The following is a 114,046-nucleotide window of genomic DNA, read 5'->3' on the forward strand; positions in this document are numbered from 1 at the left end:
GCAACACCACCGGCGAGTCGCAAACGGGGCCAGGTCTAGCCGTCGAGCCGGGGCCTCTTCAAGCTGTCATAGTGAGAGTTGGGCGCACCAGCGTCGTTCGGTGTGAACGCGACCCGATCGGGTTGGATCTGGATCGTCGCCTGCTGGCGTGGAGACGACGCCGCGCACGTCGAGATCGCGCTCGGAACGCAGTCGGAGGCTGAGGCGACGAACTTCCTCACCCGACACGCGACCCGTCGCGTTCTGGTCAAACACGATTCGACCGGTGCTGCGAAGACCGTCGGCGAGAAGCTCAAGCAGCTCGGCTACGGCGCAGCCGCATACACACAGAACGAAGTTGGAGCCGGCAATGCGCTGTGGCTCGGGATGGCTGAAGGAGGGCGACTGTCACATGGTGGACAACAGGAACTCTCCGATGCGATTCGAGGATCACGGCGGCAGGACCGTAAATCGGGAGGGTGGACTCTGATGCCTCGTTCCGATTCCTTCGACATCGGCCCCGCGATCGCGATGTCCGCTGCGGTGTACGCGGCAATGACGAAGCGGGCTCCGACGGGCACGGGTCGCTCCGCCGCGACCGGACGCCGTCCCGGGGCCGGCCGACGGACGGGTAGCCGATGAACTTCACGGTCCGCATCCCTGATCTGTCGCCGGATGAGAACGACCTCGTCAACGGCCTGCTCGAGCAGATCGCTCACCGCAGCATGGGGAATCGGCTGCGCACGTCGTACTACGACGGGAAGCGGTCGATTCGCCAGGTAGGGACGCTGATCCCGCCGCAGTACTACACGCTCGGATTGACACTCGGGTGGACAGGCAAGGCCGTGGACGCCCTTGCGCGCCGCTGCACCCTCGAGGGGTTCGTGTGGTCTAGCGGCGACCTCGCGTCTATCGGCGGTGATGACGTGTGGAACGACAACCACCTGGCGGCGGAGGTTGACGCGGCGATCGTCTCGGCGATCCAGCACGGCCCCGCGTTCCTGGTGAACACGGTTGGGGCAGATGGCGAACCCGACGCACTGATCCATGTGAAGGACGCCACCGAGGCGACCGGTGAGTGGAATCGCCGGCGTAGGCATCTGGACAACCTGCTGTCGGTGATCGCTCGCGACAAGGACGGTCGTCCGTTGACGCTGGCCCTGTACCTCGACGGAGAGACGATCACAGCGCATCGCGACAAGGCGACGCTGAAGTGGCAGGTCGACCGCGCAGATCACGTCTACGGCGTTCCGGCGGAGGTGGTGCCGTACAAGCCCACGCCGCAGCGGCCGTTTGGGCGGTCGCGGATTTCGCAGCCGATGATGGGCCTGCAGGACGCCGCGGTGCGCGGACTGATCCGCCGCGAGGGCCACATGGACGTGTACGCCTACCCGGACTATTGGCTGCTCGGTGCCGACGAGACGGCGTTCGTGAACGCGGACGGCGTGCAGCGCGACATGTGGGACATCCGCCTCGGTCGCATCAAGGGCATCAACGACGACAAGGATGAGGCGAACCCTCAGCTGGCGCGCGCCGACGTGAAGCACTTCCCCGCGGCGAGCCCGGAGTCCCACTGGGCTGACCTCAACGGTCTGGCTAAGTTGTTCGCCCGCGAAGCGTCGCTGCCGGATTCGGCGTTGGCGATCAGCGACATGGTCAACCCGACCTCGGCTGAGTCGTACGACTCGTCGCAGTATGAGTTGATCGCCGAGGCCGAGGGGGCAGTCGACAACTTCACGCCGGCTCTGCGGAACTCGTTCGTGCGGGCGCTGGCGATGCGGAACGGGATCGCTCTCAAGCACATCCCGGTGGAGTGGAAGTCGATCGACGCTCAGTGGCGGAACCCGCGCTATCTGGCTCGGTCGGCGGTCGCGGACGCTGGCATGAAGCAGTTGGCCGCCGCTCCCGAACTTGCCGGCACTGAGGTGGGGTACGAACTCCTCGGCCTGACGCCGCAGCAGATCAAGCGGGCGATGGCGGATCGCCGACGCTCGACGGGACGCGCTGTACTTGAGGCCCTTCGTCAGCCCGCGGTGACCGCAGATGACAACGCCGACTGAGCTTCGTAGTTCGCTGATCCGTCTGAGTGACAACGCTGAGGCGGACCTCGCGGCACTCTGGGCGCAGCTCGACGCGGCCACGGTCAGTGATGCGGTGTTCGAGGTGATGCCTGCTCTGGTCGCCGACTACGGCGACGCGGCGGCAACCTTGACCGCCGAGTGGTATGAGGCGTATCGCGCCGCGATCAACGTGGCGGGCGCGTACTCAGCCTCGCTTACCACCATCGATCTGGGGGCGAACGCACTCGCTGGTTGGGCCGTCGATCTGGCGCGCATCAACTGGGATACCGCGCTCGCTCAGGTTTCTGGTGGCTTGGTGAAGCGGGTGATGACCTCGAGCCGGCAGACAGTTCTGGACAACACCGATCAGGATCCGCAGGCGGCCGGGTGGATGCGAGTCGGCCGGCCTCAGTGCGGCTGGTGCGCGATGCTCATCTCCCGCGGCGATGTGTACCGGAGCCGTGAGACCGCCGACTTCGCGGCGCATGACAACTGTAGGTGCGCTTGCAGTCCCGCGTGGGATCAGTCGCAGATCACGTCGGTGCGCAGGGAGTTCGTGCCTACCGCGCGTCGCAGGTCCGAGAAGGCAACTGAGGCTGACCGCGCTCGAGCGAAGGCTTGGATTGCAAAGAATCTTCCCGTCACGTCGTGACGGGTTTACGCCCACGTCCGGCGGTCAACGGACGGATCAGGAGAGAACACATGTCTGACGCAGTAGAAGCAACCGGCGAAGACCAGGGTGCTGCCGCCGCCACTCAGGAGCCCGCAAAGGACGAGGGTGCCGGCAAGACGTTCACCCAGGACGAGGTCAACAAGCTGATCGGCGCAACGCGGACTGAGGAACGAAACAAGGCCGCAACCAAGTACGCCGACTACAACGACCTCAAGCAGGCAGCGGAGGGCAAGAAGTCCGCCGACGACCGCATCGCTGAGCTGGAGAGCAAGTACGCGAAGTCCGAAGCCAACGCGCTTCGTCTCCGCGTGGCTGGCGACTTCGGCATCAGCACGAAGCGCGGCGCCGACGGAGAGCCGTCCGACGCTGAACTGTTCCTCACCGGAACTGACGAGGAAACCCTCACAGCTCAGGCAGCGCGGCTCGCTGCACGGAATGCCGAGCAGGCGAAGGCCGAAGCCGAGCGGAAGAAGAAGAGCCCGATCGTGTCCAAGGAGGGCACGTCAACCCAGGGAACGACCACCGAAGAGGACGACCGCGAGTTCGCGCGGGCGTTCTTCCACGGGGGAAGTTCCTAACCCGAAAGGAACAATCCCATGGCCGTCCTCAATACCGGTAGCTTCCAGCTCCCCCGCCACCTGGTGTCGGGCGTCTGGCAGAAGGCGCAGGGCCAGTCGGTCCTGGCGCGTCTGTCCGCCGCCGAGCCCCAGGAGTTCGGTGAGCAGCAGTACATGACGCTGACCGCCCCGCCCCGCGGCGAGGTCGTCGGTGAGAGCCAGCAGAAGAGCGAGTCGACCGCGACGTTCGCGCCCGTGACCTCGCTGGTCCGCAAGGTGCAGGTCACCCAGCGGTTCAGCCAGGAGGTCAAGTGGGCCGACGAGTCCCGTCAGCTCGGCATCCTGCAGACGATGGCGGACCTGTCCGGCGTCGCACTCGGCCGCGCCCTCGACCTCATCGGCATCCACGGCATCAACCCCCTCACCGGCGCCGCACTGGCCGGCACTCCGCCGAAGATCATCGACACCACCAACGTGGTGGAGCTGACCACGGCCACCCTCGAGCTGCCCGATCAGGCGATCGAGGCAGCCGTCGGCCTGGTGCTCGACGACAGCATCGCCCCGAACGGTCTGGCACTCGACAACAGCTACGCCTTCAAGCTCGCCACCCAGCGTCACCCGACGACCGGTCAGAAGCTGTACCCCGAGCTGGGCTTCGGCACGGACATCACCGGCTTCATGAGCCTCGGTGCGGCCGTCTCGGACACGGTGCGCGGTGGCCCCGAGGCTGTGACCGCGTCGACCGGCGCGTACCGCACGACCAACCCCAACATCAAGGCCATCGCGGGCGACTTCACCGCGTTCCGCTGGGGCGTCCAGGCCAGCATCCCGCTGACCCTGATCGAGTACGGCGACCCGGACGGCAGCGGCGATCTGCAGCGCAAGAACGAGATCGCGATCCGCTCCGAGGTCGTGTACGGCGTCGGCATCCTGTCCACGGACGCATTCGCTGTGGTCAAGGACGCGGTCGCCAATGTCTGACCTGACTGAGACCGTCACCCTCATCGCCCCGAACGGACAGAGGGTGTCGGTCGCCGCGTCGAAGAAGGACCAGCGGATCTCCTCTGGCTACAGCCTTCCGGGACCGGAGAAGCGTCCGCCCGGTCGTCCGCCCAAGTCGGCGAGCAACTGAGGGATGGGGCGTGACTCGTGACCGACATCATCGAATCCAGTGACCTACCTGCCGACATCGCGGGGAACGCGATGGTCGCCGTGTGGATCGCTGGTGCGAATGCTCGAGCGGTCCGAGTCGCGCCCTGCCTTGGTTCAACGGACCCGGCCCCGACTGAGGAACAACTCGCTGAGGCGAAGCTGATCCTGCTCGGCGCGATCATTCGATGGTCGCAGGCCGGGTCGGGGGCGTACCAGTCGCAGACCGCTGGTCCGTTCGGCGTCACCTTTGACACCCGGCAACGGGGTGGGTTCAATCTGTGGCCGAGTGAAATCTCTCAACTGCAGGACATCTGTAAGACCAGCGGGCAGCAGGCGTACGGAATCGACACTGTCCGGGCGACCGGCGTCCACTCCCCCGTCTGCTCGATCTACTTCGGCGGTGGGGCGTGTTCGTGTGGCGCGTCGATCGCCGGGGAACCGATCTATGAAACGGACGCCCCGTGATCATCCCGCTCCCCTTCGCCGCCCAGCATCACGCCTACGCCTCGGGCGTGGAGAACGAGGACGGCAACACGGTTCCTGGGCATCTGGATCCGGTGTCGGTGGCGTGCATCTGGTGGACGCCGTCGAGCGCGGAGCCGGCGACTGGTCCGGTGAGTTCGGATCGTGTCGTCGCGGACGTGGTGATCGCGGTCGATTCCGCTCTGCAGCTCGACTCGCGGGACTACTTCACGATCGCTGAGCTGATGGATCCGAATGGTGATCCGATGCGGCTGGATGTGGTTGGGATGCCGAAGGACTACGACCATGGTCCGTTTGGGTTCGCTCCGGGTCGGCGGATCGTCGAGTTGAAGGCGGTGAATGGCTGATGGCGGTGATCGACTTCCATGATGAGGGGTTTCGTGAGCTGCTGACGTCGGCCGGCGCGGAGGGTTTGGTGAGCGTGCATGCTCACCGGATCGCTGCGGGTGCGAATGCGACGCCGTCCACTACGAATCCGCCGCATGATCGGCCGTACTACACGGTTGAGGAGGCGTCGGACGGGGATCGTGCTCGGCGTCGTGTGGTGTCGGATGGTGCTCGTGCGGCGGCGCATGAGGCGAAGACACACGCTCTGTTGAGGCAGCTGTGATCGTCGCGCCGGATATGACGGTGATCGCCCGCCAGTGCATCTTGGACGGCCTGGCCGCCTTGGGTGTGCTGGCGCAACCGGTGTCGACGCGGACCCCGAATCCGCGGCCGTCGTCGGAGCGGTTCATCACGTTCCAGGTGCTGGGCGGGCGGAAGAGGAATCTTCGGATCGCGCAGCACATGGTCGTGGCGTTGGTGCACGACAAGGTCGCGAACGAGGTCGCGTGCCGGAAGACCGCGCGTCAGGTGGCGGCGGTCCTCGAGGACGCGGTGAACACGGTCGACGTCGTGAATGTCACGAGCGTCGAGTCCGTGGTGGCGTCCGATGATCCCGCTGTGTCGGCTGCTTGCCGATATCAGGTGACGGTCTCGTGGACCGTCGCCTATCCCACTAGCTAGTTGAAGTAGCCGAGGACTGATCGAGCCCCGCACCGCCCTGGTGTGGGGCTATTCGCCGTGCCCAAAGCAGGGGCGGCACAACCCCTGACAAAGGAGAGCCAGCATGGCACACACCCTGGTAAAGAACACCGGCGTCTTCAAGCCGGGCGTGAACGGCGGCATCTTCCGCTACCCGCTCGGCACCACTGTCTCGACGAACCCGTCCGCGGCTCGCCCGAGTGTGGCGAACTGGGATCCTCGGATCGGTGGCTGCGACGAGGACGGCATGATCCTGTCGACCTCGCGCGACCAGGAGAAGAAGCGCGACTGGAACGGCGACAAGGTCCGCGCCATCCAGACCGGCAAGGACGACACGGTCAAGTTCAAGCTGATCGAGCCCAAGTCGGTCGCCGCGAAGAAGCTCATCTTCGGCGACCCGAACGTGGTCGTCACCGCCGCGACGGTCAGCTCGGGCACCCTGATCGAGACGAAGAGCAACAGCGACATGCTGGAGCACTTCACGTTCGTCGCCGACACCCTCGACGGCTCCGATCGCGTCCGCACCATCTTCCCCGACGCGCAGATCAGCGAGATCGGCGACATCATCTACCAGTCGAAGGACTGGACCGTCTACGAGGTCACCCTCGAGCTGTTCCCGGATCTCGCCGGCAACACCTGGTACGAGTACACGGAGCTGGACGACAAGCTGGTGACGACCAACGTCACCGTCACCATCACCGGCACCCCGACGGGCGGCACCTTCACACTGACCGTGGGCGGGCAGACGACCACCGCGATCGTGTACAACGCTGCGACGTCGGCTGTGAAGTCGGCGCTCGAGGCTCTGTCGACCGTGGGCGCCGGCAACGCGACTGTGACCGGTTCGGCGGGCGGCCCCTACTCGGTGGCTCTCGTGACCGCTGGCGTCGCGACGGTGTCCGCGGATGGTTCGGGTCTGACCGGCGGTACCTCGCCGGGCGTCACCGTCTCCTGACCGTGACGGGTGGCCGCGCAGCTTACTGGCTGCGCGGCCACCTTCTCGGGCGCTTACAGGAGCGCACGATAGGATGGAATCAAGGGTTCAGCGGTCACTGCTTCTCGGGCGGCAAGGCGACCTCGAGCCGATTCGAGGCGATCGCATGACGCTGAATCATCGCGAGTCGGCGGACTCAGTCTGACTGCTCGTCTGATCCGAGGTGTGCAGCATCCCGTCGATCACAGCAAGAATCGCCTGACGCTGCTGATGGTTGAGCAGGTTGGCGCGCCTCGGCAGAACAAAGGGCTCGAAGACAGGCTCGCCGCGGAGGGTATACACCTCCTGAATGGAGATTCTAAGAGCGTTCGCGACCATCCGAACGGCTTCGTCGGTTGACTTCCTTGTCCCGAGGACCACCCCCTGAACCACGCCAACCGACGCGCCTGCTCGGCGAGAAAGCTCGCGCCAGGACTCGACGCCAGTGCGGTCGAAGACCGGCTTCCATCGCGCGGGTATCTCGGTGGGCATGTGAGCACAATCTGCTGGTGGTGGCCGTTGTGGCAATCCTACCGGGGTACAGGATGTCCGCAAACTACATGCCTGAAAGTCGGTTCCGTCTCGTCTCGCCAGGCACTTTCCGTGACGAACCGCTGGACAAGAGCGTCCACTGTGCTACTGTCACTAGTGACACGGAACGATGGGAGGTGAAGGATTTGAAGTACGCGAAGCTGGTCAACCGCGACGGTCTGGCAACCCATGTGGAGTATGCGGACTACACGATCCGGTCATTCGCGGACGCAGTGACGTTCCAGCTCATGCGCAACCAGCGGCGAGGTTCTGGCGCACTGAAGTCGTGCTCGAAGTCAACCGTTCACGGGCTACTCTCTGGCGCTCGTGCAACCACGTCGCTCGATGTGGCGAAGGCGATGGAGCAGGTGCTGAAGGTGCCGCCCATGACCTTCTTTGCGCCCACCGCAGTCCCCAAGCACTGCCGGCGGATCGACGCCGCAGCATGAAACAGCCCCCATCTGCGGGAACAGATGAGGGCCAACGAGAACTTTGGAAGGAGTTCTTGCTATGAAGCATACCATCGTCACCCAGGACCAGGTCAAGGTTCCTGGCTCAACACTCCCCTTGTACACCGACGGCAAGTCGCTCGCCGCGTTCCGTCCGATTGTCGAGCACTTCGGACTCGACTACTCCGGGCAGTTGCAGAAGCTGAAGTCCAAGTCCTGGGCAGTCATGGAGAATTTCTCCACAACTGGATCGGACGGCAAGACCTATTCGATGGTCGGCATCAACCGTCGCACCCTCGGGATGTGGCTCGCCACCCTCGACGAGAACAGGGTGCGCGAGGAGCTGCGCGCCGAGCTGATCGCGTACCAGTCGGAAGCGGCGGACGCCCTCGACAAGTTCTTCCACGAGGGCGCAGCGATCAACCCCCGCGCCACCGAGCATCAGCTCAACGCCGCGATCTTCCAGGCTCGTGCGCAGATGGAGCTGTGCCAGTCGGCGAAAGGCTTGATCCATCCCGATCACCTCGAGGCTCGGGCGCGGGTCGTCCTGGCGCGCGGTCTCGGAGAGCACGCTGAACTCGACGCCAAGCGTCGGCCGCTGTACACCCAGGACTTCCTGCGCGGCAAGAACCTCACGCGCGCCAAGATGAAGTCCGTGGCCGGTGTCTTCGGGAAGCGTGTTAAGGCGGCGTACATCGAGCTGCACGGCCGGGAGCCCGAGATGTACCCGCTGGATATGCAGAACGGTCAGGTGCGCGAGGTGCGTGCGTACACCGAGGAGGACCGTCCGCTGATGGAGCGGGTGTGGCTCGATCACTACGGTGACCAGCACCTCCCGCTGGGAGGCTAGGCGCGATGAATCGCTACGTCTGGAGCCTTGACGTCACATACCCGGAGGCCGCGTACCACGAGCATGAGTGGCGCGGTCATGAACTCAACCCGGAGTGGGAGCCAGCAAACTGGGATCCCTATGCGGACTATCTGGTCCGGTTTGGCGATACCCGGTTCCGGTGGCCGGCGGTCCGCAAGTACTACCTGTCCCGGAGTTCGGCGGTCAACCGCGCGAACCTGCTCGAGTTCTACGGGGCGAAGGTTCGGCTCATGCGCTCACTGCCGATCGAGTTCGAGGAACGCGACTTCAAGCACGTCCACCGCACGGTCCTCAAGGTGATGTCGTAATGAGCTGGGATGCTAAGCGTTACGCGGAGGACGTCAAGCTTCAGGAGTTCAAGACCGGACGAAGGCTGCGGGAGGGCTTGTGCTGCGAGTGTGGCGCGCACTTCGTGAAGTGGCGCTCACCGTACTTCGGTGAGTTGCGTGTACGTGATCCGGAGCCGTTCGAGATGCGCACGTTCATCGCCAAGTGCGACTCCTGTGGGCGTCGGACGAAGCACGCCAGCTTGAGCCCGCAGTTGGGCGTCCGGGACTACATCGAGATGATGCAGCATGTCGCGGTTGATGGCTGGCCTGTTCCGGACTGGTGGGTTGAAGTCTCGGGTTGGACCAAGGAGCAGGCTCGAGACCAGATGGTCTGTGAGTACTTGGAGTCCAGCCTGGTCGAGAAGTAGTGACCCGAACTTCTTCATGCTAGGCTGATCACAGCACCGGAAGTATCTCTACTGCCGGATTCGAAACCCCCGACGCATTAGCGTTCGGGGGTTTCGTCGTTGAGGCGTCAGATTGACGGTTCCTCATTGCCGGGGAGCACGCCGTTCCAGCACGACCCACCCGAGCTGGGGAAGTACTTCTTCCACACGACACAGTCTCCGTCGACAGGGCCGTCCAGGTACGCGGCGAGGTTGGTTTCGACTGGGTTATACGGCGCATAGATGCCTGGCGCCAGGGCAACGACTTTCCCGTTGACGAGTTTCCCGTCGAAGTTGCTAACCAAGCGGGAGTCGAGTGACGTCACGTTCACGATCAGTGGGTAGCCCTTTACGACCTTGTCGCCGGACGGGTATGTCAGGTTGGCGGGCGCCGTCGATGATGCCCGTGCAGACGACTCGGCAGATGCCGTATTTGTGACCGTCGTCGCCGACTTCTGTTCCTGCGCCCCGCACCCGGCCAGTGATACCGACGCGGCCAGCACTGCTGCAGCCGCCCCCATTTTGAGTTTCATTCCGCGATCGTACGCCCGAAATGTGGCGTCTCGCCCCCGTTTGTCGTCCCGCACCGCTCATTCCTCGGCGGCGGTGCGGGGCGGCTCCTTTCACCACCGCAGCCGAGGGAAAGCCGAGGATAATCATGGCCGCAGCTAAGAAGAAGCCCGTCGACGACCCCATCGCGGAGGTTGAGCAGGACCGCGCCGACTTCGACGACGCGCACGCCGCCGCACAGGACAACGTTTCGGCGCCCGAGCCGGGCGACGCCGGCTACGACTGGACGCAGCACTACCCCAAGGGCACGAAGCTCTACCGGCACACCTACGCCGACGGCGTGGTGGTCGCGATCCGCCGGTTCGGTGACATCACGTCGAAGCAGTGGATGCTGAGCATCAGCCACCTCCAGACGGACTTCCAGATCGAGAACGCTGCGTTCGAGCGTGGCGCGTGCCCGGAGGCTGCGGCGATCATCCGCAATCGGCCGGCGCCCCTCGATGGCCCTGACGACTTCCAGGATCTGTGGGATTCGTGGACGCGGGACAGCAACGGCGGCGAGGTGGCTGAGCCGGGGGAATAGCTCGGCTGGCTGGGATCGTCGCTGATCCGAAGTTTGCTGGGCCGTTGGCTCGGGATATGGCGGCGGACCGGCTGGCCTTCTGTGATCTGTCGTTGTCGGAGTTGGCCGCGTACGTCGACTATCCCCCGATTGGAACTGCGCTGCGGGAGGCGGTCGACGGCCCGGTGTCGATGTCGGCGATCGAGACGGCCCGCATTATCCAGGCGGTCCGCGAGGTGTCGTGGAACATCCGCGGCGGCAACGGTGCCGAGGGCGAACCGTACCCGGCGCTCGTGATCCCCGGCCTGGAAACCGCCGAAGAAGCAAAGCCTGAGTGGACCGATGAGGGCATCGAGGAACAACTGAACAACCCTGCGTTGCAGGCGATTATGGCGGGAGGCTGACCATTGGCTGAGTGCAGCATCTCCGGTTGTAGCCACACCGTCAACGCACGCGGAATGTGCCCCACCCACTACGGGCGGTGGCGCAAGACCGGTTCAGCCGAACGTGAGTGCCTTGGCTGCGGGAAGGTCGTGGCTGACGGTCGGACACGCTGGTGCTCACCAGCCTGCAAGCCTCCGTGTATCTTCGACGGCTGCACCAAACGCGCCTACTCCCGAGAAGGACTATGCGCGCGCCACGCCCGCATGAAGCATGAGACCGGTGAGCTTCGTCCACTGAAGTGGGAGTGGGCCGCATCAGGACGAAAGTGCTTGGTGTGCAATACGCAGATTCCGCAAGGTAAGCGCTGGCGGTACTGCTCGGACGGGTGCAAAGTCCGAGCGAGCGTCCATCGACGACGTGGAGTCGAACGTCCAAAGGTTGTCGCGTGTGCCGGGTGCGGATCCGATATCGACACCACCTTGCGGCGGACTGATGGAACGCTCCGTCGATCCGATATCAGGTGGTGCGATCAGTGTGACACCGACACTGGAGCACGGCGGCGGATGCGCCGCTACAACGTCACACCGAGCCAGTACGCCGCAGCTCTTGCAAGAGGGTGTGAAGTGTGCGGGCGGCTGGGCGTCGAACTTCATATCGATCATGACCACGCCTGCTGCCCAGGCAATTACACGTGCGGCAAGTGTGTCCGTGGATATCTGTGCGGGTCTTGTAATCGAATGCTCGGCCTCGCTAGCGACGACGTAACCACCGTGCTGGCCGCCGCCAACTACCTCATGCGATCTCGGGACGTGCTTGCTTGCGCGCCGACGCTGACCGATCGGAAGGAGTGAGCCTTGGAGCTTGCAACTGCATGGATCACGATCGCAGCGAATACGGGGGGTATGCAGCGCGATATCCGTCGTGCCGTCAACTCTGCCGAGCGTGGCGCGAAGGTCAAGGTTGATGCCGACACGAACCCGATGGAGCGGAGTGTCGATCGGGCGTACGCGAAGGTGGCTGTTCAGTCGCGTTCTGCCGGGTCGCGGGCGGGCCGAGAGTTCGGGCTGTCGTTCTCCCGTGAGATGAAGGTGGCGACGGCCGCGGTGGCGCTCGGTAGCTTGCCGGCGGTCTCGGCTGGCCTGGCATCTGTCGCGGGCGCCCTGCAGCAGGTGTCGCAGGCGGCGCTGCTGGTTCCCGGCGGTATGGCGGCTGTCGGCGTCTCGTTCGGCACCTTGAAGCTGGGCACTGTCGGCGTGGGCGACGCGATCAAGGAGATGTGGAAGGCCGCCGAGTCGGGCGACCCGAAGGATCTGAAGAAGGCCGTCGAGGCGATGAAGGATCTGTCGCCGAACGCGAAGTCCGCTGTCACCGCTTTGGGTTCGCTGCATGACGCGTACTCCAAGGTGAAGACGACTGTGCAGGACAACCTGTTTGAGGGCACCGATCGCGGCCTGAAGGATCTGGCGTCGAAGACGTTGCCGACGCTGAATGCGGGGCTTGCGAAGACGTCCGGGGTGTGGGGTGAGACGTTCCGGGAGATCCTGCGGGTCGGCGGCCAGAAGTCGACGGTGAGTGTTCTCGACCGGATCTTCGGCGATACGGCCACGGCGCAGAGTCGCGCGAATCGGGCGATTGAGCCGATGGTGTCGGCGCTCGGCAAGCTGGCTGCTACGGGCACGGGGTCACTCCCCCGCATCGCTGACGGTCTGACCTCGGTGTCGCAGCGGTTCGATCGGTTCATCACTACTACGGCTGCGGACGGCCGGTTGAACCAGTGGATCGACGAGGGTATCGACGGCCTGGGGCATCTCGGCGGCACTGTACTGAACATCGGCAAGTCGTTCACCGCGATCACGAACGCCGTCGGCAAGAACGGTCTTCTCCGCGCGCTGGATGATGGCTCCAATTCGCTGCAGCGGTTCCTGAACTCCGCCGAGGGACAGTCCAAGATGGGCACGTTCTTCCAGCAGGGCAAGGAGCAGTTGGCGTCGTGGGGTCCGATCCTGCAGTCGCTGCCGACGATCCTGAACAGCGTCTATGGCGCGTTCACGACGGTGGTGCTGCCGAAGATCGCGTCGGTCGCGACGTTCCTCGCTGAGCACGCCCAGCTGGTGAAGACCGCGGCGATCGCGTGGCTGGCGTTCCATACGGTTCCGGCGATCATGGCGGGCATCCGGCAGCGGATCGCTGCGACTACAGCGTCGATGGCGGCCAACGCTGCAGCTACCCGAGCGGCATCAGCGTCCTATTCCGGGTTCGGTGGCGCGGTCCGGCAGGCGGCGGGCGCGAACCGACTGCTGGTGTCCTCGACTGGCGCGGTCCTCAGCTCGGGGCAGCAGCTCGCCGGCCGGATCAACAACTACACGAACGCGTACGCCGCGAGCAGTGCGGCTATGGCCCGGAGTGCCGGCCAGAGCGCCGTACAGTTCGGCCGGTTCGGTTCGGCGGTCGCAACGATCGGGCAGCGGCTGCCGGTTGTGGCGGCGATGCAGCAGTCCTTCGTGAAGGCGGCGACCTCGGCTGAGCGTTTCGGGCGCACGGCTGGAACGTTCAGCGCGGCGGGTGCTGCGGTCACGTCTTCGATGTCTGGCATGTCCCGCGCCGCAGGCGGTGTTGTTGGCGCCTTGGGCGGCCCGTTCGGTGCGGCGCTCGCTGGCGCGGGAATCGCTCTCATGGCGATCACCAGCATCAACCGGAAGTCGGCCCGTTCGTTCGAGGCGGTCCAGGATTCGATCCGAGCGACTGCGAAGGCTCGCGCCGAGCTGGGCGACGCGTTGGTCAAGTCGCGTGGCGCCGTCACTGACGATGTGAAGTCCCGGCTTGACGACAGCATCACCGAGATCGATAGCGCCCTCGCGGCGGCGGCGTCCCGTCGAGGTTCCGCGCTGGATCGTGTGCGCGCTCAGGGGCAGTCGGTCTTCAGCTGGGATTCCCTCACGGGGTCGGGTCGCACTGGCAACGGCGAGTTCAAGTCGCAGGCGGACGCGATCAAGGACGAGGCGGACAAGGCGAAGGACGCTCAGGCCGCAATCGATGCGTTGAAGCTGTCGAAGCAGGGCCTGCGTGATGTGGCGATCGGGTCGCAGGCGGCTTTCGACTCGTTCACCAAGAAGCTTGAGGCTGCGGGTGATGGTGGCCGGATCGCGGCGGAGAAGTTCCGTGAGATGCGGTCGGATTTCCAGAAGCAGCAGGAGGCTGCGAAGCAGCTCGGCCCGGGGATGCGCGAGCTGTCGACGGCGTTCCGGACGATGGGTGATGCGACCGCGACGGCGTCGGACAAGATGTCGTCGCTGCAGGCTGCGATGGAGGCGTTGACGCCGGCCGCGTCGCAGGCTGAGGCGGTTGGTCGGTACGCGGAGAAGGTGCGTGAGGTGACTGCTGCTGCGTCGGGGATCGGCGCCGTGAAGGTCAAGGACGACGGCACCCTCGACGTGTTCGACGTCAACAGCAAGAAGCTCGCGGATGATCTGCGGTCGCTGGCGACCGAGGCTGCAGGTGTCGCGGCGAACGGGTCGCTCGAGGACATCCAGCGGATGGCGTCGAGTAACGCGGAGGCGTTCCGGGCGTGGTCTGCTGCGACGGGTAAGCCGGTCGCGGAGATTGAGCGGCTGTATGGCGTGTATGGCGGCAAGGCTGTTGAGCTGGCGATCGCGCTGAAGGGTGCGCCTGAGGCGGCTCAGTCGATCGCGTTGCTGGCGACGGAGTTCGATCGGATCCCTGGTCGCAAGGCCGTGACGATGGAGACCAGTCAGGTCGAGTCGGCCCGCGGGCAGATCGAGAAGCTGGGGTTCTCGATCAAGGAGGTCGCCGGCAGTAACGGGCAGCGGGTCACGATCAGTGCGAACACCGATGAGGCGCGGGCGAAGCTGGCGGAGATCCAGACGATCCTGACCAGCCGGATTCCTTCGGACAAGCCGGTGAGCGTGTCGGCGCCCGGCGGGCAGGCCGTCTTCGATCTGCTGGAGTCGATGGGTGTCGCAGTCCGTAAGGACAACGACAAGATCATCAACACGGGTGCCCCGCTGGCTCCTGCGGTGCTTGAGATGCTGCGGAGCCTGGGGATTGAGGTTCGGCAGAACAACGACAAGACGATCACTGTTCGGCAGGTTGGGGCGGCCGAGACCCTGACGACGCTGAACGGGCTGAAGGCGACGATTGAGCAGATCCCGGGTGAGAAGCGGATCCGGGTCACGTACGACACGAGCGGAGTTGTCCCGAACTCGCGGCCGAATCCGTCGCAGATCCCTCTGGCGCCCGGCGTCATCCCGAATGCGAACGGTTCGATCACGTCGTATGCGAACGGCGGAATCGGTGGCCGGCTGCCGTCGCAGGCTGTGATGCAGCGCGGTCGGGGCCGGGGGTTGGTGCAGTGGGCTGAGGGCTCGACGGGTGTGGAGTCGTTCATCCCGTGGGCGAGCAATAAGCGTGGCCGGTCGACGATGATCCTGTCGGAGACGGCGCGCGCGTTCGGCTACCAGTTGGTGCGTCCGGGCGACTTCTTTCAGAAGTTCGAGAACGGTGGCATCTCCGTCGAGCAGTTGAAGACTTTCGCGTCGGGGATCCAGGGCAAGAAGTACACCTGGGGTGGCGGTGGCAACACCTTTGACGCTGACTGCTCTGGTGCGCAGTCGACGATCGCGAACTTTTTGACTGGCGCTACGGGTCGGTTCGCTACTGGCAACCAGGGCGAGGCGTTGGCGGCTCGCGGATTCCTGCAGGGCGATCCGCCCGAGGGTACTGCGGCGTATGCGATCGGTTGGGTCAACGGCGGCCCTGGCGGTGGACATACTGCCGGCACGATCATCGATTCCGACGGCTCGCGGATCAACGTGGAGATGGGCGGTGCTGGCGGCAACGGCCAGTATGGCGGGCAGGCTGCCGCGGCGGCGTCGTTCCCGAATCGTGCCTATCTGCCGTTGCAGGGTCAGGACATGTCCTCGTCGGGCGGGTCTGGTGCGAGTGATGATTCGTCGTCGTCGGGTGGTTCGGGTGGCGGTTCGGGTAGTGGTTTCGGTTCGTTGGGATCGTCGATCGGTGCCGCTCTGTTCGGTAGCCGCTCGGGCGGTGGCACAGGCGGATCCGGGACATCGTCGAAGACGACGGCCGCCACGGCGAAGCAGTTGCGGGAGGCGCAGGACAAGGTCACGGATTCGGAGAAGGCTGCGGCGGTTGCGAAGCAGAAGGTCGCTGAGTTGGAGGCGAACCCGAAGACGAAGGCGTCGGCGCTGCAGGCGGCTAAGGACCGTGCGGAGAAGACGGAGCGCGATGCGAAGCAGGCCAAGACGGACCTGGAGGCGCTGAAGGCCAAGGGGACGGGCTCGGGCAAGCCGGGTGACGGGAAGACCGGCGACAGCGGCAGCAACACGTCGGAGTTCCAGTCGCTTGGCCAGAACCTGGTGTCGGGGATGCTGCAGGCGATCGGGCTGGACGGGTCTCTGTTCTCGAACCCGTTTGAGTGGCCAAACGTCAAGAGCCTGTTCGCGGGCATCAACTATGCGGGCGGTCTGGCGAAGGCGGTGGCGGGTCAGAGCAGTGAGAACACGGGCGGTCTGGTTGGTGGTGCCGGCGCTGGTCTCGGGCTGAACATCCCGAACCTGGCGGATCTCGCGAAGCCGCAGACCCCGCAGGCCCCGGTCGGCCCGGGTGGCGCGCTGCCTCTGCAAGGCGGCGGCGTCACCTACGACTTCCGTGGCGCCAACCTCGGCGTGAACCCAAAGGAGATGACGCAGCGGATCGATTCGCGTCAGAACGCCGCATTCCGTCGACAGTCAGGAGCGCTGGTATGAGCCGCGATGAGTGGGTGATGTTCGCCCCGAAGACGGGTCGGCGTTCGGAGCCGACGTTCTCGCACTGGCACGATATGGGTAAGTGGCAGGATCTGCTGCAGTCGAAGCAGTCCCGGATTGTGTATGTCTCCCCTGATGGTCAGCGGATCTACAACTTGGCTGGCTCGTTGAAGGGGGACCGTGGTGTCCTGCTGGACGACAAGGGCATCAAGGGCACCACGGGTTCGCCCTTCGAGCAGTTGTATTCGGGGGGTCCGTGGCTGATCGGTGAGCGACCGGAGCGCACGGACTTCGGGAAGCGTGTCATCCAGGCGGGGTTCCACATCGGGCCGTCGCTGAACTACGCCTCCCGCCTGCGGTTCTCCGATACCCCGTTCGCGTTGCGGTCGATTCAGGAGCAGTGGTGGGACGACTGGCCTGAGGATGTTGAGCAGCCGATGGGGTTCTGGGGCGAGTTCACCCGCTATTCCGGGTGGCGGTGGACTCGGGTGCGGAACGGTGAGGCTTCGGACGCGGTGGTTGAGCGGGATCCGCAGTACGCGGGCAACAACTACACGACGATGCCGATGACGATCCACGCCCCCTTCTCGTTCTTCTCGAAGCGGATGCTGACGAAGGAGTGGAGCAACGCGGAGTCGAACGTCCGCAATCAGGGGACGTTGCGGCTGCCGAATCGTGGTGACTACGCGCAGTGGCCGAAGTTCATCGTGGAGGGCCACGGTGAGGTGACGATCCAGGATGGTGTTCTGGATCGTCAGGTGGAGATCCCGATCATGCGTGGCGACGGGATGGTGTTGGTGGATACGGACCCGTCGAAGCGGACCCTCACTAGCGAGCATGATCCGATCGACACCCCGCTGTACAAGCTGATCCGCAACAGCATGATCCTCGACTTCCTGCTGGGTGATCTGACGCAGGCGGACGCAGGGCTTCCGATCGGCCGGCGTGTGCCCGGCGGTGTCGGGTTCATGGCGGAGACGCCCGCGCAGTCGATGGCTGTGGTGAAGGTGACGCACTCGAACCCCAACGGCAAGATCACGATGCTCATGCCCCAGTGGTACCGGCGTGGAGTGGCGGCCTGATGGCGCTGTTTCGCCGGCCTGCGGGGTTGCGGGTCATCGACAAGGCGCAGGATGCGGTCACGAAGTGGCGGCTGCTGAATGAGCGCCGTCTGTTGTGGGAGCGCAGTGGCCGGATGCCGCCGCTGATCCGCGTGTGGGACAAGAAGCTCCACTACCTGGGGACGCTGCTGGGCCAGATGCAGTCGGGTGAGTGGGAGCGGCTGTGGGACGACACGGGCACGGGCACGATCCGGGTTGCGTGGGCGGACTGGCTCGCTGAGCTGGTAGCTCGAGGTACCCGGTACACCGAGGATCTGCACCTGAGCATCGACCCGAACCGGCACATCCGGTCCTGGCGCACTCGCCTGGGGTACCGCATCCAGGCGGTGAAGGAGATGAAGCTCGAGGACGGCACGCGGTGTGTCGAGCTTGAGTTGCTCCAACTCAGGGAGCATGCGAAGCACATAGCCCTGATTCCCACACCTTTCAGCGCCCCTGAATTTCAGCCCCTCAAGTCGTGGATCTGGATTCAGAACGCGGCGTCGAACCTGGCGTTCACAACCCAGTTAAACCTGATGCGGAACTTCCTGCCGCTCCTGTCGATCCCGACGAGCTTGTTCGATCCGTTGCACTGGCTGACGACCCGTGTGGGGAACATGAGTCCGCTGCATTGGCCGATCCAGGTGCAGTTCATCAACCCGTTCTTCGATCAGTCGCGGATTGTGCCGTTGTCTGCGAAGGCGCAGATGCTGCATGACATTCATGCCCCGATCGGCGAGGACACCGGTGTTGGCCTGATCGACTACCTGTGGCTTGAGGAAGACAGGGATTCGCCGCATCCGGAGCTGGCTGCTCTGATCGGTGAGGAGTTGGCGCGGCCGTCGCGGAACTGCATCGTGCTGGCTTTCGAGAACAAGTCGGGCGTGACGGGTCCGACGGGTACCGCATTCGATGGTGCGCTGAACGCTGTGGGCGCGCTGCTCGACGACACGCTCACTGAGGTGATTCTCCCGCTCGACGCTGACGGGGACGGGATCACGGATCCGTTGTTCCGCCGGCTGTTGGGTGTGGCTCCGGAGAAACCGTCGCTGGTGTGGCGGGACTGCAAGCACTCGGGGATCCTCACCAGCGAGCATCGGATGCAGCGGCATTCGGCGCAGACGGTGTGGACTGGCGGGCAGTCGCCGACATGGCTCAATCAGCTCATCACGTTCGTCATCCGGTATGCGTTGGCGCAGTTGGAGCAGGTCATCAACTACGGCGCCGGCGCCTACCAGCAACCGGGCACATCCGGTCTCGACAACGTGTACCAGGGGCAGCTGGACAACATCTTCTTCGCGTGGCAGAAGTTCACGAATCCGAAGGTCGCGCTGGCGATGAACGACTACGCGCTGCTCGATCACGTGGAGAACGGGTCCGGGTACGCGTACGTGGTCGCGGCGGCACTCACGCTGCGGCAGGGAACGTTCAAGACCAGCCCGAAGGTGTCGTTCACGATGACGACCCGCGATGGTGCCCCGCATGTGTACGGCTTCGACTACGTGGTCGGTGACCGGGGCATGTGGGAGATCGCGGAGATCTACTACGTGGATCAGGTTCGGGGTGTGAAGTTCTCCGTTGATGCGTCGAAGCCGATGGCGTTGTCGCTGACGGTGGGTAAGGCCCGCGATCACGATCCGTTTGAGGCGGGGATGAAGGCGTTGGCGGATGGCTGGAATGCGATCGGTTCCTTGGTCGGCGGCGCTGCCGTAGCCGCGTAAACGAGGCGGGGACCGGCTGAGCCGATCCCCGATCCTCTGCTTTCGAGTGGGCCTAGCCCGATCCCTACTAACCGATTCCGATTCTACCCCGCACCGCCCGGTGTCGGGGGTGTTCGTCGTACGCCGAGGAGGGCACCGACATGACCGAAGACCCGAAGCAGATGCCGCGTGACGTGGTGATCGACCGGCAGGCCGGGGAGATCCTGATCGACGGTGAGCCACTGCCGTATCTGATCGCCGAGGAGGGGCCGTCGATCACCCGGATGGGTGACGACGTCATAAGTGGCGTGGACGCACTCGTGGTCGTCCCGATCATGGTGCTCGCGTCGGACCTGCAGATCATCGCGCGCGAGGGGTCGCAGTGCATCGTCCGTGAGGTCGACGCCGAGAGCGTGGGTGAGGAGATCGGCTCTGCCATTCTGCGGTCGGTTGGCATCGACGGTGACCTTCCGAAGGATGCGGCGTGACGGCGAACCCGGATCTCGAGCGGATCCGGCAGAAGCTCCGCGGCGGCAACAAGACCGAGCCCGAGCAGCCTGCGGATCCGTTCGTCCTGACCCGCGTCTACGAGCCTGAAGACGACGCCGACGACCAGGTGGCGCGGCGGCTCAAGAACGCCACCGCCCGCATCTTCGACGCGCTCGCCTTCGCTCGAGGTCCACGCGGCGAACTGCTGTTCATGCCCGACGACCTACGCCTGGGCATCGCATTCCACGCCGCCCGCGCCGGCATGGACCAGTTCGACGACCTGGCGGTCATCAAGGCCCGCGCACTCCCCGATCGTCCCGGCCAGTTGGCAGGCGTCGTCGATTGGGTGCCCATCGATGCCCCTGACGACCCGGATGCACCGGAGCGGATCACCGCGGTCGGCCCTTTGCCGGAAACCCCTGACCTCGAAGCGATGAACGACCGCGTGCCGTGGCACACGGACACCAAGATCGAAGGAGACTGGACATGAGCATGCCCGTTGCCGGTGCGCCGTTCCACATCAAGGACTGGCTGAACACCATGCACATCTTCGGAGTCTTCTCCGATGAGGACACGCCTGGTGTCTCGACTGCCACCTTCGAGGGTATCGACGACGACCTCGTGGTCACGGTCCCGGTGATGAAGGGCGATAAGGGCGACGACGGTATGCCGTCGCCGGTGGTGGTCCTGCAGCGGGACTACACGGCGGTGCCGACACCCGCCGATCTGCCACAGACCCTGACCGAGGCGGACGCAGGTAAGGCGTGGTGGTTCCCAGGCACCGCCGAGGCGTACGTGTGGTTCGGCGACCGGTACCTCACCCGCCCCCTCGGCGCCGAGGGCCGACCGGGTCCGGTGCCGCAGCTGTCGTTCAGCATCGAGCGGAAGGCTCCGGGGACGGGGACGACGATCACGCAGACCGGTTCTGCTGCGGCGCCGCATCTGCATATCGCGGTGGATCCGCCGGCTGGTCCGCAGGGTCCGGCGTCGGCGATCAGTCTCGCGTCGGACTACAACGATGCTCTGCCGCCGGATAACGGTCAGGTGCTGACGTGGAATCAGGCGCTGAACAGCGGTAACGGCCTGTGGGAGCCGTCGGATTTCGCGTCGATGCACCCGATGTTCTTCTCCATCCCGGAGAACGCGTTCACGAACATGTCGTCGATCATCTCGGGGCGCATGACGATCTTGTCGTTCGCGATGCCCGCGCTGGATTACGCGTGGGTGCCGCACATCACGGGGCATTTCAAGGCCATCGGTATCGACCTGAACATTCTGGATCCGTTCAAGATCGGCGCTGAGGTGCGGATCGGCGATCCGATGAACGGGACGCTGGTCGCTCGTGGTGTCGGCAACATCGCGCAGGAGTGCACGGTGACGCCGCACTTCTCGAGCCCGGGTGATCCGGGTGTGTCGGTGTCGCCGGATAACGGTGTCGCGCAGATCGCGGCGGGTGTGGCGACGACGATCAACGTGAACCTGGTGAATGACGGTCTGATCGGCCTGTACTCGTTCAACCGGCAGAACGCTCAGCTGGCGGTGCTCTGCATCCCGCAGGGGGCGTGACCATGGCTTACGAAGTGGTGAAGTCGGCGGTTGTGCCGGTTCCTCGCGAGATGTTGGGCACCGAGGATGAGCGGGTTCTGATCTGGCTTGCTCGGGAGTCGTTCATGAACTTCGCGGCCGGTCAGTGCCTGGAGTTGGCGGAGTGGCGCGACCTGGGTGAGCTGCCGGCGGACGAGATTCCGCCTGCGCAGGAGACGACGCACGGCAGCCCGCATGAGACGCACGCGTGGCGCCGCTTCGAGGGTGTGATGCGCCGCCCTGCCCCTCCGTCGATGACTGATGTGCACGCAGCTGGTGGCGCGATCGTGGCGGATGAGGGTGTGCCGGTGGAGGTCGCGCGGTAATGCCTGCGTCCTTCGAGATGCGTGGCACTGCTGTCACGCACGACCCGAACCTGCGCCTGGACTCCTCGCTCGGGAAGCTGCCCGCGTTCGACCCGATCAAGCTGCTAGAGGGCTTCATCGACATGTTCATCGAGGTCATGGAGGACATTCCGATCCTCGGTGACCTAGTGAAGGTGCTGAAGGAGCTGCTGGATACGAACGGCAACGGGCACCTTGAGCTTGAGGATCTGCTGGGGCTGCTGACGGGCCGCGGGATCCTCGATGGTCTGGCGGCGCTGTTCGGTGGCAACAATGGCCTTCCGTTCGGTGACATCTTCGCGGGTTTGCAGCAGATGTTCGGCGGCCTGACTCCAGGTGGCAAGTTCGATGCGGCCGAACTGATCGGCGACCTGCCGATGGCGATCGTCAACACGCTGCGTGGTCTGATCTCGGCGGTGTTCGATCTGGGGTTGCTGCGGATCACGCCGAACATGATCTTCGGCGGCAACTCCGACAACCTGCTGTTGGCCTCGGATTTCAAGGCCGCGGAGTCGATGGTCGTTGGTGATGGCTGGTTCTGGGATGGCGTTGAGGGGCGTACTGCTCCGGGGTCTGCGAAGGCGACCGCGAGCGGCAATCGGCTGGTGCAGCTCTCGAATCTGGTGCGTGTCGAAGAGGGCCAGAAGATCGACGTTGCTGGCTGGGTGAAGTGGTCTGGTGTCGCCGGGTCGGGTGATGCGTTCCGTGTGGAGTGCCAGTGCTACAACGGCGCTTCGTCTGCGGCGTCTATGCCGGTGGGTGTGATTTCGTCGCCGGCTGCGTCTGGTGGTTGGCAGCAGATCAACGGGCAGGTGACGATCCCGTCTGGTGTGGATGGTGTTCGGGTTCGGATCGCGGTTGAGGCTGCGGTGACAGCGGGCTCTGTGTGGTGGGACGACGTGACCGCGGTGCGCGTGGGCACGATGCCGCAGAACTTCATCACCAACCTCATTCCCGACCTCGCGGGGCTGTCGTCGTTCATCCAGGACGTGATCGACAGCATCATGAACGGCTTCGGCTTGTTCGGCAGCGGTTTCGGGCTCGGCTCACTGCTCGATCAGATCGAGAAAGTGTTCACTTCGGACGGTTCGATCCCGCAGGCGAACCTGCCGATCGTCTCGGATGTCATCAAGGGCATCACGGGGTTCCTGTCGGGTCAGGGTTCGTCGTCTTCGTCGAACGTGCTGGCCGACATGCTCGGCGCATTGAACCTGTTCACGGGGTCAACGAACACGACTGCCACGACGGCGGATTCGGCGCAGGGTGTTGGGTCGAATGCGCTGACGAACACGGTGTCGATTCAGGCGCAGGTGTCGGGACTGGTGGATCGTGCTGACGCAGGGTGGACCGCTCGCCCGTTGTATGCGTCGATGGACTACACGGCCGATAGCACCTTCGAGAAGGGGAACATGGCCGCGGCGATGTCGTCGGGTCCGCACACACACTTCTTCTCCGGGACGACCAGCAACCCTGGAAACCACACGCACACGTACCAGTCAGGTGACAGCATCACGATTGCGACCGGCGGTAGTGGTGGCCACGTTCACACGATCTCTGGTTCCACCGACTCGACGGGGTCATCCTTAACTCCTGCGGTGGTGAACAGTTCGACGGCGTTCCTCGGCTACATCCGCTGCGGTAGCGTGCAGGAGAAGCGCCTGTTCACCTTCCTCGCTCGATCCTCGGGCACCGTGTCCACGTTCAACCTCGACGTGTACCGCATGGCCTCCGACGGCGGCCTGACACTCGCGTACAGCTCCGCGAACTTCGCGGGCGCGATCACGGGCGTCCTCGGGTGGGTGCAGCACGCCATCCCCTCCGGCACCGCGTCGGTAGCGGTGCAGCCTGGCGACATCATCGCGATCCAGCTCCGCATGACCGGAACCGGGTCCGTCTCCCTCGGCGGCATCACCACACCACTGCCGCTGAACCCGGCAGGCTGGTACCCACTCCGCGAGAGCGCGGTGCGGAACCCATCCACGCCCGCGCCGTCCACGATCGCAGCAGGCACAGCGAACGCATCGCACACCTCCACGGCGATCCCGTACATCGAAGCGGGAATCGACACCGGCCTAGCAAACGCACCCCTGTCGCTCGCCGACAACTTCAACGGCTCCCTGTCCCAGTACTGGCTGATGACCGGCTCCAACTCCCTGGTGATCGCGTCCAACAACCTCGGCATCTCCCAGACCGGCACATCCGGCTCGACAGGCGTGTCGTGGGGCAAGTTCCAGAAGCAGGTCAACACCGACCAGTCGAAGGTCGGGTTCACCACCACCTCGCCGAATGGTCAGCGGCAGATCGTGTGGTTCCACGGTTCCGGCCCGAACGATCATGTGGGGTTGGAGATCACGTCGAGCTACGCGACGCTCTACACGATGGCCGGCGGGACTCGGACGCAGCGGGCACAGGTGGCGATCTCCACCGCCGCCGCCACCTACGAGATCCGGTATGCCGCGGGCACGAAGGTCTACTCAGTGTGGCGGAACGGCTCACAGATCACATCGTGGACCGACTCGGGAAACACCGCCCCAACCGGTCTCGGCAACCGGTACGGCGGCGTCGCGCTCGAAGGCACCCGCACCGGCTGGTTCGGACTCTCCTTCGACAAAGCCAACCCCATCGACGACTGGCTCCTCGCGGACATCTGATGACCTGGTCCCCAACCCCCACCCTGCCGACAGATCCGATCCGTCAGGGCTGGTCACCCAGTGGCCCGGTCGTGCAGATCGACGTACGCCTCGGATGGTGGCCGGAAACCTACCTGTCCATCCAGCCAATGTCGGCAGCAGCCACCGCGCACACACCGTCCATCGTCAGCGGCGTCATCATCGCCGCACCGACCATGCAGGCAAACGGCACCCTACGACAGCCCAAGGATCTCGACCCCACCATCGTCCCCGCTTCGATGCTGGCGGGCGCGGACATGCTGCCATCCACGGTCACGTCGGACGCGACGCTACCCGCGAACACTATGGCCGCGACCAGCGAACTACACGCTCCCATCGTCGAGTCCGGTGTGCAGATCGACGCGGCCACCATGACCGCCGACGCCACCGCAACGGCACCCGCCGCAGCATCCGGCATCGGCATCCCCGCCATCAACCTCGACGCGACCGCCGACCTACTCGCGCCGACCGCCGAAATCCTGAACATCGTCACCGTCAAGGTGCCGACCATCGGAGCGGGCGCACCAGGATTCCCGTACGAGTTCCCGTTCCCGCTCGCCGACCCATCCGAGCGCGGCACGGTCGCGGAGTTCCAAACCCCCAACGCGGGTACGTCCTACGTGGTGACGAGCATCCCGATTGTGACCGCATCGGCAAGTGCTGGCGACCCCGGCGTGGTGTCGGGTGCCGGGATCAACCCGGCAGCGTTCACCGCCACGGCCGCAGTCGCGCTGCCCGCCGCACAGTCCGGTGCCACCGCACCCGCGCCGACGGCGACCGCGTCCGCAGCGTCCACCACGCCCGAGAAGATCGGCATGTCCCCGATCACCGCGACCATCACGAGCACGCAAACGTACACGCTGCCCGGCTGGTTCCGGCTCGGTGTTGATCTCGTGGACGTGATCCCTTACGGCGGCGGATCAGGCACTAAGGGCACGGGATTCTTCTTCCCCGGCAACGGCGGCGCAGGATCACCGTCGTCTGCGCTCGGAGTCACCGGCAACGGCGGCGCATCCTCGTCGAGTACGTCGCTGAACAACGCGTCGAACACCACGTTCAACGGCAACACCTACGCGCCGGGCAGCTCGTACGCGCGTGGCGGCAACCCCGGAACATCCGGCACCGGCACCGTCTCGCCCACGTCGGCATCGTTCACCGTCACCGTCGGCGGCGGTGGCACAGCAGGCAACACGGGCGGTGGCTCATCATCCGCAGGCGTCCCAGGAGTCGTCTACCTACGCATCTACCAGGCATAACAAGGGAGCATCATGATCGCCAAGTACTACGGTCTCTATTTCAAGAGCCTCTCCGAAGCCAAGATCAACCTCGCAGCCGACACGATCAAGGTCATGCTGTGCACCAGCGCGTACACCCCAGATCAGGACACGCACCAGTTCAAATCCAGTGTCACGAACGAGGTGTCAGGAACCGGGTACACCGCTGGCGGCGCAACCATCACAGGCGTCTCCGTCTCCTACAACGCGAGCACCAACGTCCTCTCCTTCGACGGCGGCGACGTGTCCTGGTCGCCCGCAACGCTCATCGGAGCCAACGCTCCCCGGTACGCCGTCATCTACGACAGCACCCCCGCCACCGACGCCACCCGCCCCCTCATCGGCTACATCAACTTCGAGACCGACGACTACGCCCCCAACGGCGGCACCCTCACGATCCAGTGGAACGCGGGCGGCATCGGCTCGGTCACGGTGAACTAGCCATGCCACTTAAGAGCACGTGGATCGCGGGGGAGGCGTTCACCGCCGACGACGCGAACGCGGTCGCTACCGACGTGAACGCGAACACGATCGCAGTCGCAGGAAAGGTCGACGGCACCGATCCGCGACTGACGGACGCGCGGACACCCACCGCGCACGTCCACGCGGGCACGGACATCACCACGGGCACCGTCGCCTACGCGCGGCTACCCGTCGGCACTGCGGCGTCTACGGTCGCAGCGGGCAACCACGTCCACGCAGGTTCCGCGATCACCTCGGGCACAGTGGCGTACGCCCGCCTTCCCGTCGGGACGGCAGCATCGACGGTCGCGGCGGGCAATGACTCGCGGATCGTCGGCGCGGTACAGGCGGGGGATTCGGCCCTGACGGACGCCCGCCGCTCCCTCGGTCCGACGGTCGAGTCCACCGCCTCCTCGGGCACCCCGACACCCGCGATCACCTCGGCCTCGCACCAGTACAACCTCACGGCGCTCGCGGCGAACGCGACGTTCGGCGCACCGACCGGCACCCCCGTGGACGGCGGCACGCTCATGCTGCGGGTGAAGGACAACGGGACGGCGCGGACGCTCGCGTTCAACGCCGCCTTCCGCGCGCTCGGTATCACCCTTCCGACGACGACCACCGCGAACAAGACGCTCTACATCGGCTGCCGCTGGAACGCCGCCGATAGCAAGTGGGACGTCCTCGCAACGGGTGTTGAAGCCTAATGTCCACCACGTTCATCGGCTCCCAGGGTGGAAGCTTCGGCGGAACAACCGTCACCATCCCCGCCCACCAGGCGGGCGACCTCATCGTCATGTTCGTGCTCTACACCGGCACCCTCACCCCGCCCGCGGGGTGGACGCTCGTCGGCACAGGTCCGTATGCCACCGCGCAGACCGCGATCTACTACCGGTTTGCGACCAGCACATCTGACACGTCCGGGACATGGACAGGTGCGGCCCTCCTGGCGAACTTCACCTACCGACAGGCGGCACCCTCCACCATCCCCACGGCATCGCCTGCAAACGGCAACAGCGCCACGATCTCGTTTCCTGAACTCACGGGGCACTCCGCCTACCTGCGGATCGCCTACCCCGCAAGCGGGGCGGCGGCGTCAGGGTGGACCAACCGACCGACCGCGAACGTGCAAGGCGTTGATGCTCTGGCCGCCTCTGGTGCCGCATCCGCTGTGGGCGGGAACACGACGACCATCTCCTCCCAGGACTGGGTGTCGTGGACGGTAGGCCTCAGTGTCGCCCCGGCAGGCAAACCCGGCGCCTTCTTCCAGTTCTTCTAACCCCTCTCGAGCCCCGCGCCCAGCATCCGGCGCGGGGCTTTCGCGCCGAGCAGTGGTGCGGCCCTATAGATTCCAGTAGAATCAAGACGAGGCCGGGTGCGCGCCAACGCATCCCGACCTCTGACCCACTCACTTGAGCGAAGCAAGGAGGGGCTATGCAGCAGCATACCCAAGGTGAAGTCTGGCTCCCAGTCGTCGGGTACGAGGGCTACTACGAGGTGAGCACCGAGGGAAGAGTCCGCAGCGTGGACCGTGTCATCGTCACGCGCGATGGCACTTCACGCAGGCAGCGAGGCGTGGAGCTGCAAGGGAAGGCTGCTCGGTCCGGCTACATCTACGTGACCCTGAGCAGTGGGGACGCCGTGTACGCAGCAGTGCACCGACTGGTTCTGGAGGCCTTCGTCGGACCATGTCCCGAGGGTATGGAGGCCTGCCACTTCAACGACTCAGCGAGCGACAACCGGCTCGAGAATCTCCGCTGGGACACCCATGATCGGAACGTCGCGGATCGCGTTCGCAACAAGCAGGAGTGCATCCGAGGGCACGCGCTGATGGAGCCGAATTTGCGGCGTTCGGCGCTCGCCAGTGGGAAGCGGCAGTGTCTGGCGTGCGACCGCGCCCGGAAGTACACCGACCGGCACCCTGAGCAGCTAGGCGACATGCGGCGACTCGCCGACGAGCGTTATGCGGAGATCACCGCCGCCAACAAGTAAATACCCAACCCTACCCGGAAGGCCTCCTGGAATTGATCAGGAGGCCTTCTCTCGTACCCCAAGGAGGCCCCCGTGCCCGACTACCGCACCGTCACCGCCGACTACACCCGGCTCATGAACAAGCACTTCACCCCCGGACGCGGCGGCCAGACCATCCAGTTCATCACCCGCCACCACAACGGCGGAGTCTCCAACACCGACCAGACCTGGAACACCTGGCAGACCCGCGAAGCCTCCGCCCACTACCAGATCGAGACCACCGGCCGCGTCGGGCAGCTCGTCAACGACCGCGACACCGCATGGGCCAACGGCGACAGCACCGCCAACGCCCGCACCATCGCCATCGAGCACTCCAACGACGGCAGCCCCGACTACGGCATGACCGACGCCACCGTCGTCGCGGGCGGCAAATGGGCTGGTGCCCTCTGCTGGTTCTACAAGCTCGGTCGCCCGAACTACGGCACGAACATCCGCGACCACCGGAACTTCTACGGCACCGCCTGCCCGTACCACCTCGCCAACGGCGGCAAGTACCACGCCCGCTGGATGAAGGCGGCGCAGGACCAGTACGACCTCATGACCAACGGCACCACCCCGACGACAGGAGCACTCATGGCACTCACCGACGCTCAGCAGAAGCAGCTTTTCGACCGCGTGAACTACATCTTCGACCAGCTCTGCGGACCCGGTGACAGCTTCGGTGGATGGTCGCAGACAGGGTCACGTACGGCCGTCGACACCATCGCCGCCATCGCCGCGAAGGTCGGCGTCCCCAACACCCGCGACACGAAGGCGAGCTGACCATGGCCCACCGCGCACCCGAGCAGTCGAACACCGTCACCGACGTAATCGCCTGGCTGACTCCCGACCGCCGCCGCAAGCTGTACGTCGTCCTCACGCTCATCGCCCCGCTGCTCGTCGGCTACGGCGTCATCGAGGAGCAGCAGGCCGCGCTGTGGCTGTCGCTCGCGAGCGCCATTCTCGTCGGCGGCATCGCGGCTCTCCACACCCCGAAGGCTGCGCCGCTCGTCGTCTGGGGCGGGCAGACCGAGGGTGAGGCGTACATCCCACTCGCCAACGAGCACAGCAAGAACCTCCGCGAGTGACCGGCCCCATCGGCGCCGACTCCTGGATGGACGTCGCCGCCTACGCCGTCGTCGGCATCCCCGCCCTCGTCGCCAGCCTCGGTGCCCTCCGCGTCGCCAAGAAGGCCAGCGCCAAACAGGAGGCCATCGGACAAGACGTGTCCGTCGTCCGAGAGCACGTCGCCAACACCCACGAGTCCAACCTCCGCGCCGACGTCGACAAGCTCCTCGTCGGCATGGTTGAGGTCAACCGCGCCGTCGGACGCATCGGCGACGAGGTCCGCGACGAACGTGCCGCGAACGCCAGCGACCGCCGCGAGATGTGGGCACACATCCGACGGCAGGACCGGATCGCCGACAAGCACCACCCCGACGAGCCTTAACCCCCCACCACAACTGAATACCGACAGCCCCGCGCCATCCCGGCGCGGGGCTTCTTGTCGCGCCGAGTGACGCCCCGCCACCTCGGACCCAGCGACTGTGAACGGGGCACCAGCGCACCACGGAGGTGCCTTATGTCCAGCCCCAACTACCCCGCACGCTTCACCGCCGCCTGCTCCATCCCCTTCGTCGTCATGGCAGGCATGAGCATCGTCATCCAGCCACCCGCCGCGCAGGCAGCACCGTGCCCCGCCACGATGAACTTCTCAGTCGGCGGCGTGGGCGATCCCGCGTCCACCAACACCCCCGGCGTGCCAGCGGGTCCGCGCACCAACGTCCCCTGGCCTGCCACCGTCGACAACAACGCCGTCGCCGTCGGGCAAACCAACCTCACCAACGCTGTGAACAACTTCCGGGCACAATGCCCCGGATCCCACGTGACTGTGACCGGCTTCAGCGGCGGTGCCTTGATCGCGGGCAACTGGCGCGACGCCAACCCGGGCATTCAGAACGCGAACGTCATCCTCGTCGCTGACCCCCGCGCGAACGGCGGCATCTCCTCGGTACTTCCGAGCGTGCCCTTCTGGTTCACGAACGCCGGCCCGCGTCCTGCGTCGCCGGTTCCCACCTCCAATGTGTGCCGCAACGACGACTTCATCTGCAACATGGGCAACCCGCTGCAGGATCCGATCCACACGCTCAACACGTTCATCGCGTGGAACTTCGGCAACCCCGCCGGCAGCCACGGCTACACCAACCGCGACGTGAACCCCGCGCCCGGTGAGCATGTCCTGCCGAACCGACAGGCTCCCGTGATCCCCGAGGTGGTGAAGGTGCCCGTGAAGGTGCCGACGCCGCGCCAGATGAGCCCCATCGAGCCGTTCGTGTCCGGCCAGGTGCAGAAGCAGTGGACACCGCCCGCCGTTGCACGAGGCACCGCAGCCCGGAACGTGGCTGAGGTTGTGCCCCCGGTGGTCGCCGCCGCACTGCCCCCGCAGGTCGGCCAGCTCCTCGCGGGCATCCCGCTCCCGCACTGACGCAGCCAGGCAACTGACACAATGTGACAGCTCTTGTCACTGCCGACACAAAGCCGCCCCGTCTTCGGACGGGGCGGCTTTCGTTGTTTCAGGTACTACTAAGCTGCCAAGCATGAATGAACTTGGCTCGAATCTCGGTAGAGCGCGCGGGCACATATGCCCTGGTAGGCGCCGATTCTTAGCCCCAGAATGCGGACCGCGCGCGGTATGCCTAGCAAGCTTAGCATGAGTCGCGCCGTTGCGCGGTCACCACCGCTCCATCCACCTCGGGTGCAGCACGTGCGTCACGTACCCGCAGCCGCCACACTCGTACGTCCGGCACGGTGGGTTGTGCTGGTTGTCCCAACCGACCAGGCCGCCACCACCGCGCACGAATGGAACCGATCACCAGGCTGGTGCGTCTAACAGGTATGGACCCCATCGCCGAGGTGCTGCACGACTACTACATCGCGACCCTCGGTGATGGGGTGCGCGATGACGTTGGAGACGCCCGGGTAGTGGCCGCGATCCGGGCAGCTACCTGTCCAGCATCTTCCCGAACGTGCCCTCGAGGGCCGCGCGAGTCTGCTCCTGACTGACATGCGCGTACATCCGGTGAGCCGCTGCCGTCGAGTGTCCGAGTATCTGCATCCGCACATCTTCCGTGACACCCGCCTCAAGCAGGAGGGTGGCCGCAGTGTGTCGCAGCCCATGCTGCTTCACGCCCTCGATCCCCAACTCCGCGCACAGTTGATTCCATGCCGACGTGTCGTCCTGCCGGCGCAGCGGACGACCACCATCTCGCGTCCACACAAGGCCGCGACCGCCCGACAACTCGCGATGAGTCCGCAACACCTCAACCAGTGGGTCTATCAAGGGCACCACGCGAGACCGCTTCGTCTTCGTCTCCACCAGGCAGGCGGTCTTCCAAATCGGACGCAACAGCACACCGGGAGCCACCGCGAACACACTCCTGGGATAGACGACCCCCTGAGGGTGTACATCCGGCTTCAGCTTCTGCCATTGCAGCGCCCATGAAACATCCATCGTGCCCGCCTCGAGGTCGATTCGGTCCCACTCCATCCCGAGTAGGTCTTCCTGGCGTGCCCCGGTGAACATGGCCGTCGCCCACCTCGACAGCGCCGCTGCCGCCTCGCCGCGAGCCTTGTCGTTCTCTGCAGCATCAACCTTCTCGCCCAGGTGCCGTAGAACCATCTGCGCCTGATTGAGCGTCAACGGTGCGCGCTCCTCACGCACCACGCGCGGCGGATCGACGCGCTTCACGACGTTCGCAGGGATCCGCCCTTGAGAGACTGCCGAGTCGAGGATCGCCGACAACGTCCAGTGCACATTGAGCGCTGTGCCGGTCTTCAGCCCCTTCCCGCCCGCAGACTTCGGGGACACCAACATCTCGGTCAGATGCAACACGTCGGTCGGGGTGACGCGCTCGAGCTTCTTGCGTCCGAGTGCAGGCACGATGTGATTGTTGGTGTACGACCGCACCGTCTCGAGCGCCTTCGGTTGTCTGGTGCGCGGGGCGATGGTTGTAAGCCAGTGCTCGCACCACCACTTCATCGTGACGCCGCCACCCTCGGCGAGAGTTCCGTTCTCGGCGTCAGTCCGCAGCTTCCGCAGCTTCGACATGCAGTCGGTCTTGGTCTTCGCGATCACTGTCCTCCGCCGGCGGCGTCCATCGCCGCTCGGTGGTAGTTCTATGGACCCGACCCATTCGCCACTACTCCGCTGGTAGAGAGCGCCGTCACCCTTGGTTCGCCTACTCATCTACACAGCCAATGACACAGCCTATGGGATGTCCCAGGACTGATATTGCCTGTCCTCTACTGACCTCACGATGACTAGTCAATCCAAACAAAAAGACCTCCTGACCTGCGGTTTGTGCCGCTGACCAGGAGGCCTCTCTGAGCGGGCGACGGGAATCGAACCCGCGTAGCTAGTTTGGAAGACTAGGGCTCTACCATTGAGCTACGCCCGCGTACGTCCGAGGACGCGCCGAACATATTACGACATGCCGAGCCGTCAGCGGCAATCGCGGGTGGGAAACGGTTCGGCCGGGACCGAACCGTTCCGGCACCAGGCTGAGGACATGCATCCCGCCCGGCGGCGCACCGTCGCCCTCCTCGCCCTGTCGATCGCGTTCGGCCTGATCCAGTTCGACGCCACCGTCGTCAACGTCGTCCTGGGGGCCATGACCCGCGACCTCGGCGGCGGGCTCGGGCTCGCGCAGTGGGCGGTCGACGGGAACGCGATCCCCTTCGCCGCCCTGATGCTGATCGCCGGGCCGGCGGCGGATCGGTTCGGGCGGCGCCGGGTCTGCGTCCTCGGCTTCGCCCTGTTCGCCCTGGCCACCGCCGTGTGCGCGCTCGCCCCGGGGTGGCCCGTCCTGATCGGGGCCCGAATCGTGCAGGGCGTCGCGGCGGCCATGATCCTGCCCAGCTCGCTCGCGATGATCGGCGAGCTCTACCCCGGCCCGGCGGAGCGGGCTCGCGCGCTGGGGATCTGGGGCGGGATCGCGAGCGCCGGCTTCGCCGCGGGTCCGCCGATCGGCGGGTTGCTGGCCGCGACGTCCGGGTGGCGCGCGGCATTCTGGGTCGGCGCGCCCATCGCGATCATCGCGGGGATAGCCGTCGCACGGACGGCGCCGGACTCGCCGCGGCACGCCCGGCCCCTCGACCTCCGGGGCGCGACGCTCGGCGCCACGGCCCTCGCCCTCGGCACCGCCGCCCTCATCGAACTCGGGCAGGGACGCGGGGCTCTCGCCTGCATCCTCGCGGCCGCAGCCGCGGCGACGACCTGCGGCTTCCTCGCGGCGCAGCGGTCCGCGCGGAGTCCGATGATCCCGCCGGGGTTGCTCACTCGCGGTCCCTTCCGCGGCGCCGTCCTCACCGGGCTCCTTTTCAATTTCGCTCTCTACGGCGCGCTCCTCGTCGTCGGGCTCGCGCTGCAGGACGTTCACGGCCTCACCGTCCTGGAGACCGGCGCGGCGATCCTGCCGATGACAGTCGTGGTCGCGCTCGGTTCCACCGCCAGCGGCTTCGTCACCGCACGCACCGGTCCGCGGGTGCCGATGATCGCCGGATTCACCTGCGCGGCGGCGGGCGCGCTGGTCGTGGCGGCCGGGGCGAACCACGCCGCAACGATCGTGACCGGCATGGCGCTCATCGGCCTAGCCGCGCTCGCCATGCCCGCCATGACGTCAGTGGCCCTGTCCGCCGCGCCGCCCGAGCACGCGGGTCTCGCGGGCGCGGTGCTGAACTGCGCCCGCCAGGCGGGCGGGGCGCTCGGCGTCGCCGGGTTCGGGGCGCTGTACAACGCCGCAGGGCGCTCGTCAACGGCACTCGCGCTGACCTTCGTGGTGGTCGCGGCCATACTCGTGGTCGGGGTGGCTACCAGCATCGGCGCCACCGCGACGGACCGGACGGAGGTGGGCTGCGATGTCGGGTGACGCTGACCTGGCGCGCGTCGGCGAGCTCTTCGCCGACCGCACCCGCAGCCGGATCCTCCTGTCACTGTTGGGCGGCCGGGAGCTGGCCGCCGGCGTCCTCGCCGACGAAGCGGGCGTCTCCCGCCCCACCGCGAGCGGCCACCTGCGCAAGCTGGTCGACGGTGGGCTGCTGGCCGTCCGCGCGGAGGGCCGCCACCGCTGGTACCGGATCGCCGGGCCGGAGGTCGGCGACCTCGTCGAGCGGCTCGCGGCGCTGGCGCCGCCGCTGCCGGTGGCCTCGCTCAAGGCGTCCACCCGCGCCGACCGGCTCCGGACCGCCCGCACCTGCTACGACCACTTCGCCGGACGGCTCGGCGTAGCCATCATGGGCTCGTTGCTCGACCATGGCCGGATCACGGGAGGCGACGGGCTCTTCCACGCCGACGGCGGCGACCGCCCCGCGTCCGCCGGCCGCGAGCTCGACTACCGGCTCACGGACGACGGGCGCGACTTCCTCGCGGGTCTGGGCGTCGCGCTGCCCGACGGATCCTCCCGCCCCGTCGTGCGATATTGCATCGACTGGACCGAGACCCGGCACCACCTCGCGGGCGGCGCCGGGCGCGCCCTGTGCGACCGCTTCTTCGCGGCCGGGTGGGCGGAGCGGCTCCCCACGTACCGCGCCGTCCGGGTGACTCCGGCCGGCGAGCGCGTTCTGGCCCCGGCGCTTCGCCGTCGACTGGCCCGCCTGACCGTCACCGGAACAGCGTCGCCGCCATCGCGGCGGTGACGGCTACCAACAGCCCGACGTACCAGCGGGCATGCGCGCGGTCGGACAAGCGCGGGCCGCGGCGGCGCAGGAGCACGATCACGGGCAGCGAGCCGACGAGCAGCGCGACGGCGGCGCGGACGTCCACGGCGCCCACGAAGCCGGCCCCGGCGCCCGCGGGCCGTCCGCCCGAGAGCAGGAGGAAGATCGCCGTCGCGGGCAGTGCGACCGCCAGTGTCAGCGGGTTCGCCAGGGCCGTCGCGACCGCCATCCGGTGGCCGTTGCGGCGCATCAGGGGCACCGTCACCACGCTGCCGCCGACGCCGAGGAAGGCCGCCACCGCGCCGATCGGGAGGCCGGCGACGGGCCGGATCGGACGCGCACCGTCGTCCCCCGCCTGCAGGAATCCGGGGCGGACGGTGACCGAGACGATCGTCAGCAGGAGGTACGCGACGAAGCCGACGGCGATGACGTCGCCGGGCACGTGCCGCGCCGCCACGGCGCCGGCCGCGCCGCCGAGAGCCAACAAGATCAGCAGGCGCGCGCTCCCCCGCAGCTCGGCGAGCACGGCGCGCGACGTGGAGGCCGTCGCGACCGCGGCGGCGACCACCACCAGCACGGACGAGGTGGCGACGGCGACGCGGGGCGCATCGCCGCCGAGGGCGGCGTCGGCCCAGACGAGGACCGGCACCGCGACGAAGCCGCCGCCGAAGCCGAAGAGGGCCGTCGTGACGCCCGACGCGGCGCCCACCAGAATCAGGATCAGTGCACTCACTGCTCCGAGTCCACTCCACGCCGCGGCGTCCGGCAATCGAAGGTCGGTGCGGTACCTTCGAATCTCGGTAGCCTGTCACCATGCGGAACATCCCCGTCGCGACGCTGGAGGACCTCCCGCGCGACGTGCTCGCCGTCGGCACGGACTACCCCGACGGCTACGCGCAGGCCCGGCACCACCACCGGCGCGCGCAGTTCCTGTACGCCGCCGCGGGCGTCATGGAGGTCGACACCGACGACGGGGCGTGGACCGTGCCGACCGACCGCGGCGTGCTCATCCCGCCCGGTGTGCCGCACGGCGTCCGCTACTGCGGCGTGAGCACGCGCAGCCTGTACATCGAGCCGGCCGCGGCGCCGTGGTGGCCCGCGCCGTGCACGGTGGTCGACGTGACGCCCCTCCTCCGCGAACTCCTGCTCGCCGCCGTCGACCTCGAGGCCGAGTACGACGAGGCCGGCCGCGACGGGGCGATCGCGTCGCTCCTGCTGCACGAGATCGCCGCGCTCGCACCGCTCCCGCTGCACGTGCCGCTCCCCGCGGACCCGGAGCTGCGCGCCCTGTGCCGGGACTACCTCGCCGCGCCGGACGTCGCGGTCGACAACGCCGCGTGGGCGGACCGCTGCGGGCTGAGCGAGCGCGCCTTCACCGCCCGGTTCCGCGCCGCGACGGGGACGAGCCCCGCGGTGTGGCGGCGACGAGCCCGGCTGCTCGCCGCGCTGCCGGTCCTGCGCACCGCGACCGTGACGGAGACCGCGGGGAGGCTGGGCTACGCGACGCCCGCGGCGTTCACCGCGGCCTTCACCGCCGAGTTCGGGACGCCCCCGTCGCGGTTCCGAACCACATAGGGTCTCCCCCATGACCGAACCACTCCTGATCGAGCGCGACGGCCCCGTCGTCACTTGGACGCTGAACGATCCCGCCGCCCGCAACCCCGTCTCCGACGAGGCGATGATCGAGGCGATCGAGCGCGCCGTGGACGCGGTCAACCGCGACGACGAGGTGCGGGTCGCGATCCTCACCGGCGCCGGTTCGGCGTTCAGCTCCGGCGGCAACGTCAAGCACATGCGCGACAAGGAGGGCATGTTCGGCGGCACCGCGGCGCAGCAGCGGCAGGGCTACCGGCACGGCATCCAGCGCATCCCGCGGGCGCTGTACCACTGCGAGGTCCCGACGGTGGCGGCCGTGAACGGGCCGGCGATCGGCGCGGGCTGCGACCTCGCGATGATGTGCGACCTGCGGGTGGCGTCCACGAAGGCGGTCTTCGCCGAGAGCTTCGTCAAGGTGGGCCTCATCCCGGGCGACGGGGGCGCCTGGCTGCTGCCGCGGATCGTCGGCATGGCGCGGGCCACGGAGATGGCCTTCACGGGCGACGCCGTGGACGCGCGGACCGCCCTCGACTGGGGCATGGTGTCGAGCGTCGTCGAGCCCGACGAACTGCTCGGTGCGGCCCGCGCGCTCGCGGACCGGGTGGCCGCGAACCCGCCGCAGGCGCTGCGCATGACGAAGCGCCTGCTCCGCGAGGGCCAGCACCAGAGCCTCGACGCGCTGCTCGAGCTCTCCGCGGCCATGCAGACGATCGCGCACTCCACCGCGGATCACCACGAGGCCGTCGCCGCGATGCTCGACAAGCGGCCGCCGCGGTTCACCGGGAACTGAGCTTCCGGAGAACCGAACCCGAGCATTTCTAGAACACGTTATAGTCCGCGCATGGCGCAGGACTGGGACGCGACGGCGGACGTGGTGGTGGTCGGGTTCGGCGGCGCGGGCGCGGCGGCGGCGCTGGCGGCCCGCGAGGCCGGGGCCGAGGTGTTGGCCCTGGACCGGTATCTCGGCGGCGGCGCGACGAACCTGTCGGGCGGCATCGTCTACGCCGGCGGCGGCACGCGGATACAGCGGGCGGCGGGCGTCGAGGACGACGTGGAGAACATGCTCGCCTACCTGCGCCTCGAGGTCGGCGACGCCGTCTCCGAGGCCACGCTGCGCCGGTTCTGCGAGCAGTCGCCCGCGATGATCGACTGGCTGATGGGTCACGGCGTACCCTTCGACCCGTCGCTGTGCCCGTTCAAGACCTCCTACCCCACCGACGACTACTACCTGTACTTCTCCGGCAGCGAGAACTCCGGCGGCTTCCGCGAGGCGGCGAAACCGCGCCAGCGCGGACACCGCGCCCACGGCCCCGGCGTCTCGGGCAAGAAGCTCTACGGGCCGCTCGCCGCATCGGCCGCGGCGCACGGCGTCCGCGTGCGCACCGGCACCCGCGTCACCGGCTTGATCGTCGAGGACGGGCGGGTGGTCGGCGTCGAGGCCCGGACGATCGAGAACGCGCCCGCCGCGGTCCGCCGACGGTTCGCCGTCCTCACCCGGATCTCGGCGAAGCCCGGCGTCTACCACCAGGGCCTGCGCGCGGCGATGCAGCGGCTGTTGGACCGGATCGAGCGCCGCCACGGGACTCCGATCCGCATCCGCGCCCGCTCCGGCGTCGTGCTGAGCACCGGCGGGTTCATCGCCAACGGTGCGATGGTGCGCGAACACGCGCCGGGGTACCCCTGGTCGCAGGGCCTTCCGCTCGGCACCGCCGGCGACGACGGCAGCGGCGTCCGGCTCGGCGTCTCGGCGGGCGGCGCCACCGGCCGCATGGACTCCCTCTCGAACTGGCGGTTCATCGCGCCGCCCAGCGGCTACCTCGGCGCGCTCGCCGTCGACGCGGACGGGCGGCGGATGGTCGACGAGTCCCGGTACGGCGCCGCCCTGGGCGCCGCGATCGCCGACGCGCCGGGGCACCGCGCCTGGCTGCTCGTCGACGCCGACCTCGCGACCCGGGTACGCGCGCAGATCGGCGAGCAGACCGTGTGGTTCCAGCGACTCCAGCTCGAGCGTCTCCTCCGCATCGGCAGCGTCTGCGCACCCACCGTCGAGGAGGCCGCGACCCGCGCCGGAATCGACCCCGCCGGGCTGCGGCGCACCGTCGACGCGCACAACGAGGCGATCGCGCAGGGCCTGCCGGACCCGTTCGGCAAACCCGACGACCTCCGCCGGCCCGCCACCAAGGCCCCGTTCACCCTGCTCGACATCTCGTTCACCGACCGGATGACCTACCCCATGCCGATGCTCACGCTGGGCGGGCTGGTCGTCGACGAGGACTCGGGCGCGGTCCGCACCGACGCCGGGACCGCGATCCCCGGCCTGTTCGCCGCGGGCCGCACCGCCGTGGGGATCTGCTCGAACTCCTACGTCAGCGGCCTCTCGCTGGCCGACTGCATCTTCTCCGGCCGCCGCGCGGGCGCCGCCGCCGTCGCATCGTCCGACGCACTCGACGGGGCCTAGCGCCGCTCCCCGGCGGGCAGCGCCGGGGCCATCACCCACAGGACGCGGGCACCGTCGGGGCCCGCGACGAAGGTGTGCGGCCGCCCCGGGTCGAAGGTCATGGCGTCCCCGGCGGCCAGGTCCACGCCCGGCTCCGGCGGGAACGCGAGTCGCAGCTCGCCGCGCTGCACCAGGACGAAGGACACCTCGGCGGGCAGCGCGTAGGCCTCGTCCCCGCTGCCGCCCCCGGGCTCGATCTCGCTGAGCAGCACCTGGACCCGCTGCTCCCCCGACGGCGTGAGCAGGAACTCCGCGAGTCCGTCGCCGCCGAAGCGCACCTGCGGGTAGGCGTCCGCGCGGACGATCGACCCGGCCGCGCCACCGTCGAAGAGCGATCCGACGGGGACCTCCAGCGCCTCGCACCACCGGACCAGGACCGCCATCGACGGCGCCGCCAGGCCGCGCTCCACCTTGGACAGGTAGCCCTTGGTGACGCCGATGCGCTCCGCGACGGCCGCGAGCGTCAGGCGGCGGGCCCGGCGGGCCGCCTTGAGCGCGGCACCCACCTGATCCGGCACGGCGAGAACGTCATCCGCCCGCACAGCAGTGGCATCCAACAGATGTTTCCTTTCAGGAAACTCGAGTTGACAAGTCGGTCGATGTCCCACACTATGTGATCCGGCCCACAAAAGCAGCCCCTGCGAGAGGATCCATCCGTGCCTGAAGAATCCCAGCGCCCTTCTCAGCCCCGCGGACCGGTGGATGCGAGCCTCGTCCCCCGCTACTGCGGGCCGGAGACCTTCGCCCGCCTGCCCCGCCTCGACGAGGTCGACGGTGCCGCCGTCGCCGTCCTCGGGATCCCCTTCGACTCGGGCGTGAGCTACCGCCCGGGCGCACGGTTCGGCCCCGGGCACATCCGGGCGTCGTCGAAGCTGCTGCGCCCGTACAACCCCGCGCTCGACGTCTCGCCCTTCGCGGTGCACCAGGTGGCCGACGCCGGCGATCTCGCGGTGAACCCGTTCGACATCGTCGAGGCACTGGGGACCGTCGAGGCCGAGATCACGCGCCTGCGCGGAGCCGGCTCCAAGGTGCTCACCCTCGGCGGCGATCACACCCTCGCGCTGCCGATCCTGCGCGCCGTCGCCGCCGACCGCGGCCCCGTCGCCGTGCTGCACTTCGACGCGCACCTCGACACCTGGGACACCTACTTCGGCGCCCCGTACACGCACGGCACCCCGTTCCGGCGGGCCAGCGAGGAAGGTCTGATCGATCTCGAGCGCTCGATGCACATCGGCATCCGCGGACCCCTCTACGGCGAGCAGGACCTCACCGCCGACGGCGTGCTCGGCTTCCAGGTGGTGCGCTCCGACGACTACGAGAACGACGGCCTGGCCAGCGTGATCGAGCGCATGCGCCGGCGCCTCGCCGGGCCCGACGGTGCCGGCGGCCCCGTCTACGTCTCCGTCGACATCGACGTGCTCGACCCCGCGCACGCGCCCGGCACCGGCACCCCCGAGGCCGGCGGGATGACGAGCCGCGAGCTGCTCAACACGATCCGCGCCCTCGTCGGCACGGACGTCGTCGGCGCGGACGTCGTCGAGGTCGCCCCGCCCTACGACCACGCCGAGCTGACGGGCGTCGCGGCGGCCCACGTGGCCTACGAGCTGCTGTCGGTGCTCGCGGTGAACGCCCGATGAGCACGTTCGCGGCGAGCCTCCTCGCCCGCAAGTCCGTCGACCGCATCCTCGCCGACAGTGCCGCCGCGCACGACGGGCCCCAGCTCAAGCGCTCGATGGGACTCGGACACCTCACCGCCCTGTCGATCGGCGCCTCGCTCGGCACCGGCATCTTCGTGATCCTCGGCGAGGCGACACCCAAGGCGGGGCCCGCGGTCATCGTCGCTTTCATCCTGGCCGCGGTCACCGCGCTGTTCTCCGCGCTGTCCTACGCCGAGATGGCGGGCACCATCCCCGTCTCGGGCAGCTCGTACTCGTACGCCTACGCCACCATCGGCGAGTTCTTCGCCTGGATCTGCGGCTGGTGTCTGCTGCTCGAGTACGGCGTCTCCGTGGCGGCCGTCGCCGTCGGCTGGGGCCAATACATCAACGAACTCCTCCGCACCCTCTTCGACGTCGAGCTCCCCACCGCGATCGCCGCACCCCCGGGCGACGGCGGCATCGTGAACATTCCGAGCATGGTGATCGTGGCCCTGGCGTGCCTCGTCCTCGTCGGCGGCGCGACCGAGAGCGCGCGCCTCAACACGGCGATGGTCGTGCTCAAGGTGTGCGTCCTGGTCTTCTTCTGCGCCATCGCCTTCACCGCCTTCGACTCGGGCAACCTCAGCCCGTTCATGCCCTTCGGCACCAACGGGATGACGGCCGCCGCGGCGATGGTCTTCTTCTCCTACATCGGATTCGACGCGGCCTCGACCGCGGGCAACGAGGCGAAGAACCCCACCCGCGATCTGCCGCGCGCGATCATCCTCTCGCTCGGCATCATCACCGTGCTCTACTGCCTGGTCGCGCTCGCGGCGGTCGGCGCGATGCCCTGGCAGGAGTTCGGCGGCACCGAGGCCTCCCTCGCGAAGATCCTCACCGACGTCACCGGCCAGACGTGGCCCTCCGTGATCCTCTCCATCGGCGCGGTGATCGCGATCGCCAGCGTGGTGCTCGCGGTCATGTACGGCCAGACCCGCATCCTCTACACGATGGGCAGCGACGGCCTGGTCCCCCGCGTCTTCGCCAAGGTCAACCCCCGCACCTTCGTGCCGGTCCGCAACATCGTGATCGTCAGCGTGATCATCGCCGTGCTCGCGGGTCTCGTCCCCCTCGGCGAGCTCGCGAACGCCACGTCGATCGGCTCGTTGTTCGCGTTCGCGCTGGTCAACGTCGGTGTGATCCTGCTGCGGATCAACCGCCCCGACCTGCCCCGCGCCTTCAAGACGCCCCTGTTCCCGCTCATCCCCGTGCTGGGCATCGGCTTCTGCGGATACCTCATGCTCCAGCTCGAGGCCCGCACGTGGATCGCCTTCGCCGTCTGGTCCGCGGTGGGCCTCGTGGTCTACTTCGCCTACGGCTACCAGCACTCGCGGCTGCGGCAGGACGTCGACCTCGCGAAGGACGCGCGATGACGGTCACCGTCGGAATGTTCCAGGGGCCGGAGGGCCTCGGGCCGCAACCGGACGTCGCACGGAACCTGGCGGCGATCGACGAGGCCGCGGCCCGGGCCGCCGCCGCGGGAGCACAGATCCTGGTCACGCCCGAGATGTCCGTGTCCGGCTACGACATCGGCACGGCCGCACGGGACCTCGCCCGCCCGCGCGGCGGCGAGTACCACGCGGCGCTCGCGGGCATCGCCGGCCGGCACGACATCGCCGTCGTCGCGGGCTACCCGGAGCTCGACGACGGCACCGTCTTCAACGCCGTCACCGTCGTCGGACCCGACGGCGCCGAGCTCGCGCACTACCGCAAGACGCACCTGTTCGGCGACCTCGACCGCACGATGTTCGCGCCGGGCGGCGAGCTGCCCGTCCAGTTCGACCTCGGCGGCCTGCGATGCGGGCTCCTCATCTGCTACGACGTGGAGTTCCCCGAAGCCGTACGCGCCCAGGCGGACGCGGGCGCCGACCTGCTCCTGATCCCCACGGGCCTGATGGAGCCGTTCGGCCGCATCGCCGAACTGGTCGTCCCGGTGCGCGCCTTCGAGAGCCAGCTGTACATCGCCTACACCAACCACTGCGGCCGGGAGACCTCGCTCGAGTACTGCGGGCTGAGCACCGCGGCGGGCCCCGACGGTGAGGTCGTTGCCCGGGCCGGGCGCGACGAGGAACTGCTCGTCTTCACCGCCGACCCGGAGGCCCTGCGCGAGGCGCGGATCGCCAACACCTACCTGCGCGACCGGCGCACCGACCTGTACTGAGCCCCGCCACCCCAGGAGCCCACATGACCCAGCCCGCCATGCCCGCCCACGGTCCGTCCGCCTCGGACGCTCCCCTGACGATGTTCGGGCCCGACTTCCCCTTCGCCTACGACGACTGGGTCGCCCACCCCGACGGCCTGGGCTCCGTGCCCGAGGCCGTGCGCGGCACCGAGGTCGCCGTCATCGGCGCCGGCCTCGCCGGCCTCACCGCCGCCTACGAGCTGGCCCGCCTCGGCCTGAAACCCGTGGTGTACGAAGCCGACCGGATCGGCGGGCGGATGCGCAGCGAGCGCTTCGACGGCTACGACGACGACCTGGTCGCGGAGATGGGTGCGATGCGCTTCCCTCCGTCGTCGACCACGCTGCAGCACTACCTCGACCGCGCGGGCCTGGAGACCGAGGCCTTCCCCAATCCCCTCGCCGAGGCGACGCCCAGCACCGTCATCGACCTCAAGGGGCGCAGCCACTACGCCCGCACCACCGCCGACCTCCCACCCGAGTTCGCCGAGGTCGCCCGCGCGTGGGACGCGACGCTCGCCGACTACGCCGACGCCGCCGAGCTGCAGGACGCGATCCGCGCGCGCGACGTCACGCGGATCCGCGCCGTGTGGTCGCGCCTGGTCGAGGAGCTCGACGACCAGACCTTCTACGGCTTCCTCACCGCGTCGAAGCACTTCCGCTCGTTCGCACATCGGGAACTGTTCGGGCAGGTCGGATTCGGCACGGGCGGCTGGGACACCGATTACCCCAACTCGATGCTGGAGATCCTCCGCGTCACCTGCACCGCCGCCGACGACCACCACCGCGGCATCGTCGGGGGCGCGGACCGGCTGCCGAAGCACCTGTGGGAGAGCCCGTTCGACGGTGCGCGGTCCGTCCGGGACCTCAACGGCGGTGCGCACCGTCCGGCGGTCACCGCGATCAGGCGCACCGCCGGCCCCGGCGGGGCACCGGCGTACACCCTGACGGACGCGGCGGGCGAGACCCGCACCTTCCCCGCGGCGGTCTTCACCGGCCAGGCGTGGATGCTGCTCAACACGATCGACTGCGACGACGACCTGCTGCCGATCGATCACTGGACCGCGGTGGAGCGCACCCACTACATGGGCAGCTCCAAGGTCTTCGCAATGGTGGATCGGCCCTTCTGGCGCGACGTCGACCCGGCCACGGGCCGCGACACGATGTCCATGACGCTCACCGACCGGATGAGCCGCGGCACCTACCTGCTCGACCACGGGCCCGACCGGCCCGGCGTGATCTGCCTGTCGTACACGTGGTCCGACGACTCGCTCAAGGTGCTGCCGCTGGACGTGAACGCGCGGCTCGACCTGATGCTCAAGTCGCTCGGCGAGATCTACCCCGGCGTCGACATCCGCAGCCACATCATCGCCACTCCGAAGACGGTCTCGTGGGAGACGGAGCGGTACTTCATGGGCGCCTTCAAGGCGAACCTACCCGGCCACTACCGCTACCAGGAGCGGCTGTACACGCACTTCATGCAGGAGTCCCTCGACCCGCGGCACCGCGGCTTCTTCCTGGCGGGCGACGACATCTCGTGGACCGCGGGGTGGGCCGAGGGCGCGCTCCAGACCGCGCTCAACGCGGTCTGGGGCGTCGTGCACCACCTGGGCGGGGGCACGGCGGAGACCAACCCCGGACCGGGCGACGTCTTCGCAGACATCGCCCCAGTCCGACTCGGCGACGAGCGGGGCACGCGCGCCTGAGGTCTGCCACGCCCGAGGTCTGCCGCGCCCGAGGCCGGTCGGCGGGTCAGTCGCGGCGCAGCGCGGTCACCATGCCCCCGTCGGCGGGGATCATCGTGACGTTGCGGTGCCGCGGCTGCTCGGCCGGCGCATCGGTCATCGCGAGGTCCACGCGCAGCAGGATCTGCGTCACCACCGACCGCAGCTCCGCCATCGCCAGCCCCGCGCCGAGGCAGCGCCGGGTGCCGCCGCCGAAGGGCATCAGCTTCTGCGGCGAGGGCTTCACGCCGAGGAAGCGGTCGGGATCGAAGGCATAGGGCCGCGGGTACAGGTCCTCGCGGTGGTGCAGCAGCAGGATCGAGATCAGCGCGATCACACCGCTTTCCACGGTGTACGGCCCGAACTGCCAGTCCGACAGCAGCTCCCGCGCGACGACCGGGACCACGGGACGGTTGCGCATCGACTCGTTGATGAGCGCCTCGATGTACGCCTCGTCGCCCTCCCGGGCCGCCTCCACGGACCGGCGGTACACGTCGGGGTTGCGGGTGAGCCGCTCGAAGGTCCACGCCACCGAGTTCGACGTCGTCTCGTGCCCCGCGAGGACCAGGGTGAGCAGCTCGTCGCGGATCTCGCTGTCGGCCAGGGGCGCACCGTCGTCGCCGCGGGCCGCCATGAGCACCGTGAGGATGTCGGACCGGCCCGCACCGTCGGGGCCGTCGACGCCCTCGCGCCGCCGCTCGGCGATCACGGCGTAGATGGCGCGGTCGAGCGGACGCAGGATCATCTTCAGCACGCCCCGCGGCTCGGGGCTACGCGCGTTCACCAACTGCACCGCGGTCGCGAGCGGGTGCGTCGAGAGCTGCAGCAGCCGGATCATCGACGTGCGGACCGCGCTCTCGGCGGCGGTGGCGCCCGCCTCGTCCTCGATCCCGAACACCGCCGACATGATGACGTCGAGGGTGATCTGCTGGCCGATGTCCGCCAGGGCCACCGGCTCCCCCGTCCGCCATTCGTCGATGCGGTGCGCGGTGGCCGCGTCGATCCGCCGCTGGTACTCGGTGACCGCGCGGCCGTGGAACTGCGGCAGCAGCAGGCCGCGCTGCTGCTTGTGGCGCGGCCCGACCGCGGTGAGCACCGAATCCGGCCCCACGATGGGCCGCAGCGGCGAGAAGCGGGTGGCCGACGGCGCCTCGTCGGGCCGCGACATCAGCGAGGCGACGTGGGCCGGGTTCGACACGATCACCACCTGCCCGGGGCCGCCAGCGAACTCGGACCGGAAGACGTCGCCGTACCGCTCCGCCGCGCGGAACGTCACGTCGCCCTCGCGGAGGGTGTAACTCAGGGAGGCCCGCAGCGGCCCCATCGGGAGCGACGGGGCCGCACGCAGCGCCGCGGCTCCCGCGGCGTCGACGGGGCCCGCCTCGACGGCGTTCCGGCCGTCGAGGCCCGGACGCGCGGGATCGCGCAGGTGCCAGGCGGGCTCGGGGATGGACAGGGTGCGCGCGACGGTGCCGCCGAGCCCGCTGCCGATGCCGGTCCGGAAGGCTCGTGTGATCGTGGTCATGTCGTCCTCCTACGTCGATTGTGCACGCCGATCGCGGCGCGCGGGCGGGCCGTCGCGATCGTCAGGGAACGACGGTGCCTCCGGGGCCGGTCCGGCGGTCCCGGGCCGCCATCGCGCGGTGGATGTCCCGCGCTCCGAAGTCGAGGCCGTCGCGGTCGTGGGTGAGCCACAGGACCGCGAGAACGAACGCTGCCAGGGCGAGAACGGTGATCATGGCCTTCTCCTTCTCCGGTGCCCGGTCGGTGTTCCGGGTCGCCTTCGACGCTACGAGCGCGATCGCCGCAGGTCAGCGTGCTCAGGACGGAAGTCCGGTTCCGCCCTGAGGTGGGCGCGCGGATCCGCCCCAGGGTGGGCGACCGGGCGCGCTCGCGCGGCTACGATGCACACCATGCGCTGGCTGCGGTGGTTGGAGGCGCGATACCGGCGGGACTTCGAGCTGCTCGGCTACGAGTACCCGCCGTACTACATGACGATCACCGAAGTGGCCATGCTCGCGCTGGTCATCGAGGCCGCGGTGCCCCGGATCATGGAGGGCCCCGAAGGCCGCCAGTGGATCTGGCTGGCGGCCGCCGTCTTCCTCTCGCTGTGCCACACGGCGGGCAGCCTGCTGCGCAAGGGCGGCGTCTCACTCACCGCGCACTCCATCGTGATCCTCACCAGCGCCTCGCTGTTCTGGTGCGTGCCCGCGGCGTTCGACGTCGTGCCGCTCATCGTCATCCTCGGGATCACCCAGGTCGCGGCCGTGACCCCGTTACGGGTGACGGTGGTGCATCTGATCGCCTACCTGGCCGTGGTGATCACCGCGGGCGTGCTCGGTGCGATCCATCAGGCGTGGCTCATCGCGCTCACGGTGTGCTTCGGGGCGGCGGTCGGCCAACTGCTGCAGAACCAACTCCTGCTGCTCCGGGCCGAGCGGCGCGCGCATGCCTCCCGGACCGCGCTCGACCGCGCCGCCATCGCCGGCGAGGTGCACGACGTGGTCGCGCACTCCCTGGCGGTGGTGCTGCTCAACGTCACCGCCGCGCGCCGGGCGCTCGAGTCCGGCGACGATCGGGCCGAGGCCGTCGACGCGCTCCGCGACGCGGAGACCCAGGGGCGGACCGCGATGAAGGACATCCGCACCACCATCGAGCTGCTGCGGTCGGACAGCGCCGACGCCGCCCAGCCGGGACTCCCCGAGGTCCCCGAGCTCGTCGCCTCGTTCGCTCGCGCGGGCCTCGCCGTCGAGCTGGAGCAGCACGCCCCGTCGACGGCGCTCTCCGGCACCGCCGGCCTCGCCGCCTTCCGGCTGGTGCAGGAGTCGCTCGCGAACGCCGTGAAACACGCGCCGGGCGCACGGGTCTCCGTGCTCGTCGGGCCGCGCCCCACGGGCCGCGTCGGGATCCGGGTCTCGTGCCCCGTCCCCGACGGTGCCCGGCGCGCCCCCGGCGGCACGGGACTGACGGGGATGCGCGCCCGGGTGGAGAGCGCCGGCGGAACCCTGACCGCGGGACCCACCGACGGCGTGTGGCTCGTGGACGCCGTCTTCCCCGCCGAGACCGGCGCCGGGGCAACCGGTTCGATCGAAGGAGCATCACCGTGACCGACCGACCGATCCGCCTCGTCCTGGTGGACGACCAGGACCTGGTGCGACTGGGGCTGCGCCGCATCCTCCGCCGCCGCGACGGCTTCGAGGTGGTCGGCGAGTGCGCCGACGGCGACGAGGTGGCCGCCGTCGTCACGGCGGAGGACCCCGACGTCGTGCTGATGGACCTGCGCATGAAACGGGTCAGCGGCATGGAGGCCACGCGGCGCCTCACCGCGTCCGCCGGCGCGCCGCCGGTGCTGGTGCTCACCACCTTCCGCGACGACGACCTGCTCTCCGAGGCGCTGCGGGCCGGCGCGTCCGGCTTCGTCCTCAAGGACTCGCCCGCGGAGGAGCTCATCCGCGCGGTGCGCCTCGTCGCCGCCGGGGAGGCGGTCCTCGACCCCGCGGTCACCGGCCGCGTGCTCGAGACCTACCGCACGGCCGCACCGGCGGTGGCGGCACCGGCGGGCGAGGCGACGCGACTGACCTCCCGCGAGGCGGACGTGCTCGCGCTCGTCGGCCGCGGGCTCTCCAACGACGACATCGCCGCCGAGCTGGTGATCTCGATCGTCACCGTGAAGAGCCACATCGGCTCGATCTTCACCAAGCTGGACGTGCGCAACCGCGCGGAAGCGATAGTTTTCGCGTTCGATCACGGCATCGTCCGGCCGGGCGGCTGACGCCCCTGCGATTGAACGCTGTTTCGGAGAGGAAAGACGCAGGTCGGACTCTCCAAAACAGCGTTCAATCGGGTGGGGAGTGCTTACTGCCGCTCGATGAAGGAGGGCTTCTCCTTGTTGGCGGCCGCGGTGCGGGCGATCACGTGGTTCTTGCCGCGGATCAGGCCCAGCTGCAGGGCCTGCTCGACGGGGAAGGACAGGCGCGAGCCGCTGTACCAGGTGTTCTCGAACAGCGCCTTGGACGCGGCCACCGCATCGGGCGAGCGCTCCTTGAGCTTCTCCACCAACTCCAGCGCGTCCTTCATCGGATCGGCGGAGACGCCGGTGACGAGGCCCCAGTCCAGCGCCTGCTTCGCGGAGAACATCTCGCCGGTCATCGTGAGGCGCTTGGCGACGTCGATGGTGGTCAGCTGGGCGATGGACGCCGAGATCGACATGTCGGGGATGAGGCCCCACTTGGCCTCGAGGATGGAGAAGTCCGCCTCGCTCGAGGCGTAGCGGAAGTCCGCGCCGAGCGCGATCTGCAGGCCGCCGCCGTAGCAGTGGCCGTGCACGACCGCGATGACCGGCGCGGGCACGCTGCGCCACGCCCAGCCCGCGGCCTGGAAGTTGTTGGCCGCCGAGATGCGCTTCGGCACGAAGTTCATGAGCAGGCGGCGCTGCTCCTTGCCCGCGGAGGCGAAGTCGAGGCCGGAGCTGAACGAGCTGCCCTCGCCGGAGAGGATCACGGCACGCAGCGAGCGATCGTTCTTCGCGCGATCGGCGGCCTTCGCGAGGTCGTCGATCATGTCCAGGGTGAGGCCGTTGTGCTTCTCGGGTCGATTGATCCGCACGTGGGCGACCTCGTCGCGCACCTCGTAGTCGATGTTCGACATCCGCTTCTCCTCGTTTCGCCTCGCCTTGGCCGTCATCTGCAACCCTAGCCGCCGCGTCGGTCCCCGTATGGGAAGGCACGGCTGAAGTAAAGTGGCGCTCATGGCGGTCACGTTGCACATCACGGGGGAACCCGAGTCGGACGCGGTGCTCTCGGAGCACCCGTTCGCGCTGCTCGCGGGCATGCTTCTCGACCAGCAGTTCCCGATGGAACGCGCGTTCGCGGGTCCGTGGAAGGTGCTCGACAGATTCGGCAGCATCGACCCGCGCGACATCGCGGTCGCGGACCCGGTCCGGTTCGAGGAATTGTGCACCACGCCGCCCGCGATCCACCGGTACGGCCGTGCCATGGCGGCGCGCCTGCAGACCCTCGCGCAGATCGTCGTCGACGAGTACGACGGGCAGGCCGAGCGGATCTGGACGGAGGCCGCGTCCGGCGCCGACCTGGTGAAGCGGATCGAGGCGCTCCCCGGCTTCGGCGCGCAGAAGGCGAAGATCTTCGCGGCGCTCGTCGGCAAGCAGCTCGGCGTGAAGCCGCGCGGCTGGGCGACGGCGGTCGGCGACTACGGCAAGGCCGGATACCGGTCGGTCGCGGACGTCGTCGACGGCGAGTCCCTGCAGAAGGTGCGGGCCCACAAGAAGGAGATGAAGGCGGCGGCGAAGAAGGCGGGCGCATGACCGGCCCCGGTCCATACGGCGGCCAGAACCCGAACCAGCCGGGGCAGGCCTACTCGCAGGCGATCCCGCTCCCGAACCCTCCCCGCGGCCCCGCGGCGCCGGGCCCCGTGCCCGGCGGCCCTCCCCCGACCCCGCCGCAGAAGCCCAACTCGAGCCGCAACGTGATCCTGGCGCTCGTCGCCGTCGCGTCGGTCGTCGCCCTGGTCGCCGCGATCGTGGTGGCCGCGCTGCTCAGCGACTCCAACGGGGCCGAGCCGGGCAAGGACACCGCGTCGGCCACGACCGGCGCCGGCGCCGTCTTCCGCATCAACGACTGCCTCTACGACGTGCCCGAGGCGCCGAAGGTCGGCAACTGCGACGACGGCGGCTCGCCGTACAAGGTCACCCAGGTGATGCCGGCCGGCGAGAAGTGCCGCGCCGAGCAGACCTCGATCGCGCGGGGCCTCTGGTACTGCCTCACCCCCAATCTCAACGTGAACTACTGCTACACGGCCCCCGTGCCGGGCACCTGGATCAAGGCGGCCGGGCAGTGCGGCGCGCCGGGCACGATCACCGTGGTCTCCGTGGTGGGCGGCCTCAAGGACTCCGGGCGCTGCTCGGGCGAGTGGGACCGCAGCTACTTCTTCGACGATCCGGTCTACACGATCTGCGCGAAGTCCTACACGTAGTCGCGGCGTCCGCCGTCGCCCCGGGTGGGATCGGGCGGCTGCGGCACTGAACTAAGCTGGTCGGGTGCCCGTCACCATGCCCCACGACCTCCCCGCCCGGGCCGTCCTGGCCGCGGAGCAGGTCTTCGTCATGTCCGACGACCGCGCGGGACATCAGGACATCCGCCCCATGCGGATCGCCATCCTGAACCTGATGCCGATGAAGGTCACCACCGAGACCCAGCTGCTGCGCCTGCTCAGTAACAGCCCGCTGCAGATCGAGCTCACACTGCTGCGCATGGCCAGCCACGTCTCGCGGACCACCGCGTCGGAGCACCTCGACTCGTTCTACTCCACCTTCGACGACGTGGCCGAGCAGCACTTCGACGGCCTGATCATCACCGGGGCCCCGGTCGAGCGGCTCGACTTCGAGGACGTCGACTACTGGCCGGAGATGACCCGGATCCTCGACTGGACGCGGACCAACGTGCAGTCCACCCTGCACGTCTGCTGGGGCGCCCAGGCGGCGCTGTACCACCACTACGGCGTCGGCAAACACGAACTGCCCCAGAAGCTCTCGGGCGTCTACCCGCACCGTCTCACCGCGGCGCGATCGCCCGTCGTCACCGGCTTCGACGACGAATTCCTGGCCCCGCACTCGCGGCACACGGACGTCGAGGCGGCCGACGTCGAGGCGACCGGCCAGGTCGACGTGCTGGCCGTCAGCGCGGAGGCCGGCGTGTACCTCGCGGCCAGCCGGGACGGTCGGCAGGTCTACGTGACGGGCCATCCGGAGTACGACGCGGACACCCTCGCCCGCGAGTACGCGCGGGACAGCGAGCAGGGGCTCCCGGTCGCTCCGCCCGCCCACTACTTCCCGGACGACGATCCCGCGCAGCTCCCGCGCAACCGCTGGCGCGGCCACGGGAACCTGCTCTACAGCAACTGGCTCAACTACTGCGTCTACCAGGAGACGCCGTTCGACCCGGACGGCGCGTAACGCTCAGCCCTGTGCGGGCGGATCGCCGCCGTCCGCCGCGGGAGCCTCGGTCGCGGTCGGAGGCTCGGGCGCGGCCGGAGCCCCGGGCGCCTCGGGCAGGACCTCGACGGCCTCCACCTCGACGACCGAGGCGACGACGACCGCGGGCGGGACCGCGACCGACGGGGCCGCCACGACCCGGGCGGGCCTGGGTTGGCGCGGTTGCGCCGCCTTGGCGACCTCGCTCGCGGTGCGCAGCGCGAACTTCGGCAGGCTCGAGAGCAGGTCGGTCACGGGCTCGGCGACGGTGTTCGCCGCGCCGACCACCGTCTCGATGTCGCCCAACCGCTGCCCCATCGCGGCGATCGTCGGCGTGAGCTTGTTCATCGCCTCGGTCACCTCCGCGAGCTTCTGCACCACGCCGTCCTCCGCGGTGAAGGCGTCGACGATGCCGCCCTCGCGGGTAGCGCGATCGAGCGGACCGTCGGGCCGGATCACGCGGTCGACGGCGCCGCCCTCGTCGAACAGGTCCGCCACCCGGTCGGCCGCGCCGCCGGGGCCCACCACGCGATGGATGGCGCCGTCGTCGCTCAGCAGGTCGGACACGCGGTGCACGATGTGCGGCACGCGCTGCGCGGCGGTGATCAGGTTCTCGTGGCGGGTGCCGCCGCCGGAGCCGGGATCGATCCTGTCGGCGGCCATCGACACGACGTCGCGCGCCACACCGACCGAGGTCTCGGCGGCGGCGAGGCCCAGGCCCGCCGCGGCCAGCCCGACGCGGGCGGGGGCGAGCAGTGCTTTCGGAAACTCCATGGATCCAGCGTAGCGCCGATCCGCGATGGCGGAATCAGGAGATTCCCTGAGGTCAGGCGCCGGGCGTGGGGCTCACGACGTAGGTCACGTCACCGTCGTTCGACGAGATCCCGACGGTGAAGCCGTGGCCGCGGTACACGGCCCCGATCCGGCCGGCGTCCAGCGGGACGCCCGGCGCGACGGGCACCAGGCCCGCCGCGAGCAGCGCGCGGGCGGCGGCCACGGTGTCGCGCCCCTCGACGGTGACCCGCCACATCGCGTGCCCGACCTCGATCGTCTCGGCCTTGCGGATCTCCCCGACCACCGGGACCTGCTGCGCCGGGAAGCCCGCGGGCAGCGCGACGGGGCCCGCCGCGGGGCCGCTGCATCCGGCCACGAGAAGCCCGGAGACGACGAAGGCGGCGCCGATGCCGGCGCCGCCTCGTTCCGTGCGATCCATGCGGGTCAGAGCGAGATCTTGCCCTCGGCGATCGCGCGGATGAGCTGCTTCTCGCGACGTGCCCGCTTGAAGCGCGAACCGATCACGAGCGCGGCCAGCACCGCGACGCCGGCCGCGGCGGCGAGCACCGGCGGCTTCGTCACGGTGGCGATCACCGACTGCTGCGCCTGCTCGGCGAGCTTGCGGGGGTCCGCCCGCTCGCCCAGCTGGTCCAGCGTTGCCGCCAGCTGCTCCCGGGCGCGCTCGATATCGCGCTCGATGCTCTCGGTGTCACGTGCCACTTCGCTCTACCTCCGGGTCAGCCGGCCTGCAAATACTTCACCGACTCTAGACCAGCGGCCGCGGGCGCACCGCTCTGCGGGGCCCCGGCGGCGCGATCCGGCTCCGCCGGGAGGGCGAAGGTGGCCTGGACCTGCAGCCATTGCGCCAGGATCTGGCAGCCCGTGAGCTCGTAGTCCTCGTGCCGCAGCCGCGCGAGCGGCTCGGTGGCGTACGCGGTGTGCCGGTTTCCGCGCAGGTTGTAGTCGCGGCCGCGGTACTGCACCCGCGGCAGGTAGCCGAGGATCTCCCGGCCCGCCGTGCGCAACCGGTCCACGTCGCGCCGCCACTGCCGGGAGCCGAACGCCGTGCGGGTGGCGTTCTGGAAGCGGTGGCCGAGGTACTCCCCCGCCGCGCGGGGCGCCCACGTCGCCAGGTCGCGCAACGTCAGGTAGGCGGTGGCGTCGGCGATGTCGCGGACGAAGGAGTCGACGCTGGCGTTGCAGATCACGTCCTGCGGGTGCGAGATCCACTGCAGCGGCAGCCCGTCGGGCACCGACGGGCCGTCGCCCGCGACGCCGGAGCCGCACAGCGCCGGGTCGCTGCCGTGCGGACGTTCGGGGTCGGAGATCAGGCCGGCGGCGAGCACGTTCGGCGCGAGCACGGGCCCGTCGGCCATCGCGCCGAGCACCCGGCGGACCACGGTGCAGCCCTGCGAGTAGCCGATGAGGACGACGGGGCCGTCGGCGTCGGCGATCGCGGCCAGGAGGCGCTCGACGCCGACCGACACGGACTCCGCGAAGGAGATGCCGTCGCGCGCGGGCACCGGCCCGTAGGAGGCGGGGTAGCCCACCCAGCGAGAGCCGAAGCGCTCGTCGAGCTCGGCCACCACGTGGCTGAGCATGCCGGTCACCTCGGCGCGGGGATCGTCGATCCAGGACTCGCCCGTGCCCCCGACGGCGAGCACCGTGATCCGGGCCCGGCCGGCGTCCGCCGGTCGCCGGGCCGCCCTGCTGTGGACGGTCAGCGTGTTCATGGGACAACCCTTGCGCCCGCGGATGAGAACGAGCTGAAATCCATGTTAAGAAACCGGTGATGTGTCCGAGCTAACAGCGGCGTCAGCTCTGACAGATGGGGCACCAGTACAGGTTCCGCGCCTCCATGACCTCGGTCCGCACGGGCGTGCCGCATACGCGGCAGGGGTCGCCGGTCCGCCGGTAGACGTAGGTCCGGGGCCGGTCCTCGGCGTACGACGGTGCGCCGTGGTCGTGTTCGGGCCGGACGACGTGCATGCGGCCGCGCTCGACGCCGATCGGCATGAGGGCGACCAGATCCGCCCAGATCCCGTCGAACTCCTCCCGGGAGACGTCGCGGCCCTCGCGGTGCGGGTCGATCCCGGCGCGGAAGAGCACCTCGGCGCGGTAGACGTTGCCGACGCCGGCCATCACCTTCTGGTCCATGAGCAGCGCGCCGACGGGCCGTCGCGACCGCTCGATGCGGCGCCACGCGTCGTCGGGATCGGAATCGGGCCGCAGCGGGTCGGGGCCGAGGCGCGCGAGGACACCGTCGACCTGCTCCTCGGTGACGAGCTCGCACGCGGTGGGGCCGCGCAGGTCGGTGCCGCCGCGCGGCCCGACGATGCGGTACCGCACCTGCCCGACGGGATCCGGCGCACCGTCGGACACCCCGAAGTCGCTGAACGCGCCGTACAGGCCCAGGTGGACGTGGACGATCAGCCCGCCGTCATAACGGTGCCAGAGGTGCTTGCCCCACGAGTCGGCGCGCTCGAAGACGCGACCGTCGAGGCGCTTCGCCTCCGGGGCGAACCTGCCCTGGGGGCTGGAGACGCGGACGCCCTCGCCCGCGAACAATGCGTCGTGGGCGAGGGCGAGCCGGTGGAGTGTGTGCCCTTCGGGCATCGTCGGTGCCGGTCAGGCCTCGGGGGCGCCCGGAACGGCAGGGGCGACGCCGGTGCGCTCGTACTCGGCGAGGATGTCGATGCGGCGCTGGTGCCGGGGCTCCTCCGACCACGCCTGCCCGAGGAAGGCGTCGACGATGGCCAGCGCCTCCTCCTTGCTGTGCATACGGCCGCCGATGCCGATCAGCTGCGCATTGTTGTGCTCGCGCGCCAGCTTCGCGGTCTCGACGCTCCAGGCGAGGGCGCAGCGGGCGCCGGGCACCTTGTTCGCGGCGATCTGCTCGCCGTTGCCGCTGCCGCCGAGCACGATGCCGAGGCTGCCGGGGTCGGCGACGACGCGGGTTGCGGCGTCGATGCAGAACGCGGGGTAGTCGTCGACGGCGTCGTAGGTGTGGGCGCCGCAGTCGACGGCCTCGTGACCGTTCGCCGTCAGGTGCTCGATGATCTGGGACTTCAGTTCGAATCCGGCGTGGTCGCCGCCGAGGTAAACGCGCATGACTACAAGTCTGACACGCGCCGCGCGCGCATCGATGAGCGGCACAGCCTACATTCGATGGCATGGATGACAGCACCGAGCAGACACCGGGCCGGGAGCCGCAGGGCGACTCCTCCCCCACCGCGTCCGCCCGCACCGGGGCCTTCAGCTCCGAACCGGACGAATCGACGATGCCGAGCACGGGCTTCTTCCCCGTGGTGCAGCCCGACGAACCGGCGGCGGACCCGTCGCCGTCCGACGCGGCGACCTCCGCCATCCCCGCCGCGGACTTCCCGACCGAGCGGCACCACTCCGGCGGGCACCACGCGCTGCCCGAGCTCGGCGCACACGACCCGTCGGTGACCGCGGGCCTGGGCGCCCCCGCCCAGCAGCCCGGCGGCCCGCAGTTCGGCTCGGGCCACTTCCCGGGCGCGCACGTCCCCGGCGGACACTTCACCGGCGGACACTTCCCGGGTGGCCCCGGCGGCCCCGTTCCGCCGGTGCCGCAGGCCCCGTCGTATGCCGGGCCGCCGCGGCGTCATCCCTGGGAGATCCCGCTGCTGGTGATCGTGATCCTCGTGACCCTGCTGATCTACGGGGGCGCGCTGGTCCTGGCCGCGGTCGGGGTGGTCAACGAGTACCTGCTGCTCGCGCTCCTCGCGCCGATCGTTGTGTTCCTCGTCCGAGGCATCACCTGGGCCTCGCCCCGCGTCCAGGGGGTGCAGATGACCCCGACGCAGTTCCCCGAGGGCTATCGGATGGTGCGCGAGGCGGCGGCCCGGTACGGCATGCGCGAGGTCCCGGACGCCTTCGTGGTGATCGGCAACGGACAGATCAACGCCTTCGCCTCGGGCCACGGCTTCCGCCGCTTCGTGGTGGTCTACAGCGACCTGTTCGAGATCGGGGGCGAGGCCCGCGACCCCGAGGCGCTCGCGTACATCGTCGGCCACGAGGTCGGCCACATCGCGGCGGGCCATGTGTCCTACTGGCGGCAGCTCGGGTCGTTCGCGATGAGCTACCTGCCGGTGATCGGCGCGGCCCTGTCCCGCTCGCAGGAGTACACGGCCGACAACTACGGTTACTTCAACGAGCCCGCGGGGACGCCCGGCGGCATGGGCGTCCTCGGCGCCGGCAAGTACCTCGGCAAGGAGGTCGACTTCGACCAGCTCGCCGACCGCGCGTCCACCGACAAGGGCTTCTTCACCTGGCTGGTGAACCTCACCGCATCGCACCCCGTGCTCACCTGGCGCGCGGCCGCGCTGCGCAACCGCACCAAGGCCGGCTCGCTGTGGTTCGCCCCCAGCGGCCCGGTGCGCGGCGTCGGCGGCGGCGCGGTCGTGCCGGCCGGCCCGGTGCCGACGTACACCCAGCAGGAGGTGCTGGCGCCCGCCCCCGGGCAGGTGCAGGCGGCCCCCGTCGGGCCGGGTCCCGTGCACCAGGTCCCGACGGGACCGTACGGCCCCACCCACGTCCCGACGGAGCAGCCGGCACCCGCGCAGCAGAGTCAGCCCTACCCGGAGGGCGGCTACTTCGCGCAGCGGCACAGTCCCCAGGGCGGCGACGCCGGCACGCAGGCCGAGAAGGGCTCGGACGGGCAGCCCGAGCAGCCGGGGCGGAATGAGAACCCGCCGGCCGGGCCGGCCGGCTCCTAGCCCTCGAACCGACGAACCCCGCCGCACCGTTGACGGTGCGGCGGGGTTCTGCGTTCGCGGTGTCAGTCGAACGCGGGCTCCTCGTGGCGGCTCCTCTTGAGCTCGAAGAAATGCGGGTAGCTCGCGAGGAGCACAGCGCCGTCCCACACGCGGCCCGCGTCGTCACCGCGCGGGATGCGCGAGAGCACGGGGCCGAAGAACGCGGTGCCGTTGACGTGGATGGTCGGCGTACCGACGTCGGGTCCCACCTTGTCCATGCCGGCGTGGTGGCTCGCGCGCAGGGCCTCGTCGAAGTCGGTGCTGTTCGCGGCGGCGGCCAAGTCCGACTCGAGGCCGGTCTCGGCGAGCGACTCGGCGATCACGACGGCGAGATCCTTGTTCTGCTCGTTGTGGATCCGGGTGCCCATCGCGGTGTACAGCTTCGGCAGCACGTCGTCGCCGTGGCGCTGGGCGGCGGCGATGAGGACGCGCACCGGGCCCCACGCCGTCTTCATCAGCTCCTGGTAGATCTCGGGAAGGTCGTCGCGGCCCTCGTTGAGGACGGCCAGGCTCATGACGTGGAACTGCACGTCGATGTCGCGCACCTTCTCGACCTCGAGGATCCACCGCGAGGTGATCCAGCACCACGGACACAGCGGGTCGAACCAGAACTCGACGCGATCCTTGGCGGTGGACGGGGCGGTATCGGTCACTTCGGCTCCTGCTCGTGGGACGGTCACTTCTCAAGAAGATCCTGCTCCCCCGTGCAACATCGCGCACGCCGATCTGCTTCCCGCGCGGGCACGCGGGGGCGGCGGGTGGCATTGTGGGACGGGTCGAGCCGGTGCGTCCGGTTCCGCCGTCCGCCGAGTCCAGAAGGAGCGTCCCCTTTGTCCGCGCCCAACCTCACCCGGGTCCAGGCCGCCGAGCGCGCCGCGACCGTCGCCGTCTCGCGCTACGCGATCGACCTCGACCTCACCGACGGGGCGGATGCGCCCGGCCACAAGACCTTCGGGTCGACCACGACGATCACGTTCACGGCGACGCCGGGTGCGGAGACGTTCATCGACCTCATCGCCAGCGGCATCACGGCCACGCTCAACGGGCGGCCCGTCGACACCTCCGACTACACCGAGGAGGGCGGACTCGCGCTGCACGGCCTCGCTGCCGAGAACGAGCTGGTGATCTCGGGCCGGTTCTTCTACTCCAACACCGGCGAGGGCCTGCACCGCTTCGTCGATCCCGCGGACGGCGCGGTCTACCTGTACTCGCAGTTCGAGACGGCCGACGCCAAGCGCATGTTCGCGTGCTTCGACCAGCCCGATCTCAAGGCCGTCTTCGACGTGGCCGCGACGGCACCGTCGGACTGGACCGTGGTGACGGGCGGCGCGGAGGCGACCCGGGAGCCGCTGCCGACCGGCGCGCACCGCTGGACCTTCGTCACGACCGAGCCGATGTCGACCTACCTGGTGGCGCTCATCGCGGGCCCGTACGCGGTGTGGACGGACGCCTACACGGACGAGCACGGCACCATCGACCTGCGCCTGTTCTGCCGTGCCAGCCTCGGCGAGTACATGGACGCCGAGCGGCTGTTCACCGAGACCAAGCAGGGTTTCGGCTTCTACCACAAGAACTTCGGCATCCCCTACGCCTTCGGCAAGTACGACCAGCTGTTCGTGCCGGAGTTCAACGCGGGCGCGATGGAGAACGCCGGCGCGGTCACCTTCCTCGAGGACTACGTCTTCCGGTCGAAGGTCACGCGCTACCTCTACGAGCGCCGCTGCGAGACTGTGCTGCACGAGATGGCGCACATGTGGTTCGGCGACCTGGTCACCATGCGCTGGTGGGACGACCTGTGGCTGAACGAGTCCTTCGCGACCTTCGCGTCGGTGCTCAGCCAGGCGGAGGCCACCGAGTACACCTCGGCGTGGACCACCTTCGCGAACGTCGAGAAGTCCTGGGCGTACCGGCAGGACCAGCTCCCGTCGACGCACCCCGTCGCGGCCGACATCCCCGACCTGCAGGCCGTCGAGGTCAACTTCGACGGCATCACCTACGCCAAGGGCGCGTCGGTGCTCAAGCAGCTCGTCGCCTACGTGGGCCTCGAGCCCTTCCTCGCCGGCCTGCGCACGTACTTCGTGGAGCACAAGTTCGGCAACGCCACCTTCGACGACCTGCTGCGCGCGCTGGAGGCCTCGTCGGGCCGCGACCTGTCGGACTGGGGCGCCCAGTGGCTCAAGACCACCGGCATCAACATCCTGCGCCCCGACTTCGAGGTCGACGGCGACGGGAACTTCACCCGGTTCGCCATCGTCCAGGAGGGCGCGGAGCCGGGCGCCGGCGAGCTGCGCACGCACCGCCTCGCCGTGGGCGTGTACGCCGATCAGGACGGGAAGCTGGTGCGCACGCAGCGCGTCGAGCTCGACGTCGTCGGTGCGCGCACCGACGTCCCGGAGCTGGTGGGCGTGCACCGCGGCGAGCTCGTTCTGGTCAACGACGACGACCTCACCTACTGCTCGGTGCGGCTGGACCCGGTCTCGCTGGCGACGGTGACGAGCCGCATCGCGGACATCGCCGACTCGCTCCCCCGCACGCTCGGCTGGTCCGCGGCCTGGGAGATGACGCGGCAGGCCGAGATGAGGGCCCGCGACTTCGTCGAGCTGGTGCTCGGCGGTATCGGCGCCGAGACCGAGGTGGGCGTGGTGCAGCGCGTCGTGCTGCAGGCGCAGACGGCCGTCGAGTCCTACGCCGACCCGGCCTGGGCCGCCGCGGAGGGCCGCGAGCGGCTCGCCTCCGGCCTGCTCGGGCTGGCCCGCGATGCCGAGGCGGGCTCGGACTTCCAGCTCGCCTTCGTCAACGCCCTCGCGGCGTCGGCGCTGGGGCGCGCCGAGGTCGAGGCGCTGCAGGCGCTGTACGACGGTGCCGAGCCCGCCACCGTCGGGCTGGCCGGGCTGACCGTCGACACCGACCTGCGGTGGCGCCTCCTGACCGCCCTGGCGCGCGCCGGGGCCGCGGGCACCGACGAGATCGAGGCCGAGGTGCTGCGCGACCCGACCGCCGCGGGCGAGCGGTCCGCCGCGGCCGCGCTGGCCGCCCGGCCGGACGTCCGGGTCAAGGAGGAGGCCTGGGAGAAGGTGTTCGGCGACGACTCGCTGTCGAACACGCTGACCCGCGCGATCTCCGCGGGCATCGTCGCGCCCGGGCAGGGCGAGCTGCTGGCGCCCTTCACGGCGCGCTACTTCGACTCGATCGACCAGGTGTGGGGGCGCCGGTCCTCCGAGGTCGCGCAGACGGTGGTCGTGGGCCTGTACCCGTCGTGGGACATCTCCGACGGGGCCGTGGCCGCCGCGGACGCCTGGCTCGCGGGCGACAAGCCCCCGGCCCTGCGCCGCCTCGTGCTCGAGGGCCGCGCGGGCATCGTCCGCTCGCTGGCGGCGCGGGCCTTCGACCGCGCCTGACACTCGTACGACGGCGGCCCCGGGATCGAATGATCCCGGGGCCGCGGTCGTGTGCGGGGCTCAGCTGATGAACGGGTGGCCGCTCACGGTCTTGCCCGGGTCGTCCTGGATGACGTCCCAGTGCTCGACGATCTTGCCGCCCGCGACGCGGAAGATGTCGGCGACCGCCTGCGCCTTGCCGTCGTAGACCGACTTCGCGTAGACCACGACGATGTCGCCGTCCGCGACGACGCGCACGATCGACGTGCTGTACTTCGGGTCCTTCACGACGGGCCCGAGCACCTTGACGAAGGCGTCGCGGCCGTCGGCGACCTCGGGGTTGTGCTGGATGTAGTGGTCGCCGATGTAGCGCTGCGCCGCACCCGCGATGTCCCGCTGCACGAAGCCCTCGGTGTAGAAGGCCGTCACGACCTCCCGCGGGGTCGACGGTGCCGCGCTCGCCTGCGCAGCGACGCCAAGCACCAGGGCGCCGACGGTCAGCACTGCGGCGACGGCGTTACGGATCGTCCGGTTGAGGTTCATACCGTGTCCAATCATTGAAACTTCAATACTTTGATTCGATCAGAACACGATCGGGCGCCGAGCACAACGTGATGACCATCGCCGTACGCTGCACGAATGGACGCACACCACACACCCGAGACCGCCGAGGCGCTGATGCGCTCCCGGTTCGCCGCCTTCCGCGACGGCGACGCGGCGTGGCTGCTCGCCTCGTGGCACCCGAGCACCCGCCCGGCGGACCTCGAGCTCGACGAGGACGTGCGGTGGCGCGGCCTGCAGATCGTGGACACCGTCGCCGGCGCCGCGAGCGACGACACGGGCATCGTCGAGTTCCGGGCGACGTACGTCGCGGACGGCGCGCACGGCGTCCTCCACGAACGCTCCCGCTTCGTCCGCGAGGACGGGCGGTGGTTCTACGTCGACGGGGACTTCCCCGAGTAGCCCCCCCCCCGGGAACGCGACAGGCCCACCGGACGGATCCGGTGGGCCTGTCGCGTTGTCGAAGCGCTTACGCCGTGGGCGGCTTCACGGCCGAGGCCATGACGCGCAGGGCGGCGATGACGCCGTCGATCAGATCGCCGGCCTGGAAGGGCGGGATCGCGGCGGTGACGCCGAGCTGAGCGACCTTGTCGCCCAGGCGGTCGGCGACGCCGCTACCGGTGAGCACGACGATGTCGCGCGTGTTCGGGGAGACGGCGATGAGTGCGGCGTACTCGGGCTCGGGAGCCTGGCGGAGCACGGCCTCGGCGCCGGCGTGCGCGTCGTCACCCAGGTCGCCGATGTACACCGAGAACCGGGCGTTCGCGTCGCGGGTCGCGCGGATCAGCGCCTCGTCGAGGCCGATCAGCTCCTCACGGGAGAACGGCGGGTTGGCCGGGCTGTCGCTCGCCTGGCGCGCCGCCGAGATGCGGCCGCTCGACGTGATGGCCGTACCGATGGGCAGCTCGCCCTGCGGAACGGCGACGGTCTGCGTCTGGTCACCACTTGCCACGAGCGGCACCCCCGATCAGGTTCTCGTTGTCATGGTCGCCGTGGTGCGCACCGTGCGGGCCCACCGGGGCCTCGTCGACCGCGCTGAACAGCATGGGCTCGCGGGTCCACGGCTCACCGAGCTTGTACTCGCCCGGCTGCTGGTACTTCTCGTTGCGGCCGGTGGCCATCGAGATGACACACAGGACGACGATCACGATCGTCGCGACGACGGTGATCCCGCCGACGATGTTGAGCAAGCTCACTGTGGGCCCCTTTCCTTCTCTGTCGGACGCCCGACGGCGCTGGTCGGTCTGTGGAACAACTTAGCCTATGCCGCATCGAGGTCGAGATACCGACTCCACATCGGGTCGACCTCCTTGAGCGTCGACAGGAGGCGCCAATGCCGCCCCTGCGGCGCCCGCGGCTCGGTGCGCAGCTTCCAGCCGATTTCGGACAGCAGCCGGTCGGCCTTGCGGTGGTTGCAGGACGCGCAGCAGGCGACGCAGTTCTCCCAACCGTGACCGCCGCCGCGAGAGCGCGGCAGGACGTGGTCGATGGTGTCGGCCTTGCCGCCGCAGTAGCCGCAGCGGAACCGGTCGCGGTGCATCAGCGCCGCGCGCGTCATGGGTACCTGGGCGCGGTACGGCACGCGGACGTACGTCCGCAAGCGGATGACCGACGGCACAGACAGCGAACGGTCCGCTGAATGAACCAGCGGACCGTTCGGATCGTCGTGGACCACGTCGGCCCTATCCCTGAGCATGAGGACTATCGCCCTCCGCATCGAGATCGCGGTCAGTGGCTCGTAGGTGGCGTTGAGCAGCAGCACCCTGCGCTTGCCCCACACGGCACCACCGGAACGGGAGTCGTCGGCGAGCGCCGTGGTCGCGGGGCCACCCGCGGCGTGCGTTCGCTTCATCGACACTCCTCACCGTCGCGCGGGCCCCGCCGGTCGGCCGAGGCCCTTCGCCTCTAGTAGTGCACCACGGCCGACGGCGATCCGCACGGTGATTTCCGCGCATTTCCCGAGGCGAATCGGCGGATACCGGGTGAACGTCAGGTGACCTAACCGGCGACGACCCGGTTGCGGCCGTCCGCCTTCGCCCGGTACAGCCGACGGTCCGCCTCGTGCAGCAGCAGGCCCGGAGCCGTGGTCGACGCCGTCGCGGACACCCCGCCGATGCTGACCGAGACCGGCAGCCCGTTCGGCGCGAGCCCGAGCGCGAGGATGTCGCGCCGGACCGACTCGAGCACCGCGGCCAGGTCGACGTCGCCCACCAGCAGCAGCGCCAACTCGTCGCCGCCGTACCGCGCCGCGACCTCGCCCCGGCGGGACGGGATCCGCGCGATCACCGCGGCCAGCTCGCGCAGCACGTGATCCCCGACGACGTGCCCGTGGGTGTCGTTGTAGGTCTTGAAGCCGTCGACGTCGATGAGGGCGAGGTGCACGAGGTCCCCGACGTCGGCCGCCTCGCGCAGTGCGGCGTCGAGCGCGCGACCGAAGCCCCGCCGGTTCGCGATCCCGGTCAGCTCGTCGATCTCCGCGAGCCGGCTGAGTTCCTGCGCCGCGTCCTGGAGCGCGCGCCGCTCGGCGATCTCGGCCGTGACGTCGGTCAGGCTGCCGATGATCCGCACGATCGCGCCGGTCTCGGACCGCTCGATGACGCGCCCCCGGCCGCGCACCCACAGGTACTCGCCCGACTTCGTCCGGATCCTGTGCTCGCAGCGGTACTCCGCGGTCTCGCCGCGCATGTGCCGGTTCATGGCGCGCAGGGCGGCCTCCAGGTCGTCGGGATGCACCCGACGCTCCCACTCGTTCGTGGTGTCGCCGATCTCGTCGGCGCCGTAGCCCAGCATGCTCTTCCAGCGGGGCGAGTAGTAGACCTCCCGCGAAGCGAGGTCCCAGTCCCAGATGCCCTCGCCGGCCGTGTCGAGCGCGAACTGCCAGCGCGCCTCGGCGCGCAGGAGGCGGGCCTCCATCTGCCGGGTCGCCGTCACGTCGCGCGAGATCCCGACGAGCCCGATCACACGGCCGGACTCGTCGCGGTACGGCGCCTTGAGCGAACGGACGGTGCGCCACCGGCCGTCGATCAGGGCCGACTCGTCGACCTCCTGCGCGATCCCGGTCTCCATCACCTCCTGGTCGGTGTCCATGACCCGCGCAGCGGCCCGGGCGTCGAGGAAGTCGTCGTCTGTGCTCCCGAGCACCTCGCCGATGGGCAACTCGGTGGCCTGCAGGACGCGCACCGCGGCACGGTTGAGGAACATGAATCGCCCCTGGCGATCCTTGACGTAGACGGAGTCGGGCGCGGCGTCGGCGATGGCCTGGAAGGTGCGGAAGGTGGCGAAATCGGCCCCCGAGACCGGGCCGGGATTCGCCGCCGCGGTCGCGGCGGCCTGGAGCGCCCGCAACCCGGCGACCTCCTCGGCGGTGCTGCGGGTGTCGGTGATGTCGCGGGACACGCCGATCAGCCCGACGATCTCGCCGTCGGCGTCGCGGTACGGGGACTTCGTGGACAGGAACGTCCGCGCCAGGCCGTCGACGGTCGTCGACTCCTCGAGTTCCTGCCCGACCCCGGTGCGCATGATCTCGCGGTCCGTCTCCCGCAGTTGCGCCGCCGCCGCCGGGTCGAACATCTGCCGGTCGTCGTTGCCGAGGAAGTCGGCCACCCGGACCCCGTAGAGCCGGGCGACGGCGTCGTTGACGAACAGGTACCGGCCCGCGAGGTCCTTGACGTAGATGAGGTCCGTCGCCGCCTCGGCGATCGCCCGGAACATGGGCAGGGACCGCCGGGTGTCGTCGAGCTCGGCGGTCAGCGATGCGACGCGCTCGCGCAGGCGCCGGACCGTGGCACCGTCGCCAGCGTCGATCGATTCCTCGCTCATCGTCCCGACAGTATGCGAGTCCGGCGCGACGACGAACCTCGAACGGCCGTCGAGACGGCCCGTGCGAGACTGGAGGGCGTGAGCACGCCGGACCAGCAGAGCTTCTACGACGCCGTCGGCGGCGCGGACACCTTCGCGGAGTTGATCCACCGCTTCTACCAGGAGGTGGCGCGCGACGAGCTGCTCCGCCCCCTGTATCCGGAAGAGGACCTCGGCCCCGCGGAAGTGCGGTTGCGGATGTTCTTCGAGCAGTACTGGGGCGGGCCGCGTACCTACTCCGAGCAGCGCGGACACCCGCGACTCCGCATGCGGCACGTGCCCTTCCGCATCACCGAGATCGAGCGCGACGCCTGGCTGCGGTGCATGGACGTGGCGATCGCCTCGATCGACGACGCGCGGATGAGCCCGGATCGCAAGCAGCAGCTCAGGAACTACTGTGAGATGGCCGCACAGATGCTCGTGAACACCCCCATGGGCGCTTGAACAGGAGTGAGATGACGCCACCCGTCCGCACGCCCCACTACATCGAGGCCCCGTGGTGGAAGGACGCGATCTTCTACCAGGTGTACCCCCGGTCCTTCTCGGACGCGAACGGCGACGGAGTCGGCGATCTGCGCGGCGTGATCGACCGGCTGGGCTACCTGGAGCTGCTCGGGGTCGACGCGTTGTGGCTCTCGCCCGTGATGCGCTCCCCCATGGCCGATCACGGCTACGACGTCTCCGATCCCCGGGACATCGACCCCCTCTTCGGCACCCTGCAGGACATGGACGAGCTGATCGCGGCGGCGCACGCCCACCGGATCCGCGTGACCATGGACCTGGTGCCGAACCACACGTCCGATCGGCACCCGTGGTTCCAGGCGGCGTTGGCCGCGGGGCCCGGCAGCCCGGAGCGCGACCGGTACGTCTTCCGCGAGGGCCGCGGGCCGCACGGCGACGAGCCCCCCAACAACTGGCCCAGCATCTTCGGCGGCCCGGCATGGCACCGCGTCACCGAGGCCGACGGCACCCCCGGCCAGTGGTACCTGCACATCTTCGCGCCCGAGCAGCCCGACCTGAACTGGCAGAACGAGGACGTCTTCCAGGACCTGGCCGAGACCCTGCGGTTCTGGCTGAACCGCGGCGTCGACGGCTTCCGGATCGACGTGGCGCACGGCATGGCGAAGCCCGCGGGCCTGCCGGACATGGACCTGGTCAACAACCAGATCATGGACAACGACGAGAACGACCTGCGGTTCAACGATCCCGGCGTGCACGCGATCCATCGGCGCATCCGCCGGGTGATGGACGAGTTCCCCGGCCGGGTGACCGTCGGCGAGATCTGGGTCAAGGACAACGACCGGTTCGCCGAGTACATCCGGCCCGACGAGCTGCACCTGGGGTTCAACTTCCGGCTCGCGGAGGCGGAGTGGGACGCGCGCGAGATCCGCGAGGCGATCGACAACTCGCTGATCGCGGTCGAGTCGGTGAACGGCATCCCGACGTGGACGCTCTCCAATCACGACGTGCCGCGCGAGGTGACCCGGTTCGGCGGCGGCGAGCTGGGGACGGCACGCGCGCGGGCGATGATCCTGGTGGAGCTGGCGCTCCCGGGAACGGCCTTCCTCTACAACGGCTCCGAGCTGGGCCTGCCGAACGTCGACCTGCCCGACGGGGCCCTCCAGGACCCGACCTGGGAGCGGTCCGGGCACACCGAGCGCGGCCGCGACGGCTGCCGGGTGCCGCTCCCCTGGCAGGGGACGCTGCCGCCGTACGGCTTCTCGACGAGCCCGGACACCTGGCTCCCGATGCCGGACGACTGGAAGGACCTCACGGCCGAGGCCGAGCTCGAGGACCTCGATTCGACGCTGACGCTCTACCGCACCGCCATCGAGCTGCGCCGGATGCGGCCGGAGTTCCGCGGCGACGCCATCGAGTGGTACGGCGCGCCACGCCCCGGCGCGCTGGCCTTCCGGCGCACCGACGGCCGCCTGACCTGCGTGCTCAACGCGTCGGACGGCCCCGTCGAGCTGCCGGGTGGCGAGGTCATCCTCTCCAGCGCACCGCTGGTCGACGGTCTGCTGCCGCCGAACGCCGCCTGCTGGCTCGCCTGACCGGATCGACGCCTCAGGCGCCGATCCGCTCCCGCGAGGTCCGGCCCCGTCGGGCCAGCGGCTGCGCGCCGACGGCGGCGGCGAGCCCGACCGGGGCCGACAGGTCCGCGTAGATCGACTCGTGCGCGCCGGCCGGAACCCGGTAGGTCTCGTGCCAGATGCCGACGGTCGAGCGGCCCTCGGCGTGGGCCATCTTGTAGAACTGCAGCCAGGCCGGCCGGTGCGCGAAATCGGTGGAGTGCGAGTACGTCTCGAGCTCCTCGAAGCTGCGCCAGTACTGCACGAGGAGCGGGCCGCCCGGCGCGATCGCCTTGAATCCGCCCAGGTAGCCCAGCGCACCGCCGCGCTTCCGGTCGCGCTCGATCTCGGCCTGCATCCTGCGCAGGGAGCGCCCGACGAACGCCGCCTGTCCCAGGCGCCACGTGCGCCGCGGGCGCATGCCGAGCAGGAACACCACCAGGTCACCGTCGTGGGTATCGGTCTGCAGATCGTGGTTCATGAGTCTCTCCCTGCCGGAGCCAGCTTGGATAGTGCCACTACCCATATTGGAGAGTGAAGCTATCCCGTGTCAAGATCAAGGGATGAAATTGTCGGAACTCTCCACGGAGACCGGCGTGAGCACCGCCTCGCTCAAGTACTACCTGCGCGAGTCGCTGCTCGCGCCCGGCGAGCCGGTCACCAAGACGCAGTCCGAGTACGGCCCTGCCCACGTCGAGCGGGTGCGGCTGATCCGCGCGCTGGTCGACTCCGGCGGCCTCTCCCTGGCCCAGGTCCGGCGCGTGATCGACGCCCTGGACAGCCCGACGGTGCCGCGGCACGAGCTGCTCGGGGTCGCGCAGGAGGCGCTCATGGACGCCGCGCAGTTCGACGAGGACGCCGAGTGGACCGCCCTGGCGACCGAGTTCGTGGACCAGCGCGGCTGGCGGATCCAGGACGGCGACGTGCTGCTGCCCCAGCTCGGCGCGCAGCTCAAGGCGCTCGCCGAGACGTGCGAGGTGGGCGGCCGGGAGACCCTGGAACGCTGGGCCGACGCTGCGGAGACGGTGGCCGCGTCGGACCTCGACACCCTCACCGGGGACGACGCCGAGGCGCTGCGGACGGCGATCGTCGGCACCGTGCTCTCCGACAAGGTCCTGCAGACGCTGCGCCGTCTCGCGCAGCAGAACCGGACCGCGCAGCTCTACGAGGCCTCGACGCGCGCGGACGGCGGATCAGACGAGTAGGCCCGGCCCCGCCTCACGCCGCTGGTACAGCGAGCCGAACCGGGCGTCCACCCGCACCCAGGTCGCCGACGCGGACACCCGGACCGGCTCATCGGCACCGTCGGCGGCGAATCCCATGGCCTCCAACGCGAACGCGGTGCGCAGGCTGATCGGCACGGTGGTCCCGTCGGTGCTCACGCTGACCACCTCGGAGTCGAGCAGGGACGCGGGCGGGCCCGCCGGTCCACCGGTCTCGCGGCCCACCTCGACGCCGCGCGCCGCGACCGCGCGCAGCGCCTGCGCCGGAACGTCGTCCACCGGCTGGAAGCCCGTCGCGGGCGGCAGCGCCCCGCGCCACGCGGAGTCCAGGGCGAAGCCCACGTCCACGTAGCCGCCCTCGTCCGACGGTGCCGCGCGCAGGGAGTCGAGCACGGTCGCGGCGCTGCACACCAGCGACTCCGGCGCGACGGCCCCCGTCAGCACCCGCACCGCGAGCACCCCGAAGCCCGTCCTCCCCCAGACCTCCACGTGCTGCTCGTCGCGGCGCCGCACGCGGATCACGGCCGAGTCATCGGTGCGCAGTAGGCGGGTGACGAAGGCCGCGAGGTTCGAGCGCGGCCCCGCGCCCGACACCGTCAGGCGTCGATCGCTCACCGGGAGAACGACTTCAGGTAGTCGCGCTGCTCCCCCGACAGCCGCCGCACGCGCTGCTCCGCCACGTCGAAGGCGGCGAGCCGCACCTGCGCGACCACCGCCGGCGCGGTGGCGAGCGCGGCGCCGGCGGGCCGGACTTCGTGGTGCACCACGAAGTCCGCCGCCCGCACCGCGGAGGTCCACAGCGTGATCTGCAGCGGCGAGTCCTGATGCCGCAGCTGCCCGCGGTACTCGACCTCCAGCTTGGCCAGCAGCAGCCCGTCGAGCAGGTCGCGCGTGGGCGCGTCCGGCGCGAAGAGCAGCGGGATCCGCGCCTCCTCCAGCAGCGTCACCATGCGCGCGTTGTTGATGTGCTGGTAGACGTCCATGTCGGACCAGCGCACGTCCACGGGCACCGTCAGGCTCGCGGCACCGTCGTCGGCGACGGTGCGCACGCCCGTGACGCCCGCCGCGGTGAAGCTGTATTCGGTCACGGCTCCACGCTAGCGGACCGCCCCGGGGCTACCCCACGTGCCGCAGCAGCGACCGGAGCGCGCGGGTCGCGACGGAGAGCCGCGACTCGTCGTTGGCGATGGGGCTGGTCCCGTCGGCGGGATCGAGGATCTCGCCGAGCAGCGCGCCGACCCGCTCGAGGCGACGCGCGTTGTGCGAGGCCCAGTCGCCGATCTTCTGCGTCGCCGGCTCGGTGGGATCGGTGAAGTTGAGCACCTCGATCGTCAGCCCCCGCAGCGCGCCGTACAGGTCGTCGCGCAGCGCGAGCCGCGCCATCTCGCTCCACCGGTCGCCGCGCGGCAGTTCGGCGACGGCCGCCAGCATCTCGTCCACCCGCAGGCGCTGCATGAGGGCGAAGTACAGCTGCCCCACCTCGTCGTCCTCGCGCTCGGCGATGTCCGCGATGTCTACCACGTCCAGCAGGCTGAACCGGTACAGCGCGCGGCCCACGGTGTACGCCAGCTCCTCCGGCACGCCCGCGGCGATCGCGCGGTCCGACGAGGCGCACGCGTGCCGGTCGTAACGCAGGTCCCACGAGCCCATGGCGGCCGACAGCGCGGCGATCCGGTCGGCGTAGCGGTTGACCTCCGCGCCGATCGCGATCGGCTGCGGCCGGTTGGTGAGCATCCACCGGGCGCCGCGGTCGAGCACGCGGCGGCTCTCGGCGAGCAGCGCCGCGGTCTCGCCCGCCGAGACGGGCACCTCCTTGAGCTCCGCCCAGGTGCGCGGCAGGCCGAAGACGCGGCTCACCGCGACGAAGGCGCGCACGGCGTCGGCCGCGCCGGCCCCGGTCTCCTCGGCGAGGCGGTAGACGAAGCTGACGCCCGCGTTGTCGACCATCTCGTTCACCGTCTGGGTGGCGACGATCTCGCGGCGCAGCGGGTGCGCGAAGACCGCCTCGCCCGCGCGCTCGCGCAGCCGGTCCGGGAAGTACTCCGGCAGCTTCGCGACGAGCACGTCGTTGTCCGGCAGGTCCCCGGACAGCACGTCGTCCTTGACGGCGAGCTTGACGTGGGCCATGAGGTTCGACAGCTCCGGCGAGCTCAGCCCCAGGCCCGCGGCCTGCAGCTTGTCGGTCTCCTTGCGGGTCGGCAGCGCCTCCAGGCGCAGGTCGACGCCGCGGTTGCGGGACAGGTCCGCGAGGATCCGCGCGTGCACGTCGACCATCTTCGGGGCGAGCGAGCGCTCGACCGACAGCGCCGTGTTCTGCGAGACGTTGTCGGCGAGCACCAGGCGCGAGACGTCGTCCGTCATCGAGACCAGCAGGTCGTGCCGCTCGCCCGCGGGGATCGCGCCCGCGGCGATCTGCCGGTCGAGCAGGATCTTGATGTTGACCTCGTGGTCGGAGCAGTCCACGCCCGCGGAGTTGTCCATGGCGTCGGTGTTGATCCGGCCGCCGGCGCGGTCGAACTCGATGCGGCCGAGCGGGGTCACGCCCAGGTTGCCGCCCTCGCCGACCACCTTGGCGCGCACCTCCTGGCCGTCGACGCGGATCGCGTCGTTGGCGCGGTCGCCCACGTCCAGGTTCGTCTCGGTGGACGCCTTGATGTACGTGCCGATGCCGCCGTTCCACAGCAGGTCGACGGGGGCCAGCAGCACCGCGCGCATGAGCTCCGGCGGGGTCATCTCGGTGACGTCGTCGGCGAGGCCGAGCGCCGCGCGCACCTGCGGGCTGATCGGCACCGACTTCTGGTCGCGGCTGAAGACGCCGCCGCCCTCGCTGATCTTGCTGGTGTCGTAGTCCTTCCACGACGACCGCGGCAGCGCGAACAGCCGCTCGCGCTCGGCGAAACCGGTGGCCGCGTCGGGGTTCGGGTCGAGGAAGATGTCGCGGTGGTCGAACGCGGCGACCAGCCGGATGTGCTCGGAGAGCAGCATGCCGTTGCCGAAGACGTCGCCGCTCATGTCGCCCACGCCGACCGTCGTGAAGTCCTCGGACTGCGTGTCGACGCCCATCTCGCGGAAGTGCATCTTGACCGACTCCCAGGCGCCGCGGGCGGTGATGCCCATGCCCTTGTGGTCGTAGCCCTCGGAGCCGCCGGAGGCGAAGGCGTCGCCGAGCCAGAAGCCGTAGCCGGCCGCGACGTCGTTGGCGATGTCGGAGAAGGAGGCGGTGCCCTTGTCCGCGGCGACCACGAGGTAGGTGTCGTCGGGATCCCGGCGCACCACGCGCTCGGGCGGGAGCACGTCCCCGTCGGGGCCGAGGTTGTCGGTCACGTCGAGCAGGCCGGAGATGAACATGCGGTAGCAGGCGACGCCCTCGGCGCGCTGCGCGTCCCGGTCTACGGCGGCGTCCCCCGTGACCTCCGGCGGCTGCTTCACGACGAAGCCGCCCTTGGCGCCCACGGGCACGATGACCGCGTTCTTGACCGCCTGGGCCTTCACCAGGCCGAGGATCTCGGTGCGGAAGTCCTCCCGGCGGTCGGACCAGCGCAGCCCGCCGCGGGCGACCATTCCGAACCGCAGGTGGACGCCCTCGACGCGCGGCGAGTACACGAAGATCTCGAACCGCGGGCGCGGCTTGGGCGCCTCGGGGATACGGCCGGGCTCCAGCTTGATGGAGATCACCGGCTTGTCGGCGTAGAAGTTGGTGCGCACGGCCGCCTGCACGACGTGCAGGTAGGCGCGCAGGATCCGGTCGGCGTCGAGGCTGGTCACGGCGGCGAACGCGGCCTTGAGGTCGGCCTCCGCCGCCTCCGCCGCGTCGGAGTCCGCCGCGATCGGGTCGAACGTCGCGGTCCACAGCCGGCCCAGCGCGAGGACCGCGTCGCGGTGCTCGAGCAGCACCTGCGCCATGTGGCCCGGGCTGTACGGGAAGCCGCACTGCCGCAGGTACTGGCCGATGGCGCGGAGCAGCGCGACGCTGCGCCAGTCGAGGCCGAACGCGAAGATCAGCTCGTTGAACTTGTCCACCTCGGCCTCGCCGCGCCAGACGGCGGCGGCGCCCTCGCTCGCCAGCCCGCGCAGGCGCGCCAGGTGCGCCGGAAGATCCGCCTCGGCGACGCCCTCGGCCGCGGTCGCGCGCAGCACGGGCGAGACCCGCAGCCCGAAGTCGTAGACCGAGCACAGCGCACCGTCGGGCCGGCGGACCGTGTAGGGCCGCTCGTCGAGCACGTCGACGCCCAGGGACTGCAGGACCGGCAGCACCTGCGAGAGCGTGACCTGCCCGCCGGTCATGTACATGGTGAACCCGAGGTTGGCGCCCCGGCCCTCCGGCGGGTCGTAGAAGACGAGGTCGCTGCCCTGCGCGGGGAGCGCCGCGATGCGGTTGATGTCGAGCAGCGCGACCTCGGGGGTCTGGTCCTCCTTGTAGTTGGGCGAGATGCCCGGGAGGTACGCGGAGACGGTGGCGGCGTCCGCGCCGGCGGCTACGGCGGCCGAGAGGACGTCCTCGTCCCAGGTGCGGCTCACGTCGCCGAGCCGGGCGCGGATCCGCGCCTCGTCGGCGGCCTGGAAGACGGGGACGGTGTCCTCGCCGCGCGGCAGCAGCACGAACTGGATCCGGGCGATCGCCGATTCGGTGACGCGGGCGGTGAACCGGTCGACGTGCATGCCGGTCTCGTCCTCGAGCACGTCGATCAGGACGCCGCGGGCCCGCGAGGTGTAGCGGTCGCGGGGCAGGTAGACGAGGGCGCGCGCGAACCGGGCCAGCTTGTCGGTGCGCAGGAACAGGGCCAGGTCGTCGTCGCCCAGGTCGCGCAGGGCGCCGAAGACGCGGGCCAGCTCGTCCTCGTCGGCGACGACGAGACGCAGGCGGGGGTAGGTCTGGATGTACTCCATGAGGCGCTGGTTGGCCGGGTCCGTCCGGTCCACGCCGATCCGGGCGAGCACGCGCTCGATCTTCGCGCCCACCATGGGGATGCCGAAGACGTTGTGGTGCAGGCCGAGCACGGTGAGGGCCATCGCGAACAGGTCGACCGGGCTGCCGTCCGAGGGCGCCGCGGCGAGCAGGAAGGGCGAGCCCGCCGCGTCGCCGAGCGGCTGCGCCAGTTCCACCACGGCGATGGCGCCCGGCTCGGGCGCGGGCATCGCGTCGATCACGGCCTGCAGCTTCGCGTCGGGGTCGGCGAGGACGCCGGTACCGACACCGTCGACCCGGCTTCCGAGGACGCGGGCGTTGTCCTCCGACAGCCACGTCAGGAAGTCGGACGGTGACCTTCCGGGCGGCTGCGTGGCCACGACGGACGCGACGCGAGTGAAGACGGACGGATCGATCGCGGACTGCGCCACGGGCGTGCTCCTCCTGCGGGGTCGTGACAGCGGCACGCCAAATGCGGGGTCAGCACGCGGCGCCGTTGCCATGGTGTGACGGAGCCTGTCGGCTCCGGGCACCACACTACGACCGGGAGGGGGGCTACGCGCCAGTAATGACGACGAAGCCCGCGACCGGTGCGGTCGCGGGCTTCGTCGCTGCGCTCGATCTCAGTCGCGCGTGAGCTTGCGGTGCGTCACGGCGTGCGGGCGCGCCGCCTCCGCGCCGAGGCGCTCGATCTTGTTCGCCTCGTACGCCTCGAAGTTGCCCTCGAACCAGAACCACTGCCCCTCGGAGACGTTGCCCTCCCACGCCAGGATGTGCGTGCAGGTCCGGTCCAGGAACCACCGATCGTGGGAGATCACCACGGCGCAGCCGGGGAACTGCTCCAGCGCGTTCTCCAGGCTGGACAGCGTCTCGACGTCCAGGTCGTTGGTCGGCTCATCGAGGAGGATCAGGTTGCCGCCCTCCTTGAGCGTAAGCGCCAGGTTCAGGCGGTTGCGCTCACCACCGGAGAGCACCTCGGACGGCTTCTGCTGGTCCGGCCCCTTGAAGCCGAACGCGCTGACGTAGGCGCGGGCCGGCATCTCGTTCTGGCCGACGGTGATGTAGTCGAGCCCGTCCGAGACCACCTGGAAGACGGACTTCTTCGGGTCGATGTTGGCGCGGTTCTGGTCGACGTAGCTGAGCTTGACCGTCTCGCCCACCTTGACCTCGCCCGAGTCCGGGCTCTCGAGACCGACGATGGTCTTGAACAGCGTGGTCTTGCCGACGCCGTTCGGGCCGATCACGCCGACGATGCCGTTGCGCGGCAGGGTGAACGACAGATCCTTGATCAGCACGCGGCCGTCGAAGCCCTTGTCGAGGTTCTTGACCTCGACCACCACGTTGCCCAGGCGCGGCGGCGTGGGGATCTGGATCTCCTCGAAGTCGAGCTTGCGGTGCTTCTCGGCTTCGGCTGCCATCTCGTCGTAGCGCTCGAGGCGGGCCTTGTTCTTGGTCTGCCGGGCCTTGGCGCCGGAGCGCACCCAGGCGAGCTCCTCCTTGAGCCGCTTCTGCAGCTTCTGGTCCTTCTTGCCCTGCACCTCGAGGCGCTCGGCCTTCTTCTCGAGATACGCCGAGTAGTTGCCCTCGTAGCCGTGCAGCTTGCCGCGGTCGACCTCGCAGATCCACTGCGCGACGTGGTCCAGGAAGTACCGGTCGTGGGTCACGGCCAGGACGGCGCCGGCGTAGCCCGCGAGGTGCTGCTCGAGCCAGAGCACCGACTCGGCGTCCAGGTGGTTGGTGGGCTCGTCGAGGAGCAGCAGGTCGGGCTTGCTCAGCAGCAGCTTGCACAGTGCGACGCGGCGCTTCTCACCACCGGAGAGGTTCTCCACCGATGAGTCGCCCGGCGGGCAGCGCAGGGCGTCCATGGCCTGCTCGATCTGCGAGTCGACCTCCCAGGCGTCGACGGCGTCGAGCTGCTCCTGCAGCTGCCCCATCTCCTCCATCAGCTCGTCCGTGTAGTCGGTGGCCATCAGCTCGGCCACCTCGTTGTAGCGGCGCAGGTTGACCATCGTCTGGCCGAGGCCGTCCTCGACGTTCTCCTTGACCGTCTTGGTCTCGTCGAGCTTCGGCTCCTGCATCAGGATGCCGACGGTGGCGTCCGGGTCCAGGAAGGCCTCGCCGTTGGACGGCTGGTCGAGGCCGGCCATGATCTTGAGGATCGACGACTTGCCCGCGCCGTTCGGGCCGACCACGCCGATCTTCGCGCCCGGGTAGAACGACATCGTCACGTCATCGAGAATGACCTTGTCGCCGTGCGCCTTGCGCACCTTCTTCATGGTGTAGATGAACTCAGCCACAGTCCCTGCCCTGTCTCACGCGAAAACGACCCACCGGTGTGCCGGGGGCAAACGACTCCAGCCTACCGACCGGCACCCGCGGGCGGGTACCAGACCGGGGCGAGCGCACGCGACCCACGCGGTGCACGCGCGGCGGACCGGGTAGCGCGCCGCCCCGGAATCGAGTAGTCGGCCACTCGCGCGCCGCACCCCGCCCCGCGTTTGACTCGTGCGATGACGAGGCGAACGGACGGCGCAGGTCTCGGCTCCGCGCCGCGATCCGCGACCGCTCCAAGCGGCTCCCCCGCGGCGACTGGCCCGTAACAAGCGGGCCTTAAGGACCGAACGAGACAGTAGGAGCACGGTCGCTGGGGAGCGACCGTCGGACCGCAATCGTCCACAGGGGATAGGGGATTCGTCGTGAGGGATGAGGTAAGTGCAACCCGGGTGTGCGGAGAACCGGCGCACCGCGAGCCGATCGCCGTCGTCGGCATCGGATGCCGCCTGCCGGGCGGTGTGCGCTCCGCCGACGACTTCTGGAAGCTGCTCGACGAGGGGCGCGACGCGATCGTCGACATCCCCGCCGACCGGTGGAGCACGGACCGGTACTACGAGTCCGAGCGCACGCCGGGCAAGAGCCGGGTGCGACGCGGCGGCTTCCTGACCGACCCGGTGGACGAGTTCGATCCGGTGTTCTTCGGGATCTCCCCGGTCGAGGCGAGCTCGATGGACCCGCAGCAGCGGCTCCTGCTCGAGGTCGCGTGGGAATCGATCGAGGACGCCGGGCTGCGCGCCGAGGACCTCGAGCGCTCGCAGACCTCGGTCTTCACCGGGGGCTTCACCCTCGACTACAGCCAGATGCACTTCTCCACGTCCGCCGCGGAACCGCCGACGGTCGCCGCGCACACCGCGACCGGCGTCGTGATGACGATGCTGTCCAACCGCATCTCGCACGCCTTCGACCTGCTCGGACCCAGCATGTCCGTCGACACGGCGTGCTCGTCGTCGCTGGTCGCGATCCACCTCGCGTGCCAGTCGATCTGGAACGGCGAGAGCGAGCTCGCCCTCGCCGGCGGCGTCAACCTGATGCTCAGCCCGAACTTCACCATCGCCGCGTCCACGGGCGGCTTCCTCTCCCCCACCAGCACGTCGCGGGCGTTCGACGCGGCGGCCAACGGCTACGTCCGCGGCGAGGGCGCCGCCCTCGTCGTGCTCAAGCCGCTCGCGCAGGCCCGCGCCGACGGCGACCGGGTCTACGCGACGGTGCTCGGCACCGCCGTCAGCCAGGACGGGCGCACGAACGGCATCACCGTGCCCAACGGCGACAGCCAGAAGCGCGCCATCGAGGCCGCGCTCGCCCGCGCGGGCGTCGCCGCGGACTCCGTCGACTACGTGGAGGCGCACGGCACGGGCACCCCGGTCGGCGATCCGATCGAGGCCACCGCGATCGGCGAGATCTACGGCGCCGACCGGCCGGCGGACCGCCCGCTGGTGATCGGCTCGGTCAAGACGAACCTGGGGCACCTCGAGGCCGCCGCGGGCGTCGTGGGCTTCATCAAGTCCGCCCTCGCGCTCGGTCACCGGCGCGTGCCGCGGCACCTGCACCTCGACGCGCTCAACCCCGCCATCGACCTCGACCGGCTGCGGATCCGGATCGCCACCGAACCGACGCCGCTCCGCCCCGACGGGCCCCTGCGCGCGGGCGTGAACTCCTTCGGCTTCGGCGGCACCAACGCGCACGCGATCCTCGAGTCCGCCCCCACCGCCGACGCGCCCGCCGCGCCCGCCGAGGACGTCGTGCGCGACGGGATCGCCGTCGTACTGCCCCTCGCGGCGCGAGGCGAGGACGCCCTCGCGCAGCTCGCGGGCGCCTACGCCGGACTCGCGGCGACCGAGGGCGCAGCGCTGCTGGCCGGAGCGCTCAGCCACCGGCGCAGCGCCCACCGCGCCGCGCGCCTCGCGGTGATCGCCGCGGACGCCGCCACGACCGCGGACGCGCTGCACGCCGCCGCGGAGGGCGTCCCGCACCAGGCCGTGCGGACGGGATCCGCGCTCGCCGACGCCCGGCCCCTCGCCTTCGTCTACACCGGCATGGGCCCGCAGTGGTGGGGCATGGCGCGCGGCCTGCTGCAGCACAACGCCGTCTTCCGCGCCGCGATCGACCGATGCGACGCCGCGATCGCGCCGCTCGCCGGCTGGTCGCTCACGGCCGAGCTGCTGGCTCCGGAGGCGACGTCCCGCATGCAGGAGTCCGTGGTCGCGCAGATCGCGAACTTCGGCGTGCAGTACGCGCTGACCCGGCTGTGGGAGTCGTTCGGCGTCCGGCCCGATCTCATCATCGGACACAGCGCCGGCGAGGTCGCCGCCGCGCTCGAGGCCGGGGCCCTGACATTCGACGACGCGATCACCGTGATCGTGCACCGCGCCCGCCTCCAGCACACGGCGAGCGGGACCGGCCGGCTGCTGGCCGTCGCACTCGGCGAGGCCGCGGCCTCCGAGCTGCCCGAGGTCGCGCGCGGCGAGGTCGAGTTCGCCGCCGTCAACAGCCCCGGGTCGGTGGCCCTCGTCGGGGCGCTCCCCGTCCTGGAGTCGCTCGCGGAACGGCTCGGCGCCGAGGGCGTCTTCGCGCGCCTCGTTCCCGGCGACGTCCCGTACCACAGCAGCGCGATGGACCCGCTCGAGGCGGAGCTCCGCACGGTCCTCGCCGGGCTCACCCCCGGCGCACCGTCGATCCCCCTCTACTCGACGGTGACCGGTGCTCGGGTTCCGGCCGACGGCTCCGAGCCGCACGACGCCGCGTACTGGTGGGGCAACATCCGCCGGCCGGTGCTGTTCGGCGCGGCCGCCGACGCCATGCTCGCCGACGATGCCGTGACCTTCCTGGAGATCGGCCCCACGGCCGTGGTGGGCCGGGCGATCGCCGAGGCCGCCGCCGCCCGCGGGCGCCCGGTGACGACGATCGCGTCGCTGCGCCGCGCCGGCGAGGACGCCGAGTCCTTCGCCGCAGCGCTGGCGGACCTGTGGGTCCACGGCATCGACGTGGACTTCTCCCCGCTCGCGCCGCGCGCCCCGATGCGGCCGCTGCCCGCCTACCCGTGGCAGACGGGCCGGTACTGGTCCGAGGGCGACGCCGGGCGCCGGGAGCGGCTGGCGGACACCGTCGAGCCCTACCTCGGCAACCGGTCCGACGGTGCCCTGCCCGCCTGGCGGCGCCTGCTGGACGGCACCGCGCCCCGGTCGCTCGCCGATCACGTGGTGCACGGCGCGACGCTGTTCCCCGGCGCCGGCTACCTCGAGATCGCGGCGGAGGTTGCGCGCGACGAGTACGGCGCCGCCGCGTGCACCCTGCAGGGCGTCGAGTTCGAGACCGCGCTGGTGCACGGCGGCGGCGGGACGTACCTGATCGACACCAGCCTCGACGCCGATTCCGGCCGGATCGCGATCCACGGCAAGGTGCCCGGCGCCGGCCGCTGGGCGCGGCACGCGACCGCGACGCTGCGGCCCGCGCCGTCGGTCGCACCCCGCGTCGACCCCGCCCCGATCGCGGGCGCGCCGGTCCCGGAGGACGAACTGTACGGGCTGTTCCGCGACGCCGGCTTCGCCTACGGGCCCGCGTACCGCCTGCTGCACGACGTGACCGTCGGCGATGGCGCCGCGACCGCCCGGATCCGGGCCGTCTCCGCCGAGCCCGTCGCGGACCGGGCGCCGATCCTCGAGCCGAGCGTCCTCGACGCGGCCTTCCAGCTGCTGCTCCCGCTGGCCTTCCAGCGCGCGGAGGGCGCCAAACTCATTCCCGTCGGCGTCGACCGCGTGGTGATCCACGGGCGGCCCGAGGGCCCCGTCGTCGCCCGGGCCACCGCCCGGACCTCGCCCGACCCCGCCACGATCAGCGGCGACGTGATCCTCGCCGGCGACGACGGCCGGGTCCTCGCCGAGGTGGAGGGCTTCACCGTTCGGATCCTCGACGACGCCGCCGCCGCGGCGCCGCAGCGCGTGGGCACCGACTGGGTGTACGAGCAGGCCTGGGAGCCGCAGCCCGCGGACGACGCCGAGCGCGCCTCCGCCGAGGGCGTGTGGCTGCTCCTCGCAGACCGCACCGGCGTCGCCGACGGCCTCGCCGAGCGACTGTCCGCCGCGGGCGGCACCCCGGTGCTGCTCCGCACGGGCGCCGTCGCCGACGGTGCCCTGCCGCCCGCCGACCGCGCGGCCCTGGCCGCCGCGCTGGACCGCACCGTCCCCGACGCGGGCCTGCGGGGCATCGTCCACCTCTGGTCGCTCGACGCCCGGCCCGACGCACCCGACCCGCTGCGCTGGACCGCGCACGAGGCGGTCCTCTCGGTGGTGCACCTCGCGGCCGAGCTCGAGCAGCGCGGCCTGGCGGCGCCGACCTTCCTGGTCACGGACGGCGCCCAGCCCGTCGCCGGCGCCGTGTCCGCGGCGGGGCTGCTGCAGTCCACGCTGCTCGGCGTCGGCCGGGTCCTGCACCACGAGCTGAGCGGGCTGCAGGCCCGCCTGGTGGACCTCGATCCGCAGGACCGGGACGCCAGTGCCGCCCTGCTGTTCGACGAGCTCACCGTCACCGGCAGCGACGAGGACCAGGTGTCCTTCCGCGGCGGCGCGCGGTTGGTCGCGCGCCTGTACCCGTCGGCCCGCTCCGGCGGCCGGATCCCCGCACGGATGCGCCCCGACGGGGCCTACCTCGTCACGGGCGGCCTCGGCGCGCTCGGCAGGCTGGTGCTCGTCGCCCTCGCGGAGCGCGGCGCGGGCCACCTGATCGTGACCAGTCGTTCGGGCCTCCCGGCGCGGGAGACCTGGGACGACCTCACCGATCCCGCGCAGCGCGACGCCGTCGTCGCGGTCCGCGCGGCGGAGGCGGCGGGCGCGACCGTCCACGTCGTCGCCGTGGACGTGACGGACACCGACGCCCTCACCGCGTGCCTGTCGCGGCTCCGGTCGGGCGGCGCGCCCGCACTGCGGGGCGTGATCCACTCCGCCGGCGCGGTGGACGACCAGATCCTGGTCCGGATGACGCAGGAGCAGGTCGAGCGCGTCGTGCGGCCCAAGGTGCTGGGCGCCTGGGCCCTGCACGAGGCGACGGCCGGCGAGCCGCTCGACTTCTTCGCCCTCTTCTCGTCGATCTCGGCGGTCATTCCGTCGCCGGGCCAGGGCAACTACGCCGCCGGCAACGCCTTCCTGGACGCGCTGGCCCACTACCGCCGGGCGCAGGGCCTGCCGGCGCTGTCGATCAACTGGGGCCCGTGGGACGCCGGGATGATCGCCAGTCTCGGCCTCCGCGACCTGTACGGGCAGCGCGGGATCGACCTCATCGACCCCGCGACGGGCATGGACCTCCTCGCGGAGCTGCTCGGCTCCGGCGAGGTGCAGCAGGGCGTGGTGTCCGCGCACTGGCCCACCGTGATCGAGAGCTACGCGCTCACCCCGACCCTCGTCGCCCACCTGGGCCGGACGGAGGGAGACGCGGAGGGAGACGGCGAGTCGATCCTCGACCGGCTCGGCTCCGCCGCGGCGGACGACCGCGCGCCGATCGCCGCGGACGGGGTGCGGCTCACCGTGTCCCGCGTGCTGCGGATGGCGGAGGAGCACATCCCCGACGACGAGCCGCTCGGCCGCCTGGGCGTGGACTCGATGCTCGCCACCGAGCTGCGGATCCGCGTGGAGCAGCAGTTCCGCGCCGCCCCGTCGATCGCCTTCCTCCTCGACGGCGCGACGGTGGCGACGATCGCCGCCGAGCTGCTCGCGACCCTCGACTTCTCCTCGGGCGACGTCGAACCCGACGCCGAGGTCGACGACCTCGCGTCCCTGCTCGCGGACCTGGACGACGAGGCCGTCGCCGCCCTGCTCGCCCAGTCCGAGACCACCGAACCCAACGCCGGAGGCCCCCGATGACCGAGATCGAAGACCGCCTGGCGGCGCTCAGTCCCGCCCAGCGCCGCGCCCTCCTGGCCCGGCTCGGGAAGGCGCCGTCGGCCGCGCCCGCCGCGGCGCCGATCACGCGCCGCGTGCGCGAGGGCGACGCCGTGCGGCTCTCGGCCACACAGGAGAACATGTGGTTCCTGGAGCAGTTCCACCCCGGCACGACCATGCACGTCATGTCCGGCGTCGCTCGGCTGCCGATCGACGTCCCCCTCGACGTCTTCACCGACTGCCTGGCCGAGGTGATCGCGCGGCACCCGGTGCTGCGCACGCGGTTCGGCATGGAGGACGGCGAGCCGGTCGCCCGGATCGCACCCGCCGAGCGGCCCGAGGTCGGGTTCCTCGACGGTGTCGACGACGAGCGGATGTGGGACCGGTTCCGCGACGACGCACGGACCCCGTTCGACATCGCCCGCGAGCCGCTGCTGCGGGCGACCCTCGCGCGCAGCGCCTCCGGCGGCACGTGGGTGCAGGTCACGCTGCACCACATGGTGGCCGACGGCTACTCCACCGGCATCCTCTTCGCCGAGCTGGGCCGGCTCGCCACGGGCCGGCTCGTCGGCCGGCTGCAGCAACTCCCCGAGGTCCCGTTCCAGTACGCCGACGTGGCGCTCTGGGAGCGGGAGCGCGCGGAGGCGGACGCCGACGCCGCGGACATCGCCTACTGGACCGAGCGGCTCGACGGTGCGCCGACCGCGCTGACCCTCCCGACGGACCGCCCCCGCCCGGCCCGCCAGGCCTACCGCGGGCGGCGGACCGAGTTCGCGCTCACCACCGAGCAGGCCGCGACGATCCGCACGTTCAGCGCCGAGCACGGCGTCACCCCCTTCGTGACGGTGCTCGGCGCGTACGCGGTGGTCCTGGGCCGCTGGTCCGCGCAGGACGGCGTCGTCGTCGGCGTTCCCGTCGCACAGCGCTCCCAGCCGGGCTCGGAGCAGGTGATCGGCCCGTTCCTCAACACGCTCGCGCTGCCCGTCGCGCTCGAACCGGGCGAGACGGTCAAGGGCCTGCTCGCGCAGGTGAACGCCACCGTGCGCGAGGGCTTCACGCATCAGGACGCACGCTTCGACCGCGTGCTCTCGGCGCTCGATCTCGGCCGCGACCCCGCGCGCCCGCCGCTGTTCCAGGCGATACTCAACATGCAGGAGGACCGCAGCGCGCCCGAGATGCAGCTGCGCGACCTGTACAACGGCTGCGCCAAGTTCGACGTGCTGCTGAACGTCACCACCACGCCCACCACGATGACCGGCACGCTCGACGTCGCGGCGGACCTGTTCGACCAGGAGACCGCCGACGCGCTGATCGACTCCGTCGTCGCGGTGCTCGAGGCGGTGACCGCGCCCGGATCCCCTACGGCAACCGAGATCTCGACGTTGCCGCTCTCGACCGTCCCGGTCCCGGCCGACCTGACCGCCCCGCAGCCCGCCACCCCCGCGCTCGACGAGTACGTGCTCGCCGCGGCACGCGGTTCCGCCGACCGCACCGCGATCGTCGCCGGCGCGGAGCGGATCACGTACGCCGAGTTGGACGCCCGGGTCGAGCGGCTCGCCGCCCGGATCGCCGAGCGGCTCGATGCGCCGCCGCAGACGCCGGTGGGCCTGCTCCTCCCGCGGTCGGCGGAGGTCATCGTCGCCATGCTCGCGACGCTCCGGGCCGGCTACTCCTTCGTGCCGCTCGACCCCGCCTATCCGGCGGAGCGCCTCGAATTCATCTGCGCCGACGCGGGCATCCCCGCGCTGATCACCACGGCCGAGAACCTGGCCGAGGTGCCGGGCCTGAACCTCCCGTGGATCGACGCTACCGATGCGCCCGCCGCCGGGCCGGCCCCGGCCCCGTCGACGGAGGACCCCGCGACCCGGACCGCGTACATGCTGTACACCTCCGGCTCCACGGGGCGCCCGAAGGGCGTGCGGGTCTCGCACCGCAACGTCGTCACCTTCCTCGAGGCGATGCGCGCCGAGCCGGGCATGGCAGCGTCGGACACGCTGCTGGCCGTGACCAGCCCGTCCTTCGACATCGCGATCCTCGAGCTGCTGCTCCCGCTCGCCACCGGGGCGCGGGTCGTCATCGCCGACGGCGACGACGCGCGCGACGGCGACCGGCTCGCGGCGCTGCTCGACGAGCACGCGGTCACGGTCATGCAGGCCACCCCCACCACGTGGCACCTGCTGCTCGACGCCGGCTGGTCCGGCACCCGCGGGCTGCGGGCGCTGTGCGGCGGGGAGGCGATGCCCGCCGTGCTCGCGGGCCGGCTCCTCGCCTGCGCCGACGAGCTGTGGAACATGTACGGCCCCACCGAGACCACCATCTGGTCGACGGTGCACCGGGTCACCGAGGCCGACGTCGCCGCGGGTGCGATCCCGATCGGCCACCCGATCCGCGGCACCGACATCGTGGTCGCGGACGCCACCGCCGCCCCCGTCCCCGACGGGGTGTTCGGCGAGCTGTGCATCATCGGCGACGGCGTCACCCTCGGCTACCACGCGCGCCCCGAGCTCACCGCCGACCGCTTCGTGACGCTGGCCGGGTCGGAGCCCGTCCGCGCCTACCGGACGGGCGACCTGGTGCGCCGGTTCCGCGACGGACGGATCGAGTTCGGCGGCCGGATCGACACCCAGGTCAAGGTGCGCGGCTTCCGCGTCGAGCTGGGCGAGATCGAGAGCGCCCTCGAGACCGCGCTGCCCGGCGTCCGCGCGATCGCCGCCGTGGACGCGGCCGGTGCCGCGATCACCGCCTACCTCGAATGCCCGGCGGAACGACTGGGCGACACCGGCGCCCTGCTCGCGAGCCTGCGGGAGACGCTGCCGCCGTACATGGTGCCGAGCGCGTTCGCCGTCGTCGACGCCTTCCCGCTGACGCCGAACCGCAAGATCGACCGCAAGGCCCTCGCCGCCGCCGGCGGTGCACCCGTGGCCCTGGCCGCCGCGAGCGGCACCGAGTACGTCGCCGCCCGCACCGACCTGGAGCGCGACCTCACCGCGATCTGGACCGACCTGCTGTCGTTGCAGGCGGCGCCCGGCGTCCGCGACGACTTCTTCCTCCTCGGCGGCCACTCGCTCCTCGCGACGAAACTGGTCTTCCGGGTACGGGAGAAGCTCGGCCGGGTGGTGCCCCTGCCCGCCCTGTTCGCGGGCGAGCTCACCATCGAACGGCTGGCCGCGATCCTCGAGCAGGGCGGCGCGGGCTTCGAAAGCACTCTGGTGCTCGCCGACGAGGTCGTTCTGCCCGAGCACATCCGGCCCGCGCCGGGTGCGCCGGTGCGCGACGTCACCGACCCGCGGAACCTGTTCGTCACGGGCGCGACGGGCTTCGTCGGTGCGTTCCTCCTCGCGGAGCTGTTGGACACCTCGTCGGCCACCATGCACTGCCTGGTCCGCGCCGGCTCGCCCGATGAGGGGTTCGACCGGATCCGGAGGACGATGCGCGACTACGGGATCTGGCGCGACGCCTACGCCGCCCGGATCGTCGCGGTGCCGGGCGATCTGACGCGCCCCCGGCTCGGCCTCGACGACGCCGCCTGGACGGAGCTGGCCGCCACCGCGGACGGGATCATGCACTGCGGCGCCGACGTGAACTTCCTTCGGCCCTATCCGACGCTGAAGTCCGCGAACGTCGACGGCACGGTGCAGGTGCTCGCGCTCGCGTGCGACGGCCCCGTCAAGCCCGTGCACTTCGTGTCGACGACGTACGTCTTCTCGCGGTTCTCGTACCCGCAGGACACCGTCTTCGCCGAGGACGACCGCAGCCCGGTCCAGGACCCGCGCTTCACGTTCGGCTACACCCAGTCCAAGTGGGTGGGCGAGCAGCTCGTCTTCGAGGCCCGTTCACGGGGCGTGCCGACGTTCGTCTACCGCACGGGCCGCGTCGCGGGCCACAGCCGCACCGGGGCGTGCCAGCTGTCGGACTTCCTGTGGCAGACGATCCGGCTCGGTGTCGCCCTGGGCGCGGCGCCGACGATGGACATGTCGACCGACATCACCCCCGTCGACTACGTGGTCGGCGCGATCGCGCGCCTGGCGCGGCAGCAGCACCTCGCCGGGCGCACGTTCCACGTCGTCTCGTCGAAGACGGTCGCGGTGCCGGACCTGGTCCGGTGGATGTCCGACTTCGGTTACGCCGGCGAGGAACTGCCGTTCGGCCAGTGGTGCGAGCGCGCCGCGGACCTCGCCGAGCGCGAGGGCGACGAGACGGCCGCCGCGCTGGCGCCGTTCCTCTCGGCGACGCCGCTGGACAACATGCCCGATGCGACCTTCGACGACGCGAACGTGCGGGAGGGCCTGGCCGGCACCGGCATCGCCTGCCCGCCGATCGACGGCGCGCTGCTGCGACGCTACTTCGAGTGGTTCATCGACTGCGGGTACCTTCCGGCGCCGTCGTCCCTGGATCTCCCGGAGAGCGCGGCGTCATGACCGATTCCACCTCCCGCGCCTCCGTGGAGCGGACGACCACGACGCTCCGCGAGCGGCGCCGCCGCACACCGGTGCCGCCCGCCAACCCGCCGACGCTGCCCACCGGGCGGATGAGAGCGTCCCGCCCGGCGGTGTCCGCGTCCCGGCCCATACCGACCGTGGCGCGACCGCTCCTCTCCGGGCCCGCACGCCCGGCGGCGCGCGTGTCACCGCCCGCCGACCCGCCGCAACAGGCGCGCCCGGCGGTGGCCACCACCGCCAGACCGACGGCCGTCGGCTCGTCCGCCCCGCCCGTGCCGTCGGCCCCGGCGCCCGCTGCCGCACCGTCCGCCACGCCGGCTCCGTCGGCCCCGCCTGCCCAGTCCGCTCCGGCCGACCGGGCGTCGATCCCGCAGCCGCCCCTCCGCCCGACGGTTCCGCCCGCGCGACCGTCCACACCCGCGCACCCGCCCGGCCCGGGGCGGCCCGCGCCCGCCGGCCGCGCGGCGCCCGGCGCCGGACCCGGTGCTCCGCCGGTCATCAGCGTCCGGAACCTGGTCAAGAGCTACGGCGACGTGCGCGCGGTCGACGGCGTCTCCTTCGACGTGGCGGGCGGCAGCACGTTCGCTTTCCTCGGCACCAACGGCGCCGGCAAGTCGACGACGATCAGCTGCATCACCACGCTGAAGTCCGTGTCGTCCGGCTCGATCCACGTCGCGGGCCTGGAGGTGGGCAAGCAGGACCTCGACATCCGCCGCGCCATCGGCGTCGTCTTCCAGGAGTCCCTGCTGGATCCGGTGTTGTCCGTCCGGGAGAACCTGGCACTGCGGGCGACCTTCTACGGCATCGACGCGAAGACGACCAAGGAGCGGATCGCCGGGCTGTCGTCTCTGCTCGGGCTGGAGGAGTTCCTCACCCGCAGGTACAAGGCGCTGTCGGGCGGGCAGAAGCGGCGCGCCGACATCGCGCGCGCCCTGATCCACCAGCCCCGCATCCTGTTCCTCGACGAGCCGACGACGGGCCTGGACCCGGACTCGCGCGACCGCGTGTGGTCGACGATCCTCGACCTGCAGAAGCGGCTGCGGCTGACCGTCTTCCTCACCACGCACTACATGGAGGAGGCGGAGCGCGCCGACCGGATCGCGATCATCGATCACGGCCGGATCGTCACGGCGGGAACGCCGACGGAGCTGCGGAGCGCTCACGCGAAGGACGAGTTGCGGGTCACGCTGCGGGACCCGCGGCGCTTCGACCAGCGGTTCGGGCCGCGCGCACGGAGCAACGGCAGCGAGCGGAGGATCGCCGTCGAGTCCAGCGACGAGGCCAGGGCCCTCCTGCGCGACTTCGACGCCGAGATCGCCGATTTCGAGTTCCGGCACGGCACGATGGACGACGTCTTCCTGGCCATCACCCGGGGAGGTGCGCGATGACACTCGCGAACCTGACCCGGCGCAACGTCGTCGTCTTCTTCCGCGACCCTGCGGCGGTGTTCTTCTCCCTGCTCTCGCCGATCATCCTGTTCGTGCTGTTCTCCGCCTTCCTCGGCGGTGTGCAGACCGATGCGCTGCAGAAGTCCCTGCCCACCGCGAACGCCGACGACGTCGACGCCTTCGTCTACTCCTGGGTGATCGCCAACCTGGTGATGATCACCACGGCCACGACCAGCCTGTCGGCGCTGGTGGTGTTCGTGAACGACCGGGTGGGCAACGTCTTCCGCGACTTCCTGGTCTCGCCGATCAGCCGGTTCCAGATGATCCTGAGCTACCTGCTCGGTGCGTTCGTGGTGTCGACGGCCCTGAGCACCACGGTGTTCGTGCTCGCGGACGTCTACCTCGGCGTCGTCCACTCGGCGGCGCTGTCGGCGGGCGCGTTCGCGCAGGCCCTGGCGCAGCTGGTCGGCTTCTGCCTGCTGTTCTCCGCGATCTGGAGCCTGGTGGTCACGTTCATCGGATCGGCGGGCGTGTTCACCTCGGTCGCGACGATCGTCGGCACGGCGGGCGGCTTCCTCGCGGGCGCCTACATCACCGTCGGCGCCCTGCCGAGCGGCGTCGTGACCTTCATGAGCGTCCTGCCTCTGAACCAGGCGGCGACCCTGATGCGCGGGCCGTTCACCCGCGGCCCCCTCGACGCGCTCGTCGGATCCTCCGAGCCTGCCCGCGCGACGGTCGAAGCGGAGTACGGCCTCCTGCCGTACATCGCGTCCGCGCAGGTGCCGGCCTGGGCGATCTGGGTGCTCTTCGCGGCGCTGTTCGTCGTCTTCGTCCTGCTCGGCGCCTGGCGCATCGGCCGCAGGATCGGGTGAGCGGTCGTAGCCTGGCCCCATGAGCCCCGCGAGCTTCTCCGTCTCGATCCCGCAGATCCTCGACGGCGCCTTCGACGCCGCCGGCGTCCGCGACTACCTGATCCGGGCCGAGGAACTCGGCTTCGAGGGCGCGTGGACGTCGGAGCAGACGGTGGGCGGCGCGGCGATGCTCGCGCCCCTGGAACTGCTGTCCTGGGCCGCGGCGTACACCAACCGGCTGCGCCTCGGGGTGGGGGTGATCGTGTCCTCGCTGCACGATCCGCTGCAGCTCGCGGCCGCGGCCACGTCCGTCGACAGGCTCAGCCACGGGCGTCTCGACCTGGGGCTCGGCTCGGGCGGCGACTTCCGCCCGTTCGCCGCGTTCGGCGTCGCCCGCGAGAGCTTCATCGCCTCGTACACCGAGGGCGTCGAACTCATGAAAGCCGCGTGGGCGGACGGTCCGACGGTGACCTTCGACGGGCGCTTCCGTCAGGTCGACGGGGTGTCGATCCCGCTCAAGCCGGTGCAGCGCCCGCATCCACCGCTGTGGTTCGGCGGCGGCGCCCCGAAGGCGCTCGCCCGGGCCGTCCGGCTCGGGGACGGCTTCCTGGGCGCGGGATCGTCCACCACGACGCACTTCCGCGGGGCGGTGGGCACCGTCCGAGACGAACTGGCGCGGCACGGACGGGACGCCGACGGGTTCCGGATCGGCAAGCGGGTCTACCTGGCCATCGACGACGATCCCGCCCGCGCGCGCCGCGCGGCGGACGAGGGCCTGTTCCGGATCTACGGCGCGCTGGCGACCCGGTTCGGCGATGTCGCCGTGACCGGGACGCCGGAACAGGTCGCCACCGGGATCGCCGAGGTCGTCGACGCGGGCGCGCAGACCGTCCTGCTCAACCCCATGGGCGTCGACGTCGCCGCGGACCGCGAGCAGCTCGAGCGGCTGCACGCCGAGGTGCTCCCCCTGCTCGGCTGACGGGGCTCCTCAGCGAGGACCGGTCGCGCGGTCCCCGCGGGTCATCCCAGTACCCGGCGGCTCGATGCCGCGGCGTTGTCCGCATGGGCCCGGCTGCGCGAGGCGGGGGTCACGCACACCACGTCGCCGTCGTACGCCTCCCGCCAGACGAAACCCTGCTTGCAGGTGTTCGGCCCGTACGCCCCGCCGCCCGGCTGCCGGCGGGATGCCGCGAGCCGATTCTCCTCGGCCGTCGCGGTCCGGGTGGGCGGCGTCACGCAGACGTGATCGGAGGCACGGGCCTCGCGCCAGACGAAGCTCTGTTTGCAGGTGTCCGGGCCGTACGGCAGGTTCGGTCGGGCGGTGATCGACGCCTCCTCCCAGGGCGAGCACGTCGAACTGCTCAGGACGTGGGTCTCGCAGCCCTGGACCTTCACGGTGTACGTGACGCCCGGGTTCACGGTGGTGATCCGGAAGCTACCGCGGCGGCCCCCGGCCACGGCGTGCTGCGTCTCCGCTCGGCCCGGGCGGCTCCACCGGAAGTTGTACCCGTCCCACTCCTGATCGCCCCGCCACTCGACCACGATCGTGGTCCCTGTCTGGTACAGGTTGTCGATGCACGGCTGCCCCACCGCGCACAGCACCTGATCGCCGCCGACCGGCACGGCTGCGGCGGGGGCGGGAACGGCGAGGACGCCGCACACGACGGCACCCCAGGCCACCGCCGCACCGAGGTGCCGCGTACCGCGCGGACGATCGCTCCTGGTTGTCCGAGTACTCATGATGTCTCCTTCGGCCGGGCTGCTGATCCGCCGAGTCAACCGCCGCGGCGGTGGACTCCGATAGCGTGACGGACTACTCGTTCTCCGGCACCGCGCTACTCGATCCGCCGGCGGCGGACGGGTGCCGTCGGAGCGCACGAACGCCGCGCGCCGTCCCGCCACCCCGCCTCACGCCGGTCGCCGCGGTGCGGCGCGCACCAGGTCACGTCGCCGTAACAATGCGGCCCGAACCCGGAAACACCGCGCGGGCACCGTGGGCGGCATGGATGTGGAGACGGTGTGCGGGTACTGCGGGGTGGGCTGCGGCCTCACCCTGCAGGTGCGCGACGGCGCCGTCACCGGCTCGGTCGGCACGAAGCACCACCCCGCGAATCGCGGGCGGCTGTGCACCAAGGGCACCACCACCGTCGACCTGCTCGCCGCCGGTGGCCGGCAGACCCGCGCGGAGGTGCGTGCGGACCGCGACGCCGACCGCGGCACCGTCGAGCTCGCGGAGGCGATCGCGGCGACCGGACGGCGCCTGCGGGAGATCCGGGACGCGCACGGGCCCGACGCGATCGCCCTGTACGTGAGCGGGCAGATGACGCTGGAGGCGCAGTACCTCGCGACCAAGCTGGCGAAGGGCTTCCTGCGCACGAAGTGGATCGAGTCCAACTCCCGGCTGTGCATGGCGAGCGCGGGAACGGGCTACAAGCAGTCCCTCGGCTCCGACGGGCCGCCCGGCAGCTACGACGATCTCGACCACGCCGACGTCTTCCTCGTCACCGGCGCCAACATGGCCGACTGCCACCCGATCCTGTTCCTGCGCATGATGGACCGGGTCAAGGCGGGCGCGAAGCTGATCGTGGTCGACCCGCGGCGCACCGCGACCGCGGTGAAGGCCGACCTGCACCTGCCGATCCGCCCCGGCACCGACCTCGCGCTGCTCAACGGCCTGCTCGCATTGCTCGTCGACCGCGGCGCCGTGGACCGGGAGTTCGTCGACGCGCACACAGAGGGCTGGGACGCCATGCCCGCCTTCCTCGAGGACTATCCGGTGGATCGCGTCGCCGAGATCACCGGACTCGACGCGGCCGACATCGAGCGCGCGGCCGAGCTCATCGGCGGCGCCGCGAACTGGACCAGTCTGTGGACCATGGGCCTGAACCAGTCCACCCACGGCACCTGGAACACCATCGCGCTCTGCAACCTGCACCTGGCCACCGGCGCGATCTGCCGCACCGGCTCGGGCCCGTTCAGCCTCACGGGCCAGCCGAACGCGATGGGCGGCCGCGAGATGGGTTACATGGGGCCGGGCCTGCCCGGCCAGCGATCCGTGCTCGACGGCGGCGACCGCGCCAGCACCGAGGCCCTGTGGGGCCTGCCGGAGGGCACGATCCGGGCCGACGCCGGCCAGGGCACCGTCGAGATGTACCGGGAGCTGGCGGCCGGGAACATCAAGGCCGCGTGGATCATCTGCAGCAACCCGGCGGCGTCGATGGCCAACCGGTCCACCGTGATCGACGCCCTTCGCTCGGCGGAGCTGGTGGTCGTGCAGGACGCCTACACCGCCACCGAGACGTCCGCCTACGCCGACATCGTGCTGCCCGCCGCGCTCTGGGCCGAGACCGACGGCGTGATGGTCAACTCGGAGCGCTCCCTCACCCGCACCGCCGCCGCGACTGCGCCGCCCGGCGACGCGCTCCCCGATTGGAAGCTGATCTGCCTGATCGCCGCCGAGCTCGGTCACGGCGCCGACTTCGACTATCCCGACGCCGCGGCGGTCTTCGAGGAGCTCAAGGCCTTCCACAATCCCCGCACCGGCTGGGACGTGCGCGGCGTCGACCACGCACGCCTCGCGCAGGGCCCCGTGCAGTGGCCCGCCGCGCCGGGCGGGCCCGACCGGAACCCGATCCGCTACCTCGACGAGGACCGGGGCCTACGGTTCGCGACCCCGACGGGCCGCGCGCGCTTCCTCCCCCGCCCGTACCTGCCGCCCGCGGAGCTGCCGGACGACGAGTACCCGCTGATCCTCACCACCGGTCGCCTCGCGCACCAGTGGCACACCATGACCAAGACCGGCCGTGTCGCCAAGCTCAATCGACTCAACCCCGCGCCGTTCCTCCAGCTCAACCCGGAGGACGCCCACCGGCTCGGTCTCGCCGACGGCGCGCGGGTGCGGGTCTCCAGCCGGCGCGGCGGGGCGACCCTGCCGGTGGCCGTCGACGACGCCGTCCGGCCGGGAGTCTGCTTCGCCCCCATGCACTTCGCCGACACCTTCGGAGAGGATGTGGCCGTGAACGCGGTGACCAACGACGCCGTCGACCCCGAATCGCTGCAGCCCGAGTTCAAGGTGAGCGCCGTCGCGCTCACGCCCGTCCCGGCGGACCCGCCCGCCCCCGTCGAGGCGCCGGCGTCCCCGCTCGCCGCGGCGCTCGCGCCGTACGCCTCGGGCCCCGGCGAACTGACCGCGGAGGCGTCGGGCTACCTCGGCGGCCTGCTCACGGGCCTGAGCGCCGCGCCCCCGTCCGGGGTGCCGACGGTGCCCGGCGACGCCCCGCTCGCCCCGATCGCGCGGGCCTGGCTCGAGGGTGTCCTGGCGGGCGTGTTCGGCGGCGCCCCGCAGGCCCCGGCGGCGACGGTGACCGTCGTCTGGGCGTCGCAGACGGGCACGGCCGAGGCCTACGCGACGGACTGCGCCGCAGCGCTGGACGGCGCGGGCATGACGGCGAGGGTCCTCGGCGCCGAACAGGTCTCGCCCGCACAGCTGACGGGAACCGTGTTGTTCCTGGTCGCCACGACCGGCGACGGCGAGGCCCCCGACAACGGCGTCGCGCTGTGGGACGCGCTGGCCGGGGCGGAGCCCGGCGACCTGGGCGGCCTGCGGTTCTCCGTCCTCGGCTTCGGCGACCCCTCGTACGCCGACTTCTGCGGCTTCGCCCGCAAGCTGGACGCCCGGCTCGAGCACCTCGGGGGCGCCCGGCTCGCCCCGCGCGCCTCCTGCGAGCCCGACTACGCCGAGACCGCCGCCGCCTGGCTCGGCGCGGTGGTGTCCGCGCTGGATCCGGAGGCCGCGCCGCCGCAGCCTGCGGCACCGGAGCCGACCGGCCACTCCCGCACCCATCCGTTACGCACCCGCCTGCTGGAATCCGAGCGGCTCTCCGGCGACGGTTCGGCGAAGGACGTGCGCCGCTTCACCTTCGCGCTCCCGTCCGACGCACTCACCTACCGCGCCGGCGACGCCCTGGGAATCTGGCCGGTGAACTCGGGCGCCGTCATCGAGGAGTTCTGCGCCCGCACCGGCGTCCACCGCGACTGCCCCGGCCTGGACCGCAAGGACCTCACCCGGATCACCCCCGAGCTGCTGCGCTTCGTCGCGGACCGTTGCGAGGTGGGCGACGAGCTGCGCGGGGTCCTCGACGAGCCCACGACATTCGCCTCGTGGACCTGGGGCCGCCAGCTGCTCGACCTGCTCGCCGAGCACCCGGTGCAGGCGGAACCGGAGGAGTGGGAGGCGCTGCTACGGCCGCTCACGCCGCGGCTGTACTCGATCTCCTCGAGTCCCCGCGAGGACGCCGACCGGGTCTCGATCACCGTCTCCGTCGTCGGCTTCGACCACGACGGCAGGCGCCGCGGCGGCGCCTGCTCGACGCACCTCGCCGGCCTCGACGCCGACGGAGAGGTGGACGTCTTCGTCCAGCCGACCCGCGGCTTCCTGCCGCCGGAGGACGCCGACGCGCCGGCGATCATGATCGGCCCGGGCACGGGCATCGCGCCCTTCCGCGGCTTCCTGCACGACCGGGCGCGCAGCGGCGCGACGGGGCCGAACTGGCTGTTCTTCGGCGAGCAGCACGAGGCCACCGACTTCTACTACCGCGCGGAGCTCGACGGCCTCGCCGCGGACGGGGTGCTCACCCGGCTCGACACCGCCTTCTCCCGGGACTCCGACCGGAAGGTGTACGTACAGGACCGGATGCGCGAGCACGCCGCCGAACTGTGGGAATGGATCCGCGCCGGCGCGCACCTCTACGTGTGCGGCGATGCGGCGCACATGGCCCGCGACGTGGACGAGGCCCTGCGCGGTATCGTCGCCGAACACGGCCACATGGCCCCGCGCAGCGCGGACGCCTACCTGGCGGCGCTGTCCGCCGAACGGAGATACGTGCGTGACGTCTACTGACCACGACCCGGCCGCGTCCTGTGACGCGGCCGTCGTCGTGGCCGGTGGCGCAGCCCGTCGCCTCGGGCTCGACAAGCCCGAGCTCGTGGTCGGCGGCCGCCGGTTGCTCGACGCCGCGATCGCTGCTGCCGGCGAGGCGGCCGTGGTCGTGGTGGGACCGCCGCGCGCCGTGCCGGAGCACGTCGTCGTGGTCCGCGAGGACCCGCCCGGCGGTGGTCCCCTCGCCGCCATCGCCGCGGGGCTCGCCGCCGTTCCCGCGACGGCGCGGACGGTCGCGGTGCTCGCTGCGGACCTGCCCGAGGTGGAACCGTCGACCCTGGCCCGCCTCGCCGCGCTCCGCGCCGAGACCGCGGCGCCGGTCGCGCTCGCCGAGGACCCGCACGGGCACCCCCAGTACCTGCTGGCGGTGTGGGACGCCGCCGCCCTCCGCGCCGCGCTCGCCGGGATCGGCAGCACCGAGAACGCCCCCGTCCGCGCGATCCTCCCGCCCGACGCGGCCCGGTTGCGCCTCCCGCTCGAGGACGCCGACACCCCCGAGGACCTGGCGCGCGCCGAGAAGTCTCCCCTCGCGATCCGCCGCCTCCTGCGGACCGCCCTCCCCGCGCTCCCGGCGGCCGGCGGCCCGCCGGTGCCGGGTGCCGCGCTCGCGGAGGCGCTCGTGGCGGCCGCACCGTTCCCGCCGTTCGACCAGTCCGCGATGGACGGCTGGGCGGTGGCGGGCCCGCCGCCCTGGCGCCCCGTCGACGGCGCCGCGCTCGCGGGGCACGCCGCCCCGCCGCTGGAACCCGGCACCGCGGTACGAATCGCCACCGGCGCGCGCCTGCCTGCGGGCGCCGACCGGGTGATCCGCGACGAGGAGATCGTCACCGACGGGCCGGCCCTGAACTGCACCGATGCCGCCCGCAACGACGTCCGCCCGGCCGGATCCGCGTGGCCGGACGGCGCGACGCTGGCTCCGGCCGGCGCCGCGATCGACCCGGCGCTGGTCTCGCTGGCCACCGCCGCCGGCGTGACCGCGATCGCCGCCCGCGGACCCCTGCGGATCCGCCTGCACACCTCCGGCGACGAGGTCGGGGCCGCGGGCCGCGCGGGCCTCCCCGAGACGGCCTGGGGCCCCGTCGCCGCGGTCTTCGAGGCCTCGGGCGCGCGCGTGCTCCGGGGACCCCACCTGCCGGACGCGCCCGCCTCCTTCCGCGCCGCCCTCCTCCCCGACGGTGCCGACGTCGTCGCCGTCATCGGCGCCACCGGCCGCGGCGCCGCGGACCGGCTGCGGGGCGCCCTCGCCGAGGCCGGCGCGACGCTGCTGGTCGACGGGGTGGACGTGCGCCCCGGCGGCTCCCTCCTCGTGGCGACGGTGCCGGACGGCCCGATCGTGCTCGGCCTGGGCGGAAACCCGATGGCGGCTCTGCTCGGGGCCGCGCTCCTCGCGCGGCCGCTGCGTGCGGCGCTGCTGCGCGAGACCCCGCCGGCCGCGGAACTGCTCGCCCTCGCCGATCCCAACCCCGACGACCGGTGGCGCATGCTGCCCGTCGAGCCCGACGGGGCCGGACGGTGGCGCCTGCCCGCCACGGTGGCGACGCCGCACCTCCGCGACGCCGCCGGGCGCCGCGGCATCGCGCTGGTGCCCCCGCTGGCGCAGCCCGGCGACCTCGTCGAACGCCTGGCCTGACCCTCCTCACGACCGCGCGACGCTCTCCGTGAGGAAGGCGTGATCGACGGGCAACACGGCGGCACAACCCCGCAACACCACCTCCTTACATTCGGTGCCAACGGTTTCCGACGAGAGGAGAGGTCCATGGTCACCCAGCGCACCGTCGTCGTGGTGGGTCACGGCATGGTCGGGCACAGGTTCGTGGAGGCGCTGCGCGCCCGCGACGAGGCGGGGGCCTGGCGGATCGTCGTCCTGGGCGAGGAGGCCGACGGCGCCTACGACCGGGTGGGGCTGTCGTCCTACGTCGGCACGTGGGACCGCTCCGAACTGGCGCTCGCGGGCAACGACTACGCCGGCGATCCGCTGGTCGAGCTGCGGCTCGGGGCGCGGGTGACCGGCATCGACCGGGCCGCGCGAACGGTGACGACGGCCGACGGCCCCGTCTCCTACGACGCCCTGGTCCTCGCGACCGGCTCGTACGCCTTCGTGCCGCCGGTACCCGGCCACGACCTGCCGGGATGCCACGTCTACCGCACCCTCGACGACCTGGACGCGATCCGCGCCGACGCCGACGCGGCGCTCGCCCGCTCGGCGGAGCCCGTCGGCATGGTGGTCGGCGGCGGCCTGCTCGGCCTGGAGGCCGCGAACGCCCTCCGCACGCTGGGCCTGCGGCCGCACGTGGTGGAGGTCAACCCGCGGCTGATGCCGCAGCAGGTCGACACCGGCGGCGGCGAGCACCTGGCGCGGATGATCGGCGACCTCGGCATCGACATCACCCTCTCGTCCGGCACCACCGACATCGCCCCCGGCCAGCACGGGCTGGCGGTGACGCTCAAGGACGAGAGCGTCGTGGACGCGGCGGTCGTGGTCTTCGCCGCGGGCGTCCGCCCGCGCGACGAGCTGGCCCGCGAGGCCGGGCTCGACCTCGCCGAGCGCGGCGGCGTCCTCACCGACCTGTCCTGCGTCACCTCGGATCCCGCGGTGTTCGCGATCGGCGAGGTCGCCGCGATCGAGGGCCGCTGCTACGGCCTCGTCGGCCCCGGCTACGCGACGGCCGAGGTGGTCGCCGACCGCCTGCTCGGCGGCGACGCCCGGTTCCCCGGCGCGGATCTGTCCACCAAGCTCAAGCTCCTCGGCGTCGACGTGGCCTCGTTCGGCGACGCCCACGGCGCCACCCCGGGCGCACTCGACGTCGTGGTCAGCGACCCGATCGGCGGCACCTACGCCAAGCTGGTGCTCTCCGACGACGCCTCGACCCTGCTCGGCGGCGTCCTGGTCGGCGACGCCTCGCAGTACGGCGTGCTGCGGCCGCTCGTCGGGTCGTCGCTGCCGGGCGACCCGGTCTCGCTCATCGCGCCCGCCGGCGGCGACTCCCCGGGCATCGGCATCGGCGCACTCCCCGATGCGGCGCAGGTCTGCTCGTGCAACGACGTCTCCAAGGGCACGCTGTGTTCGGCGATCGCCGACGGGGCGTGCACCGTCGCCGAGCTCAAGGGCTGCACGAACGCGGGCACGTCCTGCGGTTCGTGCGTGCCGCTGCTCTCGCAGCTGCTGGAGGCCGAGGGCGTCACAGTGTCGAAGTCGCTGTGCGAGCACTTCACCCAGTCCCGCGCGGAACTCTTCGAGCTGGTCCAGGCGAGCGGGATCCGCACCTTCTCGGGCCTGATCGAGCGCTTCGGGTCGGGCACGGGCTGCGACCTCTGCAAGCCGACGGTGGCATCGATCCTCGCGTCCACCAGCTCGGACCACATCCACTCCGGCGAGCAGGCGTCCCTGCAGGACAGCAACGACCACTTCCTCGCGAACATCCAGCGCAACGGCACCTACTCGGTGGTGCCGCGCATGCCGGGCGGCGACGTCACCGCCGAGCAGCTCATCGTGATCGGCGAGATCGCCCGCGACTTCGGGCTGTACACCAAGATCACCGGCGGCCAGCGGATCGACCTGTTCGGAGCCACCGTCGACCAGCTGCCGCTGATCTGGCGGCGCCTCGTGGACGCCGGCATGGAATCCGGTCAGGCCTACGGCAAGTCGCTCCGCACCGTGAAGAGCTGCGTCGGCAGCGACTGGTGCCGGTACGGCCAGCAGGACTCGGTGCAGATGGCCATCGACCTCGAGCTCCGCTACCGCGGGCTGCGGTCGCCGCACAAGATCAAGATGGGCGTCTCCGGCTGCGCCCGCGAGTGCGCGGAGGCCCGCGGCAAGGACGTCGGCGTGATCGCCACCGAGTCCGGCTGGAACCTCTACGTGGGCGGCAACGGCGGCATGACGCCGAAGCACGCGCAGCTCCTCGCGGGCGACCTGGACCGGGAGACGCTGATCCGGTACGTCGACCGGTTCCTCATGTACTACATCCGCACCGCCGACCGGTTGCAGCGGACGGCGCCGTGGGTCGAGGACCTCGGCATGGACCGCCTCCGCGAGGTCGTCATCGACGACGCGCTCGGCCTGGGCGCGGACTTCGAGGCCACCGTCGAGCGGCACGTCGACGGCTACGGCTGCGAGTGGAAGGGCGTCCTGGACGACCCCGACAAGCTCGCCCGCTTCGTCTCCTTCGTCAACGCCCCCGGCGCCCCCGATCCGACCGTCGACTTCGGCGAGAAGAACGGCCGCAAGGTGCCGATCCTGCTGGGCACCCCCACCCCGTCCATGCCCTCGAGGGAGGACCGCGCATGACCACCGCACCCTTCGACCTGCACCGCTGGACCCGCGACTGGACGGCGGCGTGCCCCGCCACCCGCCTCGAGCCGCTGCGCGGCGTCGCCGTCCTGTTGCCCGACGGGGCCCAGGTGGCCCTGTTCCGACTGGCGGACGACAGCATCCGCGCGATCGGCAACATCGACCCCATCGGCCGGGCGGCGGTGATGTCCCGCGGGATCGTCGGCGACCGGGGCGGATTCCCCGTGGTCCAGTCGCCTCTGAAGAAGCAGGCCTTCAGCTTGCTCGACGGCCGCTGCCTCGACGCTCCGGGCGTCTCGATCCCGGTGTACGACACGCGGATCTCGCTCGACGGCGTCGTCTTCGTCGCGAACTCGCCCGAGGTGCGCTTCGGCTTCCGTCCCCGTCCCCGCACTCTGTGATCGCACCACCGCTACTCTGCTCCTGACAGCTGAAGGAGTAGGCGATGACAGGTCCCGGCGACCCTTCCGTTCGACTGCACGACCGGAGTCCCATGGCGGCCGCCGACGTCGGATTCCTCATCGGCTCGATCGCGCCCGTCATCGACGACCGCGGCCGCGCCGGTGCACCGCACGGGCGGATCAGCCCGACCGCCCTGTCCGTCGATTCCGCGGGCACCCCGCGACTGATCGACGTCCCGGACAGCGACGAGGCGCTGTTGTACGCGGCGCCGGAGATCCACGACACCGGACTCATCACCGGCCAGTCCGAGGTGTACTCCCTCGGGAGCACCACGTACACGCTGCTGACGGGCCACCCGCCGAATCCGTACGGGTTCGCGACGGTGCGCCGGGATCGGCCCGATCTCGGACCCGGTGTCGACGGCGTCCTGCTCCAGGCGACCGCTCGGACGCCGGAGCTGAGGTTCGCGACGGCGACCGCGTTCGCCGAGGCGCTGGCGGAGGCTCTCGAGCAGCCCGTGCACGCGTCAGCGATACCGGTGCGGTCCCCGGCGCCCCTGCCGGAGCCCCAGTTGGTCGTCGACGTCCCCGCACCCCCGGAGCCGCCGGCCCCGAGCCGCCCGTTCGAGATACCCGAGGCCGCGCTGCCGATCGTCTTCCTCCTGCTGGTCGTCCTGGCCGCGGCGGGCTTCATGGCCCTGTTCCTCAGCGGATCCTGAACCGGGGCATCGGATGACCGACGGCGACGACTTCGCGACCCTGGTCCGCGCGACCGGACCGCTGCCCGCCGACCGGGTCGCCCGCGCCGTCGCGGAGGCGGCGGCCGAGGTGGACCGCCTGCTGGCCGAGGGACACCCGCACGGCCGGATCAGCCCCGCGGCGATCATCGCGCCTGCGGACGGCCGCATCGCCCTCGCCGACCCGGCCTCCCTCGGCGGCTCCCCCGACACCGGCGCGCATGCCGCACCGGAGATCTTCGCGGGCTCCCCGCCCGATGCGCGGTCCGAGGTGTTCTCGCTGGCCAGCACCGCGTACACGCTCCTCACCGGGACCGCGCCGAACTCCTTCGGCATCGCCAACGCTCGCCGCGCGCGGCCCGATCTGGGCCCGGGTCTCGAGGCCGCGCTCACGCGGGCGACCTCGCGCGACCCGGCGTTCCGATTCCAGTCCGCAGGCGATTTCGCCCGGGCGCTCGCGGAGGCCCTCGCGCCGGCACCCGATGCCGCCCCGCAGGACTCCACCGCGGAGGTGTCCCGCGCCGCCGGACGGCCGCGGCGGGTCTCCGCATCGACGCTGATCGCCCTGGTCGCCGGCGCGCTCGCGGTGATCAGCGCGCTGCTGTGGGGCGCGATCTTCGTCGTGCAGAACCTGTTCTGACCCCGAGGTCAGCGCCCGACGACGGCGTCCACGCCCTTCGACGCGGCCAGTCCGGCGTGGCTGCGACGCAGGCAGGCGAGGCGCACGACCGACGGGTGCAGGCCCAGCGGTTCGGCGACCACGTCGGCGCCGGAGTCGCGCAGGCGCTGCTGGAACAGCCCCTCCGCCAACAGATACGACGCGACCGCCACCGACGGGGCACCGTTGGACCGGACGCGGGCGACGACCTCGGGGACCGAGGGGTAGCCCTCGCTCTGCTGGCTGGGCGCGGCGAAGGCGATGGACACCCGGCTCCCCACCAACGCCGACAGGGCGGCGGCCGTCCGCCGTAACTCTCCCTGCGCGTGCACGTCCCGCGTGCCGGCGGCGGCCATGACGACCGCGTCGCCGCGCTGCCACCCCGACTCCAGCAGCCGCCCGAGCATCGCGCGGGCGAGCTCCGGAGACGGGCCGAGTGCGGGCGTCACCGTGGCGGCGCGGTGGCCGGACTCGGCGACCTCACGGGGCAGGTCGTGGCGCACGTGGAAGCCGCTGGACAGGAAGGCGGGCACGACCACGGTGGGCTCGTGGTCGAGCGCGGTCAGGACCTCCGAGGGCGTCGGTCCGAGGACGTCGACGAACGCCACGCGGACCGTCTCCGCCAGTCGCGCGGACATCGCCGCGGCGAGGTCGCCGACCATCGCGACGCCGTGCTCGCTGCGGGTGCCGTGCGCCACCAGGAGGGTTCCCATGTCAGTGCTCCTCATCGATCGCGAGGCGGTAGCCCCGCTTGACCACGGTCGCCACGATCTCCTTGTGGCCCAGGCCCGATCGCAGCCGCCCGACGGCGGCCTCGACGGCGTGCGGATCGTCGCCACCGAGCGCGGCGAGGAGGTCCTCGCGGGAGACGACGGCGCCGGGCTCGCGGGAGAGCATGCGCAGCAGGACGATCGAGGTGGGCGTCAGCTCGCGCTCCTCGCCGTCGACGACCGCGCCCCGGGCGCGCAGGCCGAGGCGGTGGCCCGCGACCGGGAGGTCGGGGCGGCGCGCGGGCAGGTCCTGTTCGACCAGCCGGGCCAGGGCACCGAGGCGCATGCGTTCGGGGGTGACGGAGGCGATCCCGAGTCGGTCGAGCGGCGTCGCGGTGACCGGGCCCACGCAGTACGGCACGACCGGGCCGGTCAGCGCGCCGCTGACGGCCCCGTCGAGCCCGAGCTCGGCGGCGCGCTCGAGGACCGAGGCGACGGCGGGCGCGGACGTGAAGGTGACGGCGTCGACGGCGGACGTGGCGATCGCCTCGACGATCCGGTCGAGGCCGGTCAGGTCGGCGGGCCGCTCCCAGCGGTAGACGGGCACCTCGACGATCTCCGCGCCGAGCGCGCGCAGCCCGTCGAGCAGGCCGGGGTTCGGGTCCCACTTGTCCGTGGCGCCGTGCAGCTGGACCGCGACGCGCTGACCGGTGAGGTCGGTGCCGGAGAGGTGGCTGAGCACCTCGGCGGAGGACTCCGACTCCGGCGACCACTCCTCGCGCAGCCCCGCGGCCCGCAGCGCGCCCGTCGCCTTCGGCCCCCGGGAGATGACCCGGCCGGCGCCGAGCGCCGCGATCAGCCGCTCCGCGAGCCCCCAGCCCTCGGCGGCCTCGAGCCAGCCGCGGAAGCCGATGCCGGTGGTCGCGACCAACAGGTCGGGCGGGGATTCGAGCAGATTCTCGGTCGCGGCGCGCAGCCGGTCGTCGTCGGACAGCGGGACCATCGCGATCGCGGGAGCCGCGAGCACGGCGGCGCCGCGCCGCTCGAGCAGGGTGGCCAGCTCGTCGGCGCGGCGCGCGGCCGTGATGGCCACGGTGAATCCGAGAAGGGGGCGGGCCGGCGCCTCGGTCATCGGATCGGGCTCCTTCAGTGGGACGGTCATCGGGTGTCGGCGACGGTGAGGGCATCGTCGCGCGACGTGTGCTCCAGCGTCCCATGCCCGCGCGGCGCGGGCGTACGCACGTACACCTTCCAGGTGACCACCGCGGCGAGGACGTAGAAGGCGCCGAACACCCAGAACGCGATGGTCGCGGTGCCCGAGGACTGGTACGAGGCGCGCAGGACCAGGTTGATCCCGACGCCGCCGAGGCCGCCGATCGCGCCGGCGATGCCGATCACGGCGCCGGACATCGCGCGGGAGTAGTGCGTCCGCGTCGCCTCGTCGGCGTCGAGCGAGCGGGCCTTGGCCTCGAAGATCGACGGGATCATCTTGTACACGGAGCCGTTGCCCAGTCCGCTGAGCAGGAACAGGGCGATGAAACCGAGGACGTACGCGCCCAGCACCGCGCCGGACGGGGCGCCGGAACCCGCGGTCGTGGCCGCCGCGATGAGCACACCGCCGGCGGCGATCATCCCGGCGAAGACGTACAGGGTCACCCGGCCGCCGCCGAGCCGGTCGGCGAGCTTGCCGCCGTACACCCGCGAGATCGAGCCCAGCAGCGGACCGAGGAAGGCGATCTGTGCGGCGTGCAGCGAGGCCTGCGCGGCCGTCTCGCCGCCGGCCCGGAACGTCGCCTGCAGCACCTGTCCGAAGGCGAAGGAGAAGCCGATGAAGGAGCCGAAGGTGCCGATGTACAGCAGGGAGACGATCCAGGTGTCGCGATCCTTCGTGGCGGCCCGCATCGCCGCGGTGTCGACCGTCGGGACCTGCAGGTTGTCCATGAACAACGCGGCACCGATGCCGGCCACGGCCAGCAGCACCAGGTAGACGGCGCACACCCAGTAGGGCTCGCGGTTGCCGAAGGTCGCGATGACGAGGAGCCCCACGAGCTGCACCGCCGGGACGCCGATGTTGCCGCCGCCCGCGTTGAGCCCGAGGGCCCAGCCCTTGAGCCGCTGCGGGAAGAAGGCGTTGATGTTGGTCATCGACGAGGCGAAGTTGCCGCCGCCGAATCCGGTGAGCGCGGCGCACGCGAGGTACACCCACAGCGGCTGCCCCGGGTTGGCGAGGATCACCATCGTGGCGATCACCGGGACCGCGAGGACGAAGGCGCTGAAGATCGTCCAGTTGCGCCCGCCGAAACGAGCCGTGGCCAGGGTGTACGGGATCCGCAGGCAGGAGCCGACCAGGGTGGCGGTGGCGCCGATGAGGAACTTGTCGGCCGTGCTCAGGCCGTAGACGTCCTGCGGCATGAACAGGACCATGACGGACCACAGGGACCAGACGGAGAAGCCCACGTGCTCAGCGATGACGGACCAGAGGAGGTTGCGCTTCGCGACCTTCTCCCCTCCCGACTCCCACTGCTGCCGGTTCTCCGGATCCCAGTCCGTGATCGTGTGTGATCGGCTCATGTCCAGACCTCCCGGTGCGTCGACGATCTCTCTGGCGTCGAAGGTAGGCAGGCGATGTTGCGGCGCCGGTTCCCGCGGTGTCCGCCCCGTGAACTCGACCTCACGCCACCGCACCACGCGATGTGAGGAACCGCGTACGGAATAATCGCGGCGTGATTCCGGCGACCCTGATCGCAGCCGCGACGTTCCTGCTCTGGTGCCTGCTCTCCGGGCGCATGGATCGGTGGGGCGTCTCCGCGCCGCTGGTCATGGTCATCGCCGGGGGCGCCGTGGGCATCGGCGCGCACGGCGCGATCGCCGAAGCGCTGAACACCGGGGCGGCGCAGCGGGCCGCCGAGATCATCCTCGCGGTGCTGCTGTTCGTGGACGCCACGCATGTGCGCGGATCGCTCCTCGGCCGCCACCCGCGCCTCGTCCTGCGATCGCTGCTGATCGGCATCCCCGTCGGACTGGCGCTGTCCGTTGTCGTCGGCTGGCTGCTGCTCCCCCATCTCGGTTGGTCGGTGCTGCTGCTGGTCGCGTGCGTCATCGCCCCGATCGATTTCGCCTCGGCGCCCTCGCTGCTGCGCGATCGACACGTGCCCGCTCGGGTCCGCGACGTACTGACCGTCGAATCGGGATACACGGACGGCCTGGTGACCCCCGTGTTCCTGTTCGCGCTGTACTGGGCCGGCCCGGGCCACGGCGATGACGACCCGGCCCCCGCGCTGCTGGCCGCCGCCCCGCAGGCCGCGATCGCGCTGGCGGTCGGCGCGGCGCTGGGCGCGGCGATCGCGGCGGGCGTGCAGTACACCGAGCGGGCCGGGCTCGCCTCCGAGAGCGGGCGGCGGCTCGCGATCGCCGCCACCCCGCTCCTGACGTACGCCGCGGCGGTGGGCCTCGGCGGCAACGGCTTCGTCGCCGCGTTCGTCTGCGGCATCGTCTACCGACTGCGCCGCGGCACCGAGACGTCCGACGACGTCGGACTCACCGACGACGTCGGCTTCCTCCTCGCCGCCGCGATGTGGTTCGTCTTCGGGTCCGTCGCCGTGGTCGGGCTGTTCGACGGTGTCGACTGGCGGACGTTCGTCTTCGTCGCGGCGGCGCTGACCGTGCTCCGCGTCCTCCCGATCGCCGTCGCGATGACCGGTAGCGGGCTGCCGCGGAAGCAGGTGCTCCAGCTGGGGTGGCTCCGCCCTCGCGGTACGTCCACGATCGTCTTCGCGCTCATCGCCTTCAACACGCTGCCCGACGGCCCGGTCGCCGACCTCACGCTCACCCTCGCCGTTCTCGTCGTGCTGGGCAGCGTCGTGCTGCACACGGTCGGCGTCCCGGTGGCGATCGCCGGCCACGACCGACGCGCCCGCGGCCGGGCGTGACCGCCCGCGGCGGCGCGTGACAGCGCGCGGCCGGGCGCTAGAAGTCCGGCGCCCCGCCCACCGCGGCCGGCTCGCGCCCCGCCGCCTCGCCGTCCTCCGCGAAGCCCTGCACGACGACCAGTCCGTCACGCCCCGGGCCGGCCGTCGCACCGCCGGGATCGCCGTCCGCGCCCGGCGCTTCCGACGCCGTCGCGGCCGCCGGATCCGCGCCGACCGTCTCGAGCGGCGGCGGGGCGACCTCGCGGTACCGCTCCCCCGTGCCCACGTACTGGCTCGCGCACATCCGCAGGTTGAGCCCGATCGCGTCGGCCTTGAGGTCCAGCGAGCTGTGCCGCTGGCCGTCCGCGCCGTCGAAGGTCTCGTGCTTGAGCTCACCGTGCACGATGACCGGCCGCCCCTTCGCGATCACGGCGCGCGCGTTGCGGGCCAGCGCGCCGAAGGCCTTGACGTTGAGCCAGACCGTGCTGGTCTGCTTCCACTCGCCGTTGTCGTCCAGGTAGCCGTTGTTGGCCGCCATCGTGAAGCTCAGGAAGTCGTGCCGCTGATCGCGGGCCGACTCCCGGTAGGTCAGGTCGTTCGTGACGTTCCCCGCTGCGAAAACAAGCACCCCGGGCATGGTCGCCTCCTCGTCGATTCCGCGGCCGGCGGATCCCGGCCGTCGTCGACGAGTGTCGCGCGCAGGGCCCGCCCCGGACGGCGTCCGAGGCGGGCCCTGTGGAGGAAAAACGTTACGTACGCTTAGTTGTGGATGAAGGGCGTTTTCGCGGCGTCCACGTCGCACCGCCGTGGCAGGTCACCGGGCCAGCCAGCCCGCCGCGACGAAGCCGTCGAGGTACCGCTCGATCAGTGCGTGATCGAGGCGCGGAAGGTCACCCCCACCGACGTTCTCGGAATGCACGGCCTCCCGGAACCGGTCGGCGGTCAGCGCGGTCCCCGCGCCGGCGTCGGCCGGCCGGGCGAAGGAGTGCAGCAGCGGGAGCACCGACCGGTGGCGGTCCTCCGTGGGCAGGGCTCGCAGCGCCGCCTCGAACCGCGCGAGCCACTCGTCGTAGTCCGCGATCCGTTCGATCGGCCGGTCCTCGGCGATCCAGTCGACGAAGTCGTCGAGCCCCGCGCCGCCCTCGGCGACGTTGAGCACGTGGAACGTGCGGAATCCGGTACGCCCCGCGGCGCCGAGGCGGGTGATCGCCTCCGCGGTGAAGTCGACCGGCAGGCCGTCGTAGTGTGCCCGCGGCCCGTTCGGGTCGGCGGAGAACGAGGCGGGCGCAAGGCCGGTCTCGGCGATGCTCAGCAGCAGCCGCGTGAACTGGTCCACGGGGTTGTACTGGCCGCGGAATCGGCTGTGCGCCAGGATCATGTTCGAGCGGAAGACCCGCACCGGCAGGCCCGCGAGGTCCGCGGCCTCGCGGAGCAGCACCTCGCCCGCCCACTTGCTCACCGCGTACCCGTTCGCATACGCCTCGGCACCGATCCGCCGCTCGGCACCCGCGACGCGGACGTCGTCGTCCTCCACGAGCAGGCGGCCGTCGTCCTGCGGGACCACCGCCACCGTCGAGACGTAGTCGATCGATTTGCGGCGCACGGTGAGCGCCAGCCGGGCGATCTCCGCGGTCCCGACGACGTTCGGGCCGAACAGCTGGTCGTAGGGCAGCACGTGGTTGACCATCGCGCCGCAGTGCACCACGTGGTCCACGCGGCCGCTGAGCGCGTCCCAGGTCGCGGCGTCGAGCCCCAGCGACGGCGCGCCGAAGTCGCCGACGACGACCTCCAGGTGACGCTCCGCGAGCGCCTCGAACTCCGCGGTCAGCGCGGGATCCGACGTCCCGATCGCAACGGCGAGGCGTCGGCGCGCGTCGTCGGCGTCCGCGGCGCGGACCAGCGCGACGACCGTCCCGTCGTGCGGGGCGACCCGGCGCAGCCATTCGAGCAGGAGGAATCGGCCGAGGTATCCGGTCCCGCCGGTGAGCAGCACCGTCGCGGGCTCGCCGTGCGGCGCGGGCAGCGACGGGGCGGCCGCCAGCAGCGCGGGGTCGATGAAGCGGTCGAGCCGCAGGTCGGAGGCGTGGGCGACCTCGGCGTCCGGACCGTGGATCGACGCGGCGGTGGGCGCCTGCACGCCGCCCGCCCGGACCTCCTCGATGTGGGCGATCACGCCGCGCAGCGTCGCGGTGGGGCCGACGATCGCCTGCACCGGCACGGGCAGGTCGTAGACCCCTTCGAGCGTCGTCGCGAGCGACAGCGCGGACAGCGAGTCGCCGCCCAGGTCGAGGAAGCGGGTGTCCTCGTCCAGCTCCTCGGGCAGCACGCCGAGGGTCAGGGCCGCCGCCCGCACGACGGTCTCCGCCACGGAGCCGCCGGCGTCCAGGTCGCGCAGACCCTCGCGGCGGCGTTCCTCGGCGGCGTCGTACAGCGCGGTCAACTCCGCGCCGTAGCGGGCGGTCAGGGCGGGCCGGACGAGTTTGCCGATGCCCGAGCGCAGTCCGTTCTCCTGGGAGAAGGGCTCGCGCTCGACGATCACGTCGCGGGGAAGCTCGTACGCGGCCAGGTCCTTCTCACGGGCGATCGCCGCGAGGCCGTCGAGCACCCGCGTGCGGGCGTCGGCGTCGGTCTCGCCGTCCGGGCCGGGAGCGGGGACCACGACGGCGAGCAGATAGGAGCGCTCACTGGTGCCGTACAGGAAGATCTGGTGCACGTCGGGGCCGGCGGCGTACGTGGCCTCGAGCTGCGCGATCGGCACGAACTCGCCCTGCGCCAGCTTGATCACGTTGCTGCGGCGGTCGACGTATTCGAGGTGGTCGGGCGCGAGCTCGGCCATGACGTCGCCGGTGCGGTAGAAGCCCTCGTCGTCGCGGATCCGCTTGTCGGAGTTGTAGTACCCCGGAATCAGCTGGGTCGACTTCACCAGGAGCTCGCCGCGCGGGTGCGGGGAGTCGGTGACGAAGTAGCCGAGCTCGGGCACGTCGATGAGCTTGTACTCGGTGACCGGCGGGCGGACCACCACGCCGTCGCGGATGACGCCGCCGGCCTCGGTGGAGCCGTAGCCGATCTGGATGTCGATACCCAGCAGCCATTCCATGAATGCCTGCAGCTCCGCCGACAGCGCGGCGCTGCCGCACATGGCGGCCTGCAGGCGTCCGCCGAGGACCCGGTCCCGCAGCTCGACGCGCGCGGTCTCGGTGTCGGTCTCGGCCTCGACGGCGAGGAAGCGCTGATGGATCAGCTCGCACACGCGGGGGACGAGGCCGATCGCGGTGGGGCGCGCGGCGGCGAGGTCGTCGAACAGGGTCGACATGTCGGACGCGCCGGCGAAGTAGCCGGTGCCGCCGGAGGCCAGGCCGGCGATCAGCCAGTTGCGGCCGTACATGTGACTCATGGGCAGGAAGTGCAGCAGCGATTCGGACGGCAGGTCGATGTCGACGATGCTGTCCACCTTGAGCCAGGCGTCGGAGACCAGCTGCTCGGTGTACATCGCGCCCTTCGGGGTGCCCGTGCTGCCCGAGGTGTAGATCAGCGTCACGAGGGGGTCCGTGCCCGGCTCGGGCGCGAAGAACTCGGGCGCGGGCAGGGCCTCGCCCGCGAGGACGTCGGCCTCGATGCCCTCGTAGCCGGCGTGCTCGCCGTCGAAGACGACGACGCGGGGCGTCGCGGAGGACTCGGCGAGGGCCTGCTCCGCGAGACCCACCTGGTCGGCGCTGACGGCGAAGATCGTCGGCCGGGTCTCGTCCAGGATGGCGGCGATCCGGGCGGCCGGGGCGCCGGCCTGCAGCGGCACGTTCGGTGCACCGAGCAGGGTGGTCGCCAGGTCGACCGTCACGAAGTCCGCGCTGGTGAAGCCCAGGATCGCGACGAAGTCCCCCGCGGCCAGCTCGCCCTGCCAGGCCGCCGCCAGCGCCGTGACCCGGCGCCAGATCGCGCCGTAGGTCACGCTCGCGTAGGGCGCGCGGGGTCCGCCCGCGCGGGTCGCGAAGGCCGGACGGTCCGCGTACCGGGCGAAGATCCGGGCGATCACCTGGGGAAGCCGCTCGGCCTGCTCACCGGCCGGGGCGGCCGCCGCAGCGCCGCTGGTGGCGGGGTCACCGCCGTGCATCGTCTCGATCGACATCCAACACACCTCATTTCACTACGGAACTCTAACTAACTCTTTCCCTAGCTTAGCTACTGACCGGTAGGTGTGCACGTTCGACGCATCACGAGTCGAAACCTGGCCGCCGCGTCCGCGCGGTGATGGACTGGCGCTTCGTATCCCCGCTCCCCCGACGGAAGGCCGACGTGAGCTCGCGCACCCCTCTCCACCTGCACTGGTTCCTGCCCACGTACGGCGACTCGCGGAACCTCATGGCGGGTGGGCACGGCAGTGGCATGAGCGGAGATCGCCCCGCGAACCTGCACTACCTCAAGCAACTGGCCCTCGCCGCCGAGGCGAACGAGTTCGAGGCCGTGCTCATCCCCACCGGCCTGTGGTGCGAGGACTCCTGGCTGACCGCCGCGCTCCTCACCGAGTCCACGGAGAAGCTCAAGTTCCTGGTCGCACTGCGCCCGGGCCTGGTCAGCCCTCTCCTCTCGGCGCAGATGGCGAGCACCCTGCAGTGGCAGTCCGGCGGCCGGGTCCTGCTCAACGTGGTGACCGGCGGCGAGTCGTCCGAGCAGCGCGCCTTCGGCGACACGCTCAGCAAGGACGAGCGCTACGCCCGGTGCGGCGAGTTCCTCGACATCACCAAGCAGCTGTGGACCTCGTCCGAGCCGGTGAACGTCGCCGGGAAGTACGTCTCCGCGGAGAACGCGCTCCTCGCCCGCCGGCCCGATCCGGCCCCGCCGATCTTCTTCGGCGGCAGCTCGCCCGCCGCGGGCGACGTGGCCGCGAAGCACGCCGACACCTACCTCACCTGGGGCGAGCCGCCCGCGCAGGTGAAGAAGAAGCTGGACTGGATCCGCGGCCTCGCCGCGGAGCAGGGCCGCGAACTGACCTACGGCATCCGCCTGCACGTGATCTCGCGCGACACCAGCGAAGAGGCGTGGGCCGAGGCCAACCGGCTGCTGGGCAACCTCGACCCCGCGGCGGTGCGCGCCGCGCAGGCCAACCTGGCCCGGAGCGAGTCCGAGGGGCAGCGCCTCATGCGCGAACTGCACGGCGGCGGCGCGGCCTTCGACGAGGCCGCGGACGCCCGCTCGCTCCAGGTCTACCCGGGCCTGTGGACCGGCGTCGGCCTGGTCCGCGGCGGCGCGGGCACGGCGCTCGTCGGCTCCCACGACGAGGTGGCCGACCTCATCGCCGAGTACGCGGCGCTGGGTCTCGACCACTTCATCCTCTCCGGGTACCCGCACCTGGAGGAGGCCTACCACTTCGGCGAGGGCGTGCGCCCCCGCCTCGCGGCGCGCGGCCTACTCGGCGCCTCCGACGCACCGTCGGAGCCCGTGCGCGGCGCCTTCCTGCCCGACCTCTCCCCCACCTCCTAGCCGCGAAGGACCGCACGGATGACGACCGAGAAGATCGCCGACGAGATCAAGTTCGCCTACTGGGTGCCGAACGTCTCGGGCGGCCTGGTGACCAGCGACATCGAGCAGCGCACCAGCTGGGACTTCGAGTACAACAAGAAGCTGGCGCAGACGGCCGAGCGCGTGGGCTTCGAGTACGCCCTCTCGCAGGTGCGGTACATGGCCAGTTACGGCGCCGAGTACCAGCACGAGTCGACGTCGTTCAGCCTGGCCCTTCTCGGCGCGACCGAGAAGCTCAAGGTGATCGCGGCCGTGCACCCCGGTCTGTGGCACCCCGCGGTCCTCGCGAAGTTCGGCGCCACCGCCGACCACCTGTCGAACGGGCGCTTCGCGATCAACGTGGTCTCCGGCTGGTTCGCGGGTGAGTTCAAGGCGCTCGGCGAGCCCTGGTTCGAGCACGACGAGCGCTACCGCCGCAGCGCGGAGTTCCTCGAGGTGATCCGCAAGATCTGGACCGAGGACAACGTCGATTTCGGCGGCGACTTCTACCGGATCCGCGACTTCACGCTGAAGCCGAAGCCGCTCAACACGGCGGAGCGCCCCAACCCGGAGCTGTTCCAGGGCGGCAACTCCTCCGCCGCGCGCGTCAACGGCGGCAAGTACGCCGACTGGTACTTCTCCAACGGCAAGGACTTCGACGGCGTCACCGATCAGCTCGACGACCTGCGCCGCATCGCCCGGGAGGCGCAGCGCGAGGTGAAGTTCGGCCTCAACGGCTTCATCATCGCCCGCGACACCGAGAAGGAGGCGCGGGACACCCTGCGCGAGATCGTGGAGAAGGCCAACAAGCCCGCCGTCGAGGGTTTCCGCGACGCCGTGCAGCAGGCCGGCAAGTCGACCTCGGACGGCCGCGGCATGTGGGCGGACTCCAGCTTCGAGGACCTGGTCCAGTACAACGACGGCTTCCGCACGCAGCTCATCGGCACGCCGGAGCAGGTCGCGGAGCGGATCGTCGCGTACAAGGAGCTCGGCGTCGACCTGATCCTCGGCGGCTTCCTGCACTTCCAGGAGGAGATCGAGTACTTCGGCGAGAAGGTGCTGCCGCTGGTCCGCGAGATCGAGGCGAGCCGCGCCGGGGCACTGGTGTGACCCTCGCGTCCGCGATCGACTCCGCCGAGGCCGCCGTCGAGGCGGCGCGGGAACTCGCGGAGCGGTTCGCCGACGGTGCCGCCGAACGCGACCGGGAGCGGCGCCTGCCGCACGCCGAGGTCGAATACCTCTCCGACGCCGGGCTGTTCGCACTGACGGTGCCCGCCCGCTTCGGCGGGCCCGACCTGCCGCCGTCCGTGATCGCCGAGGTCTTCCGCACCCTCGCGACCGCCGACGGCTCACTCGCGCAGATCCCGCACAGCCACTACGTGTACCTCACGGCCCTGCGGCTTGCGGGGCCGGAGGAGCTGCAGCGCAAGATCTTCGACCAGGTGCTCGACGGGGCCCGGATCGCCAACGCGCAATCGGAACGGGGCGGGCGGACCGTCGCTGACGTGGCCACCACGCTCACCCGCACCCCCGACGGCGCACACCTCGACGGTGAGAAGTTCTACTGCACGGGTTCGCCCTACGCACACCTCCTCGCGGTGCTCGCCCGGGACGCGGAATCGGGCGAGCAGGTCATCGCGTTCGTCCCGGCGGACACCCCCGGCATCGCCATCGCCGACGATTGGAACGGCCTGGGCCAGCGCACCACCGGCAGCGGCACCGTCCGCTTCGACGACGTGGTCGTGCCGCTCGACGCCGTCGTCACCCGCTCCCCCGCGGTGTCCGAGCCCACCGGCTACGGCGCGTTCGCGCAGCTGTTGCACGTCGCCATCGACGCCGGGATCGCGCGGGGAGCGCTCGACGCCGCGGCCGACTTCGTCCGCACCAAGTCCCGTCCCTGGTTCGAGGCCGCCGTCGACCGGGCGCAGGACGATCCGCTCGTGATCCAGCGCTTCGGCGAGCTGACGGTGACGGTCCGCGCCGCGGAGGCGGCGCTCGCCGTCGCCGGGCAGGCGGTGGACGCTGCGTTCGCCACCCCCGGTTCCGACACCGCGGCCGAGGCCTCCCTGGCCGTCGCCACCGCGAAGGTGCTCGCGGACCGCGCGGCGACCGAGGTGCCGTCGGCCCTGTTCGAGGTGTCCGGCACCCGGAGCGCCGGCGGCGACACGGGGCTCGATCGGTACTGGCGGGACGCGCGCACCCACACCCTGCACGACCCGGTGCGATACAAGGTCCTCCACCTCGGCCGATTCACCCTGAACGAGGAGCGGCCGCCGCTGCACGGCGTCGTCTGACCCACCGGAAACAAATTCGGACCCTAGTCCGTTTATACCGGTACTATGACTGACATGAAGATTCCCGAGTTCGGCGTGGACACGTTCGGCGGCGTCACGAAGGACGCGCAGGGTGAGCCGCTGCCCCATCCCCAGGTGATCCGCGACCTCGTCGAGGAGGCCGTCGCCGCGGACGGCGCGGGCCTCGACTTCTTCGGCGTCGGCGAGCACCACCGCGCGGACTTCGCCGTCTCGAGCCCGGAGATGGTGCTCGCGGCGATCGCGGCGCGCACCGAGTCCATCCGCCTCGGTTCCACGGTGACCGTGCTGAGTTCCGACGATCCGGTGCGCGTCTTCGAGCGCTTCGCGACCCTGGACGCCGTCTCGAACGGCCGGGCCGAGATCGTCGCCGGGCGGGGCTCGTTCACCGAGTCCTTCCCCCTGTTCGGCTACGACCTGCAGGACTACGAGGTGCTGTTCGAGGAGAAGCTGGAACTCCTTGCGGCGCTGCTCACCGAGGAGCCGGTCACCTGGTCGGGCACCACGCGCGCGGCCCTGTCCGAGCAACGCGTCTTCCCCACCACCGCGGACGGCATCCGCGCCTGGGTGGGCGTCGGCGGCAGCCCCGAGTCCGTCGTCCGCACCGCGCGGTACGGCTTCGGCCTCTTCCTGGCGATCATCGGCGGCCCGGCGGATCGCTTCGCGGCGTACACCGACCTGTTCCGGCGGGCCGAGAACGAGTTCGGCGGGTCGCCGCAGCCGATCGCCGTCCACTCGCCCGGCCTGATCGCGGAGACCGACGAGCAGGCCCGCGCGCTCGTCCACGACGGCTGGCTGCGGATGCGGCAGCGCATGGTCGCCGAGCGGGGCTGGCCGCCGCCCGCGCTGGGCGATTTCGAGCGCGAGGTCGAGACCGGTTCGCTGTACGTAGGGTCGCCGGAGACGGTCGCGCGCCGGATCGCGGCGACGGTCCGCACGCTCGGCGTCGACCGGTTCGACCTCAAGTACGACCAGCCCGTGACCCACGCCGATCTGATGCGGTCGATCACCCTCTACGGCGAGAAGGTCGTCCCCCTGGTCAAGGACATGCTCAGCGACTGAGCCCGTCCACAGCTGGCGCGAATCACGGCAGGACGCCGAGCCCGGCCGCGGCGAGGGGCGCGCCGGCGCCGTCGAGCCCGGACAGGCCGGCGGGTCGACCCGACAGCACGAGCAGCAGGTCGGCGATCGGACCGCGCGCGACGGGGCCGTCGCCCGCGGACCAGTCCGCGTCGACGGCCTCGAAACGCACGCCCGCGAACCGCTTCCGCGCGCCGAACAGGTAGCCGACCCGCCAGATCCGCTCCGCCCCCTGGGCCGCGGCGGCGGTGTCCATCGGCAGGTGCAGCCCGAGCGGGCGGGCGATGTCCTGGGCGTGGATCTGCGTGTCGAACAGGATGTTCCGCCAGTTGGTCAGGCGCGGCAGCGC

102 protein-coding genes, 1 tRNA gene and 1 pseudogene (1 of these 104 cut by a window edge) are annotated in these 114,046 nt (G+C 70.7%); 71 read left to right on the forward strand and 33 right to left on the reverse strand.

The window, feature by feature from the left end:
* Window positions 1–102: 102 nt before the first annotated feature.
* The 11 genes from ACLQ3K_RS20040 (at window position 103) to ACLQ3K_RS20090 (ending at window position 6,885) form a co-directional block, all read left to right on the forward strand.
* Complete coding sequence (locus ACLQ3K_RS20040) at window positions 103–621, forward strand: hypothetical protein (RefSeq protein ID WP_426001243.1); 519 nt, start codon at window positions 103–105, stop codon at window positions 619–621.
* The gene (locus tag ACLQ3K_RS20045; protein WP_426001244.1) at window positions 618–2,039 is read left to right on the forward strand and encodes a phage portal protein; all 1,422 of its coding nucleotides are present in this window, start codon (window positions 618–620) and stop codon (window positions 2,037–2,039) included. Before ACLQ3K_RS20040 ends, ACLQ3K_RS20045 begins: the two co-directional genes overlap by 4 nt.
* Window positions 2,023–2,691 carry a hypothetical protein gene (locus tag ACLQ3K_RS20050; RefSeq protein WP_426001245.1) on the forward strand — a complete coding sequence of 223 codons (669 nt, stop codon included), beginning with the start codon at window positions 2,023–2,025 and terminating at the stop codon, window positions 2,689–2,691. Before ACLQ3K_RS20045 ends, ACLQ3K_RS20050 begins: the two co-directional genes overlap by 17 nt.
* A gap of 50 nt (window positions 2,692–2,741) precedes the next feature.
* Window positions 2,742–3,290 (forward strand): hypothetical protein, encoded by a 549-nt coding sequence (locus ACLQ3K_RS20055; RefSeq protein ID WP_426001246.1) that lies wholly within the window; start codon window positions 2,742–2,744, stop codon window positions 3,288–3,290.
* 18 nt (window positions 3,291–3,308) lie between these two features.
* Window positions 3,309–4,250: a phage major capsid protein gene (locus ACLQ3K_RS20060; protein WP_426001247.1), complete on the forward strand. Its 942-nt coding sequence runs from the start codon at window positions 3,309–3,311 to the stop codon at window positions 4,248–4,250.
* Window positions 4,243–4,401 carry a hypothetical protein gene (locus tag ACLQ3K_RS20065; protein ID WP_426001248.1) on the forward strand — a complete coding sequence of 53 codons (159 nt, stop codon included), beginning with the start codon at window positions 4,243–4,245 and terminating at the stop codon, window positions 4,399–4,401. Before ACLQ3K_RS20060 ends, ACLQ3K_RS20065 begins: the two co-directional genes overlap by 8 nt.
* A gap of 17 nt (window positions 4,402–4,418) precedes the next feature.
* On the forward strand, window positions 4,419–4,886 hold the full coding sequence (locus ACLQ3K_RS20070; protein WP_426001249.1) for a hypothetical protein: 468 nt from the start codon (window positions 4,419–4,421) through the stop codon (window positions 4,884–4,886).
* The gene (locus tag ACLQ3K_RS20075) at window positions 4,883–5,251 is read left to right on the forward strand and encodes a hypothetical protein (RefSeq protein WP_426001250.1); all 369 of its coding nucleotides are present in this window, start codon (window positions 4,883–4,885) and stop codon (window positions 5,249–5,251) included. Before ACLQ3K_RS20070 ends, ACLQ3K_RS20075 begins: the two co-directional genes overlap by 4 nt.
* On the forward strand, window positions 5,251–5,514 hold the full coding sequence (locus tag ACLQ3K_RS20080) for a hypothetical protein (RefSeq protein ID WP_426001251.1): 264 nt from the start codon (window positions 5,251–5,253) through the stop codon (window positions 5,512–5,514). The genes ACLQ3K_RS20075 and ACLQ3K_RS20080 overlap by 1 nt, the downstream gene beginning before the upstream one ends.
* On the forward strand, window positions 5,511–5,912 hold the full coding sequence (locus ACLQ3K_RS20085) for a hypothetical protein (protein WP_426001253.1): 402 nt from the start codon (window positions 5,511–5,513) through the stop codon (window positions 5,910–5,912). Before ACLQ3K_RS20080 ends, ACLQ3K_RS20085 begins: the two co-directional genes overlap by 4 nt.
* 103 nt (window positions 5,913–6,015) lie before the next feature.
* Window positions 6,016–6,885 (forward strand): hypothetical protein, encoded by an 870-nt coding sequence (locus ACLQ3K_RS20090; RefSeq protein WP_426001254.1) that lies wholly within the window; start codon window positions 6,016–6,018, stop codon window positions 6,883–6,885.
* A 156-nt stretch (window positions 6,886–7,041) separates the two neighbouring features.
* Here ACLQ3K_RS20090 and ACLQ3K_RS20095 read toward each other — a convergent pair whose 3' ends face one another.
* Window positions 7,042–7,395 carry a hypothetical protein gene (locus ACLQ3K_RS20095; RefSeq protein WP_426001255.1) on the reverse strand — a complete coding sequence of 118 codons (354 nt, stop codon included), beginning with the start codon at window positions 7,393–7,395 and terminating at the stop codon, window positions 7,042–7,044.
* A 176-nt stretch (window positions 7,396–7,571) separates the two neighbouring features.
* Here ACLQ3K_RS20095 and ACLQ3K_RS20100 point away from each other — a divergent pair, with 176 nt between their 5' ends.
* The 4 genes from ACLQ3K_RS20100 (at window position 7,572) to ACLQ3K_RS20115 (ending at window position 9,451) form a co-directional block, all read left to right on the forward strand.
* Window positions 7,572–7,883: a hypothetical protein gene (locus ACLQ3K_RS20100; RefSeq protein WP_426001256.1), complete on the forward strand. Its 312-nt coding sequence runs from the start codon at window positions 7,572–7,574 to the stop codon at window positions 7,881–7,883.
* Window positions 7,884–7,944: 61 nt separating this feature from the next.
* The gene (locus ACLQ3K_RS20105) at window positions 7,945–8,733 is read left to right on the forward strand and encodes a phage antirepressor N-terminal domain-containing protein (RefSeq protein ID WP_426001257.1); all 789 of its coding nucleotides are present in this window, start codon (window positions 7,945–7,947) and stop codon (window positions 8,731–8,733) included.
* A 5-nt stretch (window positions 8,734–8,738) separates the two neighbouring features.
* Window positions 8,739–9,062 carry a hypothetical protein gene (locus ACLQ3K_RS20110; protein WP_426001258.1) on the forward strand — a complete coding sequence of 108 codons (324 nt, stop codon included), beginning with the start codon at window positions 8,739–8,741 and terminating at the stop codon, window positions 9,060–9,062.
* Window positions 9,062–9,451: a hypothetical protein gene (locus ACLQ3K_RS20115; RefSeq protein ID WP_426001259.1), complete on the forward strand. Its 390-nt coding sequence runs from the start codon at window positions 9,062–9,064 to the stop codon at window positions 9,449–9,451. Before ACLQ3K_RS20110 ends, ACLQ3K_RS20115 begins: the two co-directional genes overlap by 1 nt.
* Before the next feature lie 107 nt (window positions 9,452–9,558).
* On the opposite strand, the gene ACLQ3K_RS20120 is transcribed toward ACLQ3K_RS20115, so the two are convergent.
* Window positions 9,559–10,002 carry a hypothetical protein gene (locus tag ACLQ3K_RS20120; RefSeq protein ID WP_426001261.1) on the reverse strand — a complete coding sequence of 148 codons (444 nt, stop codon included), beginning with the start codon at window positions 10,000–10,002 and terminating at the stop codon, window positions 9,559–9,561.
* Between the two features lie 125 nt (window positions 10,003–10,127).
* On the opposite strand from ACLQ3K_RS20120, the gene ACLQ3K_RS20125 reads away from it, so the two are divergent.
* The 20 genes from ACLQ3K_RS20125 to ACLQ3K_RS20220 all read left to right on the forward strand — a co-directional run bounded on the left by ACLQ3K_RS20125 (window position 10,128) and on the right by ACLQ3K_RS20220 (window position 30,828).
* Complete coding sequence (locus ACLQ3K_RS20125) at window positions 10,128–10,562, forward strand: hypothetical protein (protein WP_426001262.1); 435 nt, start codon at window positions 10,128–10,130, stop codon at window positions 10,560–10,562.
* Window positions 10,563–10,618: 56 nt separating this feature from the next.
* A complete protein-coding gene (locus ACLQ3K_RS20130; RefSeq protein ID WP_426001263.1) occupies window positions 10,619–10,945 on the forward strand; it encodes a hypothetical protein in 327 nt (108 codons plus the stop codon).
* Window positions 10,946–11,488: 543 nt separating this feature from the next.
* Window positions 11,489–11,776, forward strand: coding sequence for an endonuclease domain-containing protein (locus ACLQ3K_RS20135; protein WP_426001265.1), 288 nt, complete (start codon window positions 11,489–11,491; stop codon window positions 11,774–11,776).
* A gap of 3 nt (window positions 11,777–11,779) precedes the next feature.
* Entirely contained in the window at window positions 11,780–16,711 is a 4,932-nt protein-coding gene (locus ACLQ3K_RS20140; protein ID WP_426001266.1) for a hypothetical protein, read from the forward strand.
* A complete protein-coding gene (locus ACLQ3K_RS20145; RefSeq protein ID WP_426001267.1) occupies window positions 16,708–17,793 on the forward strand; it encodes a hypothetical protein in 1,086 nt (361 codons plus the stop codon). Before ACLQ3K_RS20140 ends, ACLQ3K_RS20145 begins: the two co-directional genes overlap by 4 nt.
* Entirely contained in the window at window positions 17,793–19,532 is a 1,740-nt protein-coding gene (locus ACLQ3K_RS20150; protein ID WP_426001268.1) for a hypothetical protein, read from the forward strand. Before ACLQ3K_RS20145 ends, ACLQ3K_RS20150 begins: the two co-directional genes overlap by 1 nt.
* 140 nt (window positions 19,533–19,672) lie before the next feature.
* A complete protein-coding gene (locus ACLQ3K_RS20155; protein WP_426001269.1) occupies window positions 19,673–19,999 on the forward strand; it encodes a hypothetical protein in 327 nt (108 codons plus the stop codon).
* The gene (locus ACLQ3K_RS20160) at window positions 19,996–20,490 is read left to right on the forward strand and encodes a phage gene 29 protein family protein (protein ID WP_426001270.1); all 495 of its coding nucleotides are present in this window, start codon (window positions 19,996–19,998) and stop codon (window positions 20,488–20,490) included. The genes ACLQ3K_RS20155 and ACLQ3K_RS20160 overlap by 4 nt, the downstream gene beginning before the upstream one ends.
* Window positions 20,487–21,566, forward strand: a complete 1,080-nt coding sequence (locus ACLQ3K_RS20165; protein ID WP_426001271.1) for a phage tail protein — start codon at window positions 20,487–20,489, stop codon at window positions 21,564–21,566. Before ACLQ3K_RS20160 ends, ACLQ3K_RS20165 begins: the two co-directional genes overlap by 4 nt.
* Before the next feature lie 2 nt (window positions 21,567–21,568).
* Complete coding sequence (locus ACLQ3K_RS20170; RefSeq protein ID WP_426001272.1) at window positions 21,569–21,910, forward strand: hypothetical protein; 342 nt, start codon at window positions 21,569–21,571, stop codon at window positions 21,908–21,910.
* Entirely contained in the window at window positions 21,910–24,579 is a 2,670-nt protein-coding gene (locus tag ACLQ3K_RS20175; RefSeq protein WP_426001273.1) for a hypothetical protein, read from the forward strand. Before ACLQ3K_RS20170 ends, ACLQ3K_RS20175 begins: the two co-directional genes overlap by 1 nt.
* Window positions 24,580–24,707: 128 nt before the next feature.
* Window positions 24,708–25,853, forward strand: coding sequence for a hypothetical protein (locus ACLQ3K_RS20180; protein WP_426001274.1), 1,146 nt, complete (start codon window positions 24,708–24,710; stop codon window positions 25,851–25,853).
* A gap of 12 nt (window positions 25,854–25,865) precedes the next feature.
* Window positions 25,866–26,312, forward strand: coding sequence for a hypothetical protein (locus ACLQ3K_RS20185; protein WP_426001276.1), 447 nt, complete (start codon window positions 25,866–25,868; stop codon window positions 26,310–26,312).
* A gap of 2 nt (window positions 26,313–26,314) precedes the next feature.
* Window positions 26,315–27,040: a hypothetical protein gene (locus tag ACLQ3K_RS20190; RefSeq protein WP_426001278.1), complete on the forward strand. Its 726-nt coding sequence runs from the start codon at window positions 26,315–26,317 to the stop codon at window positions 27,038–27,040.
* Complete coding sequence (locus ACLQ3K_RS20195; RefSeq protein WP_426001279.1) at window positions 27,040–27,612, forward strand: hypothetical protein; 573 nt, start codon at window positions 27,040–27,042, stop codon at window positions 27,610–27,612. The genes ACLQ3K_RS20190 and ACLQ3K_RS20195 overlap by 1 nt, the downstream gene beginning before the upstream one ends.
* 155 nt (window positions 27,613–27,767) lie before the next feature.
* The gene (locus ACLQ3K_RS20200; protein ID WP_426001280.1) at window positions 27,768–28,325 is read left to right on the forward strand and encodes an NUMOD4 motif-containing HNH endonuclease; all 558 of its coding nucleotides are present in this window, start codon (window positions 27,768–27,770) and stop codon (window positions 28,323–28,325) included.
* 72 nt (window positions 28,326–28,397) lie between these two features.
* Complete coding sequence (locus ACLQ3K_RS20205) at window positions 28,398–29,126, forward strand: N-acetylmuramoyl-L-alanine amidase (protein WP_426001282.1); 729 nt, start codon at window positions 28,398–28,400, stop codon at window positions 29,124–29,126.
* 2 nt (window positions 29,127–29,128) lie between these two features.
* Window positions 29,129–29,431, forward strand: coding sequence for a phage holin (locus tag ACLQ3K_RS20210; protein WP_426001283.1), 303 nt, complete (start codon window positions 29,129–29,131; stop codon window positions 29,429–29,431).
* Window positions 29,428–29,793 (forward strand): hypothetical protein, encoded by a 366-nt coding sequence (locus ACLQ3K_RS20215; RefSeq protein WP_426001284.1) that lies wholly within the window; start codon window positions 29,428–29,430, stop codon window positions 29,791–29,793. Before ACLQ3K_RS20210 ends, ACLQ3K_RS20215 begins: the two co-directional genes overlap by 4 nt.
* A gap of 132 nt (window positions 29,794–29,925) precedes the next feature.
* On the forward strand, window positions 29,926–30,828 hold the full coding sequence (locus tag ACLQ3K_RS20220; RefSeq protein WP_426001285.1) for a cutinase family protein: 903 nt from the start codon (window positions 29,926–29,928) through the stop codon (window positions 30,826–30,828).
* Between the two features lie 516 nt (window positions 30,829–31,344).
* On the opposite strand, the gene ACLQ3K_RS20225 is transcribed toward ACLQ3K_RS20220, so the two are convergent.
* Both ACLQ3K_RS20225 and ACLQ3K_RS20230 read right to left on the reverse strand, forming a co-directional pair.
* A complete protein-coding gene (locus ACLQ3K_RS20225; protein WP_426001286.1) occupies window positions 31,345–32,478 on the reverse strand; it encodes a tyrosine-type recombinase/integrase in 1,134 nt (377 codons plus the stop codon).
* Window positions 32,479–32,729: 251 nt separating this feature from the next.
* Window positions 32,730–32,800: transfer RNA gene (locus ACLQ3K_RS20230), tRNA-Gly, on the reverse strand.
* Window positions 32,801–32,833: 33 nt separating this feature from the next.
* Between ACLQ3K_RS20230 and ACLQ3K_RS20235 the strand changes: the two genes are divergently transcribed.
* Together ACLQ3K_RS20235 and ACLQ3K_RS20240 are read left to right on the forward strand one after the other, a co-directional pair.
* The gene (locus ACLQ3K_RS20235) at window positions 32,834–34,270 is read left to right on the forward strand and encodes an MFS transporter (protein WP_426001287.1); all 1,437 of its coding nucleotides are present in this window, start codon (window positions 32,834–32,836) and stop codon (window positions 34,268–34,270) included.
* Window positions 34,260–35,036 carry an ArsR/SmtB family transcription factor gene (locus ACLQ3K_RS20240; RefSeq protein WP_426001288.1) on the forward strand — a complete coding sequence of 259 codons (777 nt, stop codon included), beginning with the start codon at window positions 34,260–34,262 and terminating at the stop codon, window positions 35,034–35,036. Before ACLQ3K_RS20235 ends, ACLQ3K_RS20240 begins: the two co-directional genes overlap by 11 nt.
* Here ACLQ3K_RS20240 and ACLQ3K_RS20245 read toward each other — a convergent pair.
* A complete protein-coding gene (locus tag ACLQ3K_RS20245) occupies window positions 35,002–35,790 on the reverse strand; it encodes a sulfite exporter TauE/SafE family protein (protein ID WP_426001289.1) in 789 nt (262 codons plus the stop codon). The genes ACLQ3K_RS20240 and ACLQ3K_RS20245 overlap by 35 nt on opposite strands.
* A gap of 80 nt (window positions 35,791–35,870) precedes the next feature.
* Here ACLQ3K_RS20245 and ACLQ3K_RS20250 point away from each other — a divergent pair, with 80 nt between their 5' ends.
* Genes ACLQ3K_RS20250 through ACLQ3K_RS20260 form a run of 3 tightly spaced genes read left to right on the forward strand, consistent with a single transcriptional unit; the run spans window position 35,871 to window position 39,111 of the window.
* Window positions 35,871–36,632, forward strand: a complete 762-nt coding sequence (locus tag ACLQ3K_RS20250) for a helix-turn-helix domain-containing protein (RefSeq protein ID WP_426001290.1) — start codon at window positions 35,871–35,873, stop codon at window positions 36,630–36,632.
* Window positions 36,633–36,642: 10 nt separating this feature from the next.
* Window positions 36,643–37,443, forward strand: a complete 801-nt coding sequence (locus tag ACLQ3K_RS20255) for a crotonase/enoyl-CoA hydratase family protein (RefSeq protein ID WP_426001291.1) — start codon at window positions 36,643–36,645, stop codon at window positions 37,441–37,443.
* A gap of 51 nt (window positions 37,444–37,494) precedes the next feature.
* Window positions 37,495–39,111: an FAD-binding protein gene (locus tag ACLQ3K_RS20260; RefSeq protein WP_426001292.1), complete on the forward strand. Its 1,617-nt coding sequence runs from the start codon at window positions 37,495–37,497 to the stop codon at window positions 39,109–39,111.
* Here ACLQ3K_RS20260 and ACLQ3K_RS20265 read toward each other — a convergent pair.
* Entirely contained in the window at window positions 39,108–39,707 is a 600-nt protein-coding gene (locus tag ACLQ3K_RS20265; protein ID WP_426001294.1) for a helix-turn-helix domain-containing protein, read from the reverse strand. The two genes, ACLQ3K_RS20260 and ACLQ3K_RS20265, sit on opposite strands and share 4 nt — an antisense overlap.
* Before the next feature lie 99 nt (window positions 39,708–39,806).
* Between ACLQ3K_RS20265 and speB the strand changes: the two genes are divergently transcribed.
* The 4 genes from speB to ACLQ3K_RS20285 are packed head-to-tail and all read left to right on the forward strand — an operon-like array spanning window position 39,807 to window position 44,732.
* Window positions 39,807–40,787 carry an agmatinase gene (gene speB, locus ACLQ3K_RS20270; RefSeq protein WP_426001295.1) on the forward strand — a complete coding sequence of 327 codons (981 nt, stop codon included), beginning with the start codon at window positions 39,807–39,809 and terminating at the stop codon, window positions 40,785–40,787.
* Window positions 40,784–42,220 (forward strand): amino acid permease, encoded by a 1,437-nt coding sequence (locus tag ACLQ3K_RS20275; protein ID WP_426001296.1) that lies wholly within the window; start codon window positions 40,784–40,786, stop codon window positions 42,218–42,220. Before speB ends, ACLQ3K_RS20275 begins: the two co-directional genes overlap by 4 nt.
* Window positions 42,217–43,008, forward strand: coding sequence for a carbon-nitrogen hydrolase family protein (locus ACLQ3K_RS20280; protein ID WP_426001297.1), 792 nt, complete (start codon window positions 42,217–42,219; stop codon window positions 43,006–43,008). The genes ACLQ3K_RS20275 and ACLQ3K_RS20280 overlap by 4 nt, the downstream gene beginning before the upstream one ends.
* A 23-nt stretch (window positions 43,009–43,031) precedes the next feature.
* Window positions 43,032–44,732, forward strand: a complete 1,701-nt coding sequence (locus ACLQ3K_RS20285) for a flavin monoamine oxidase family protein (protein WP_426001298.1) — start codon at window positions 43,032–43,034, stop codon at window positions 44,730–44,732.
* 46 nt (window positions 44,733–44,778) lie between these two features.
* Here the strand turns inward: ACLQ3K_RS20285 and ACLQ3K_RS20290 are convergent, their stop codons facing one another.
* Entirely contained in the window at window positions 44,779–46,275 is a 1,497-nt protein-coding gene (locus tag ACLQ3K_RS20290; protein WP_426001300.1) for a cytochrome P450, read from the reverse strand.
* A gap of 61 nt (window positions 46,276–46,336) precedes the next feature.
* On the reverse strand, window positions 46,337–46,489 hold the full coding sequence (locus ACLQ3K_RS20295; protein WP_224645505.1) for a hypothetical protein: 153 nt from the start codon (window positions 46,487–46,489) through the stop codon (window positions 46,337–46,339).
* Between the two features lie 174 nt (window positions 46,490–46,663).
* Between ACLQ3K_RS20295 and ACLQ3K_RS20300 the strand changes: the two genes are divergently transcribed.
* Both ACLQ3K_RS20300 and ACLQ3K_RS20305 read left to right on the forward strand, forming a co-directional pair.
* Window positions 46,664–47,857 (forward strand): sensor histidine kinase, encoded by a 1,194-nt coding sequence (locus ACLQ3K_RS20300; RefSeq protein WP_426001301.1) that lies wholly within the window; start codon window positions 46,664–46,666, stop codon window positions 47,855–47,857.
* Window positions 47,854–48,522 carry a response regulator gene (locus tag ACLQ3K_RS20305; protein ID WP_426001302.1) on the forward strand — a complete coding sequence of 223 codons (669 nt, stop codon included), beginning with the start codon at window positions 47,854–47,856 and terminating at the stop codon, window positions 48,520–48,522. The genes ACLQ3K_RS20300 and ACLQ3K_RS20305 overlap by 4 nt, the downstream gene beginning before the upstream one ends.
* An 83-nt stretch (window positions 48,523–48,605) precedes the next feature.
* On the opposite strand, the gene ACLQ3K_RS20310 is transcribed toward ACLQ3K_RS20305, so the two are convergent.
* Entirely contained in the window at window positions 48,606–49,397 is a 792-nt protein-coding gene (locus ACLQ3K_RS20310) for a crotonase/enoyl-CoA hydratase family protein (RefSeq protein ID WP_224645502.1), read from the reverse strand.
* A 100-nt stretch (window positions 49,398–49,497) separates the two neighbouring features.
* Between ACLQ3K_RS20310 and ACLQ3K_RS20315 the strand changes: the two genes are divergently transcribed.
* The 3 genes from ACLQ3K_RS20315 to metA all read left to right on the forward strand — a co-directional run bounded on the left by ACLQ3K_RS20315 (window position 49,498) and on the right by metA (window position 51,720).
* A complete protein-coding gene (locus tag ACLQ3K_RS20315) occupies window positions 49,498–50,073 on the forward strand; it encodes an HhH-GPD-type base excision DNA repair protein (RefSeq protein WP_224645501.1) in 576 nt (191 codons plus the stop codon).
* Window positions 50,070–50,741, forward strand: coding sequence for a hypothetical protein (locus ACLQ3K_RS20320; RefSeq protein ID WP_224645500.1), 672 nt, complete (start codon window positions 50,070–50,072; stop codon window positions 50,739–50,741). The genes ACLQ3K_RS20315 and ACLQ3K_RS20320 overlap by 4 nt, the downstream gene beginning before the upstream one ends.
* A 64-nt stretch (window positions 50,742–50,805) precedes the next feature.
* Window positions 50,806–51,720, forward strand: a complete 915-nt coding sequence (metA, locus tag ACLQ3K_RS20325) for a homoserine O-acetyltransferase MetA (protein WP_426001303.1) — start codon at window positions 50,806–50,808, stop codon at window positions 51,718–51,720.
* 3 nt (window positions 51,721–51,723) lie between these two features.
* Here metA and ACLQ3K_RS20330 read toward each other — a convergent pair whose 3' ends face one another.
* From ACLQ3K_RS20330 to ACLQ3K_RS20355, 6 genes are all read right to left on the reverse strand, one after another.
* Complete coding sequence (locus ACLQ3K_RS20330; RefSeq protein ID WP_426001304.1) at window positions 51,724–52,512, reverse strand: hypothetical protein; 789 nt, start codon at window positions 52,510–52,512, stop codon at window positions 51,724–51,726.
* 52 nt (window positions 52,513–52,564) lie between these two features.
* Window positions 52,565–52,951 carry a hypothetical protein gene (locus ACLQ3K_RS20335; protein WP_426001306.1) on the reverse strand — a complete coding sequence of 129 codons (387 nt, stop codon included), beginning with the start codon at window positions 52,949–52,951 and terminating at the stop codon, window positions 52,565–52,567.
* A gap of 5 nt (window positions 52,952–52,956) precedes the next feature.
* Complete coding sequence (locus ACLQ3K_RS20340; protein WP_068526462.1) at window positions 52,957–53,232, reverse strand: DUF3618 domain-containing protein; 276 nt, start codon at window positions 53,230–53,232, stop codon at window positions 52,957–52,959.
* Window positions 53,233–53,249: 17 nt separating this feature from the next.
* Window positions 53,250–54,245 carry a PE-PPE domain-containing protein gene (locus ACLQ3K_RS20345; RefSeq protein WP_426001307.1) on the reverse strand — a complete coding sequence of 332 codons (996 nt, stop codon included), beginning with the start codon at window positions 54,243–54,245 and terminating at the stop codon, window positions 53,250–53,252.
* A gap of 82 nt (window positions 54,246–54,327) precedes the next feature.
* Complete coding sequence (locus ACLQ3K_RS20350) at window positions 54,328–55,128, reverse strand: Fpg/Nei family DNA glycosylase (RefSeq protein WP_426001308.1); 801 nt, start codon at window positions 55,126–55,128, stop codon at window positions 54,328–54,330.
* Window positions 55,129–55,140: 12 nt separating this feature from the next.
* On the reverse strand, window positions 55,141–55,623 hold the full coding sequence (locus ACLQ3K_RS20355) for a ribose-5-phosphate isomerase (RefSeq protein WP_224645494.1): 483 nt from the start codon (window positions 55,621–55,623) through the stop codon (window positions 55,141–55,143).
* A 479-nt stretch (window positions 55,624–56,102) separates the two neighbouring features.
* Here ACLQ3K_RS20355 and ACLQ3K_RS20360 point away from each other — a divergent pair.
* Window positions 56,103–57,056, forward strand: a pseudogene (locus tag ACLQ3K_RS20360) (M48 family metallopeptidase); the annotation flags it as partial.
* Window positions 57,057–57,316: 260 nt separating this feature from the next.
* On the opposite strand, the gene ACLQ3K_RS20365 reads toward ACLQ3K_RS20360, so the two are convergent.
* A complete protein-coding gene (locus ACLQ3K_RS20365; RefSeq protein ID WP_426001309.1) occupies window positions 57,317–57,946 on the reverse strand; it encodes a DsbA family protein in 630 nt (209 codons plus the stop codon).
* Between the two features lie 177 nt (window positions 57,947–58,123).
* Between ACLQ3K_RS20365 and pepN the strand changes: the two genes are divergently transcribed.
* Window positions 58,124–60,691, forward strand: coding sequence for an aminopeptidase N (pepN, locus tag ACLQ3K_RS20370; protein ID WP_426001310.1), 2,568 nt, complete (start codon window positions 58,124–58,126; stop codon window positions 60,689–60,691).
* A 60-nt stretch (window positions 60,692–60,751) separates the two neighbouring features.
* Here pepN and ACLQ3K_RS20375 read toward each other — a convergent pair whose 3' ends face one another.
* Window positions 60,752–61,213, reverse strand: a complete 462-nt coding sequence (locus ACLQ3K_RS20375) for a nuclear transport factor 2 family protein (RefSeq protein WP_426001311.1) — start codon at window positions 61,211–61,213, stop codon at window positions 60,752–60,754.
* 96 nt (window positions 61,214–61,309) lie between these two features.
* Here ACLQ3K_RS20375 and ACLQ3K_RS20380 point away from each other — a divergent pair, with 96 nt between their 5' ends.
* The gene (locus ACLQ3K_RS20380) at window positions 61,310–61,633 is read left to right on the forward strand and encodes a YchJ family protein (protein ID WP_426001312.1); all 324 of its coding nucleotides are present in this window, start codon (window positions 61,310–61,312) and stop codon (window positions 61,631–61,633) included.
* A 67-nt stretch (window positions 61,634–61,700) separates the two neighbouring features.
* Here the strand turns inward: ACLQ3K_RS20380 and ACLQ3K_RS20385 are convergent, their stop codons facing one another.
* From ACLQ3K_RS20385 to ACLQ3K_RS20400, 4 genes are all read right to left on the reverse strand, one after another.
* Window positions 61,701–62,183: a DUF5130 domain-containing protein gene (locus tag ACLQ3K_RS20385; RefSeq protein ID WP_224645489.1), complete on the reverse strand. Its 483-nt coding sequence runs from the start codon at window positions 62,181–62,183 to the stop codon at window positions 61,701–61,703.
* Complete coding sequence (locus tag ACLQ3K_RS20390) at window positions 62,170–62,427, reverse strand: aa3-type cytochrome oxidase subunit CtaJ (protein ID WP_068526454.1); 258 nt, start codon at window positions 62,425–62,427, stop codon at window positions 62,170–62,172. The genes ACLQ3K_RS20385 and ACLQ3K_RS20390 overlap by 14 nt, the downstream gene beginning before the upstream one ends.
* 65 nt (window positions 62,428–62,492) lie before the next feature.
* A complete protein-coding gene (locus ACLQ3K_RS20395; protein ID WP_415677451.1) occupies window positions 62,493–63,083 on the reverse strand; it encodes an HNH endonuclease in 591 nt (196 codons plus the stop codon).
* Window positions 63,084–63,229: 146 nt separating this feature from the next.
* Window positions 63,230–65,050, reverse strand: a complete 1,821-nt coding sequence (locus tag ACLQ3K_RS20400) for a sensor domain-containing diguanylate cyclase (RefSeq protein WP_426001313.1) — start codon at window positions 65,048–65,050, stop codon at window positions 63,230–63,232.
* A 78-nt stretch (window positions 65,051–65,128) separates the two neighbouring features.
* Here ACLQ3K_RS20400 and ACLQ3K_RS20405 point away from each other — a divergent pair, with 78 nt between their 5' ends.
* A complete protein-coding gene (locus ACLQ3K_RS20405) occupies window positions 65,129–65,533 on the forward strand; it encodes a globin (RefSeq protein WP_224645486.1) in 405 nt (134 codons plus the stop codon).
* A gap of 11 nt (window positions 65,534–65,544) precedes the next feature.
* Window positions 65,545–67,143, forward strand: coding sequence for a glycoside hydrolase family 13 protein (locus tag ACLQ3K_RS20410; RefSeq protein ID WP_426001314.1), 1,599 nt, complete (start codon window positions 65,545–65,547; stop codon window positions 67,141–67,143).
* A gap of 13 nt (window positions 67,144–67,156) precedes the next feature.
* On the opposite strand, the gene ACLQ3K_RS20415 is transcribed toward ACLQ3K_RS20410, so the two are convergent.
* Window positions 67,157–67,642, reverse strand: coding sequence for a DUF4188 domain-containing protein (locus ACLQ3K_RS20415; RefSeq protein ID WP_224645484.1), 486 nt, complete (start codon window positions 67,640–67,642; stop codon window positions 67,157–67,159).
* Window positions 67,643–67,724: 82 nt separating this feature from the next.
* Here ACLQ3K_RS20415 and ACLQ3K_RS20420 point away from each other — a divergent pair, with 82 nt between their 5' ends.
* Entirely contained in the window at window positions 67,725–68,366 is a 642-nt protein-coding gene (locus ACLQ3K_RS20420) for a MerR family transcriptional regulator (protein WP_224645483.1), read from the forward strand.
* Here the strand turns inward: ACLQ3K_RS20420 and ACLQ3K_RS20425 are convergent.
* From ACLQ3K_RS20425 to ettA, 4 genes are all read right to left on the reverse strand, one after another.
* Window positions 68,355–68,999, reverse strand: a complete 645-nt coding sequence (locus ACLQ3K_RS20425; protein WP_426001315.1) for a hypothetical protein — start codon at window positions 68,997–68,999, stop codon at window positions 68,355–68,357. The two genes, ACLQ3K_RS20420 and ACLQ3K_RS20425, sit on opposite strands and share 12 nt — an antisense overlap.
* The gene (locus ACLQ3K_RS20430; protein ID WP_308011419.1) at window positions 68,996–69,433 is read right to left on the reverse strand and encodes an acyl-CoA thioesterase; all 438 of its coding nucleotides are present in this window, start codon (window positions 69,431–69,433) and stop codon (window positions 68,996–68,998) included. Before ACLQ3K_RS20430 ends, ACLQ3K_RS20425 begins: the two co-directional genes overlap by 4 nt.
* 67 nt (window positions 69,434–69,500) lie before the next feature.
* Complete coding sequence (locus tag ACLQ3K_RS20435) at window positions 69,501–73,721, reverse strand: NAD-glutamate dehydrogenase (RefSeq protein WP_426001316.1); 4,221 nt, start codon at window positions 73,719–73,721, stop codon at window positions 69,501–69,503.
* 192 nt (window positions 73,722–73,913) lie between these two features.
* Window positions 73,914–75,587 carry an energy-dependent translational throttle protein EttA gene (gene ettA / locus ACLQ3K_RS20440; protein WP_224645479.1) on the reverse strand — a complete coding sequence of 558 codons (1,674 nt, stop codon included), beginning with the start codon at window positions 75,585–75,587 and terminating at the stop codon, window positions 73,914–73,916.
* Between the two features lie 399 nt (window positions 75,588–75,986).
* Between ettA and ACLQ3K_RS20445 the strand changes: the two genes are divergently transcribed.
* From ACLQ3K_RS20445 to ACLQ3K_RS20465, 5 genes are read left to right on the forward strand one after another with little or no spacing between them, the layout of a single operon-like run.
* Window positions 75,987–81,473 carry a type I polyketide synthase gene (locus ACLQ3K_RS20445; RefSeq protein ID WP_426001317.1) on the forward strand — a complete coding sequence of 1,829 codons (5,487 nt, stop codon included), beginning with the start codon at window positions 75,987–75,989 and terminating at the stop codon, window positions 81,471–81,473.
* Window positions 81,470–85,909, forward strand: coding sequence for a non-ribosomal peptide synthetase (locus ACLQ3K_RS20450; RefSeq protein WP_426001318.1), 4,440 nt, complete (start codon window positions 81,470–81,472; stop codon window positions 85,907–85,909). Before ACLQ3K_RS20445 ends, ACLQ3K_RS20450 begins: the two co-directional genes overlap by 4 nt.
* Window positions 85,906–87,318 (forward strand): ATP-binding cassette domain-containing protein, encoded by a 1,413-nt coding sequence (locus ACLQ3K_RS20455; protein ID WP_426001319.1) that lies wholly within the window; start codon window positions 85,906–85,908, stop codon window positions 87,316–87,318. Before ACLQ3K_RS20450 ends, ACLQ3K_RS20455 begins: the two co-directional genes overlap by 4 nt.
* A complete protein-coding gene (locus ACLQ3K_RS20460; protein WP_426001320.1) occupies window positions 87,315–88,190 on the forward strand; it encodes an ABC transporter permease in 876 nt (291 codons plus the stop codon). The genes ACLQ3K_RS20455 and ACLQ3K_RS20460 overlap by 4 nt, the downstream gene beginning before the upstream one ends.
* A gap of 19 nt (window positions 88,191–88,209) precedes the next feature.
* On the forward strand, window positions 88,210–89,148 hold the full coding sequence (locus ACLQ3K_RS20465; protein ID WP_426001321.1) for an LLM class flavin-dependent oxidoreductase: 939 nt from the start codon (window positions 88,210–88,212) through the stop codon (window positions 89,146–89,148).
* 41 nt (window positions 89,149–89,189) lie between these two features.
* Here ACLQ3K_RS20465 and ACLQ3K_RS20470 read toward each other — a convergent pair whose 3' ends face one another.
* Complete coding sequence (locus ACLQ3K_RS20470; RefSeq protein WP_426001323.1) at window positions 89,190–89,909, reverse strand: hypothetical protein; 720 nt, start codon at window positions 89,907–89,909, stop codon at window positions 89,190–89,192.
* Window positions 89,910–90,171: 262 nt separating this feature from the next.
* Here ACLQ3K_RS20470 and ACLQ3K_RS20475 point away from each other — a divergent pair, with 262 nt between their 5' ends.
* From ACLQ3K_RS20475 to ACLQ3K_RS20500, 6 genes are all read left to right on the forward strand, one after another.
* Window positions 90,172–94,068, forward strand: a complete 3,897-nt coding sequence (locus ACLQ3K_RS20475; protein WP_426001324.1) for a molybdopterin-dependent oxidoreductase — start codon at window positions 90,172–90,174, stop codon at window positions 94,066–94,068.
* A complete protein-coding gene (locus tag ACLQ3K_RS20480; RefSeq protein WP_426001325.1) occupies window positions 94,055–95,737 on the forward strand; it encodes an NTP transferase domain-containing protein in 1,683 nt (560 codons plus the stop codon). Before ACLQ3K_RS20475 ends, ACLQ3K_RS20480 begins: the two co-directional genes overlap by 14 nt.
* Window positions 95,738–95,863: 126 nt before the next feature.
* The gene (gene nirB / locus ACLQ3K_RS20485) at window positions 95,864–98,395 is read left to right on the forward strand and encodes a nitrite reductase large subunit NirB (protein ID WP_336671666.1); all 2,532 of its coding nucleotides are present in this window, start codon (window positions 95,864–95,866) and stop codon (window positions 98,393–98,395) included.
* Window positions 98,392–98,799 carry a nitrite reductase small subunit NirD gene (gene nirD, locus ACLQ3K_RS20490; protein WP_426001326.1) on the forward strand — a complete coding sequence of 136 codons (408 nt, stop codon included), beginning with the start codon at window positions 98,392–98,394 and terminating at the stop codon, window positions 98,797–98,799. Before nirB ends, nirD begins: the two co-directional genes overlap by 4 nt.
* A 92-nt stretch (window positions 98,800–98,891) precedes the next feature.
* Window positions 98,892–99,518: a hypothetical protein gene (locus ACLQ3K_RS20495; protein WP_224645468.1), complete on the forward strand. Its 627-nt coding sequence runs from the start codon at window positions 98,892–98,894 to the stop codon at window positions 99,516–99,518.
* 13 nt (window positions 99,519–99,531) lie between these two features.
* Entirely contained in the window at window positions 99,532–100,176 is a 645-nt protein-coding gene (locus ACLQ3K_RS20500) for a hypothetical protein (RefSeq protein ID WP_224645467.1), read from the forward strand.
* An 8-nt stretch (window positions 100,177–100,184) separates the two neighbouring features.
* On the opposite strand, the gene ACLQ3K_RS20505 is transcribed toward ACLQ3K_RS20500, so the two are convergent.
* The 3 genes from ACLQ3K_RS20505 to ACLQ3K_RS20515 are packed head-to-tail and all read right to left on the reverse strand — an operon-like array spanning window position 100,185 to window position 103,475.
* Window positions 100,185–100,907, reverse strand: a complete 723-nt coding sequence (locus ACLQ3K_RS20505; RefSeq protein ID WP_426001327.1) for a sirohydrochlorin chelatase — start codon at window positions 100,905–100,907, stop codon at window positions 100,185–100,187.
* A gap of 1 nt (window position 100,908) precedes the next feature.
* Entirely contained in the window at window positions 100,909–102,066 is a 1,158-nt protein-coding gene (locus tag ACLQ3K_RS20510) for a uroporphyrinogen-III synthase (RefSeq protein WP_426001329.1), read from the reverse strand.
* The gene (locus ACLQ3K_RS20515; RefSeq protein WP_224645464.1) at window positions 102,063–103,475 is read right to left on the reverse strand and encodes a nitrate/nitrite transporter; all 1,413 of its coding nucleotides are present in this window, start codon (window positions 103,473–103,475) and stop codon (window positions 102,063–102,065) included. The genes ACLQ3K_RS20510 and ACLQ3K_RS20515 overlap by 4 nt, the downstream gene beginning before the upstream one ends.
* Before the next feature lie 152 nt (window positions 103,476–103,627).
* On the opposite strand from ACLQ3K_RS20515, the gene ACLQ3K_RS20520 reads away from it, so the two are divergent.
* On the forward strand, window positions 103,628–104,833 hold the full coding sequence (locus tag ACLQ3K_RS20520; protein ID WP_426001330.1) for a cation:proton antiporter: 1,206 nt from the start codon (window positions 103,628–103,630) through the stop codon (window positions 104,831–104,833).
* 37 nt (window positions 104,834–104,870) lie between these two features.
* Here ACLQ3K_RS20520 and ACLQ3K_RS20525 read toward each other — a convergent pair whose 3' ends face one another.
* On the reverse strand, window positions 104,871–105,449 hold the full coding sequence (locus ACLQ3K_RS20525; RefSeq protein ID WP_426001331.1) for a single-stranded DNA-binding protein: 579 nt from the start codon (window positions 105,447–105,449) through the stop codon (window positions 104,871–104,873).
* 177 nt (window positions 105,450–105,626) lie between these two features.
* Window positions 105,627–108,935, reverse strand: coding sequence for a carboxylic acid reductase (car, locus tag ACLQ3K_RS20530; RefSeq protein ID WP_426001332.1), 3,309 nt, complete (start codon window positions 108,933–108,935; stop codon window positions 105,627–105,629).
* 233 nt (window positions 108,936–109,168) lie between these two features.
* Here car and ACLQ3K_RS20535 point away from each other — a divergent pair, with 233 nt between their 5' ends.
* The 4 genes from ACLQ3K_RS20535 to ACLQ3K_RS20550 are packed head-to-tail and all read left to right on the forward strand — an operon-like array spanning window position 109,169 to window position 113,679.
* Window positions 109,169–110,287 carry an LLM class flavin-dependent oxidoreductase gene (locus ACLQ3K_RS20535; protein WP_224645544.1) on the forward strand — a complete coding sequence of 373 codons (1,119 nt, stop codon included), beginning with the start codon at window positions 109,169–109,171 and terminating at the stop codon, window positions 110,285–110,287.
* An 18-nt stretch (window positions 110,288–110,305) separates the two neighbouring features.
* The gene (sfnG, locus tag ACLQ3K_RS20540) at window positions 110,306–111,415 is read left to right on the forward strand and encodes a dimethylsulfone monooxygenase SfnG (RefSeq protein ID WP_426001334.1); all 1,110 of its coding nucleotides are present in this window, start codon (window positions 110,306–110,308) and stop codon (window positions 111,413–111,415) included.
* Window positions 111,412–112,599: an SfnB family sulfur acquisition oxidoreductase gene (locus tag ACLQ3K_RS20545; protein WP_426001336.1), complete on the forward strand. Its 1,188-nt coding sequence runs from the start codon at window positions 111,412–111,414 to the stop codon at window positions 112,597–112,599. Before sfnG ends, ACLQ3K_RS20545 begins: the two co-directional genes overlap by 4 nt.
* A gap of 45 nt (window positions 112,600–112,644) precedes the next feature.
* Window positions 112,645–113,679 carry an Atu2307/SP_0267 family LLM class monooxygenase gene (locus ACLQ3K_RS20550; protein ID WP_426001338.1) on the forward strand — a complete coding sequence of 345 codons (1,035 nt, stop codon included), beginning with the start codon at window positions 112,645–112,647 and terminating at the stop codon, window positions 113,677–113,679.
* Window positions 113,680–113,701: 22 nt separating this feature from the next.
* Here the strand turns inward: ACLQ3K_RS20550 and ACLQ3K_RS20555 are convergent, their stop codons facing one another.
* A protein-coding gene (locus ACLQ3K_RS20555) for a maleylpyruvate isomerase family mycothiol-dependent enzyme (protein ID WP_426001339.1) crosses the window boundary here: on the reverse strand, window positions 113,702–114,046 show its 3' portion. 300 nt of this gene lie beyond the right edge of the window; only the last 345 of its 645 coding nucleotides appear in the window; the start codon falls outside the window, past its right edge; its stop codon occupies window positions 113,702–113,704.

Source organism: Tsukamurella sp. DT100, from assembly GCF_049844855.1.
Classification (GTDB): Bacteria; Actinomycetota; Actinomycetes; order Mycobacteriales; family Mycobacteriaceae; genus Tsukamurella.

Excerpts from the sequence above, each read along its gene's own strand:
- ACLQ3K_RS20045 (WP_426001244.1), top strand. The coding sequence starts at position 618 with ATGAACTTCACGGTCCGCATCCCTGATCTGTCGCCGGATGAGAACGAC.
- ACLQ3K_RS20050 (WP_426001245.1), top strand. The coding sequence starts at position 2,023 with ATGACAACGCCGACTGAGCTTCGTAGTTCGCTGATCCGTCTGAGTGAC.
- ACLQ3K_RS20055 (WP_426001246.1), top strand. The coding sequence starts at position 2,742 with ATGTCTGACGCAGTAGAAGCAACCGGCGAAGACCAGGGTGCTGCCGCC.
- ACLQ3K_RS20060 (WP_426001247.1), top strand. The coding sequence starts at position 3,309 with ATGGCCGTCCTCAATACCGGTAGCTTCCAGCTCCCCCGCCACCTGGTG.
- ACLQ3K_RS20065 (WP_426001248.1), top strand. The coding sequence starts at position 4,243 with ATGTCTGACCTGACTGAGACCGTCACCCTCATCGCCCCGAACGGACAG.
- ACLQ3K_RS20080 (WP_426001251.1), top strand. The coding sequence starts at position 5,251 with ATGGCGGTGATCGACTTCCATGATGAGGGGTTTCGTGAGCTGCTGACG.
- ACLQ3K_RS20090 (WP_426001254.1), top strand. The coding sequence starts at position 6,016 with ATGGCACACACCCTGGTAAAGAACACCGGCGTCTTCAAGCCGGGCGTG.
- ACLQ3K_RS20095 (WP_426001255.1), bottom strand. The coding sequence starts at position 7,395 with ATGCCCACCGAGATACCCGCGCGATGGAAGCCGGTCTTCGACCGCACT.
- ACLQ3K_RS20105 (WP_426001257.1), top strand. The coding sequence starts at position 7,945 with ATGAAGCATACCATCGTCACCCAGGACCAGGTCAAGGTTCCTGGCTCA.
- ACLQ3K_RS20110 (WP_426001258.1), top strand. The coding sequence starts at position 8,739 with ATGAATCGCTACGTCTGGAGCCTTGACGTCACATACCCGGAGGCCGCG.
- ACLQ3K_RS20115 (WP_426001259.1), top strand. The coding sequence starts at position 9,062 with ATGAGCTGGGATGCTAAGCGTTACGCGGAGGACGTCAAGCTTCAGGAG.
- ACLQ3K_RS20120 (WP_426001261.1), bottom strand. The coding sequence starts at position 10,002 with ATGAAACTCAAAATGGGGGCGGCTGCAGCAGTGCTGGCCGCGTCGGTA.
- ACLQ3K_RS20125 (WP_426001262.1), top strand. The coding sequence starts at position 10,128 with ATGGCCGCAGCTAAGAAGAAGCCCGTCGACGACCCCATCGCGGAGGTT.
- ACLQ3K_RS20130 (WP_426001263.1), top strand. The coding sequence starts at position 10,619 with ATGGCGGCGGACCGGCTGGCCTTCTGTGATCTGTCGTTGTCGGAGTTG.
- ACLQ3K_RS20135 (WP_426001265.1), top strand. The coding sequence starts at position 11,489 with ATGCGCCGCTACAACGTCACACCGAGCCAGTACGCCGCAGCTCTTGCA.
- ACLQ3K_RS20145 (WP_426001267.1), top strand. The coding sequence starts at position 16,708 with ATGAGCCGCGATGAGTGGGTGATGTTCGCCCCGAAGACGGGTCGGCGT.
- ACLQ3K_RS20150 (WP_426001268.1), top strand. The coding sequence starts at position 17,793 with ATGGCGCTGTTTCGCCGGCCTGCGGGGTTGCGGGTCATCGACAAGGCG.
- ACLQ3K_RS20155 (WP_426001269.1), top strand. The coding sequence starts at position 19,673 with ATGACCGAAGACCCGAAGCAGATGCCGCGTGACGTGGTGATCGACCGG.
- ACLQ3K_RS20165 (WP_426001271.1), top strand. The coding sequence starts at position 20,487 with ATGAGCATGCCCGTTGCCGGTGCGCCGTTCCACATCAAGGACTGGCTG.
- ACLQ3K_RS20170 (WP_426001272.1), top strand. The coding sequence starts at position 21,569 with ATGGCTTACGAAGTGGTGAAGTCGGCGGTTGTGCCGGTTCCTCGCGAG.
- ACLQ3K_RS20175 (WP_426001273.1), top strand. The coding sequence starts at position 21,910 with ATGCCTGCGTCCTTCGAGATGCGTGGCACTGCTGTCACGCACGACCCG.
- ACLQ3K_RS20180 (WP_426001274.1), top strand. The coding sequence starts at position 24,708 with ATGTCGGCAGCAGCCACCGCGCACACACCGTCCATCGTCAGCGGCGTC.
- ACLQ3K_RS20185 (WP_426001276.1), top strand. The coding sequence starts at position 25,866 with ATGATCGCCAAGTACTACGGTCTCTATTTCAAGAGCCTCTCCGAAGCC.
- ACLQ3K_RS20190 (WP_426001278.1), top strand. The coding sequence starts at position 26,315 with ATGCCACTTAAGAGCACGTGGATCGCGGGGGAGGCGTTCACCGCCGAC.
- ACLQ3K_RS20195 (WP_426001279.1), top strand. The coding sequence starts at position 27,040 with ATGTCCACCACGTTCATCGGCTCCCAGGGTGGAAGCTTCGGCGGAACA.
- ACLQ3K_RS20200 (WP_426001280.1), top strand. The coding sequence starts at position 27,768 with ATGCAGCAGCATACCCAAGGTGAAGTCTGGCTCCCAGTCGTCGGGTAC.
- ACLQ3K_RS20210 (WP_426001283.1), top strand. The coding sequence starts at position 29,129 with ATGGCCCACCGCGCACCCGAGCAGTCGAACACCGTCACCGACGTAATC.
- ACLQ3K_RS20220 (WP_426001285.1), top strand. The coding sequence starts at position 29,926 with ATGTCCAGCCCCAACTACCCCGCACGCTTCACCGCCGCCTGCTCCATC.
- ACLQ3K_RS20235 (WP_426001287.1), top strand. The coding sequence starts at position 32,834 with ATGCCGAGCCGTCAGCGGCAATCGCGGGTGGGAAACGGTTCGGCCGGG.
- ACLQ3K_RS20240 (WP_426001288.1), top strand. The coding sequence starts at position 34,260 with ATGTCGGGTGACGCTGACCTGGCGCGCGTCGGCGAGCTCTTCGCCGAC.
- ACLQ3K_RS20250 (WP_426001290.1), top strand. The coding sequence starts at position 35,871 with ATGCGGAACATCCCCGTCGCGACGCTGGAGGACCTCCCGCGCGACGTG.
- ACLQ3K_RS20255 (WP_426001291.1), top strand. The coding sequence starts at position 36,643 with ATGACCGAACCACTCCTGATCGAGCGCGACGGCCCCGTCGTCACTTGG.
- ACLQ3K_RS20260 (WP_426001292.1), top strand. The coding sequence starts at position 37,495 with ATGGCGCAGGACTGGGACGCGACGGCGGACGTGGTGGTGGTCGGGTTC.
- ACLQ3K_RS20275 (WP_426001296.1), top strand. The coding sequence starts at position 40,784 with ATGAGCACGTTCGCGGCGAGCCTCCTCGCCCGCAAGTCCGTCGACCGC.
- ACLQ3K_RS20280 (WP_426001297.1), top strand. The coding sequence starts at position 42,217 with ATGACGGTCACCGTCGGAATGTTCCAGGGGCCGGAGGGCCTCGGGCCG.
- ACLQ3K_RS20285 (WP_426001298.1), top strand. The coding sequence starts at position 43,032 with ATGACCCAGCCCGCCATGCCCGCCCACGGTCCGTCCGCCTCGGACGCT.
- ACLQ3K_RS20290 (WP_426001300.1), bottom strand. The coding sequence starts at position 46,275 with ATGACCACGATCACACGAGCCTTCCGGACCGGCATCGGCAGCGGGCTC.
- ACLQ3K_RS20295 (WP_224645505.1), bottom strand. The coding sequence starts at position 46,489 with ATGATCACCGTTCTCGCCCTGGCAGCGTTCGTTCTCGCGGTCCTGTGG.
- ACLQ3K_RS20300 (WP_426001301.1), top strand. The coding sequence starts at position 46,664 with ATGCGCTGGCTGCGGTGGTTGGAGGCGCGATACCGGCGGGACTTCGAG.
- ACLQ3K_RS20310 (WP_224645502.1), bottom strand. The coding sequence starts at position 49,397 with ATGTCGAACATCGACTACGAGGTGCGCGACGAGGTCGCCCACGTGCGG.
- ACLQ3K_RS20315 (WP_224645501.1), top strand. The coding sequence starts at position 49,498 with ATGGCGGTCACGTTGCACATCACGGGGGAACCCGAGTCGGACGCGGTG.
- ACLQ3K_RS20320 (WP_224645500.1), top strand. The coding sequence starts at position 50,070 with ATGACCGGCCCCGGTCCATACGGCGGCCAGAACCCGAACCAGCCGGGG.
- ACLQ3K_RS20330 (WP_426001304.1), bottom strand. The coding sequence starts at position 52,512 with ATGGAGTTTCCGAAAGCACTGCTCGCCCCCGCCCGCGTCGGGCTGGCC.
- ACLQ3K_RS20335 (WP_426001306.1), bottom strand. The coding sequence starts at position 52,951 with ATGGATCGCACGGAACGAGGCGGCGCCGGCATCGGCGCCGCCTTCGTC.
- ACLQ3K_RS20345 (WP_426001307.1), bottom strand. The coding sequence starts at position 54,245 with ATGAACACGCTGACCGTCCACAGCAGGGCGGCCCGGCGACCGGCGGAC.
- ACLQ3K_RS20350 (WP_426001308.1), bottom strand. The coding sequence starts at position 55,128 with ATGCCCGAAGGGCACACACTCCACCGGCTCGCCCTCGCCCACGACGCA.
- ACLQ3K_RS20355 (WP_224645494.1), bottom strand. The coding sequence starts at position 55,623 with ATGCGCGTTTACCTCGGCGGCGACCACGCCGGATTCGAACTGAAGTCC.
- ACLQ3K_RS20375 (WP_426001311.1), bottom strand. The coding sequence starts at position 61,213 with ATGAACCTCAACCGGACGATCCGTAACGCCGTCGCCGCAGTGCTGACC.
- ACLQ3K_RS20380 (WP_426001312.1), top strand. The coding sequence starts at position 61,310 with ATGGACGCACACCACACACCCGAGACCGCCGAGGCGCTGATGCGCTCC.
- ACLQ3K_RS20395 (WP_415677451.1), bottom strand. The coding sequence starts at position 63,083 with ATGAAGCGAACGCACGCCGCGGGTGGCCCCGCGACCACGGCGCTCGCC.
- ACLQ3K_RS20400 (WP_426001313.1), bottom strand. The coding sequence starts at position 65,050 with ATGAGCGAGGAATCGATCGACGCTGGCGACGGTGCCACGGTCCGGCGC.
- ACLQ3K_RS20410 (WP_426001314.1), top strand. The coding sequence starts at position 65,545 with ATGACGCCACCCGTCCGCACGCCCCACTACATCGAGGCCCCGTGGTGG.
- ACLQ3K_RS20415 (WP_224645484.1), bottom strand. The coding sequence starts at position 67,642 with ATGAACCACGATCTGCAGACCGATACCCACGACGGTGACCTGGTGGTG.
- ACLQ3K_RS20420 (WP_224645483.1), top strand. The coding sequence starts at position 67,725 with ATGAAATTGTCGGAACTCTCCACGGAGACCGGCGTGAGCACCGCCTCG.
- ACLQ3K_RS20450 (WP_426001318.1), top strand. The coding sequence starts at position 81,470 with ATGACCGAGATCGAAGACCGCCTGGCGGCGCTCAGTCCCGCCCAGCGC.
- ACLQ3K_RS20455 (WP_426001319.1), top strand. The coding sequence starts at position 85,906 with ATGACCGATTCCACCTCCCGCGCCTCCGTGGAGCGGACGACCACGACG.
- ACLQ3K_RS20460 (WP_426001320.1), top strand. The coding sequence starts at position 87,315 with ATGACACTCGCGAACCTGACCCGGCGCAACGTCGTCGTCTTCTTCCGC.
- ACLQ3K_RS20465 (WP_426001321.1), top strand. The coding sequence starts at position 88,210 with ATGAGCCCCGCGAGCTTCTCCGTCTCGATCCCGCAGATCCTCGACGGC.
- ACLQ3K_RS20470 (WP_426001323.1), bottom strand. The coding sequence starts at position 89,909 with ATGAGTACTCGGACAACCAGGAGCGATCGTCCGCGCGGTACGCGGCAC.
- ACLQ3K_RS20475 (WP_426001324.1), top strand. The coding sequence starts at position 90,172 with ATGGATGTGGAGACGGTGTGCGGGTACTGCGGGGTGGGCTGCGGCCTC.
- nirB (WP_336671666.1), top strand. The coding sequence starts at position 95,864 with ATGGTCACCCAGCGCACCGTCGTCGTGGTGGGTCACGGCATGGTCGGG.
- nirD (WP_426001326.1), top strand. The coding sequence starts at position 98,392 with ATGACCACCGCACCCTTCGACCTGCACCGCTGGACCCGCGACTGGACG.
- ACLQ3K_RS20495 (WP_224645468.1), top strand. The coding sequence starts at position 98,892 with ATGGCGGCCGCCGACGTCGGATTCCTCATCGGCTCGATCGCGCCCGTC.
- ACLQ3K_RS20500 (WP_224645467.1), top strand. The coding sequence starts at position 99,532 with ATGACCGACGGCGACGACTTCGCGACCCTGGTCCGCGCGACCGGACCG.
- ACLQ3K_RS20505 (WP_426001327.1), bottom strand. The coding sequence starts at position 100,907 with ATGGGAACCCTCCTGGTGGCGCACGGCACCCGCAGCGAGCACGGCGTC.
- ACLQ3K_RS20510 (WP_426001329.1), bottom strand. The coding sequence starts at position 102,066 with ATGACCGTCCCACTGAAGGAGCCCGATCCGATGACCGAGGCGCCGGCC.
- ACLQ3K_RS20515 (WP_224645464.1), bottom strand. The coding sequence starts at position 103,475 with ATGAGCCGATCACACACGATCACGGACTGGGATCCGGAGAACCGGCAG.
- ACLQ3K_RS20525 (WP_426001331.1), bottom strand. The coding sequence starts at position 105,449 with ATGCCCGGGGTGCTTGTTTTCGCAGCGGGGAACGTCACGAACGACCTG.
- car (WP_426001332.1), bottom strand. The coding sequence starts at position 108,935 with ATGTCGATCGAGACGATGCACGGCGGTGACCCCGCCACCAGCGGCGCT.
- ACLQ3K_RS20535 (WP_224645544.1), top strand. The coding sequence starts at position 109,169 with ATGGCGGGTGGGCACGGCAGTGGCATGAGCGGAGATCGCCCCGCGAAC.
- sfnG (WP_426001334.1), top strand. The coding sequence starts at position 110,306 with ATGACGACCGAGAAGATCGCCGACGAGATCAAGTTCGCCTACTGGGTG.
- ACLQ3K_RS20550 (WP_426001338.1), top strand. The coding sequence starts at position 112,645 with ATGACTGACATGAAGATTCCCGAGTTCGGCGTGGACACGTTCGGCGGC.